We start from the raw sequence: 115343 nt of genomic DNA, 5'->3' as shown, positions 1-115343 counted from the left end.
TCCTGATGGGGCGCAAGGTCGAAGGCGTTAAGCTTGCGAAACGCCACCTGGGCGCTGAGCAGCGTCGGCAGCGCGCCGACCGCCGACAGCAGCGGCGTGCGCAGGAACAGCAGCGTCAGCGAGAAGGTCGCCGCCACCGCGGTGTTCGCCCAGCCCAGGCTGTTGGCCATAAAAAAAACCATGCCTATGGCGCCGAGCGTCATGATATTCGACCAGTTTACCGCGCTGAGATGGTAGGTGTCGGCGCGCACGATATGGTGACGGTAGGCTTTCGCATCTTCCTGATAAACGGTTTCGTAGATCAGCTGAGCGCGCTCGCGGTTCAGATGCAGCTCTTTGCGCCCTTCCGTTACCGTCTGGAAATCGCGGTAGAGGTCATCTTCTACCTCGCGCAGTTTCGCCATATGGCGATAAACGCGCGACACCAGCAGCCAGCCCCCCACCAGCGTCACCGCCATCCACAGGCTGGAGACCATCAGCATTTTAGGCGAGAGCCAGGCGAGATAGATTGCCGATCCCAGCGTGATGATAATGCCCTGAATCAGCTCCGGCAGGCGGACGAAGGCGATGGTGATGGCGCGGATATCGCTGGTCAGCCCGGCCAGCAGTGGCGCGTTGCCGATCTGCTCCAGCCGCTCGACGCGGGTATCCAGAATGCGTTTGATAAATTCGCCGCGCAGCCGCCAGACAAACTGATGCCCCAGCAGCGTCAGCGCCAGCTGGGCGGCGAGCGTGACCGCCATCAGCAGCACCAGCTGTAGTAAGAAGCCAGGCAGCACGGAGAAAGAGGTATTGATCGCCGAGATCATTTCGCTGTTGATATAGGCGATCATAGCGATGCCGAGCACGGCGCTGAGCAGCGTCAGCAGGATCACGCCGATAAAAGGCCAGCGAAACTGGCGAAAAACAACCTTGAGCAACGCCATAAAAAAGTCCAGCAGTCAGGAAAGCAGCCAGCAGTTTAAAGCGATGCGGAATGATAGCAATAGTTATTCGCAATCGCGCCGCGCTCAGAAGGCGCGGCGAAAGGTCAGGTTGTAGCGGAAGGCGCCAGTCAGCGGATGATCGCCAGGCTTAAGCGGCAAAATACCGTGGTAGCGCAGGCGCGACGGTCCGCCCCACACCACCACGTCGCCATGCTCCAGCAGCACGCGTTGCGTGGCGTCGCCGCGCGCGAAGCCGCCAAACTGAAACACCGCCGGCAGCCCCAGCGATACTGAAACGATCGGCTGACGCAGATCGCGCTCATCTTTATCCTGATGCAGCGTCAGCTTTGCGCCAGGCGCGTAGCGGTTGATCAGGCAGGCGTCAGGCGCGAACAGCGGGAACCCCGCCTCGCGCGCGCAGTCGAGCGCCAGCTGGCGAAACAGCAGCGGCATCGGCGGCCATTTGCGGCCGTTCTCCGCATCCTGCTCGGTGTATTGATAGCCGCGCGCGTCGCTCGACCAGCCGAAATCGCCGCAGTTAGTCATCGCCACCGACATGCGGTGACCGCCCGGCGTAATGCGATGGTGGAACGGATTCTGCTGCGCCACCGCCAGCAGCGCCTCGATCAGCGCTGGCGCGTCGTCGCGCGCGCGGCGTCGCAGAATGGTCGCGCCCTCCGCCAGCGGCTCCTGCCACGGCGCCTCTTCACTAAACAGATCAAGCATCACTCCCCCTTGCGCCGCTACTCGCCGTCGATCAGAAAGGCTTTGAACTGCGGCGACATCCAGCTGACGAATTTATCGCCCTCTTTACTGATAAGGTAGACCGCCAGCTGCTGCTGCAGCGCCAGCGCCTTCGCCTTTTCGCTGCCCAGCACCATCAGGCCGGTATCCCAGCCGTCAGCTTCCAGCGCCGTGGTGGCGATCACCGTGGCGGAAACCAGCTTATGCTCAATGGGCCGGCCAGTCGCGGGATCGATGACGTGCGAAATGCGTTTGCCGTCCAGTTCATAATAGTTGCGATAGCTGCCGGATGTGCTGATGCCGTGCCCCTGCAAATCAACCCGTGCCTGCACGGCGTTTTCGCTGTCGGTGGGTTTCTGGATCGCCACGCGCCAGCGCTGGCCCTGCGCGTTCTCTCCGCGGCTCAATACCGCCCCGCCGACCGAAACCAGATAGTTGTTGATCTCTTCGCGCTCCATCAGGCGCGCCAGGTGATCGGTGGCATAGCCTTCGCCCATCGTTGAGAGATCGACATAGAGCCCCGGCAAATCTTTTTGCAGCCACTGCCCTTGCACCGTCTCAATAACGCGCAGGTGCTGTAGCCCGGTTTGCGCCTTCGCGGCGGCGATCTCCGCCTCTGTCGGGATATGAGCAGGCTGTTTCGCCGGGCCGAAGCCCCAGAGATTCACCAGCGGCCCCACGGTAATATCCATCGCGCCGCCGGTTTTTGCGCCGATACGCAGTGACTCGGTAACGATATCCGCCATATCGGCGCTGACCGGCTGCGGTGCGTCGCCCTGATAGCGGTTGAAGCGCGACAGCACGGAATCGGGTTTCCAGGTCGACAACGTCTGGTCATCCGCATCAAGCTGCTGCTGGATCGCCTGCTGCAGTGTCGCTTTGCGCGCAGCGTCAACGCCCGCCAGCGACACGCGCCATACCGTGCCCATGGTTTTACCTTCCAGCACCATCGCCTGCGATGGTGCTTTGCTATCGCAGCCGCTCAGGGCGCAAACTGCCGCTGTCATTAGCAGAATATTCCAGTATCGCATTCTTCCCTCATCTGTAACGCTATATTCCAGCCTGAAACAAAGCATAAGTCGTTAGTAAAGTAGTCAAAAGCGGCTTGTAAACCCGCACTGCCTGACCCACTCTCTGGCAGGGAACCGGCTGATAACAGGAGGCCCCAATGATTTATCTGATTCTCGCGTTTGCAGGCGGACTATTTATTTTCAGCATTGCTAAGCTGCTGCAACAGCGTCGTCAAAAGCGCCTTGACTGGGGCGCGGCGCGTCAGCGTTGAGCAGGCATGCACCAAAATGCTGCGGCAGTGTAGCAAAGCAGGCGGGAAATCCGTGGCTGTGAGAGCGATCGAGCTGGCATGAATCGTGCACTGTTTAGACCGGGTTTAACTCCGGGAGGTGCAGCATGCGTAAATTATCATCAACGTTCGGTCAGTGGCAGCAGTGGCTGAGTTTTTCCGCATTCACCCTGGCAGGGGTTGGATTTGAGGGCAGCGCCCCGCCACAGCCAAAAACGCCGCCTGCGGCCAGCCGCAGACGGACGCTGCAGTCATAGTACAGCCCTGATGCACTTAATCCCGGACGCTCGTCCGGGCGTCGTCCCGGCGGCCAGTAAAAGCGTCGTTCGCTGGCCGCTATCGGACGGACGTGCCCTTCTCCCCACTCCTCCCACGCCGTGCTGATTCATTGACACACACAAGCGAGAATGGACGCCATTGTTCTCAGGCTGCCGTCTGGGCCGAACAGGGCAAAGCCGGGCAGTTTACATTGCTGACGGTTGGCGCCATCGTGCAGCGCAGCGGAGAGAAGAAGCGGAGGGGGGGTAACAGAGGATTTAGCCGCCGCGCGGGCGGCAACGCTGCACACGAGAGCGTAGCCCGCAGGCTACGCTCCTGGCGGTTTAGAACTGATAAACCAGACCCAGCGCCACGGTATCGTCGGTGTTGATGCCGGCCGCGTCGGTGAAGGCATTGTCGTCCATCAGGTTGATCTGGTAATCAACGTAGGTGGACATATTTTTGTTGAAGTAGTAGGTCGCGCCCACATCAACATATTTTTTCAGATTCTGTTTGCCCCAGTTCTGAATGTCGGTGCCGCGTGAAGTCACGAACGCCAGAGACGGACGCAGGCCGAAATCGAACTGATACTGCGCCACCAGCTCCCAGTTATCCGCTTTATCAGCGAAACCATGGATGTCATCATCAGTGGAGCCGAAGCGGGTAGCGTTATAGGAACGGCTGTACATCGCCGCCAGGTAGATATTGTTAGCGTCATACTTCAGACCGCCGGTGTAGACTTCCGCCTTGTCACCGCGACCCAGGATGGCCGGATCGCCGCCGTTCTGATTGTTGGTACGGTCAGACGAGAACATGGCCGCGCCGATTCCCAGGCCAGATCCCAGATCGTAGGTGGTGCTCAGGCCCCAGCCGTCGCCATTCTCACCCAGCACATTGCGGCCAGAGCTTTCACGGCTCGGGTTGTCGTTTTTGCCCTGATACTGAACGGCGAAATTCCAGCCGTCTACCAGACCAAAGAAGTTGGCGTTACGGTAGGTCGCCATGCCGTTGCCGCGCTGGAACATAAAGTTGTCCGCGCCGTAGGTGTCGCCGCCGAACTCCGGCAAGACGTCGGTCCATGCGCCGATATCATATGCTACGCCGTAGTTGCGGCCGTAGTCGAACGAGCCCGCATCGCCGAACTTGATACCGGCAAAGCCGACGCGCGTGTAGCTGTCAGCGGTGCCTTCATCTTCTGAGGTATTCAGCGCCGCCTGATATTCCCACTGGCCGTAACCGGTCAGCTGGTCGGAAATCTGGGTTTCGCCTTTGAAGCCGAAGCGCAGGTAAGACTGGTCGCCGTCATTACCGTCGTTGTCTGAGAAATAGTGCAGACCGTCGACTTTACCGAACAGGTCTAATTTGTTGCCGTCTTTGTTGTAGATTTCCGCTGCGCTGGCAGAACCCGCTGCAACCAACAGCGCAGGGATCACCAGGGAGAGAACGCGACGTTTCATTTTATTGCCCTCTGTTATATGCCTTATTTTGCCACTGCAAGCTGAACGCTCAAAAATTCAGCCGGCACGCCATTGTTATTTTATAAAGGGCAATAAGCCACCATGAAAATGCTACGAAATTTCCAAAACTGTTTCATAATGCGAAACAGTTATTTCCGGATGTAAAATTTGCGGAACTAATAACCAGCACGTATCGATAAAAATTATCGCACAAATTATCAAACCCATTTTTAAACTTTTATTTTCATCATGTTACATGCAGCTCTATATGAGCACTGAATGATAAAACCTGTACGTCATCTGATAATACAATAGATCCCGCTATCATCATTTATTTCATTATTACCTTCATTCACCCCGAATGAGATGTTTACCCTAATTTCGCGCCGGACCTCTGTGTCCGGCATTTTTTTGCCCAACATTCGGCGTTTCCACCCTGTCCGCAAGTAAAGTTAATTAATGATCCTAAAATAACATGGCCCACTTTAGGCACTTGTTGCCAATAATCGCACTTCCGGTTAATTATTTCCCTCCATATTTCCCTTGTTAATTTATCACCGTAATAAAGCGCCTCCCCTTATGTGAGATTGGGCTATTTGCACGCCGAGAGGCGCTCGCCGCAAAATATGACGGTAAGGCGTTCTGAATAGTCGCGTTCTATCGACAGCGCCTGACGAGCTCAGCCGCGCGTCAGAAAGGTTAAAAGCGTAACGCGCAGGATAATGACGTGAAGCAAGGCCATCAGCTGACTGGAGAGATGCCAGGAAAGTTCTGGAAAAGTTTAGAGAGGAGATAAAAGTCGCTAGAATGCCGACTTACACGCCGCTTTATCGCTATTCTGCCTTTCCCGGCAGCGCATGCGGCTACGGCATTGATGCTACACTTCGTCGCTTTACTACTCACGAATATCACTATGACCGCATTGGACGCCGCCCCACCCAGGAAACTTCACAGCCGAGTCAGTCTGGGCACACGCCTTGTTTTTCTTATTGCCGGCCTCGGCATGTCCTCCTGGGCGCCGCTGGTGCCGTTCGCCAGCGAGCGGTTAGCGCTGAACGGCGCGTCGCTGGGCGCGCTGCTGCTCTGTCTGGGTGTGGGTTCGCTGGCGGCGATGCCGGTCACAGGCGCGCTGGTAGGCCGTTTCGGCTGCCGCCGGGTTATGCTCGGTTCGACGCTGGTGATTCTGGCAATGCTGCCGCTGCTGGCGACGCTGGAAGTCATGTGGATGATGGCCGCGACGCTGATGGTATTCGGCGCCGGGCTGGGCATGCTGGACGTGGCGATGAACGTACAGGCGGTTGAGGTGGAGAAAGCGGCCCGCAAGCCAATGATGTCCGGCTTCCACGGCTTCTTTAGCCTCGGCGGCATTCTGGGCGCGGGCGCGATCAGCCTGCTGCTGGGCGCCGGCCTGTCGCCTCTGGCGTCAGTGGCGCTGGTGCTGCTGCTGATAGCGCTGCTGCTGACGGCCAGCCTGCCGACGCTAATGAGCGAGCGCCTGCATCAGCCCGATCAGCCGTGGCTGGTCGTCCCGCGCGGCTTCGTCGCCTTTCTCGGCCTGCTTTGCTTTATTCTGTTTCTTGCCGAAGGCGCCGTGCTCGACTGGGGCGCGCTGCTGCTGCTGCAGCGTCCCGAGATGTCGACGGCGCATGCCGGGCTTGGCTATGCGGTCTTCTCGGTGGCTATGACCATCGGCCGTCTCACCGGCGACCGGATTATCCACCGTTTCGGCCGCTTTCCCGTAATGCTGACAGGCGCGCTGACCGCATCGGCCGGTCTGGCGCTGGCGGTTTTTCTGCCCTGGCCGCAGATAGCGCTGCTCGCTTTTCTGCTGGTGGGCTTTGGTTTGTCCAATACGGTGCCGATGTTATTCAATGCTGTCGGGAATCAGCAGGATATGCCCTCGAATCTCGGGATTTCCGCCATGACAACGCTGGGATATGCGGGTATTCTCTCAGGTCCGGCCTTAATCGGATTTATTTCTCAATGGCTGAGCCTCAGCGGCGCCTTTCTGCTCATCGCGCTGCTGCTGCTGGCTGTGGCCGCCAGTGCCCGACTGGTCGCGCGATGATTTCAGGTGTCTGACACGCTATGTTGCCCTTTAAGTTTCCAGTGACATCCGGCAATGTCACTCGCTTTTTTGTGATTTTCAATCTGGTGCTGCTGCTGGCGCTGGGCTTTATGGTCCATAATTCGGTCAACGCCTGGCTGACCGAGAAACGCTATGCCATGGCCGATCTGGCGCGCGCGACGCAAAAGCGCATCGACGCCTATCGCTTCGCCACCTGGCAGATTTACGAGAACCTCGCCACCAGCGCGGCGGGCAGCGTGCCGAACAGCAGCCTGCAGGAGACGCGGCTGCGTCCGGACGTCTACTATCTGGAAAAAACCCGCCGTAAAACCGAAGCGCTGATCTTCGGCTCGCACGACAGCAGCACGCTTGATATGACCATGCGCATGTCGAGCTACCTCGATACGCTGTGGGGCGCGGAAAACCCCTCCTGGTCGATGTATTTTCTCAACGGTCAGGACAATAGCCTGATTATGATCTCTACGCTGCCGCTGAAGGATATGGCGACGCGCTATAAAGAGAGCGCCATCAGTTCGCTGGTGGACGGCCGCCGTGCCGAGATGCTGCAGCAGGCCAACGCGCTGGACGAGCGAGAAAGCTTTTCGCCGCTGCGTCACTTTTCGTTTCAAAACGACCACTACTTTACCCTGCGCACCACCTTTAACCAGCCGGGCCATCTGGCAACGGTGGTCGCCTTCGACCTGCCGATCAACGATCTGACGCCGCAGAACATGCCGATCGAAAACTTTCAGCTGCGTCAGGACACGGCGCTGCCCGCCGCTGGGGCTCAGGAAGAGAGCGAAAGCACGCAGATCGCCATGGTTAATCCTGACCTGGAAATTGCCGCTACCCTGCCCAGCACGCCGCTGCAGCTGGTTTATCGCGTGCCGCTCACCAGCCTGATGATGGATACGCTGCATAATCTGCTCTGGCCGCTGCTGGTGAACCTGCTGCTGTTCCTGCTCTCTTTTGTCGGCATCACGCTGCTGCGCCAGCAGTCGCTGCGCCCGAGCGAAAATCAGAGCGCGGAACTCGACTCGCTGCGCGTGCTCAATGAAGAGATCGTCGCCAGCCTGCCGGTCGGCCTGCTGGTGTATGACTTCGCCAGCAACCGCACCATCCTCAGCAATAAGATCGCAGAACATCTTTTGCCGCATCTCAATCTGCAAAAAATCATTAATATGTCCGACCAGCATCAGGGCGTGCTGCAGGCGACCATCAACAACGAAGTGTATGAGATCCGCCATGCGCGTAGCGTGCTGTCGCCCCATACCCAGCTGTTTTTGATGCGCGATCAGGATCGCGAGCTGCTGGTGAATAAAAAGCTGCAGAAGGCGCAGCAGGTGCTGGATCGCAACCATCAGATGCGCCAGCAGCTGCTGCAAAATCTCGGCCACGCGCTGAATCGTCCGCTGGAAAAGGTGGTGGCGCAGCTGGTGCAGCTGAGCCAGCGCGACGAAGACGAAACCGTGCTCGATCTGCTCGACGAGAGTCAGGGCCTGGCGCGGCTGGTAGACGACATCGTCCTGCTTAACCGCCTTGAGGCGCACGACTGGTCGCCAGACGCCAGCGTTTTCAACCTGCAGGAGCTGCTCGACGAGGTTGCGCTGGAAAGCCTGCCGCTGATGCGCCGCAAGGGGCTGTCTCTGGTGGTGAATAACCTGCAGCCCAACGACGAGCAGCGTTTCGGGGACCGCCGTGCGCTGCGTAAAGTGCTCGCCACGCTAATGCACTATGCGCTGACCACCACGCGCTGGGGCAAGATCTCGCTGACGGTGAACGCCGACGAAGCGCATCCGGAACGCCTGCTGATTCAGCTGGTGGATACCGGCGCAGGACTGACCGTCGACGAGCTGGCGAACGCCGATTTCCCGTTCCTCGGCGAAACCAGCCAGGATCGCTACGGGCAGGCCTCCGGCATGGCTTTTTTCCTCTGCAAGCAGCTGTGCAAACAGATGGGCGGCAGTCTGGAGATTATCGCCAAACCGGATATCGGCACGCGCTACAGCATTCAGCTTCCGCTGGCGGTAGAGCCACGGCCGGAAGAGGAAGAGGAGAAGCTGCTGGACGGCGTGACCGCGCTTATTGAGATCGAGGTGGAAGATGTCTACAAAATTGTCTGCCGCCATCTGGAAAACTGGGGGGCGCGCTGCCTGTCGCCCGAAGAGCGACTGTCAGGACAGGAACATGACGTGCTGGTGACCGACGACCCTAACAAGCTGAGCGGCTGGGCGCTGCTGCTGGCGGAGGATGAGCTGGGTCACCACGCGCTAAACGATCGGCAATACCGGGTCAACTTCAATCTCAGCAATGCGCTGCAGGATGCACTGCTGGCCCTGATTGAACAACAGCTGGCCCATGATTCCATGGATGAGAGTACAGAAGACGAGGAGTTAACCCCGCTGCTCAGCGGCGGCTACTTCCAGCTGTTTACCGAGACAGTACCGCCTGATGTAAAGAGACTGTATACTGAGTCGGCAGAAAAGGACTATGCCATGCTTGCTCAGACAGCGCATCGCCTGAAAGGCGTGTTTGCCATGCTTAACCTGACGCCAGGCAAACAGCTTTGTGAAGAGTTAGAACTGCACATCAAAGCATGTGACGATTCAAACATTACAAATACCACCAGTGACATTGACGCTTACGTTAATGAACTGCTGCAGCAAGGTAACCAATAAGATGAATAACTTAAATGTAATTATTGCCGATGACCATCCAATTGTTCTTTTCGGTATCCGAAAATCTCTGGAACAAATTGAATGGGTCAACGTTGTAGGTGAGTTTGAAGACTCAACAGCACTGATTAACAGCTTGTCAAAACTTGATGCCAACGTCCTGATCACCGATCTCTCCATGCCTGGCGAGAAATATGGCGATGGCATCACGCTGATCAAATATATCAAACGTCACTATCCTGACCTGGCGATTATTGTTCTGACCATGAACAACAACCCGGCCATTCTGAGCGCCGTGCTGGATCTGGACATCGAAGGCATCGTGCTGAAACAGGGCGCGCCGACCGATCTGCCGAAAGCGCTGGCTGCGCTGCAAAAAGGCAAGAAGTACACGCCGGAAAGCGTCGCGAAACTGCTGGAGAAGATCAGCGCTGGCGGCTATGGCGACAAGCGTCTGTCGCCGAAAGAGAGCGAAGTGTTGCGCCTCTTCGCCGAGGGCTTCCTGGTGACGGAGATTGCCAAGAAACTAAACCGCAGTATCAAAACTATCAGCAGCCAGAAAAAATCGGCGATGATGAAGCTGGGCGTTGATAACGATATCGCCCTGCTGAACTACCTCTCCTCTGTCAGCGCCACCCAGGTCGACAAAGAGTAACCCGTTGTTCAGACGGCGCTCAGGCGCCGTCTTATTTTCCGCGTCAGCAGGCCCGTCCGCCTACCCTTCCCGCGCTTTTCTTACCCGCTCCGCGTAAACCGCCAGCGTTGTCTTCAGCACGTCCAGCGTCACCGGTTTCGACAGGCAGTTATCCATACCGGCCTCCATACAGCGCTGCTTCTCTTCCGCCAGCGCGTTGGCGGTAACGCCGATCACCGGGAAAACGTGACCAAGCTGACGCAGCCGCTGCGTCAGCCGGTAGCCGTCCATATTCGGCATGTTGACGTCGCTCAGCACGATATCGATCTCGCTGCGGCTGATGACGTTAAGCGCATCGACGCCATCCTGAGCGGTTTTCACCTGATAGCCCAGCGTGCCGAGCTGCTCCGACAGCAGCATGCGGTTAATAGGATGGTCGTCGACAATCAGAATCCTGATGTCGTCATTGCTGATCACCTCTTCCGCCGGCGCAGAGAGCGCAAGGTTGGTCGCCGTGTCGCTCTGAATGGCAATGCGGTAAATGCGCGCCAGCAGGCTCGGCAGCTCGTGCGGCGTTGCCGTGCTGTGCAGCCAGCGCCCCGGCGCGATTTCACTCGGCATATCGATATGGGCGCCGCTGAAGATAATGACTGCCCGCAGCGTCTGCTCACCTTCCGGCTCATAGTCGGTGATGAGCACGTCGTCGCTGCCGCCTTTACCGTTATACGGCAGGATAGCGATGCCCTGCAGCTGCAGATCGCGCGCGATAAAACTGGCGAGATAGTCGTTGCGCATATCGATCCACAGGGTTTTGTCGTGCAGCCCGTCGAGCAGCGGCGGCGCAGGATGCTGGCCATTATAGACCGGAATGCGCACGATAAACTGGCTGCCCATGCCAGGCTCGGAGTCCACTTCAATATCGCCGTCCATCATATTGGTCAGCTTTTCACAGATAGCGAGGCCCAGGCCGGTGCCCTGGAAGTTGCGCTGTACGCCGTTGCCCACCTGAAAGAAAGGATCAAACAGCCGCGTAATCTCTTTGCCTGGGATCCCCACGCCGGTATCGCGAATACGAAACGCCAGATAGCCCTCTTTCACATAGGCATGGAGAATAATGCAGCCGGTATGGGTGAACTTGATGGCGTTGTTCAGCAGGTTGGAGATCACCTGCTGCAGGCGCAGCGGATCGCCATCCAGCGCCAGCGGCACGTCATGTTCGATAAAGCAGTAAAGCGTCAGCCGCTTTTTCATCACCAGCGAGAGATAGTTGCCGGCAATATGGCTGAGCACTTCGCGCGGCGAGAAGGGGCGCGGCTCGATCTTCAGCTGTTCCGACTCAATCTTGGAGAAGTCGAGAATATCGCTGATGATCTTCAGCAGCAGGCTCGACGAGTTGTTCATCGCGGTGACCAGTGAATCGACCTCTTTTGGCAGCTGTTTGGTCTGCATCAGATCGAGGTTGCCGATAATGCCGTAAAGCGGCGTGCGCAGCTCATGGCTGACGGTGGCGAGGAACATCGACTTCGACTGGCTCGCCTGTTCCGCCGCCTGCGCCATCTCCTGCAGCGACTGCTCCATGCGCACGCGCGCCGAGACGTCCACCAGCACGCAGATCGCCACGTTTTCGTTGCGGTAGCGCGAATGCACAAAGCTGATTTGCAGGTTGGTGTTGCTGCCGGTCAGCACGTCGACAAAGTTGACCTGCTGGCTGCCGATGATTTCATTGAGCCGCTGGCGATCTTCCTGCGTCAGCAGCGTCAGATAGTTGTGCGCCAGCTCGTTGCTGAGAATATTGGTGCCGTCGCGGGTGCGCAGAATGCAGATGCCCACCGGCGCCGAGGCGACGATTTTGCGGTTGAACTGCTCATGCTCCTCCAGCCGGTGCGCATTCTCTTCGGCCGGCAGGAACATCCGGCGCTCAAACAGCCATGCCAGGGTGAAAAGCACTATCGCGCTGAGCAGATTAAGCAGCAGCGCATTGATGATCATGAGCTTGAGCTGATCCACCAGCACACTGGTCGACACCGACCACACCATATTGAGATCGGAAGGCGGCAGCGGCTTTTTGAGCACCAGCTGACGATAGCCGTCAAGATAACCGAACCAGCTGGTGTCGTCCGGGAGGTCGTCAAGTGAGAAGCCGACGCCACCACGGCGCGAGGTCAGCAGCGGGCGGTAATTTTCATCGACGAGGGTGGCCACCACCGGCAGGCTGCCAGGCTGAATAAACTCGTCCAGGCGGATATTTTGCTCGACGCCCAGCAGCGCCTGTAGCTTATTGGCGACGTAAACCGGCACCATCATATAGAAGGTGCCGACCCCGGGCTGTGCGCTGGCGTTGATCCAGTAGACAGGATTGCGTCGCTCTTCGTCGTTGCCATTGCGATAGCGCAGCACGCGTTCGCGCAGCGCCTTGAGGCTACGTTCGCGATCGACATTGCCGCTGCCGATAGTAAAATCCGCCAGGCACTGGCTTTCACCGCCGATAAAAAAGACGCGGTTCAGCTCATAACTGGAAGCGAAGTTACTTTTCCAGTAGTTGATGTAGTAGCTGAGTGAATCAAGCGAGTTGCGCCAGGTATTGCTCATCGAGGAGCAGTCGCCGTCGGAAAAGAGCGGCGTAAACTGCGGCAGTGTCGCTTTGCCCGGCAGCACGCCATTAATCATGTCCAGGCCGCTGCTGACGCTGGTAAGGCGATTTTCAGTGATGTACTTCAGCTCGCGCATCACGTCGGCGGAGTGGCGCACATACCATTCCGCCTGGCCATAGTTGCTGGCGAACTCTTGCCGCACGCTGCTCTCTTTGTCATGCAGCACGCTGATGATAAAGAAAGTGGTCAGCACCGCGCCCAGCGTCCAGAGCAGCAGCGCCAGCGCACGGAACAGGTAGCGCGAGATGCGCAGCGTGGTTCGGAAAGAGACCAGATATTTCAAAGGAAACTCACTACGGCAAGGTTAATGACGGGCTGGCTTCAGAATGCTCATTACACTAGCTTTATCAGGGGAGAAAAGCCAGTCGGCATCTGCGCTTAACGGCCGCGCCGCAAAAAACAACGGCAGGTCGGGTTGCCCTTTCCTGCCGTAAAATTGCGTGCCGCCTTCCCTGGCGGCGCAAGCGCGAAGCGTTACTCCTCTTCGTCCGCTTCAGGCGTCTCGTCGTCAGCTTCCGCTTCCGGCGCGATATCTTCCTCGCCTTCCGCTACGCTGCCGTCGATGGCGTCGAGCTCTTCCTCTTCCACCGGTTCGGCCACGCGCTGCAGACCCACCACGTTCTCATCTTCCGCGGTACGGATCAGGATCACGCCCTGCGTGTTACGGCCGACGATGCTCACTTCGGAGACGCGGGTGCGCACCAGCGTGCCGGCATCGGTGATCATCATGATCTGATCGCTGTCCACCACCTGCACCGCGCCAATCACCGGACCGTTACGTTCGGTGACTTTAATGGAGATCACGCCCTGGGTAGCGCGCGAACGGGTCGGGTACTCGCTAATGGCGGTACGCTTGCCGTAGCCGTTTTGCGTCACGGTAAGAATGGCGCCCTCATCACGCGGCACGATCAGCGACACCACGCGATCCCCTTCCGCCAGCTTGATGCCGCGCACGCCCGAGGCGGTACGGCCCATGGCGCGAACGGCGTTCTCAGCGAAGCGCACCACTTTGCCGCCGGCAGAGAAGAGCATCGCCTCGTCGTTGCCGTTGGTCAGCGCCACGCCGATCAGCTCGTCATCTTCGCGCAGGTTCACCGCGATGATGCCCGCGCTGCGCGGACGGCTGAACTCCTGCAGCGCCGTTTTCTTCACGGTACCGCTGGCGGTCGCCATAAAGATGTTGAAGCCTTCGGTATATTCGCGCACCGGCAGGATGGCGGTAATGCGTTCGTCAGGCTGCAGCGGCAGCAGGTTGACGATCGGACGACCGCGCGCCCCACGGCTCGCTTCCGGCAGCTGGTAAACCTTCATCCAGTAGAGACGGCCGCGGCTGGAGAAGCAGAGGATAGTGTCGTGGGTGTTGGCCACCAGCAGACGGTCAATAAAATCCTCTTCCTTGATGCGGGCCGCCGACTTGCCTTTGCCGCCGCGACGCTGCGCTTCGTAGTCTGAAAGCGGCTGATACTTCACATAGCCCTGATGCGACAGGGTGACCACCACATCTTCCTGATTGATCAGGTCTTCGATGTTGATGTCGGCGCTGTTGGCGGTGATCTCGGTGCGGCGTTCGTCGCCGAACTGGTCGCGCATGGCGATCAGCTCTTCGCGGATCACTTCCATCAGGCGTTCGGCGTTCATCAGGATGTTGAGCAGCTCGGCGATCTGCTCCAGCAGCGCTTTGTACTCGTCGAGCAGTTTTTCATGCTCAAGCCCGGTGAGCTTCTGCAGACGTAAATCGAGGATCGCCTGCGCCTGCTGTTCGGTCAGATAGTAGCGACCGTCGCGGATGCCGAACTCCTCGTCCAGCCACTCCGGACGGGCGGCGTCGTCGCCCGCGCGTTCCAGCATGGCGGCGACGTTGCCCAGATCCCACGCCTGCGCGATCAGGCCCGCTTTCGCTTCGGCCGGGTTCGGCGCGCGGCGGATCAGCTCGATAATCGGGTCGATGTTAGCCAGCGCGATCGCCAGACCTTCAAGGATATGCGCGCGGTCGCGCGCTTTGCGCAGTTCAAAAATGGTGCGGCGCGTGACCACTTCGCGACGATGGCGCACAAAGGCTTCGAGGATCTCCTTCAGCGTCATGATCTTCGGCTGGCCCTGATGCAGCGCCACCATGTTGATGCCGAATGAGACCTGCAGCTGCGTCAGCGAGTAGAGGTTGTTCAGCACCACTTCGCCGACCGCATCGCGCTTCACTTCGATCACGATGCGCATGCCGTCTTTATCCGACTCGTCGCGCAGCGCGCTGATGCCTTCGACGCGCTTCTCTTTCACCAGCTCGGCGATCTTCTCAATCAGGCGCGCTTTGTTGACCTGGTAAGGGATCTGGTGCACCACGATGGTTTCGCGGCCGGTTTTGGCGTCGGTTTCCACTTCGCCGCGCGCGCGGATGTAGATCTTGCCGCGCCCGGTGCGATACGCCTCTTCAATGCCGCGACGGCCGTTGATGATGGCGGCGGTCGGGAAATCGGGCCCCGGAATATGCTCCATCAATCCTTCGACGCTGATATCTTCGTCGTCGATATAGGCGAGACAGCCGTTGATCACTTCCGTCAGGTTGTGCGGCGGAATATTGGTCGCCATCCCGACCGCGATGCCGGACGAGCCGTTCACCAGCAGGTTAGGGATTTTGGTCGGCAGAACTTCAGGGATCTGCTCGGTGCCGTCATAGTTCGGCACGAAGTCGACGGTCTCTTTTTCCAGGTCTGCCAGCAGATCGTGCGCGATACGCGACATGCGCACTTCGGTATAACGCATCGCCGCGGCGGAGTCGCCGTCGACGGAGCCGAAGTTGCCCTGTCCGTCCACCAGCATGTAACGCAGGGAGAAAGGCTGAGCCATGCGGACGATGGTGTCGTAAACGGCGGAATCCCCGTGCGGGTGATATTTACCGATGACGTCACCGACCACACGGGCGGATTTCTTATAGGGTTTGTTCCAGTCGTTACCCAGTTCGCTCATCGCGTAGAGCACGCGGCGGTGGACAGGCTTCAGGCCGTCACGAACATCGGGTAAGGCTCGGCCAACAATGACCGACATGGCGTAATCGAGGTAGGAGCTCTTTAACTCTTCTTCGATATTGACCGGTGTAATTTCTCTTGCAAGGTCGCTCATGGAGCCGCATTCCCTCTACATATGCCCGGATTTTAAAGGTGCGAAAGTATATCACACACCAGCCCGCTGGTGAACGTTAACCGCCGTTTTCACGCGCTTTTCATCGCGCCGGAAAGGTGCCCCCGAAAGCAATAAGCGTTTATACTCAGTCAACATTTTTTCTGGAGTAATGATTCAATGAATGCACAACCGCAGGAAACGCAGCCCAACGTCGATGCGCAGGAAATCGCTAAGTTTGAGGCGGTCGCCTCGCGCTGGTGGGATCTGGAAGGCGAATTCAAGCCTCTGCACCGCATCAATCCGCTGCGTCTGGGCTTTATCGCGCAGCACAGCAACGGTCTGTTCGGCAAAAAAGTGCTGGACGTCGGCTGCGGCGGCGGCATCCTGGCGGAGAGCATGGCGCGCGAAGGCGCAGAGGTGACCGGCCTCGATATGGGCGCCGAACCGCTGCAGGTGGCGCGCCTGCACGCGCTGGAACAGGGAGTGACGCTCGACTACGTGCAGCAGACGGTGGAAGATCACGCCGAAGCGTTCGCCGGCCAGTATGACGTAGTGACCTGTATGGAGATGCTGGAGCACGTGCCGGATCCGCGTTCGGTCGTGCACGCCTGCGCTCGTCTGGTGAAGCCGGGTGGCGAAGTGTTCTTCTCGACCATCAACCGCAACCCCAAAGCCTGGCTGATGGCGGTGTTCGGCGCGGAATATGTGCTGCGCATGGTGCCGCGCGGCACCCATGACGTGAAGAAGTTTATCCGCCCGTCCGAACTGCTGGGCTGGGTCGACGAAACCGCGCTGCGCGAGCAGCATATCATCGGCCTGCACTACAACCCGCTGAGCGACAAATTTCGCCTCGGTCGCGGCGTCGACGTGAATTACATGGTGCATACTCGCCACGTGAAAAAGTAAGCCGCTGGCGCGCAAGGCAATTGCGCGCCCGTTATCCTGCCCTTATCGCTTTTGCTCGCGCTGTCGCTCTGCCGCTAGACGGTTGTCGGGAAAAAACACAGCGATGTGCGAAAAATCAGCGGTCGATCAAAATCTCGAATTTTTTGCCCTGCCGGTTGACAGGCTGCCGGGCCTTATAAGTCGCGGGGTTAAGAAATTTCGCACAAAATACAAGCCCCACCGCCATCATTTTTCTGTCTTGTTATCTGGCGGCAGGTCACTAGAATAACCTCCATATTGTTACTCAATCTCTTCCAACCCCCAACATATAGTGTTTATCCACAGAATTATTCACATTGAATAACCCTGTGGATAAACAGGGGACTCTTTTTCACTTACGGATGGTATAACGCGACATGAATCAAAGTCTGCTCGTTACTAAACGCGATGGCCGCCAGGAACGCATTGATCTCGATAAGATTCACCGGGTACTCGACTGGGCCGCTGAAGGACTGAATAACGTCTCTGTCTCCCAGGTTGAACTGCGCTCCCATATCCAGTTCTACGATGGCATCAGAACTTCTGATATTCATGAAACCATCATCAAGGCCGCAGCAGACCTGATCTCGCGCGACGCGCCGGACTATCAATACCTTGCTGCCCGTCTGGCGATTTTCCACCTGCGTAAAAAAGCCTACGGCCAGTTCGAGCCGCCGAAGCTGTACGACCAGGTGGTGCGCATGGTGGAGATGGGTAAATATGACCCTCATCTGCTGGAAGACTACACGGTTGAAGAGTTCGAACAGATGGACGGCTTTATCGACCACTGGCGCGATATGAACTTCTCCTACGCGGCGGTTAAGCAGCTGGAAGGCAAATATCTGGCGCAGAACCGCGTCACCGGCGATATCTACGAGAGCGCGCAGTTCCTCTATATCCTGGTCGCCGCCTGCCTCTTCTCCGGCTATCCGCGCGACACGCGTATGGACTACATCAAGCGCTTCTACGACGCGATCTCTACCTTTAAGATTTCGCTGCCGACGCCGATCATGTCCGGCGTCCGCACCCCAACGCGCCAGTTCAGCTCCTGCGTGCTGATTGAGTGCGGCGACAGCCTTGACTCCATCAACGCCACCTCCAGCGCTATCGTGAAGTATGTGTCGCAGCGCGCCGGTATCGGCATCAACGCCGGCCGCATTCGCGCGCTGGGCAGCCCGATCCGCGGCGGCGAAGCCTTCCATACCGGCTGTATTCCATTCTACAAGCACTTCCAGACCGCGGTGAAGTCCTGCTCGCAGGGCGGCGTGCGCGGCGGCGCGGCGACGCTGTTCTACCCGATGTGGCATCTGGAAGTAGAGAGCCTGCTGGTGCTGAAGAACAACCGCGGCGTGGAAGGCAACCGCGTGCGTCATATGGACTATGGCGTGCAGATCAACAAGCTGATGTATCAGCGTCTGCTGAAGGGCGAAGAGATTACCCTGTTCAGCCCGTCCGACGTGCCCGGCCTGTATGACGCCTTTTTTGCCGATCAGGACGAGTTTGAGCGCCTCTACACCAAATATGAGAAAGACGACAGCATCCGCAAACAGCGCGTGAAAGCGGTCGACCTCTTCTCGCTGATGATGCAGGAGCGCGCCTCCACCGGTCGCATCTACATCCAGAACGTCGACCACTGCAACACCCACAGCCCGTTCGACGCCAGCATTGCGCCGGTGCGCCAGTCTAACCTCTGCCTGGAGATCGCGCTGCCGACCAAACCGCTGGAAGATGTCAACGACGAGAACGGTGAAATCGCCCTCTGCACCCTGTCGGCGTTTAACCTCGGCGCGATCGAGAGCCTGGACGATCTGGAAGAGCTGGCGACCCTGGCGGTACGCGCCCTCGACGCCCTGCTCGACTATCAGGACTACCCGATTCCGGCCGCGAAGCGCGGCGCGATGGGCCGCCGCACCCTGGGTATCGGCGTGATCAACTTCGCTTATTACCTGGCGAAGAACGGCGTGCGCTACTCCGACGGCAGCGCCAACAACCTGACGCACAAAACCTTCGAAGCAATTCAGTACTACCTGCTGAAAGCCTCGAACGAGCTGGCGAAAGAGCAAGGCGCCTGCCCGTGGTTCAACGAAACCACCTACTCGCAGGGCATTATGCCGATCGATACCTATAAAAAGGATCTCGACACCATCTGCAACGAGCCGCTGCACCTGGACTGGGACGGCCTGCGCGAGTCAATCAAGACGCACGGCCTGCGCAACTCCACGCTCTCCGCGCTGATGCCGTCCGAGACGTCGTCGCAGATCTCTAACGCCACCAACGGTATCGAGCCGCCGCGCGGCCATATCAGCATCAAAGCCTCTAAAGATGGCATTCTGCGTCAGGTGGTGCCGGAGTATGAGCGTCTGAAAGATCAGTACGAGCTGCTGTGGGAAATGCCGTCCAACGACGGTTATCTGCAGCTGGTCGGGGTGATGCAGAAGTTTATCGATCAGGCGATCTCTTCTAACACCAACTACGATCCGTCGCGCTTTGCCAACGGCAAGGTGCCGATGAAGCAGCTGCTGAAAGATCTGCTGACCGCGTATAAGTTCGGCGTGAAAACGCTCTACTACCAGAACACCCGCGACGGCGCGGAAGACGCGCAGGACGATCTGGCGCCGTCTATCCAGGATGACGGTTGCGAAAGCGGCGCTTGTAAGATTTAAGGTTGGGCGGGAGCGCGTCTCCCGCCTGCGTTATTTCACGGGGCCGCGCTGCGCCCCGTCTACATTTGGACAGTTTGTATGGCTTACACTACGTTCTCACAGAATAAAAACGATCAGCTGAAAGAGCCGATGTTCTTTGGTCAGTCCGTCAACGTGGCGCGCTTCGACCAGCAGAAATATGACATTTTTGAAAAGCTGATTGAAAAGCAGCTCTCCTTTTTCTGGCGTCCGGAAGAGGTCGACGTCTCGCGCGACCGCATCGACTATCAGGCGCTGCCGGAGCATGAGAAACATATTTTTATCAGCAACCTGAAATACCAGACCCTGCTCGATTCGATTCAGGGCCGTAGCCCGAACGTCGCCCTGCTGCCGCTGATTTCTATTCCCGAGCTGGAAACCTGGGTCGAAACCTGGGCTTTCTCCGAGACCATCCACTCGCGCTCTTACACCCATATCATCCGCAACATCGTTAACGACCCGTCGCTGGTATTCGACGATATCGTCACCAACGAGCAGATCCTCGCGCGCGCGCAGGATATCTCTAAGTACTACGACGATCTGATCGAGATGACCAACTACTGGCATCTGCTGGGCGAAGGCACGCATCAGGTTAACGGCAAAAGCGTGACCGTGAATCTGCGCGCGCTGAAAAAGCAGCTCTATATCTGCCTGATGAGCGTGAACGCGCTGGAGGCGATCCGCTTCTACGTCAGCTTCGCCTGCTCTTTCGCTTTCGCCGAGCGCGAACTGATGGAAGGCAACGCCAAGATTATCCGTCTGATTGCCCGTGACGAAGCGCTGCACCTGACCGGCACCCAGCATATGCTGAACCTGATGCGCACCGGCGAAGACGATCCCGAAATGAAAGAGATCGCCGCCGAATGCCGTGACGAATGTTTTGATCTGTTCAAGAAAGCGGCCGAGCAGGAGAAAGAGTGGGCGGAATATCTGTTTAGCGGCGGTTCGATGATCGGCCTGAACAAAGATATTCTCTGCCAGTACATCGAGTACATCACCAATATCCGCATGCAGGCGGTGGGCCTGGATCTGCCGTTCCAGACGCGCTCCAACCCGATTCCGTGGATTAACTCCTGGCTGGTGTCGGACAACGTGCAGGTCGCGCCGCAGGAAGTGGAAGTGAGCTCCTACCTGGTGGGTCAGATCGACTCGGAAGTGGGCGAAGACGACTTTAACGATTTCCAGCTGTAAGTATGAGCCGTGCCGTTATTATCCTGCGCAGCTCTGGCCAGCGGCTGGAGTGCGCAGAGCATCACCCTAACCTGCTGACGACGCTGGAAGCGCATAATCTGTGCGTGGAGTTTCAGTGTCGCGAAGGCTACTGCGGTTCGTGCCGCACGCGCCTGCTGAAGGGCGAAGTTCACTATGCCGAAACGCCGCTGGCGTTTGTGGAGCAGGGCGAGATTTTGCCCTGCTGCTGTCTGGCGAAAGGCGAGATTGAAATCGAGCTGTAGCTCGCTTCTTTGCTCTCACAGACCACGCAATAGTCAAAGCGCGGAAGGCAGGAAGCGAAGAGCAAAGCGTCCCGCGCCAGGGATGGCGCGGGCCGAGCTGGCATGGATGCCGCTTTTTGCGTCTTTGCGATCGCTTCCTGCCTTCCGCGTGGGCTTACGAAGCGACAGACGCCTCCGCTACCCTGTTTTACAGCTTCACCGACTCCAGCACATCAATCCAGCCGTGGCCGGTGCTGACCTCGCTGCCGTGCAGCCAGCGGCGCAGCATATTCATCGCCATCATCGCCACCACCTTCTGCCGCGTCTCCAGATTGTGCCGACCGTGAGTGAACTTCACCCGCTGTCCCCAGCTCGCTTCCGGCGTATGCAGCGCCAGCGACACTTCCCCCTCTTCCAGCGCACCGGTCGACAGCGCCAGCACCGTCCCCTGATGCGCCGCCAGCGCGCGCGTACGCTGCACCTGCTCCTCCAGCCCCTCCTGATGCGCTGGCAGAATTTCCGCCGCGCTCAGCGGCACCTCTGCCGCCGCCAGCTGCCAGTGCAGCAGTCCGGCGGTGTACTGCTCGCTAAGCGCCAGACGGAAGCCGCGATCCTTAAGCTCGCGCGCCAGCAGCGCTGGCAGACCTTCCGTGCCTTCGAAAATGGTGCACTCCGCCAGCAGCAGACGCACCTGCTGCCAGACCTGCTCCATCGCCACGCGCTGGGCGGCCGGTCCGGTCAGTTTAATTTCGATAATCGGCATTGAAGAGCGATAGCCCATCACCACCCCTTCCGGCAGCGCCAGCGGCTCCAGTTCGGCGGCAATATCGCTCTCGCCACGGCCGAAGGTGGTGAGGCGCAGGCAGAGCGGTGGGTCAGGCAGGTCGAACTGCTGCTTGAGGCGTGGCAGAATCTGCTGCTCCACCATCACCTTGAATTCAGAAGGCACGCCGGGGGTAAAGAAAATCCAGCAGCGATTCAGCCGCAGCGCAAAGCCGCAGGCGGTGCCGACCGGATTATCCAGCATTTCAGCATTGGCGGGGATCTCCGCCTGCTTGCGATTGCTCGCCGCCATTACGCGGCCGCGGCTGGCGAACCACGCCTCCATGTTATCCAGCCACGCCTGATGCAGCACCAGCTCGACGCCGCAGGCTTTCGCCGCCGCCAGCGCGCTGAGATCGTCGCTGGTCGGGCCGAGCCCACCGTTGACGATCAGCACATCCGCCACCTCGCTGCGCGCCTGGAGCGTTTCCACCAGCGACGACAGCGAATCGCCCACCGTGCTGCGGCTGCTCATCGGCAACCCGTTCTGAAACAGCACATCCGCCAGCCAGGCGGCGTTGGTATCGACGATTTGGCCGTGCAGCACCTCATCCCCTGTAGACAGCATCTCGACTCTTATCACGTTGTCATCTCCTTTTGTCCATCGATCTACTGTAGGAAGCGCGCTGAGTAAACTCAACACAATAGTGCGTCTTTCGCGTCAGGGGGCGATAAGGGGCAAACAGGCAAGAAAGGCGGGGAAGGAAGAAACAAACGGCGGGTCGCCCCGCCGTTTTGAGCAGCACGCCTTAGCGACGCGCCAGCAGCAGGCCGAGCACCAGACCGGCGGCTGCGCCGATGCCGATACCCTGCCAGGGCTTCTCATGCACGTAGTCGTCGGCGCGGTAGGCGACGTTTTTCGCGCGATAGTAGTAGCTGTCGGAAGCCTGACTTACGCGTGACTTCACATCTTCCAGCGCCTGCTCCGCTTTGGTTTTGAGTTCGATGTATTTCTGATCGGTCGGATCGCCTGACGACTTCAACACCTCTTCCAGTGTCTCGGTCAACAGCGCCAAATCATCATCCAGATTGGTGTCAAAAGCTTCTGTCTCTTTTACCATCATTTCCTCCGTGTCATTTACAAAGCAGTCTTTTAACTATAGCGGCAAAATCGCCGTTTGCAGGATAGTCTCACCAGGATTCCCCCGAGTTTGCCTCAGCCCGATTTCAGACGAAATTCCTCGGCCTTCTTGATTAATCTGATAAATTTAAGGCGGACTGAATTTTTCACCTGACAGGCTGTCGTACCCTGCTGTTATCTGCGCTTTTAGATCACCTGCGCGCAGAGCAGGACAGTCACAACACACTCGAACGCTAAGGAATAATTTCTGGCATGAATCGAAGAATGTTTATGAAAGCGTCAATGGCCTTCTCCGCCGTCAGCGGCATGACCGGCCTGTCCACGCTGTTTGCGCAATCCGCCTGGGCAGAAGATGGCATTGCAGACGGTGCCGCCGTGCGCTTCGATTTCGATGTACTGAAAAAGAAAGCCGCCGCGCTGGCGAAGCAGCCCTGGGGCGGCGCGCCTGGCGCGCTGCCAGAGACGCTGGCGACCCTGACGCCGCAGGCGTACAACGAAATTCAGTACGACGCCGGTCACTCGCTGTGGAACAACATCCCCGATCGTCAGCTTGACGTGCAGTTTTTCCACGTCGGCATGGGCTTTAAGCGCCGCATCCGCATGTTCTCGGTCGACGCCGACAGCCGCGAAGCGCGCGAGATCCACTTCCGCCCTGAACTGTTCAACTACAACAACGCGAAGGTGGATACGCAGCAGCTGGTGGGCAAAAACGATCTCGGCTTCGCCGGCTTCCGCGCCTTTAAAAAGCCAGAGCTGGCGCGGCGCGATATCGTCTCTTTCCTTGGTGCCAGCTACTTCCGCGCCGTGGACGACACCTATCAGTACGGCCTCTCCGCACGCGGCGTGGCGGTCAACACCTTCAGCAACGGCGGCGAGGAGTTTCCAGACTTCACCGCATTCTGGTTTGAAACGCCGAAAGCGGACGATACCACCTTTGTCGTCTACGCCCTGCTGGACGGCGCCAGCCTGACCGGCGCCTATAAGTTCACTATTCACTGCGAGGCGACCCGCGTGGTCATGGAGGTGGAGAATCATCTCTTTGCGCGCAAGGCGATCCGCCAGCTCGGCATCGCGCCGATGACCAGTATGTTCAGCTGCGGCACCAACGAGCGCCGCATGTGCAACACCTACCATCCGCAGATCCACGACTCCGATCGCCTGGCGATGTGGAGCGGCAGCGGCGAATGGATCGCGCGCCCGCTGAATAATCCGCAGAAGCTGCAGTTTAACGCCTATCAGGATGAGAACCCGCGCGGCTTTGGCCTGCTGCAGCTTAATCACGATTTCAAAGATTATCAGGATGTGATCGGCTGGTATGACAAACGCCCCAGCCTGTGGGTGGAGCCGATCGGCAAATGGGGCAAAGGCGCCATCAATCTGATGGAGATCCCCACCACCGGCGAAACGCTGGATAATATCGTCTGCTTCTGGCAGCCAGCCGAGCCGGTGAAGGCGGGCAGCGAATTCAGCTTCTCCTACAAGCTTTACTGGAGCGGCCTGCCGCCGGTGCGCAGCGGTCTGGCGCGCGTCGACGCCACCCGCACCGGCATCGGCGGCTTCCCGGAAGGCTGGGCGCCGGGCGAGCACTTCCCTGAGACGTGGTGCCGTCGCTTCGCCATCGATTTCGTCGGCGGAGATTTAAAAGCGGCCGCGCCGAAGGGCATTGAGCCGGTGATTACCCTGTCATCCGGCACCTTTAAGCAGGTGGAGATCCTCTACGTCGAGCCGATGAACGGCTATCGCATCCTGTTCGACTGGTATCCAGAGAGCGACGCCACCACGCCGGTGGAGATGCGTCTGTTCCTGCGCACCAAAGATGAAACCCTGAGCGAGACCTGGCTTTACCAGTACTTCCCGCCGCCGCCAGATCAGCGCAAATATGTTGATGACCGCCAGATGACGGTAGGCTAAAAGAGAAGAACGGCGAGCTAAAAGCTCGCCGTTCTTATATGGCTGATACTGAGCCGACGCGGGTGACGTGGCCCGATCGCAAAGACGCAAAAAACGGCATCCCTGCCAGCTCGGCCTGCGCCATCCCTGGCGCAGGACGCTTTGCTCTTCGGTCCACGTCACCCGCTTCCCTACCTGAGCAGCCGCCTGTAACAGCAAGCCCACGCCGTATTTATTTGCGCATATCAATATGCGGAATACCGTCTTCCAGATAGATCTCGCCGACCGCCCTAAAACCGAGGCGCCCATAGAAATCCTGCAGGTGCGCCTGCGCCGACAGATAAACCTCGCGCCCTGGCCAGTGTCGTTCACAGCTGCGCAGCGCCTGCTCCATCAGCCGGTTGCCGAGATTGAGACCGCGCGCGCTGGCGGAGACGATTACGCGCCCAATCGCCACCGGCGCCGCCTCGTCCGCAGGCGTCAGAATACGCGCGTAGGCCACCAGTTGGTCACCGCGCATCCCCAGAATATGGCGGTTATCCGCCACCAGATCCTGACCGTCGACGTCCAGATAGGGACAGGTCTGCTCCACGATAAAGACTTCACAGCGCAGCGCCAGCAGCGCATAAAGCTGCTGCGCGCTCAGTTCGCGGTGATGCCTGTCCTGCCAGCTGATATCCATAGGCTCTCCTGAAGACAAAAAAAATCAGGCCCGTGGGCCTGATTTCATAAGGGTAAACGCAGTTTACATCAGCGGCTGCGCCATCTGTACCAGCGTAATCAGCGGCTGCGGATAGACGCCGAGCAGCAGTACCAGAATCGCGGAGATCAGCACCACTACGCCGCCGGCGGTGAACGCCCAGTTGGCCGGGGTATCGCGCGTATGCAGCTCCGGCGGGCTGAGATAAAGGCTCACGGTCACACGCAGATAGTAGTAGAGGCCGATGGCGCTGCCGACCACCACCGCCGCCGTTAGCCACCACAGCTTCGCGTTGACGCCGGAAGCGATCACGTAGAATTTGCCGATAAAGCCGAGCGTCATTGGAATGCCGGCCAGCGACAGCATCATCACCGTCATCACCGCCGACAGCACCGGACGGTGCCAGAACAGACCGCGGTAAGAGTAGAGCGAATCAGCGTCCGGGCCGCGGTACGGGCTGGACATCAGGCTGACGACGCCAAACGCGCCCAGGCTGCTGAACAGGTAGCCCGCCAGATAAACGCCTGCGGTCTCCAGCGACAGCTGATGAGTTTTCACCGCGATCAGCGCCACCAGCAGGTAGCCGAGATGGGCAATCGAGGAGTAACCCAGCAGACGTTTAATGTTGCTCTGCGAAATCGCCATCAGGTTGCCGAACAGAATCGACACGAAGGCGATCAGGCCCAGCACGGTGCGCACGGCCTCGCTGTCGGTCAGCGGCGCGTACATAAACAGACGCATGATCACGCCGAAAATGGCGATTTTACTGGCGGTAGCAAGGAAGGTCGACACCGGCGCAGGCGCGCCCTGATAGACGTCCGGGGTCCAGAGGTGGAACGGCACCAGCGACAGCTTAAAGCCGAGGCCGATAATCATCATGCCGAGACCCACCAGCAGCAGCGGCTGCTGAATCATGGTGTCGTTCAGGCTCTCTCCCAGCTTCACGAAGCTCAGGCTGCCGGAATCGGCATAGATCAGCGCGATGCCGAACAGCAGGAAAGAGGAGGCGGCCGCTGACAGAATGGTATATTTCAGCGCCGCTTCCAGCGAACGTTTCTGCCGAAAGGCGTAGCCGATCATACCAAACAGCGGCAGCGACAGCAGCTCGACGCCGATAAACAGCGACGCCAGGTGATTGGCGCTCGCCAGCACGATGCCGCCCAGCGCCGCAATCAGCACCAGCAGATAGAACTCATCCTTATTGTCCGGGAAACCGGCCAGCCAGGGATAGGCAAAGGTACAGGTGGCCAGACTCGCCAGAATTACCAGCGCGGTGTAGAACACGGCGTAAGGATCGACTCGCAGCAGCGGCGTCACGTCCATTGCGCCCGCCTGCCCCACAAACCAGAGCGAAACCAGCGCCAGGTTGAGACCGATGACCGTCAGCGTGGCGTTAACAAAGTGGTTGCGTCGCCAGGCAATGGACAGCATCACAACCACCACCGTCAATCCGACGATCAACAGCGGCAGCAACGCGATCAATTGTTGAAAAGTTATTGTCATGGCGAATTACGGCCTTGTAGTTGAAATTGAAGCGGTAAACCACTGCTGAATATTGCTCATGGCGGCATGGGACGTATCCAGAATCGGCTGCGGGTAAACGCCCAGCAGCACCAGCAGGACCACCAGCACCATAATCATGGTAAATTCACGCGGCGACATGCCCGGCAGCGGCTCTTTCGACTTCGCTTCGCCGTAGTAGGCGCGCTGCATCATGATCAGCGAGTAGACCGAGGCGAACACCAGACCAAAGGTGGCGATAACGATAATCACCGGCACCACCTGGAAGCTGCCCGTCAGAATCATAAATTCGCCAGCGAAGTTGCCGGTGCCCGGCATCCCCAGGTTCGCGACCGCAAAAAAGAGCGACAGACCCGGAATCCACTTAATGCGCGACCAGAGACCGCCCATCTGACGCATATCGCGCGTATGCAGACGCTCGTAGAGCTGACCGCACAGAATAAAGAGCGCGGCGGCGGAGAGGCCGTGCGCAATCATCTGCACCACCGCGCCCTGGAAGGCGAGCTGGCTGCCGGTGTAGATGGCGATCAGCACGAAGCCCATATGGGAAATCGAGGTGTAGGCGATTAAACGTTTGATATCGGTCTGCGAGAAGGCCATCCAGGCACCGTAGAAGATACCGATAATGCCCAGCCACATGGCGATCGGCGCGAATTCCGCCGAGGCGTTAGGGAACAGCGGCAGGCTAAAGCGCAGCAGACCGTAAGCAGCGGTTTTCAGCAGGATGCCTGCGAGGTCCACTGAACCTGCAGTCGGCGCCTGACTGTGGGCGTCTGGCAGCCAGCCGTGCAGCGGCACCACCGGCATTTTTACCGCGAAGGCGATAAAGAAGCCCAGCATCAGCAGATATTCCACCGTATGCGACATCGGCGTTTTCAGCAGCTGCTCGTAGTTGAACGTCCAGACGCCAGTGGCGTTGTAGTGCACAAACACCAGCGCCAGAATCGCAATCAGCATCACCAGACCAGAAGACTGGGTATAGATGAAAAACTTGGTGGCGGCGGTGATACGCGTTTTACCGTCAGATGCCTTGTGCCCCCAGAGCGCGATGAGGAAGTACATCGGCACCAGCATCATCTCCCAGAAGAAGAAGAACAGGAACATATCGATCGCCAGGAAGACGCCGATGACGCCACCCAGAATCCACATCAGGTTGAGATGGAAAAAGCCCTGATACTTCTCGATTTCGTTCCAGGAGCAGAGCACCGCCATCAGGCCGAGCAGGCCGGTCAGCACCACCATCAGCAGCGACAGGCCATCCAGCGCCAGATGGAAATTAATGCCAAAGCGCGGGATCCAGGAGGCGGAGAACTCCGACTGCCACTGCGGCATGCCCGCGGCCTGCGTCAGTGAATAGCCGCCCTGCAGCCAGAGCTGCAGCGAAATTGCCAGCGTCAGGCCCATGGTGATCAGGGCTATCCAGCGCGGCGTTTTCGCGCCGAGGCGCTCAGCCAGCCAGCAGAGCAAGCCGCCGACGAATGGAATGATTATTAGCCAAGGTAGTAGCACTGAAGTCTTTCCCTTTTTTCTGCCTGTTTTCGGGCTATCCTGCTTGTCATTTTGGCTCCCGGCAGTGCTCGCAATCCCCACGTACTTCAGTACGCTCTGGTTGCTGCGCGCTGGCGGTCCCCAAACTGACTGCGCCGATAATGCCCTCATATAAGGCAATTTTTAACATTCTTGACCTGGGGCGACTCGCCGAGCCGCCCCGCTCATCAACCTTACACCACCAGCATCAGCGCCAGCACCACCACGGCGCCTACGCTCATCGAGGCGACATACCAGCGCAGATAGCCGTTTTCGCTGACTACCAGACCTTTGTTGGCAATACGCGATACCAGCGCAGGCAGGTTCATCACCGCATTCAGCGGGTCGCGCTGCAGCAGCCAGGCGATACCGAGATAGGGTTTGACGAACACTTTGTCATAGAGCCAGTCGAAGCCCCAGGCAGCAAACCACCAGGTGCCGAAGAAGCGGCCCGGCGCGCTGTTGGCGATGCGGCTGACCAGCTGACGTTTGCCCAGCCAGAGCGCGGCGGCGATCAGGATACCGACCACGGCGACCACGCCGGAGGCGATCTCCAGGCCGACCTTGCCCGCTTCGCCAGCTTCGCTGTGCGGCAGCACGCCCGCCAGCGGCGGCGTGATCAGCGCGCCAACGAAGGTCGACAGCACCAGCAGCACGATCAGCGGCAGATGATGAGTAATCCCTTTGCCCGCATGCGCGTGGATCTTCTCTTCGCCGTGGAACACGATGAAGATCATGCGGAAGGTATAGATAGAGGTCAGGAAGGCGCCCACCAGGCCAGCCGCCATCAGATTGATGTGGCCGTTCGCCAGCGCGCCGAACAGGATTTCATCTTTACTGTAGAAGCCTGCCGTAATCAGCGGCAGCGCAGCCAGCGCGGCACCGCCCACCAGGAAGCAGGCGTACACCAGCGGAATGCTTTTACGCAGGCCGCCCATTTTAAAGATGTTCTGCTCGTGATGGCAGGCGAGGATCACCGAACCTGACGAGAGGAACAGCAGCGCTTTAAAGAAGGCGTGCGTCATCAGGTGGAAAATCGCCGCGTCCCACGCCTGCACGCCAAGCGCCAGGAACATATAGCCGATCTGACTCATGGTCGAGTAGGCCAGCACGCGTTTGATGTCGGTCTGCACCAGCGCGGCGAAGCCCGCCAGCACCAGCGTAATGGCACCGACGATACCGACCAGATGCAGCACGTCCGGCGTCAGCAGGAACAGGCCGTGGCTGCGGGCGATCAGGTAGACGCCCGCCGTCACCATGGTCGCGGCGTGGATCAGCGCCGACACCGGCGTCGGACCGGCCATGGCATCCGCCAGCCAGGTTTGCAGCGGCAGCTGGGCCGATTTACCCACCGCGCCGCCCAGCAGCATCAGCGTCGCCCACTGCAGCATATGGTTGTCCGCCGCAAAGTGCTGCGGCGCCAGTTCCATCATCTCGCGGAAGTTGAGCGTGCCCAGTTCGTTGTAGAGGATAAAGAGCGCAAAGGCGAGGAAGACGTCCCCGACGCGGGTGATGATAAAAGCCTTCATCGCCGCTTTGCCGTTTTCCGGATTGCTGTAGTAGAAGCCGATCAGCAGATAGGAGCAGAGCCCCACCCCTTCCCAGCCGAGATACATCAGCATCAGGTTGTCAGCCAGCACCAGCACCACCATGCTCGCGATGAACAGGTTGGTGTAGGCGAAGAAGCGGGAGTAGCCCTCTTCGCCGCGCATATACCAGGAGGCGAACATGTGGATCAGGAAACCGACGCCGGTCACCACCGACAGCATGGTGAGCGACAGACCGTCGAGCGTCAGATTGACCTTGATGTCGAAATTGCCGACCTGCATCCAGGTCCAGAGCGCCTGGTTAAAGGGCTGCTGGCCATTAGCGAAAAAGTCGATACCGACATAGAGCGTCACCAGCGCCGCCAGGCCCACCGAGCCCATACCGATCGCGGCCGACAGGTTCTCCGACCAGCGACCACGCGAAAACGCCAACAGCAGGAAGCCGATTAGCGGAAACAGGATTGTTAAGTAGAGAAGATTCATCCGCGCATCTCGCTCACAGTATCAATGTTCAGCGTCTGACGACGACGATAGAGCTGAAGCAGCAGCGCCAGGCCAATGCTGGCTTCCGCCGCCGCAAGGCTGATCGCCAGGATATACATGACCTGACCATCCGCCTGTCCCCAGTAGCTGCCTGCGACGACCAGCGCCAGCGCGGCCGCGTTGATCATAATCTCGAGGCCGATCAGCATAAAAAGCAGGTTGCGGCGTATCACCAGTGATGTCAGTCCAAGGACAAACAGCACGGCGGCAAGTATTAAGCCGTGTTGTAACGGGATCATGCGTGCTCCTCCTTATTGGCGTCGCGGTTGCTCAGCACTTCGCCCTGGCGCTCTTCGCGTCCAACATGGAACGCCACTACCAGACCCGCCAGCAGCAGCATCGAGGCGAGTTCTACTGCCAGAACGTAAGGGCCAAACAGGCTGATGCCTACCGCTTTGGCATCGATAACCGTACCGTCAATACCCTGATCGTTGGCGGTCAGAATGGCATACACCATCACCACCAGCAGCAGCAGAGAGACAAGGCCCGGGCCAATCCACAGCGAGGGCTGCAGCCAGTCGCGCTCCTGTTTCACCGTGGCGTTGCCCAGGTTGAGCATCATTACCACGAAGACGAACAGCACCATGATGGCGCCGGCATAAACGATAATCTCCAGCGCGCCAGCGAAGTAAGCACCGAGCGAAAAGAAGACGCCCGCAACGGAGAGCAGCGACACGATCAGGTACAGCAGCGCATGTACCGGATTGGTATGGGTGATGACGCGCAGCGTCGTCAGCACCGCCACCAGTCCGCAAAGATAAAACGCAATTTCCATGCCGGGCTCCTTAAGGTAACAAGCCTTTGACGTCGATGGGTTTGGCTTCGTTTTCGGCGTCGCCCTTCTCTTTCCCTTCGATCGCCATACCTGCCATGCGGTAGAAGTTGTACTCGGGATATTTGCCCGGACCGGAGATCAGCAGATCCTCTTTTTCATACACCAGATCCTGACGTTTGAATTCGCCCAGCTCGAAATCGGGCGTCAGCTGAATCGCGGTGGTCGGGCACGCCTCTTCGCACATCCCGCAAAAAATGCAGCGCGAGAAGTTGATGCGGAAGAATTCCGGGTACCAGCGGCCATCTTTGGTCTCTGCTTTCTGCAGCGAAATGCAGCTGACCGGACAGGCCACCGCGCAGAGGTTGCAGGCAACGCAGCGCTCTTCGCCGTCGGGATCGCGCGTCAGCACGATACGGCCGCGGTAGCGCGGCGGCAGATAAACCGGCTCTTCGGGATACATCTGCGTTTCGCGTTTGGCGAAGGCATGCATGCCTATCATCCAGATACTGCGCACTGTCGTGCCGAAGCCAACGACAATATCTTTTAAAGTCATCTCAAAAACCCCTTACTGCGCGTTGTACAGAATCACTGCGGCGGTCGCCAGCAGGTTCAACAGCGTCAACGGCAGACAGACTTTCCAGCCGAACGACAGCACCTGGTCATAGCGTGGACGCGGAAGCGCAGCACGAATCAGGATAAACATCACCATAAAGAACGCCGTTTTCAGGGCGAACCAGATGAACGGCGGCAGGAACGGGCCGTACCAGCCGCCGAAGAACAGCGTCACAATCAGCGCCGAGACGGTGGTGATAGCCACATACTCGCCGACGAAGAACAGGCCGAATTTCATACCGGCATATTCGATGTGATAGCCGTCCGCCAGCTCCTGCTCCGCTTCCGGCTGATCGAACGGATGACGGTGACACACCGCCACGCCTGCGATACAGAAGGTCAGGAAACCGAAGAACTGCGGGATGATGTTCCACAGATGCGCCTGGCTCTCGACGATAGCGGTCATATTGAATGAGCCCGCCTGCGCCACCACGCCCATCAGCGAGAGGCCGAGAAACACTTCGTAGCTCAGCGTCTGCGCAGAAGCGCGCATTGCACCCAGCAGCGAGTATTTGTTGTTGCTCGACCAGCCGGCGAACAGCACCGCGTACACCGCGAGCCCCGCCATCATCAGGAAGAAGAGCAGCCCGATGTTGAGGTCGGTCACCATCCAGCTCGGCGATACCGGCACGATGGCGAACGCAAGCAACAGGGAAACAAACGCGATTACCGGCGCCAGGGTAAAGATAAAGCGGTCGGTAAAGGGCGGAACCCAGTCCTCTTTAAAGAACATTTTGATCATATCTGCGGCGAGCTGCAGCGAACCGCCCCAGCCCACGCGGTTCGGCCCGTAGCGGTTCTGCCACAGACCGAGCAGGCGACGTTCGGCGAAGCTCATAAAGGCGCCGCACGCCACCACGACCAGCAGAATGACGATCGCTTTGACCACGGTCAGAATGATGTCGATAACGTCCGGTGTTAACCAGCTCATTGCGCCGCCTCCTGCAGTTTGTCAATGTGCGCGCCCGCCAGGAACGGCGGCACGCCCGGCATACCCAGCGGCAGGCCAATCTGCCCTGGCTGCAGCGCGCTGGAGAGGCGCACCGGCAGACGCAGGGTTTCGCCGGAACAGGTGAACTCCACGGCCGCGCCAGCGTTCACGCCCAGCTTCGCCGCGTCCTGCGGGTTGATTACCAGCATCGGCTGCGGCATCCGTTTCTGGAAGACCGGCGAACGCTGAGACATCTCTTCGCTGCCGAACAGCTGGTAGCAAGGCGCCACGCGCCACTGTTCGCCGCCAACGAAGGCATTCGGCACCTCAGTGAACCACGGCAGCGACGCGTCGCCCGCCTCAAACAGACGCACGCCGGGATCGCCGTTGCGCAGCTTGCCGCCCACTTCGGCCTGGAATTTGTTCCACGCCTGCGGGGAGTTCCAGCCTGGTGCCCAGGCAAACGGAATTTGCGAACGCGGCGCACTCGGCTGGTTGTTACCTTCCATCGAGAAGGCGAACATGGTGTCCCGATCCTGCGGCTGACGCGGCTCGTGCACGCTGATATTGGCGCGCGCGGCGGTACGTCCGCTGGAGCGAATCGGCGAGCGAGCCAGTTTCTGTCCGCGAATGCGGAAGCTGGCGTCTGGCGCGGCCTCTTTAATGCCCTTCAGCTGCGGCAGCTTCGCCACGACAGCGTCGATAACGTGATCGAGCTGCGTCCAGTCGATATGACGGCTTTCCAGCGTGGTGTGCAGCGAGTGCAGCCAGCGCCAGCTCTCCAGCATCACGATGCTGTGGTCGTAGTAGGCGGGATCGTAAACCTGGAAGAAGCGCTGCGCGCGGCCTTCATGGTTGATCGAGGTGCCATCGCTTTCGGCGAAGCTGGCGGTAGAGAGCACCAGGCCCGCTTTCTCCAGCGTCGCGGTGCGCTGGTGGTCAACCACAATGACGTTGGTAGCGTTAGCCAGCGCGGCATCCACCTGCGCCTTCGGCGCGTGACGATAGAGATCGTTCTCCAGCACCACTACCGTATCCGCTTCGCCGCTGCGCAGCTGCTCCAGCGCGCTGTCGAGCGTGTTGCCGCCCATCAGGCCCAGACCCATGCTGTTCGCTGCGCCAGCCAGCAGCGTAATACCGACCTCCGCGCCGCGCGCCTTCAGCGCTTTGGCGACGTTCGCCGCCGCTTCGATCATCGCCGTGCTGCCCGAATGGGTGCCGGAAATAATCAGCGGTTTTCTCGCGCCAGCCAGCGCCTGCACCACAACGTCCAGTTTGCCGTTCAGGCTGCTGTCGAAGTCGCTTACCGCAGGCGCGCTCTCATCCAGCGCGCTGGCGATGGCGAAGCCGAGACGCGCCTGATCTTCTACCGGCGCGCGATAGCTCCACGCGGCGATGTCGTCGAGGCGGGTTTCGTCGACGTGGGTAACAAACAGCGGATGTTTCGCGTGCTGACCGATATTCATAATCGCGGCGATCTGCCAGTCGGCGACTTTCTGCGCCGCGGCCATGTCGCGCGCTTTGCCTTTCACCGCCTGACGTACCGAGAGCGCCACGCGCGCGCCGACCTGGGTAAGATCTTCGCCCAACACCAGCACCGCGTCGTAGCTTTCCATTTCGCGCAGCGACGGCGTATAGATGCCGCTTTCGCGCAGCACTTTCAGCATCAGCTCCAGGCGTGCCTGTTCGCCCGCTGGCATGCCGGTCGAGAAGTTTTCTGCACCTACCAGCTCGCGCAGCGCGAAGTTGCTCTCAACGCTGGCGCGCGGAGAGCCGATACCGATCGCGCGTTTCGCCTGACGCAAGACGTCAGCCGCCGCGTTGACCGCCTGTTCCGCATTCAGCTGGACCCAGTCGTTGCCGCGCAGCAGCGCGGGGTGACGCGGACGATCCGCGCGGTTGACGTAGCCATAGCCGAAACGGCCGCGGTCGCAAAGGAAGTAGTGGTTAACCGTGCCGTTATAGCGGTTTTCGATACGGCGCAGCTCGCCGTAGCGCTCGCCCGGGCTGGTGTTACAGCCGACGCTGCACTGCTGGCAGATACTCGGCGCGAACTGCATATCCCATTTACGGTTATAGCGTTCGGAATGGGTTTTGTCGGTGAAGACGCCGGTCGGGCAGATCTCCACCAGGTTGCCGGAGAATTCGCTCTCCAGCGTGCCCTCTTCCGGACGGCCGAAGTAGACGTTGTCATGCGCGCCGTAGACGCCCAGATCTTTGCCGTCGGCGTAATCTTTGTAGTAGCGCACGCAGCGGTAGCAGGCGATACAGCGGTTCATCTCATGGGAAATGAACGGGCCGAGATCCTGATTCTGGTGGGTGCGTTTCGTAAAGCGGTAGCGGCGGAAGCTATGGCCGGTCATCACCGTCATATCCTGCAGGTGACAGTTGCCGCCCTCTTCGCACACCGGACAGTCGTGCGGGTGGTTGGTCATCAGCCACTCCACCACGCTTTCGCGAAACTCTTTCGCTTCGCCGTCGTCAATGGAGATAAAGGTGCCGTCGGAGGCCGGCGTCATGCAGGACATGACGAGACGGCCGCGGGTATCCTCGGCGTTCTGGAATTGCTTCACCGCGCACTGGCGGCAAGCCCCAACGCTTCCCAGCGCCGGATGCCAGCAAAAATAAGGAATATCAAGGCCCAGAGAGAGACACGCCTGCAGCAGGTTGTCCGCCCCGTTCACATCATATTCTTTACCGTCTACATGAATTGTAGCCATAGTGAACATGCTTCCGTAAGGCTCGTCAGAGACGAGCGTTAATCATATTCTCGCCCCGGTTATGGGGCTGCGGCGCAGAGCCGGTTCCGTGTGCTGCGGTGAATTACCAGCGTGCTTTCAGCAGGTTAGGCTGAATACCGCCAATCGCGCGCGTATTGCCGAAGACCTGTGGCGCCATGCCAGCTTCAAACTCTTCACGGAAATATTTAATTGCGCTCTGCAGCGGCTCCACCGCGCCAGGCGCGTGGGCGCAAAAGGTTTTACCTGGGCCGAGCTGGCGACAAAGCTGCAGCAGGGTTTCGATATCGCCCGGCTGACCTTTGCCCTGCTCCAGCGCGCGCAGGATCTTCACGCTCCACGGCAGGCCGTCGCGGCACGGCGTACACCAGCCGCAGGATTCACGCGCGAAAAACTCTTCCAGGTTGCGCACCAGCGACACCATATTAATCTCGTGGTCGACCGCCATCGCCAGCGCCGTACCAAGGCGGCTGCCCGCTTTACCAATGCTGGCGAACTCCATCGGGAGATCGAGGTGCTGCTCAGTGAGGAAGTCGGTGCCCGCGCCGCCTGGCTGCCACGCTTTGAAGCGCAGGCCGTCGCGCATGCCGCCGGCGTAATCTTCCAGAATTTCACGCGCGGTAATGCCGAACGGGAGTTCCCAAACGCCCGGGTTTTTTACCCGACCGGAGAAGCCCATCATCTTGGTGCCGGCATCTTCGCTTTTTGAGAGGCCTTTGTACCACTCAACGCCGTTGGCGAGGATCGCCGGCACGTTAGAGAGGGTTTCCACGTTGTTGACGCAGGTCGGCTTGCCCCATGCGCCCGCGCTCGCCGGGAATGGCGGCTTGGAACGCGGGTTAGCGCGACGCCCTTCCAGTGAGTTGATCAGCGCCGTCTCTTCGCCGCAAATATAGCGGCCCGCGCCGGTGTGCACGATCAGCTCGAAGTCGAAACCGGTACCGAGAATGTTCTTGCCAAGAAAGCCCGCTTCGGTTGCTTCCGCGATGGCGCGACGCAGGTTTACCGCCGCCTCGATATATTCGCCGCGCAGGAAGATATAGCCGCGATAGGCTTTCAGAGCGAAGGCGCTGATCAGCATACCTTCCACCAGCTGGTGCGGCATCTGCTCCATCAGCAGGCGGTCTTTATAGGTGCCCGGCTCCATCTCATCGGCGTTGCACAGCAGGTAGCGGATGTTCATGGATTCATCTTTCGGCATCAGGCTCCACTTCAGACCGGTGGAGAAGCCTGCGCCGCCGCGCCCTTTCAGGCCAGAATCTTTCACCGCCGCGACAATCTCGTCCGGCGCCATGCCGTTCAACGCTTTTTCCGCGCCGGCATAGCCGTTTTTGCTGCGGTATTCTTCGAACCAGACCGGCTGCTTGTCATCGCGCATGCGCCAGGTCAGCGGGTGCGTTTCCGCAGTACGAATGATCTGTTTGATGGTCATTGATACTGCTCCAGTAGCGAGGCGATGCCTTCCGGCGTCAGATGAACGTGGGTATCTTCATCCACCATCATGGTAGGGCCTTTGTCGCAGTTGCCCAGGCAGCAGGTGGGCAGCAGCGTAAAGCGGCCATCCGCCGTCGTCTGACCGGGCTTGATGTTCAGATTCTGCTCCAGCGCCGCCTGAATGCCCTGATAGCCAGTGATGTGACACACTACGCTGTCGCAATAGCGGATAACGTGACGGCCGACCGGCTGGCGGAAAATCTGGCTGTAGAACGTGGCAACACCTTCAACGTCGCTGGCCGGAATGCCCAGCACCTCGGCGATAGCGTTGATGGCGCCATCTGGCACCCAGCCGCGCTGCTTCTGCACGATCTTCAGCGCCTCAATCGACGCCGCGCGCGCATCTTCATAGTGGTGTTTCTCGTGCTCGATGGCGTGATGCTCTTCCGCGCTCAGCACGAAGACCTCATTGGGGTCGATCGTTTGAATGGCAATTTTTTGATCGTGCATAATTAGCGGTCCACGTCTGACATAACAAAATCGATACTACCGAGGTAAACGATCAGGTCGGATACCAGGCTGCCGCGGATCACCGACGGGATCTGCTGCAGATGCGGGAAGCTCGGCGTGCGCACGCGGGTGCGGTAGCTCATGGTGCTGCCGTCGCTGGTCAGGTAGTAGCTGTTGATTCCTTTGGTCGCCTCGATCATCTGGAAGGATTCGTTGGCCGGCATTACCGGGCCCCATGAAACCTGCAGGAAGTGCGTGATCAGCGTTTCAATATGCTGCAGCGTACGCTCCTTCGGCGGCGGCGTGGTCAGCGGGTGATCCGCCTTAAACGGCCCTTCCGGCATATTGTTCAGGCACTGCTCAAGGATGCGCAGCGATTGCCACATCTCTTCCATCTTCAGCTGTACGCGCGTGTAGGCGTCGCTGATGCCCGCACCGACCGGGATCTCGAAGTCAAAGTTTTCATAACCTGAATAGGGACGCCACTTACGCACGTCGAAATCCAGGCCGGTGGCGCGCAGCGCGGCGCCGGTGGTGCCCCAGGCCAGCGCCTCGTCCATATTGTAGGCGGCAACGCCTTTGGAACGGCCCACCAGCACGCTGTTGCGCAGCGCCGCCTTGTCATACTCCTTCAGGCGTTTCGGCATCCAGTCAAGGAAGTCGCGCAGCAGGCGCTCCCAGCCTTTCGGCAGGTCATGCGCTACGCCGCCGATGCGGAACCAGGCCGGGTGCATACGGAAGCCGGTAATGGCTTCGACCACGTCATAAATTTTCTGGCGATCGGTAAAGGCAAAGAACACCGGCGTCATGGCGCCGACGTCCTGAATAAAGGTCGAGATATAGAGCAGATGGCTGTTGATGCGGAAGAGCTCAGAGAGCATCACGCGGATGACGTTAACGCGATCTGGCACCACAATGCCGGCCAGCTTTTCTACTGCCAGCACGTAAGGCATTTCGTTGACGCAGCCACCGAGATACTCAATGCGATCGGTATAAGGAATATAGCTGTGCCACGACTGGCGCTCACCCATCTTCTCCGCGCCGCGATGGTGGTAGCCGATATCGGGCACGCAGTCGACAATCTCTTCGCCGTCGAGCTGCAAGATAATACGGAAAGCACCGTGCGCTGACGGGTGGTTTGGCCCCAGGTTGAGGAACATAAAGTCCTCGCTGGTGGTGCTGCGCTTCATGCCCCACTCTTCGGGCTTGAAGGTCAGCGCCTCCATCTCCAGATCCTCTTTCTGCTTTGTCAGCGTAAAGGGATCGAACTCTGTCGCGCGCGCCGGATAATCTTTACGCAGCGGGTGGCCTTCCCAGGTCTGCGGCATCATGATGCGCGTCAGGTGCGGGTGGCCGTCGAAGGTCACACCGAACATCTCCCAGGTTTCACGCTCGTACCAGTTGGCGTTCGGGAAGATTTTCGTCAGCGTCGGCAGGTGCAGATCGTTCTCTGACAGCGCCACCTTGAGCATGATGTCGCGGTTACGCTCGATCGACAGAAAATGATAGAAAACGGAAAAATCCGCGGCGGGCAGACCGGCGCGGTGGGTACGCAAACGCTCATCCATGCCATGCAGGTCATAGAGCATGATGTACGGCTTAGGCAGCTTGCGCAGGAAGGTCACGATCTCCAGCAGCTGCTCGCGCTTGACCCAGACCACGGGAATGCCCGTGCGGGTTGGCTGAACGGTAAAGGCATCCGGCCCAAAACGGTTACGCAGCTCGCCGATCACCGGGTCATCCAGGTGATCCCGGGTTTGCCATGCAGGCTGAGCGAGATCGTGCGTGGTTAAATCTGTCATACGTTACTCACCATTCCGGCCTGTCGCCAGGCACTCAAAAGAAGGCGTCAGGATGGGGCCGCGCATTAAATTGTGATGTTTTGCTGCGGGCGTGGAATCCATCCATGTACGGTGTTCTTACACTTCGTCAGGCGTGCGAAGATTGGTGACGGCGATGCGCTCGCCGCGTTTTCTCTCACGTTCTGACTGCATATTGGCGCGATAAACGCCCTGATCGCCGACGACCCACGACAGCGGGCGACGCTCTTTACCAATTGACTCGCGCAGCAGCAGCAGCGCCTGCATATAGGCTTCAGGACGCGGCGGACAGCCGGGAATATAGACGTCGACCGGCAGGAACTTGTCCACGCCCTGCACCACAGAGTAGATATCGTACATGCCGCCAGAGTTGGCGCAGGCGCCCATTGAGATCACCCATTTCGGCTCCAGCATCTGGTCATAGAGACGCTGAATCACCGGCGCCATTTTGGTGAAGGGCGTACCGGCGATCACCATAAAGTCCGCCTGGCGCGGCGAGGCGCGCATCACTTCCGCGCCGAAGCGCGCGACGTCGTGCACGGCGGTAAAAGAGGTGGTCATCTCTACATAGCAGCAGGACAAACCAAAGTTATAGGGCCACAGAGAGTTCTTACGGCCCCAGTTCACCATGTCATGCAGGGCATGCTCGAGCTTGCCCATGTAGACGCTGCGATGAACGTGCTGCTCAAGGGGATCGGCAACGATCTCCTGTTTTTGCAGAGGATAACGGTCGTTCTCACCACCGTTGGGGTCTATGCGGGTGAGCGTATAGTCCATCAGATTGCCTCGCTTTTACTGCTTATGAGGGTTGGTGTGACCGATCGGGCTGGATTTGACCACCACGCGACGACGTGCAGGCGCCCAGTCCAGCGCGCCGATACGCACCAGATAGACCAGCCCCGCCAGGAGCACCAAAATGAAAATTGCGGCTTCGACAAAGCCGACCCAGCCGCTTTCGCGGATTGAGGTCGCCCATGCGTATAAAAAGAGTGCCTCCACGTCAAAGATGACGAAGAACATGGCGACGAGGTAGAACTTCGCCGAGAGGCGGATATGGGTGTCACCCACAGATTCGATACCGGATTCGAACGGCGTCTCTTTATGACGCGCGCGGGCGCGGCCGCCTAAGAGCCATCCTCCGGTAAGCATAAAGGCGCAAAGGCCGAAAGCGATAATGACAAATATGATAAACGCCCAGTGATGAGCGACGACTTCGGTGGCTGTTGACATACTCTTTGCTTACTCATCAAAAGTGGCGATGGCATCCTGCGCGGGTCACTTGCAGCAAACGCACCACATCGATTCAAGGGAAGGAAAAAAACCTTATAAATTATGCTGTCATTATCAATTAGGCAGCAATTTTATGGGGTCTTTTACTCCTTTCTATAACCTTTTGTCAACTTTGACAAAAGTATCCAAACATTATTTTACACGCGCATCAAAATTTTAACATATGATGCGCGCGTTGCCAGCTAAATCGCTTCAGTCTGTATGGTCATTTAGAATGTAGCGTGAATTCAAATGCATGGATCGTGCATTTATCCAACGTATTCTGGCAGGCTTTCGCGCTTTTTCCTTCCCCTTGCCAGGGGTATTTTTTTGATCCAGCACACAAAACTGGCCTTTTTGTCCTTTTTTTCAGCAAATAGTGCCTAAATACGGAACAGAGTTTTCACATCTTTAGATAAATAATTTCATCTTTGCCCTGATCGAAATGACGTTTTAGTTTGTTAAGGCAGGAAAAGCGCGTTGAAGGAAACAGATCAGGAAACGGCCCTTTATACGGATAAAAAAAGCCCTTCGATGCAGAAGCATAACGAAGGGCTTTTTTATTACAGTTTTAACAACTGGCGGGCGGAACGGCGAGGAACAGGCAGTCGTCTCTGCCGGTTACTCTTCATCATCCAGCAACAGCGTCCCATCTGGATTGGCGCTAAGGTTGTAGGGATCGTTGGTGGACTGCATGGCGTTGAAAATAGCCAGCGCCAGTTCGTTATCACTGTCGGGATTGCGGCACAGCAGGTACTGCGTGTCCGGCAGCACTGGCAGACCTTCCGCCGCGCCCATGACGCGCAGTTCCGGACTCATCATCTCCACCGGACGCGCCGTCACGCCCAGGCCCGCTTTCACCGCGGCGCGTACCGCAGCCAGCGTAGAGGCAACGTAGGAGATACGCCACGGAATGCCCGCTTCGTTGAGGTGATCGATCGCCATATCGCGGTACGGGCTGGGTTCATCCAGCAGCACCAGAGGAATCGCTTCGCCGCGCTGAAAGATATAATCCGCCGCGCAGTACCACAGCGTCGGCGAGGTACGCAGCACCTGATGGGTAAAGCTGCCGGGGCTTGAGGTCGTCACAACCAGATCGACTTCGCCCTGGTTCAGCATCTCCATCATAAAGGGATTGCGCTTTACGCGGACGTCGATCGCCAGCTTTGGATAGACCGAGGTCACGCGGTTAAGCAGGAACGGCAGGATGGTGTCAGAGGTGTCATCTGAGGCGCCGATAGTCAGCACGCCCTGGATGTTGCTGTACATCAGGGATGTGCAGGCCTCATCGTTGAAACGCAAGATTTTTCTGGCGTAGCCTAACAGCTGGATACCGTGCTCAGTTAATAATTTATTACGTCCATGTCTGGCAAACAGCTCTTTACCTACCAATTGCTCCAGACGCTGCATCTGCTGGCTGACGGCCGACTGGGTTCGGCACACAGCGGCAGCGGCCGCCGCAAACGTGTTCAGGTCCGCAACGGCAACAAACGTTCTCAGCAGATCGAGGTCGAGATTGAGTATCGGACGATTTGCATTAGTCATGTTTTCTTCACTTATAAGATTTTTAAAAAACTACTACCCTGGTGTTATTACGCTACTTATCAAAGAGATAAGCGGTAATTATGCTCATTGCCGGTCCTGTGTGAGACCGTCAAAGAAATTCGTGTCAGACGTATACCGACCAACGCGCATCCCGAAACAGCGGGAAAGCAGCGTTGAGTAGACAGAACAACTTCTGGACTGACAGCGCGGGAGCGCAATTGCAGTAAGCTGCGTTGGTGTCTAGGGTTCCGTACCTAAAGCGGACGGAAAAAGCCAGCTACGGGATGATGAATTGCATAGCGGCTAAATATGGCAAATAATAAATTATACTTAATCATTTTTAACTTCAAAATGGAAATGATTTTGTGAAAAGCATCGTAATTTTTGACCAAATCGCATTTCAGGCCCATCCCGACACACCGCTGTGCAATTTTTAACCATCTGATTTCTGAAAGTCGAGATAAAGGGCGAAGATACGCCTTGAATACCTTTTATCAGGTATGGAGTGGCCCTCCCGCACAGGGAACTTTTCTGGCTAGTTAGAGACAACAAGGGGTCCCGCCGGGTGCGTGCACCTCCCGGCTGGCTTATACTGCGGCGGGCGCGGGTTAATCTTTAAACATTCCTGTAAAATAGCTTAACTATTTCCCTGTTCATCTACTTACCTTTCCGCTCATATTTTAGTCGGAAACTTCGCCATTGCTTCTTTGCGCGACGGATAGCATCGTTTACAGCCAAAATAGCGTAAGCCAGAGAAAAATATTGCTAAGGAATCAAAAATCAGTTTTTGTAACCAGCTAATTGCAAAGAAATTACGTTTTGCCCCATGGCTGACGTAAAAAGATGGCAAAGACGCCAAAACCGGCCGCTGCCCTTCTTTTGTCGCATTGAGGAGAGTACATTGTGCTGGTTTGATTTCTGCGGCAGTAAAAGGATTCTGCCCATAAAGGCGACTAAAAATGACTTTTCAAATTGATAAATCCGGCAAGCTGGAAAACGTCTGTTACGACATTCGCGGGCCGGTACTTAAAGAGGCTAAACGTCTCGAAGAAGAAGGCAATAAAGTTCTTAAGCTCAATATCGGTAACCCCGCGCCTTTCGGTTTCGAAGCGCCGGATGAAATCCTGGTCGATGTCATTCGCAACCTGCCGAGCGCGCAGGGCTACTGCGATTCAAAAGGGCTCTACTCGGCGCGCAAAGCGATTATGCAGCACTACCAGGCGCGCGATATCCGCGACGTCACGGTTGAAGATATCTATATCGGCAACGGCGTTTCCGAACTGATCGTACAGGCGATGCAGGCGTTGCTGAACAGCGGCGACGAGATGCTGGTGCCCGCGCCCGACTATCCACTCTGGACGGCGGCGGTCTCGCTCTCCAGCGGTAAAGCGGTGCACTATCTGTGCGACGAATCGTCCGACTGGTTCCCCGATCTTGATGATATTCGCAGCAAAATTACGCCGCGCACCCGCGGCATCGTCATTATTAACCCGAACAATCCCACCGGTGCGGTCTACAGCAAAGCGCTGCTGCTGGAGATCGTCGAGATCGCACGTCAGCATAACCTGATCATTTTCGCTGACGAAATCTACGACAAGATCCTTTACGACGCGTCGCAGCACCATTCGATCGCCGCGCTGGCGCCCGATCTGCTGACCGTGACCTTTAACGGCCTCTCGAAAACCTACCGCGTGGCGGGTTTTCGTCAGGGCTGGATGGTGCTTAACGGGCCGAAGAAACACGCGAAAGGCTATATCGAAGGGCTGGAAATGCTCGCCTCGATGCGCCTGTGCGCTAACGTACCGGCTCAGCATGCGATTCAGACCGCGCTGGGCGGCTATCAAAGCATCAGCGAATTTATCGCGCCGGGCGGCCGACTCTACGAGCAGCGCCAGCGCGCCTGGGAGCTGATCAACGATATTCCCGGCGTCAGCTGCGTGAAGCCGAACGGCGCGCTCTATATGTTCCCGCGCATTGATGCGAAGAAGTTCAATATTCACGACGACCAGAAGATGGTGCTGGACTTTTTGCTGCAGGAAAAGGTGCTGCTGGTGCAGGGCTCCGCCTTTAACTGGCCATGGCCAGACCATGTGCGTATTGTTACCCTGCCGCGCGTCGACGATCTGGAGATGGCGATCGGCAAGTTTGACCGTTTCCTGCAAGGCTATCGCCAGTAAAACCCGCCGCGTATACTGACAGCATTTGGGGAAGCGCGACGCTTCCCCCGTTGCTGACAGGATAACGCATGACCCGAAGCCACTTTTTCGCCCATCTCTCCCGCCTCAAACTGATCAACCGCTGGCCGCTGATGCGCAATGTGCGCACCGAAAATGTGTCGGAGCATAGCCTGCAGGTCGCGATGGTGGCGCATGCGCTCGCCGTGATTAAAAACAAAAAATTCAGCGGCGCGCTCAACGCCGATCGCATCGCGATGCTGGCGCTTTATCATGACGCCAGCGAAGTGCTTACCGGCGATCTACCGACGCCAGTGAAGTATTACAACGCGCAAATCGCCCATGAGTATAAAAAGATCGAGAAGATTGCCCAGCAGAAGCTGATCGAGATGCTGCCCGAAGAGCTGCAGGAGGTTTACCGTCCGCTGCTTGATGAGCACCAGCATAGCGAAGAGGAGCAGTCGGTGGTGAAGCAGGCGGACGCGCTCTGCGCCTATCTGAAGTGCCTTGAGGAGCTCTCAGCGGGCAATAACGAGTTCCTGCTGGCCAAGGCGCGTCTGGAGAAAACGCTACAGCAGCGCCGCACGCCGGAAATGGACTATTTCGTCGAGGTGTTTATTCCCAGCTTCAGCCTCTCGCTGGATGAGATTTCGCAGGACTCCCCACTGTAACGCGGCGGCGTCTCGCGCCGCCGGTTGCGCTTAGCCAGGCAAATGCAGCGCGAAGCCCCCTTCAGCCTGCGGAGTGACCCGCAACGATGCCAGCGAATTGAGCTGCATCAGGGTTTCGCCGAGGCGCGGCGTATCCTCAGGTGCGTTAATCGCGACCACCGCGCAGCCAGCGTCTAGCCCAGAGAGAATGCCGGCGGGCGCGTCCTCGACCACCACGCACCTTTCCGCCGCCAGCCCCAATTTTTCCGCGCCAAGCAAATAGGGATCCGGCGCAGGCTTGCCCTTCTCAACCTGTTCTGCCGTGATAAATACCGACGGCAGAGGCAGACCGGCGGCCTGATGGCGCGCGTGCGCTACCGGCACTGAGCCGGAGGTCACAATAGCCCAGGGAATTTGCAGCGCGTTTAAGCGCGTCAGCAGCGCGTGCGCGCCCGGCAGCGCCCGCACGCCGTCGGTATCCTGCGCTTCGTTTTGCTCCAGCGCGCGAAACTCCGCCTGAATCGCCGCTTCCGGCTGGCCCGCCATAAAATGGCGCAGCGAGGCGATCGCCTGCTTGCCGTGAATAAAACTCAGGATCTCCTCGGCCGCAATGCCGTGTCGCGCCCCCCAGTTGCTCCACGCACGCTCTACCGCTGGCAGCGAATCCACCAGCGTGCCATCCAGATCAAATAAAAAACCGCTATAGGTCACAAGAGGCTCCCGTCAGGCGTTAATAATCTGCGCGATTTCTGTCGCGCTCAGATGATATTGACGCGGACAAGTGTGCCACACCGCCAGCATACGTCGATACCTTTCCCACATCGGCGTCTGCGCATTGAAGCCGTGCGTGCCGGAATCAAAGTGGGTATAGCGCCCCTCGGTATTGACCATAAAGCGCACGTAGCCGAGGTAGCGCGCTTCAGTGGCGGCATCAAAGCCAAGGAAAGCGAGGCGGCGTTCGTCCAGCGAGGCTTTATCGCCAAGGTTCGACCAGGAGACGTGCAGCGCATGATGCATTTCCATAATGTCGATAATGGTCCGGCAGGTCTCTTCCGTCAGTTCACCGAACTCTTTATCCAGCTCGCGCATCTGTAGCCCGTAGCCCCGCTCAATAATGGTCTGATAGCGGCGATAGCGCTCGGCGTTGTCCGGCTCCAGCATGGCCATCATTTTGTACTGGTTAGAGAGAATCAGACGCTGCGCATGGGTCATTTCCATCGTAGGCTCCTGGGCCGACAGGCCGCTCAAGTAGTAGACGGAAAATAGTGGCATAAGGCGGGTGATGCGGGTATGACCGCATCACTTTTCTTTGATTTAGACCCGGTTGAGCGACAAATTCTCTCGGCGGGAAAAAGACGGTCGATCAAAGATCGTCAAGGAAGGTGCGATCCAGCTGCTTGAATGCTCGCTTTAACAGGTCAGCCAGCGCCTGATAGGTCGGCTTGCCCTCGACCGGCGCAATCGCCTGACCCGCTTCTTCCAGGCGGGCGCGCACTTCGTGGAACCAGTGCAGCAGCGTAGGCGGCAGCGGCGTTACGGAGCGTTTGCCCAGCCACCATAGCCCCTGCATCGGCAGACTACAGGCAAAAAGCGCGGTAGCGACTGCCGGGCCCAGCTGTCCGCCGAGTGCGATCTGCCAGGTCAGCGTAAATACCGCCAGCGGCGGCATAAAGCGGATGGCAAAACGGGTCACGCTCGAGACGCGATTTTCAGGAAAGATTGGCGCGAGGCGTTTGTCATTCGGCCAGGTCTTCATATAGTGCTGGCCGTTTTGAAAAATACGGAACCAGCCAGTATTGCCAGAATCATTCGCCATGGCGGACCTCAACTAAAACTGCAAAAAATAAAATTATTTTATAACTACACAACTTTACGTGACATCCTTCAAAATTTTTTGTCTTTAAAGGGCAGTCTCGCTATGCTGATCCGCCTTGATAACCTACCGGAAGCGGGTAAAAACGTAAATCACAAACGTAGCGGCCAGCTTTCGCTAAGTAAACTTCAAAAAATTGCGTAAAATTACCGAATTTTTTTGCGGGAAAGCAACATTTTGACTACCGCAGCGGAGTTATGATTAAGCTCCCCGCATTCATGGGCTACGCTGATAGTCTGATTGCCTTTTTTTTAGCCACTTTTAACAAATAGGTACTTCCATGTCGAGTAAGTTAGTACTGGTTCTGAACTGCGGCAGCTCTTCACTGAAGTTCGCCATCCTTAATGCCGCCAGCGGAGAGGAATACCTCTCCGGCCTGGCCGAATGCTTCCACCTTCCGGAAGCGCGCATTAAGTGGAAACTGGACGGCGAAAAGCACGAAGCGCCTCTCGGCGCGGGTGCCGCACATAGCGAAGCCCTGAATTTCATCGTTAAAACTATTCTGGCACAAAAACCAGCGCTGTCGGCACAAATTGCTGCAATTGGTCATCGCATCGTGCATGGCGGTGAGCAGCTGACAGAATCGGTGCTTATTACCGACGAAGTCGTCCAGGGTATTAAAGACAACGCCTCCTTCGCGCCGCTGCACAATCCGGCGCATCTGATCGGCATTGAAGAGGCGATGAAAAACTTCCCGCACCTCTCCGACAAAAATGTGGCGGTTTTCGACACGGCTTTCCATCAGACTATGCCGGAAGAGTCCTATCTTTATGCCCTGCCCTATCGCCTCTATAAGGAGCACGGCGTTCGTCGCTACGGCGCGCACGGCACCAGCCACTACTACGTTACGCACGAAGCGGCAAAGATCCTGAACAAACCGGTCGACGAACTCAATATCATTACCTGCCACCTCGGCAACGGCGCCTCTGTAGCGGCGGTGCGTAACGGCAAGTGCGTCGATACCTCAATGGGCCTGACCCCACTGGAAGGTCTGGTGATGGGCACCCGCAGCGGCGATATCGATCCGGCCATTATTTTCTATCTGCACGACACCCTGGGCATGAGCGTCGACGCCATCAACAAGCTGCTGACCAAAGAGTCCGGCCTGCTGGGCCTGACTGACGTGACCAGCGACTGCCGCTATGTCGAAGACAACTATGAAACCAAAGAGGACGCGAAGCGCGCCATGGATGTTTTCTGTCATCGTCTGGCAAAATACATCGGCAGCTACAGCGCTATGATGGAAGGTCGCCTGGATGCGGTGATCTTTACCGGCGGCATCGGCGAAAATGCGGCGATGGTCCGCGAGCTGTCGCTGAAAAAGCTGGGCCTGCTCGGCTTTGAGGTCGATCATGAGCGCAACCTGGCGGCGCGCTTCGGCAAATCCGGCTTTATTAATAAAGAGGGCACCCGCCCGGCGATTGTTATCCCCACGAATGAAGAGCTGGTAATCGCCCAGGATGCGGCGCGACTTACCGCCTGATGTTTCCTTCACCGTCAGCTTCGGCTGACGGCGTTGTTTTTGACACTACCTAAAGCGAGGTTCAAACGTGTCGCGTACAATCATGCTTATTCCTACCGGCACCAGCGTCGGCCTGACCAGCGTCAGCCTCGGCGTTATTCGTGCCATGGAGCGTAAAGGCGTTCGTCTCAGCGTCTTCAAACCTATCGCGCAGCCGCGCGCTGGCGGCGATAAGCCGGACCAGACCACGATGATCATTCGGAAGAACTCGTCGATTCCCGCCGCCGATCCGCTCAAGATGTCGCGTGTGGAGTCGCTGCTGGGCGCTAACCAGCAGGACGTGCTGATGGAAGAGATCATCGCGCGCTACCACGAAAATACCAAAGAGGCGGAAGTGGTGCTGGTTGAAGGCCTGGTGCCGACGCGTAAGCATCAGTTCGCCAACGCGCTCAACTATGAGATCGCCAGGACGCTTAACGCCGAGATCGTGTTTGTTATGGCGCTGGGCAACGATTCACCCGCTCAGCTGAAAGAGCGCATCGAACTGACGCAAAGCAGCTTCGGCGGCAGTAAGAACAAAAACATTACCGGCGTCATCATTAACAAGCTGAACGCGCCGGTGGATGAGCAGGGCCGCACGCGCCCGGATCTGTCGGAAATTTTCGACGACTCCACCAAGGCGAGCGTCGCCAATATCGACCCGAAACAGCTGTTCGCCGACAGCCCGCTGCCGATACTGGGCTGCGTGCCCTGGAGCTTCGATCTGATCGCCACGCGCGCCATCGATATGTGCCGCCACCTCCATGCTGAAGTGATTAACGAAGGCGAGATTGCCACGCGCCGCGTTAAGTCGGTGACCTTCTGCGCGCGCAGCCTGCCGCATATGCTGGAGCATTTCCGTCCCGGCTCGCTGCTGGTGACCTCGGCAGACCGCCCCGACGTGCTGGTAGCCGCCTGCCTCGCCGCGATGAACGGCATAGAGATTGGCGCCATCCTGCTGACCGGCGGCTACGAGATCGACAGCCGCATCGCGAAGCTGTGCGAGCGCGCCTTCCAGACTGGCCTGCCGGTCTTTATGGTGAAAACCAACACCTGGCAAACCTCGCTCAGCCTGCAGAGCTTCAACCTGGAAGTGCCGAGCGACGATACCCAGCGCGTAGAGAAAGTGCAGGAGTATGTCGCCAGCTATATCAACGCCGACTGGATCGAATCGCTGACCGCGACCTCTGAACGCAGCCGTCGCCTGTCACCGCCGGCCTTCCGCTATCAGCTCACCGAGCTGGCGCGCAAAGCGGGCAAACGCATCGTGCTGCCGGAAGGCGATGAGCCGCGCACCGTCAAAGCCGCCGCCATCTGCGCCGAGCGCGGCATCGCGACCTGCGTGCTGCTGGGCAACCCCGATGAGATCCAGCGCGTCGCCGCCGCACAGGGCGTCGAACTGGGCAAAGGCATCGAAATTGTTGATCCCGAAGTGGTTCGCAACAACTACGTGCCGCGCCTGGTCGAGCTGCGTAAGAATAAAGGCATGACCGAAGTGGTGGCGCAGGAGCAGCTGGAAGACAACGTGGTGCTGGGCACCATGATGCTGGAGAGCGGCGAAGTGGATGGTCTGGTGTCAGGCGCCGTGCACACCACCGCCAATACCATTCGTCCGCCGCTGCAGCTGATCAAAACCGCGCCAAACAGCTCGCTGGTCTCCTCGGTGTTCTTTATGCTGCTGCCGGAGCAGGTGCTGGTCTATGGCGACTGCGCCATCAACCCAGACCCGACCGCGGAACAGCTGGCGGAAATCGCCATTCAGTCTGCCGACTCCGCCCATGCGTTCGGCATCGAACCGCGTGTGGCGATGATCTCCTACTCAACCGGCACCTCCGGCGCCGGCAGCGACGTGGAAAAAGTGCGTGAAGCGACGCGTATCGCGCAGGAGAAACGTCCGGATCTGGTGATCGACGGCCCGCTGCAGTATGACGCGGCGATTATGGAAGATGTGGCCAAATCCAAAGCGCCGAACTCGGCAGTCGCCGGTCGCGCGACGGTGTTTATCTTCCCGGATCTCAACACCGGCAACACCACCTACAAAGCGGTGCAGCGCTCGGCGGATCTGATCTCTATCGGTCCAATGCTGCAGGGTATGCGCAAGCCGGTTAACGACCTGTCGCGCGGCGCACTGGTCGACGATATTGTCTATACCATCGCCCTGACCGCGATCCAGTCGCAGCAGGCGGAAGGCTAAGCCTGCGCGCGGGTAACGGTCGGGAAAGTAGAGCGTCCGCCGCAGGGAAGCGGCGGCCGAGGCCACACGGATGCGATCGCGCCGACTTTACGTAACCCGGCGGTTGCCCCCGTCTGAACAGCACAAGCATCACCGGCCGCAAAAACAAAAAAACGCCCGGCCGGGCGTTTTTTCAACCAGATATTTTTACGCGTCGCCGTTACGCGTCAGCCACAGCGACAGCGCCTTTAGCGAATCATCGGTGAACTCGTCGCAGCGCGCGGTAATCTCATCGGGGGTCATCCAGAACACCTCATCCACCTCCTCTTCCTGCATGGCGAACGGGCCGTGATAAACGCAGCTGAACAATCCGCCCCAGACGCGGACATGCTCATCTTCGAAGTAGAACTTGCCGTGCTCGGCGAAAGGCACATCGGCAATGCCCAGCTCCTCCTCGGCTTCGCGGCGCGCCGACTCCAGCAGATCTTCGCCGCTCTGCACCACGCCGCCCGCGGTGGCGTCCAGCATGCCGGGCATGAAGTCTTTGGTCTCGGTGCGGCGCTGCACCAGAATCTTGCCTGCGCCGTCATGCACCACAATATAGGTGGCGCGATGGCGCATACGCTGCGCGCGCATCTGTGCACGCGTTGCCTGCGCAATCACTTCATTCTCTTCATTAACGATATCGACCCACTCGATAGCGTCGCCCGCGGTTTGATCCACCATCCGGTAACCCTTTTCTGTTCTGGCGTGCCGTGCGACACGCGCCTGATTGCCACGTCGTTGTTATAGTGTGCTGTAAGGTAATCACTTCCGCTCGCCTGAGCAAGCGGCGCAAACTATCGTTGTTTGCCGCTTTCCGCCAGCCAGAGCTGCACCGAGGCGCGCTGCCACTGAAATTCAGCATATTCCCTGAGCTTATCCGGCAGCGCGTCGCCATGCAGCGCCAGACGGTTCAGCATCACCGCTAAATCCGTATCGGCAATGGACCACTCGCCGAACAGATTCTGCTGCTTGTCCGGCAGCAAGCGCAGACTCGCCGCAACCAGTTTCTCCGCTGCCTGCGCCGCCGCCGCGCTCAACGGCGGGAAACGCTCGCCGGCGAATAACACTTCCGTTGGCCGCTCCTGACGAAGGGGCAAAAAATCGCTGCGCAGCCACGCCTGCACTTCGCGCGCCCGCGCGCGCTTCTCGCGATCGCGCGGATAGAGGCGCTCAAACTCAGGCGCCGGAAAGCGCTCTTCCAGATATTCAGCGATAGCAGAGGATTCGCTCAGCACGAAATCGGCAATCTGCAGCGTGGGCACGCGGCAGGTGAGCGACAGCGCGCGATAGTCGCTATGGAACTGCTGACTTTGCGCAAGATCGACGCGTTTCAGCGAAAAGGGAATGCCCTTTTCCGTTAGCGCGACGTAAACCGACAGGGCGTAAGGACTAAAAAACAGTGAATCAGACCACAGGGTGATGGACGGGTAATTCATCTGTTACCTCAACTGGCTTATCCGGGTAGCCTGATATTTACCGACTTTCTTTCCGCAAAGCAATGTCCGGCTGGTCCGATCTTCTCAAAGCGCGACGCACTGCGGCAGCGCGCGGCCGCGCTTCTTCTATGCTGAAACAGTGCGTATCAGAAAAATGATAAGGAGACGCGAGATGCACATACTGATGACCGGCGGAACCGGGCTGATCGGCCGCCATCTTATTCCTCGCCTGCTGACGCTGGGGCACCAGGTCAGCGTGGTCACGCGCGATGTCGCCGCCGCGCGTGAGAAGCTCGACGCGCGCGTCGCGCTCTGGTCAGGCCTGGCGCAGCAGCAAAACCTCGACGGAGTGGACGCGGTGATTAATCTTGCTGGCGAGCCTATCGCCGACAAGCGCTGGACCGAACAGCAGAAGCAGCGGCTGTGCGAAAGCCGCTGGCAAATCACCGAGCGTATTGCCTCGCTGATCAATGCCAGCCAGACACCGCCGCGCGTGCTGATCTCTGGGTCGGCGACCGGCTACTATGGCGATACCGGCGAGCTGGTGCTGACGGAGGAGGACCAGGGTCAGGAGGAGTTCACCCACAGCCTCTGCGCACGCTGGGAGCAGCTGGCGCTGAACGCCCAGAGCGATCGCACCCGCGTCTGCCTGCTGCGCACCGGCGTGGTGCTGGCCAGCGAAGGCGGCGCGTTGGGCAAAATGAAGCTGCCCTTCAAGCTCGGCGTCGGCGGCCCTGTCGGCAGCGGCAAACAGTATCTGCCGTGGATCCATATCGATGATATGGTCAACGCCATTCTCTGGCTGCTGGATCGCGACGACCTGAGCGGCCCGTTTAATATGGTGGCGCCCTACGCGGTGCGCAACGAACAGTTCGCCGCCACGCTCGGCCATGTGATGCATCGCCCGGCCTTTATGCGCACGCCCGCCAGCGCCATCAAAATGATAATGGGCGAATCGGCGGTGCTGGTGCTGGGCGGTCAGCATGTACTGCCGAAGCGGCTCGAGGCCTCCGGCTTCGGCTTTCGCTGGTACGATCTGCAGGAGGCGCTGCAGGATGTAGTCGGGAAATCTGCAGGCAAAGGCGCGGCGTAGCGTCGGACTGCTTACCGCCTTCTCCATGCGACGGAGAAGGCGGCCTTTATTTCAGCGATCCCTTCAAAAACTGCTGCAGCCGCGGGCTTTTCGGATTGCCGAACAGCACCTCCGGCGGCCCCTCCTCTTCAATCTTGCCCTGATGCAGGAAGATCACGTGGCTGGAGACGTGGCGCGCGAACTCCATCTCGTGGGTCACCACCACCATGGTTTTGCCCTCTTCCGCCAGCTTCTGCATGATGCGCAGCACTTCGCCCACCAGCTCGGGATCGAGCGCCGAGGTCGGTTCGTCAAACAGCAGCACCTCCGGCTCCATCGCCAGCGCGCGCGCAATTGAGACGCGCTGCTGCTGACCGCCCGACAGGTGCACCGGATATTTGGCCTGCGCGCGCTCGTCGATGCCGACCTTATTGAGATAGTTGACGGCGCGGGCGCGGGCGTCCGCTTTACTCAGTCCCAGCACCTGAATCGGCGCCTCCATCACGTTCTCCAGCACCGTCATGTGGCTCCACAGATTAAAGTGCTGAAACACCATGGTGAGGCGGGTGCGCAGCGAACGCAGCTGCTCCTTGTTAGCCACCTTGAGCTGACCGTCGGTGTCGCGTACCAGGCTGATCGGCTCGTTGGTCACGGAAATGGTGCCTTCGCTCGGCTTCTCCAGAAAGTTAATGCAGCGCAGGAAGGTACTTTTGCCGGATCCTGACGATCCTATGATGCTGATCACATCGCCCGCATCGGCCTGTAAAGAGACCCCTTTTAATACTTCATGGTCACCGTAACGCTTATGCAGTTCGGTCACGCTTAATTTGTTATCAGCCATAGTTCTACTCAATGCGATGACGAAGGTTTGATATGTGCGAGGAAGCGACGCTCCGCCAGACGGAACAGGCTAATCAGCACATAAGAGATAATCAGGTAGAGCACCGCCGCGATACCAAAGGCGGTAAAGGGCTGATAGGTCGCCGAGTTAATATCGCGCGCGATCTTCAGCAGGTCCGGCACCGTCGCGGTAAAGGCGAGCGCCGTCGAGTGCAGCATCAGGATCACCTCGTTGCTGTAGGCGGGCAGCGCGGTACGCAGCGCGGACGGCAGGATAATGCAGCGGTAGAGCTTAAAAGTAGAGAAGCCGTAGGCGCGCGCCGCCTCGATTTCGCCGTGCGGCACGGCGCGGATCGCCCCGGCGAAAATCTCCGTGGTATAGGCGCAGGTATTAAGGGTAAAGGCCAGCAGCGTACAGTTCAGCCCGCTGCGGAAAAAGGCGTTAAGCAGCTCCGAGCCTTTGACCACCTCCAGCGTATACATGCCGGAGTAGAACACCAGCAGCTGCACATAAAGCGGCGTGCCGCGAAACACGTAGGTAAAGAGCCAGACCGGCGTGCTGATAAAACGGTTCGGCGAGACGCGCGCAATGGCCAGCAGCACCGCCAGGCAGCCGCCGATCACCACCGACAGGATCAGCAGCCACAGCGTAATGGCGACGCCGGTAAAGCGATAGCCGTCGGTCCAGAGCAGGGATTTCCAGTACTCCTGAATAATATCGATCATAACTCCGCCCTTTTTACGCCGACCGAGTAGCGGCGATTCAGCCACCACAGCACGCCGTTCGACAGCGTGGTAAAGATTAGATAGATCGCGCCGGCGACGATAGCGAAGTAGAACGGCTGCCAGGTGCTTTTACCCGCCAGCTGCGTCGCTTTCACCACATCTTCCAGCCCCAGCAGCGACACTAGCGCCGTGGCTTTCAGGATCACCTGCCAGTTATTGCCGATGCCGGGCAGCGCGTAGCGCATCATGCCGGGGAAGAGAATGCGGCGAAAAACCTGCGAGCCGGTAAAGCCGAAGGCGGTAGCCGCTTCGATCTGCCCTTTCGGCACGGCGAGAAACGCGCCGCGAAAGGTTTCGGTGAAGTAGGCGCCGTAGATAAAGCCGAGCGTAATGATACCGGCCACCATCGGGTCGATATCGAACTGGGCGAGGCCCATGGCGTCGGTCAGCGCGTTAAGGGCGATCTGCAGGCCGTAAAAAATCAGCAGCATCAGCACCAGGTCGGGTACGCCGCGGATCAGCGTGGTGTAGCCTTCAAACAGCATCGCCAGCGGGCGACTGCGGGAGAGTTTTGCGCCCGCGCCGATCAGGCCGAGCACAACAGCCAGCACCACCGAGCTGAGCGCCAGCTCCAGCGTCACCAGGGTGCCTTTGAGAATAACCTCGGAATAGCCGTACAACATGTAATCGATCCTGTCGTGGAGAAAACATTAATGTCCTGCCCGCGGGCGCACCAGCGGGCAGTCCTGACCAGATTGCGCGTTGTGCCATGCGGCTCAACGCAGAAGGATCAGGTAAAGGTCGACAGGGTTAGTCACCGTACACATTAAAATCAAAATACTTTTTCGCGATCTTGTCGTAAGTGCCGTCTTTGCGCATCGCCTCGAACGCTTTGTCGATGGCCGCCTTCAGCTCGCTATCGTCTTTACGCAGTCCCATGCCGGTGCCGACGCCAAAAATCTTGTCGTCTTTCACCGCCGGACCGGCGAAGGCGTAGTTCTTGCCTACCGGCTGCTTGAGGAAGCCTTCGCTCGCCTGCACTTCATCCTGAAACGCCGCGTCGATACGGCCCGCGTTCAGATCCTGATAAACCAGATCCTGGTTTGCGTAAGGCGTCACGTTGACACCTTTGGGGCGCCAGTTCTGGTTAGCGTAGGTTTCCTGCGTAGTGCCCTGCAGCAGGCCGATGTTCTTACCCTTCAGCGACTCAATGGTCGGCTGGATCTTTGATCCTTTCGGCGCCACCAGGCGAGCGTTGGCCGCGTAGAGTTTGTCGGAGAAGGCGATCTCTTCCTGACGCTTGGCAGTAATGGAGAGCGAGGAGATGATGGCGTCGATCTTCTTCGCTTTCAGCGACGGGATCAGCGCGTCGAAATCGCTTTCGACATAGGTGCACTTCGTATTAATGCGTTTACAGATTTCGTTGGCGAGATCGATATCGAAGCCAACGAGCTCTCCTTGCGCGTTTTTCGATTCAAACGGCGGGTAAGTCGGGTCAGTCCCAATGCGAATCGACGACGGCACCGCGGCGAAAACGCTGGCGGCGCTGGTCAGGCCCAGCATGAGAGAAAGAGCCAGAACTCGCTTTTTCATAGATTACCCTCAGTGAAGTGCTTTTTGTTATGGGTGCGTGATGTGTTTGCGCTTGTTAAGCCACATATTTCTTGCATATTTCATGCCAGCAATGCAAGCCATTCGCGCACCCGGCGGCGCGCCAGCAAGGCGTCGTCGCCGGGTTTGTGAGGGGAATATATCAGTGATGTCAGAGAGAAAAAGCGACCTTGTTAACTTTTGGTGCACCAAATGCACGAAGAGTGATCGCCCGCGCGCATTTGCACTTTAAAAGTGCAAAATATGACGCTTATGCACCGTTCCAGCGCGTAAAAAGATCCTGCGGCAGCGAAATGTCGAACTGATCGACGACGCGATTAACCGTCTGATCCACCAGTTCCATAATCGACTGCGGGCGATGATAAAACGCTGGCACCGGCGGCATAATCACCGCGCCCAGCTCAGCGGCGGTGGTCATCATGCGCAGATGACCAATATGCAGCGGGGTTTCGCGCACGCCCAGCACCAGCTTGCGCTGCTCTTTTAGCACCACGTCGGCGGCGCGCGTCAGCAGGCTGTCGCTGTAGCTGTGCACGATGCCGGAGAGGGTTTTCATCGAGCAGGGCAGGATTGCCATGCCCAGGGTCTTAAACGATCCCGACGAGATGCTGGCGGCGATATCGCGCACGTCGTGCACCACATCGGCCAGCGCCTGCACTTCGCGCAGCGTGTAGTCGGTTTCCAGGCTCAGCGTCTGCCGCGCCGCCGGACTCATCACCAGATGGGTTTCCACCTCGCTGACCTGTTGCAGCACCTGCAGCAGCCGCACGCCGTAGATCGCGCCGCTTGCGCCAGAGATGCCAATGATGAGTCGTTTCATGCGTATTCCTTGCGGGTTCAGAGAGGCGCTATGATAGCGCGGGCCAGAACAGGAAAACAGACGGGGCGGATTTCTCCGCCCCGTGCTTTTCCTGTTATCGCTGAGAACGCGCTTAACCTTCGTTATGCAGCTCGAGGTTCTCGACTTCGTTCTGGCGCTGCAGCGCTTTGGCGTCGTCGTTGCGCAGCGACTGGAGATACTCCAGGTACTGCTGATCGACATCTTTGGTGACGTAGACGCCGTTGAACACCGAGCATTCAAACTGGGCGATATCGGGGTTCTCTTCGCGCACCGCTTCGATCAGGTCATCCAGATCCTGGAAGATCAGCGCGTCAGCTTTGATCAGCTGACAGATCTCATCGACTTCACGGCCGTGCGCGATCAGCTCGGTGGCGCTCGGCATATCGATGCCGTAAACGTTCGGGAAGCGAATTTCCGGCGCGGCGGACGCCAGGTAAACGCGTTTCGCGCCCGCTTCGCGCGCCATCTCGATAATCTGCTCGGAGGTGGTGCCGCGCACGATAGAGTCATCCACCAGCAGCACGTTCTTGTCGCGGAACTCAGCGCGGTTGGCGTTGAGCTTGCGGCGAACGGCGCTGCGGCGCAGCTGCTGGCCCGGCATGATAAAGGTGCGGCCGACGTAGCGGTTTTTCACAAACCCCTGACGGTAGGGCTTGTCGAGAATGCGCGCGATCTCCAGCGCGATATCGGTAGAGGTTTCCGGAATCGGGATCACCACGTCGATATCGAGATCTTCCCACTCGCGAGCGATTTTCTCGCCCAGCTTGGTGCCCATGCGCACGCGCGCGCTGTAGACGGAGATTTTGTCGAGGAACGAATCGGGACGCGCAAAGTAGACGTACTCGAACAGGCACGGGTTACTTTTGGGGTTTTCGGCGCACTGGCGCGTAAAGAGCTGGCCCTGCTCGGTAATATAGACGCCTTCGCCCGGCGCGACGTCGCGCAGGAACTCAAAGCCCAGCGTATCAAGCGCCACGCTCTCGGAGGCCACCATATACTCGACGCGGCTGTCAGGCAGCACGCGCTTGCCCAGCACCAGCGGACGAATGCCGTTGGGATCGCGGAAGGCGACCATGCCGTGGCCGATGATCATGGCGACAACGGCGTAAGCGCCGCGCACCTGCTGATGCACCGCCGCCACCGCAGCGAAAATGTTGTCCGACTCCAGCGGGTCGTTCTGAAAACGGTCCAGCTCCTGCGCGAAGATATTCAGCAGGATTTCAGAGTCTGACGTGGTGTTGACGTGACGGCGGCCCTTTTCAAACAGGTGCTTGCGCAGGTCGTGCGCGTTAGTCAGGTTGCCGTTATGGGCCAGCGTAATACCGTACGGAGAGTTAACGTAGAACGGCTGCGCTTCAGAGGCGCTGGAGCTGCCTGCGGTTGGGTAGCGAACGTGGCCGATCCCCATATTGCCCTGCAGACGCTGCATGTGGCGAGCTTCAAAGACATCGCTGACGAGGCCGTTCGCCTTACGCAGACGGAAGCACTTCAGCGCATCGATAGTACAAATGCCTGCGGCGTCCTGCCCGCGGTGCTGCAGCACCGTTAACGCATCATAGATCGACTGGTTGACCGGCATAAACCCGGTGATACCAACAATACCGCACATGTTGTCATTTCCTCATTAGCCGCACTCCCGGTGGCGTCACCGGGGCAAAAAACTCGACGTGCTTTTCAGGTAGTCAAAAAACCATCTGATTATATAACTGAACTGGGGAATGAGCTGGGACTGCTGCCAGTCCGGACTTTTGGAAAAGCCGGTGAATGTGTCGAGGAAGAAAAGGATCGCGCTAACGATCAGCACGCCGCGTAACGCCCCGAAACAGACCCCCAACACCCTGTCGGTTCCCGACAGGCCGGTCTTTTCAACCAGCGAGCCGATCACATAGTTGACTATCGCGCCGACAATCAGCGTCGCGACGAACAGCACCGCGATGGCGATGCCGTTACGCACCAGTTCGTCGTCAAAACCTGTAAACCAGACTGCAAGGTAGGCGTAGTAATGACTGGCGACAAAAAACGCGCATCCCCAGGTAACGAGAGATAAGGCTTCGCGGACAAACCCTCGAATCAGGCTGACCAGAGCCGAAAAACCAACTACCGCAATAATGACGTAATCAATCCAGATCATGAACTCTTCCAGCGCCAGTGCGTTTGCACCCCTGCATCCAGTTCGGGGCGCATTCTAACAGAAAAAGAAAACGTTTGCGTAGCGCTTTTCCTTTTCACCTTCCATAAAAAGGGCGATGAAAAAAACTTTCCTCGCCCTCTGAAGATTCAACCCTTCAAGCCGTTGAATCAAAACTAATTATCATGCGCAGCGCGGCTTTAACCCTGCGTGCGGCGCCGCCTGTTTATGCCATAGGCGGCGCCAATTGATGCCTCAGCGCGCGCTGTAGGGCTTCACCACGCCGCCGAGGCCGGAGACGCTTTGCAGCTCGGCAAGGGAGCCTTGCAGTTTGGCTTTCGAGGCGTCCGGACCGACATAGATACGGGTGATTTGGCCCTGCACCGGCGTCGACGGCACGGTAAAGGCGCGGTAGCCCGACAGACGCAGCTTCGCCACAATTTCGCTGACCTTCGCCGCATTTTTCAGCGCGCCGAGCTGCACCACGTAAGCCTGACCGGCAGGCGCGCTCTGCTCGGCGGCCTTCGGCGTTTCCACCGGCTTCGCGGGTTCGCTCTGCTTCGTTTCCACCGGCTTCGACTCAGCCGTTTTCGGCTGCTCGACCGGTTTCGCCTGCGCTTTTGGCTGCTCGGCCGGTTTTGCTTTCGGCTGTTCCGCCGGTCGGGTTTTCGGCTGCTCAACCTGACGCGGTTTCGCTGGCGCGCTTTGATGCACCGGCGGCGGCGTCACTACGCTGGGCTCGCTTTCGCGCTGCGGCGTGGCGTTGCCCTGCTCGGCAACCGGGTTGTTGACGGCGCTGCCGCCGCTGCTTACCGCGCTGCCCGCGCCCTGCGGCGGCTGCGCCGGTAGCGGCTGGGTTACCGGTGGCACCATCTCGCTATCCTGCTGATCGTCCGGCTTCGGCACCAGCGGGATCGCTGCGAACTCCTCTTTGTAGTGCTTCTTTTTGCCGTCCAGCAGGCCCGGCAGGACAATCACGCCGACCGCCACCAGAATAATGGTGCCGACCAGGCGGTTCTGAAACTTACTTGCCACGACCTTTCTCCGTCTCTGTCGATTCCATGACCTGCGCCACGGTATGGAAAGATCCACATACCAGCACGATCTCCTGCGCCTCGGCCTGGCCGCGCGCCGCCTGCCAGGCGCTCTCCACGTCGGCAAAGGCGGTGGCCGCGTCGCGAGGCAGATGCGCCATCAGCTCATCGGCAGTGGCACCGCGCGGACCGTCAAGCGGCGCGCAGTACCAGCGATCGATCTGCGGCGCCAGCGCCGCCAGCGTGCCGGCAATATCTTTGTCATGCAGCATCCCTACCACCGCATGCACCCGGCCGCGTTTCGGCAGCTGCGCCAGGCGCGACGCCAGATAGCTCGCCGCATGCGGATTATGCGCTACGTCGAGGATCACGCGCGGCGATTCGCTTACCGTCTGAAAACGGCCAGGCAGGATCGCCAGCGGCAGGGTATGGCGGATAATCGCTTCGCTGACCTTCAGGCCGGAGGCTCGCAGCGCCGCCAGCGCCGTAGCCGCATTGGGCAGCGGCACCTGCGGCAGCGGCAGATCGTTCAGCTCGCCCTGCGCGTCGCGGTAGGCCCAGCTTTCCGGCTGCTGGCTGTAGCGCCAGTCGTGGTCGCGCCGCAACAGCAATGCGCCCTTCTCCGCCGCGACGGCGGCGATGCTGGCGGGCATATCTGGCTCACCGACCACCGCAGGCTTGCCGCCGCGAAACACGCCCGCTTTCTCGCGGCCGATGCTCTCACGGTCGGGGCCGAGCCAGTCGGTATGATCCAGCGCGATGCTGGTCACCACCGCCACGTCAGCGTCGACAATATTGGTAGCGTCCAGGCGGCCACCCAGCCCGACTTCAAGGATCGCCACATCGAGCTGCGCCTGTTGAAACAGGTTCAGCGCGGAGAGCGTGCCGAATTCAAAATAGGTCAGGGAAACGTCGCCGCGTCCCGCTTCGATTTTGGCAAAGCTGGCGGTATGCAGCGCTTCGTCAAGCTCTTCGCCCTGCACGCGCACGCGTTCGGTATAGCGCACCAGATGCGGCGAGCTGTAGACGCCGACGCGGTAGCCCGCCGCCATCAGCAGCGTTTCCAGCGTACGGCAGGTGGTGCCTTTGCCGTTGGTGCCGGCGACGGTGAAGACGAAGGGTGCGGGTTTTAACAGGTCGAGGCGCTGCGCGACGCAGCGAATGCGATCCAGGCCCAGCTCGATGGTCTGCGTGTGCAGATGCTCAAGATAGTAAAGCCACGTGGCCAAAGGCGACGTGGCTTGAGGAAGGTGAAGAGTGTCCATATGTCCCGTTTAACAGATTTTGACCCGGTTCAGCCGGTTCGACGGTGCATTGGTGAAAGGCGCGGCGCGCGCCTCTCTCTCCTGTCAGGCCTCGTTGCTTTCCGGCGCTTCCGCAGGCGCGGTCGGTTCGCCATCGTGCAGCGGCGCGGGAAGATTCATCATCTTCGCCAGCAGGCTCGCCAGTTTATAACGCATTTCCGGGCGGCGAATGATCATATCGATCGCGCCCTTCTCAATCAGGAACTCGCTGCGCTGGAAGCCCGGCGGCAGTTTTTCACGTACGGTCTGCTCGATAACGCGCGGACCGGCGAAGCCGATAAGCGCCTTCGGCTCAGCGACGTTAAGGTCGCCCAGCATCGCGAAGCTGGCGGAAACGCCGCCCATGGTCGGGTCGGTCAGCACCGAAATATAGGGCAGACCGCGCTCCTGCATTTTGGCCAGCGCGGCGCTGGTTTTCGCCATCTGCATCAGCGACATCAGCGCTTCCTGCATACGTGCGCCGCCGCTGGCGGAGAAGCAGATCAGCGGACAGTTGTCTTCCAGCGCCTGCTCGACCGCACGCACGAAGCGCGCACCGACCACCGAACCCATTGAGCCGCCCATAAAGGCGAACTCGAATGCGGCGGCCACAACCGGCATGCCGTGCAGCTGACCTTTCATGACGACCAGCGCGTCTTTCTCTTCTGTCTCTTTCTGCGCAGCGGCAAGGCGATCCTTATACTTCTTGGAGTCGCGGAATTTCAGGATATCCTTCGGCTCCAGCTCGCTGCCCAGCTCGGTCTGCGTGCCCTGGTCGAGCAGGCTGTTGAGGCGCTCGCGGGCGTGCATGCGCATGTGATGGTCGCACTTCGGGCAGACCTCAAGATTACGCTCCAGCTCGGCGCGGTACAGAACCTGACCGCAGCTGTCGCACTTGGTCCAGACCCCTTCCGGGATGCTGGCACGGCGTGCAGGCGTAACGTTGCTTTTATTAAGAATGCGTTCAATCCAGCTCATTGAAGACCTTTTTGTTTAAAACTGACCTGGTCCAGTCATCTTATTTGCCGCTGAAAACCGCTTCAGCAGACATGAAATGTCGCTCATTAAACCACAACCCATTCCGACTGTGGATAAAAATCTGGTCTAACCGCGGCGCGACCGAACCTGTTATGGCTGTTTGCTCTGTTTTGCCTGGCGGCGGTGACGCCACACTTCGATCACGCCGGGCAGCACCGACACCACAATGATCCCCACGATCAGCAGCTTAAGGTTCTCCTGCACCACCGGCAGGTCGCCAAACAGATAGCCTGCGTAGGAGAACAGCAGCACCCACGCCAGCGCCCCAGCGACGTTAAACAGGGCGAAATGGCGATAGGACATATGCCCCATGCCGGCGACGAAAGGCGCAAAGGTGCGCACAATCGGCACGAAACGCGCCAGGATAATGGTTTTGCCGCCGTGGCGATCGTAAAACGCATGGGTTTTATCGAGATAGCTGCGGCGGAAGATGCGCGAGTTCGGGTTGCTGAACAGGCGCTCGCCGAACAGACGCCCGATGGTGTAGTTCACCGCGTCGCCCAGCACGGCGGCCACCACCAGCAGCGCCGCCATCAGGTGGACATTGAGATCGTTGCCCGGCAGCGCCGCCAGCGCGCCCGCCACAAACAGCAGCGAGTCGCCCGGCAGGAAAGGCGTGACCACCAGCCCGGTTTCGCAAAACAGGATCAGGAACAGAATGGCGTAAATCCAGATGCCGTACTGCGCAACCAGCTCGGCCAGATGCACATCAATATGCAGAATAAAATCAACCAAAAAATGGACGAACTCCATAACGCCTCTCTGAAATGACCTGCTTAATTAATCCACCAGGAACAACGGCCCCATTGGCGGTTCGGGTAACGCAAAATGCGACGGATAATCCACCGCCACTAAATAGAGTCCTTCCGCTCTCGCCGTCGCCGCCGCCAGGGTGCGATCTTTCGCCGCCAGCAGCGTCGCCATCCACTCCTCCGGCTGGTTGCCGCAGCCGATCTCCATCAGGCTACCGACGATATTGCGCACCATGTGATGCACAAAGGCGTTGGCCTTGATATCGACGATAACGAACGCCCCCTGGCGCGTGACCTTCAGGTGCATCAGGTTGCGCCACGGCGTGCGCGACTGGCACTGCACGGCGCGGAACGAGGTAAAGTCGTTTTCGCCCAGCAGGCACTGCCCGGCGCGGTGCATCTTCTCAGCATCCAGCGGATGATAAAAATGGGTGACGCCGCGTCCCAGGATCGCCGGACGCAGCCGCTGGTTGTAGATCAGGTAGCGGTAGCGCCGCGCCGTCGCGCTGAAGCGCGCGTGGAAGTCGTCCGGCACCGCTTTTACCCAGCGCACGGCGATATCTTCCGGCAGGTTGGCGTTAACGCCCAGCGTCCAGGCGCCGTCGGCGCGCGATGACGTGGTTTCAAAGTGCACCACCTGACCGGTGCCGTGCACGCCAGCGTCGGTACGGCCCGCGCAGAACACGCTTACCTCATGGTTCGCCACCTTCGACAGCGCCTTTTCCAGCTTCTCCTGCACGCTGCGCACTTCCTGCTGGCGCTGCCAGCCGTAGTAGCGGCTGCCGTCATACTCGACGCCCAGCGCCAGCTTATAGGTCTGACCTTCCGACATTACCAGAGGTACTCCTGCACCAGCTTCTCAGCCGTTTTCACCGCCATCAGCGCGCCGCCGAAGCGAATGTTGTCCGCCACCGACCAGAACTGCAGCAGCTCGGGAATGCCGTAGTCGTTACGCACGCAGCCGATGCTGAGCTGTTCGTTGCCAGAAGCGTCGCCCACCTGCGTCGGATAGCTCTCCTCGTCGCTCAGGTTGATATCGGCCACCTGCGTCAGCTCGGCGCGCGCCTCGTCCGCCGACAGCGGACGCAGGCTCTCCAGGTGCACGATCTGCGCGTTGCCGTAAAACACCGGCGCCTGCACGCTGGTGACCGCTATCGGCAGCCCGTCGTCCTGCAGCACCTTACGCACCTGCTCAACCAGGCGACGTTCGCTGGCGACGCTGCCCTCCGCGTCGGCCTGCTGCGGCAGCAGGTTAAACGCCAGCTGACGGCCAAAAAAGTGCTCTTCCGCCGGCACGCCGTTAAGCAGTCGCGCGCTCTCGCCCGCCAGGCCGTCGACCGCGCTTTTGCCGTGGCTGGAGACGGAGAGCAGGTTAGTGACCTGCAAACGGCCCAGGCCCGCCGCGTCAACCAGCGGCTTGATGGCGCTGAGCAGCTGACTGGTCAGGCTGTCGGCGACGCTCACCAGGTTGCGGTTGCGGTAGTCCGCCAGCACCTGCGGATTAACGTCCGGCACCACCAGCGGCACGTCCGGCGACAGCGCAAAGCAGTCGCTGCTGTCGATCACCAGGCAACCGGCGCTGGCGGCCTCGTCGGCATAGCGCGCCGAGGCGTCGCGTCCGGCGACGAAAAAGGCGAGCTGCGCCTGCGACCAGTCAAAACCGGCTGCGTTTTCGACGCGCAGCGAGCGCCCGTCGAAACGCAGCGTTTCGCCGGCGCTGTTTTCACTCGCCAGCAGATACAATTCACCAACCGGGAACTGGCGTTCCGCCAGCAGTTCCAGTACAGCGTTCCCTACTGCGCCTGTCGCGCCAAGTAGCGCAATATTCCAGCCGTCAGACATGTTGGTTTACTCCAGACAATGACATAAAAACAGAAGGCGGTGATATTCACCGCCCAGGTTTCGGAATTATCCCCCGCCGCGTCCGGCGCGGCGAGAAGATTAATTTAGCTGTTGTTGAGACGCGCGCAAAAACCGAGGGCGTTCAACAGGCTGGCGGTTTCTGCGTCGTTGCAGATCACCTCCAGCGATGACCACTCGCGGCGCTCCTGATAGGTTTTGCGCAGGCGGTCGAATTCGCCGGGTTTCGCCGCCACTTTACGCAGCGGTGCGTCGTCGCGGCGCACATCATACACCAGATGCGCCAGACGTTTCAGCGTTGGCTGATCGAGCGGGCCGTTAAGCGTGATGCTGCTGAATTCCGGCGCTGGCAGCAGCTCGCTGAGCGGCACCTGCTGCGGCTGGCCGAGGAAGTCGCACCAGGCTTCGAATACCTGGGTGGTGCCGCGCGCTTTCCCCTCCAGCGTATAGCCAGCGATATGGGCAGTGCCGATATCTACGCGATCCAGCAGGTCGAGCGACAGCGCCGGTTCCGGCTCCCAGACGTCGAGCACCACGCTGAGGTCGGCGCGCATCTTCAGCACCTCCAGCAGCGCGGCGTTATCCACCACCGGCCCGCGGCAGGCGTTGATCAGAATGGCGTTGGGCTTCAGCGCCATCAGCAGCGCCGCATCGGCGAGATGCCAGCTTTTATAGGGCCCCTCTTTGAACAGCGGCGTATGGAAGGTCAGGATATCCGCCTCCGCCACCAGCGCGTCGAGCGAACGGAAGTCGCCTGCGTCGCCGCGATCGGCGCGCGGCGGATCGCACAGCAGGGTTTTTACGCCCCAGGCTTCCAGCCGTTTTTGCAGCCGACCGCCGACGTTGCCGACGCCGACGATGCCGACGGTGCGGTCGCGCAGCGCAAAGCCGTCGCGCTCCGCCAGCAGCAGCAGCGCGGAGAAGACATACTCCACCACCGCGATAGCGTTGCAGCCCGGCGCGGCGGAGAAGGCGATGCCCGCCTGTTCCAGCCAGGCGTCGTCAATATGGTCGGTGCCCGCCGTGGCGGTGCCGACGAACTTCACCGGCTTGCCCGCCAGCAGCGCTTCATTGACCTGCGTCACCGAGCGCACCATCAGGCCGTCGGCATCATCCAGCTCCTGCTGCGGCAGCGGACGACCCGGCACCGCCAGCACCCTGCCGGTACGGCTGAATAGCTCGCGCGCATAGGGCATATTTTCATCGACAAGAATCTTCACCACGGCTTTCCTGCTGGTTGCGTTATTGAGATGCGTTATTATGGCACAAACGCGCCGGTTAACCCAGGCGTGCGCGGTAGCGATCCGGCGTGGTGCCCGCCTGCTGCTGGAACATGACGATCAGCGCCGACGCCGAGCTATAGCCGAGATCGTGCGCAATCGCCTGCACGCTTTTGCCCTGCCCCAGTTGCGCGACGGCGTGCAGAAAACGCAGCCGCTGGCGCCACTCGCCGAAGGACATATGCAGCTCCTGACGGCAGCGGCGCGCCAGGGTGCGCTCCGTGGTAAAGACCCGCGCCGCCCACTCCGCCAGCGTGGTGTTGTCACCGGGATGCGCCTCCAGCGCGTGCAGCACGGGCGCGAGAAACTTATCCTGCGAACCCGGCAAATAGCTCTCCTGCACCGGCGCCAGCCGCAGCCGATCGCGCAGCACCTCGCACAGCCGCCACTGCTCCGCGCTCTCAGGCTGTTCAAGGCCGAGGCGCGCAAATTCGTCCATAATCGCATGCACGATGGCGTCGACGTTCAGCAGGCACGCCTGCTGCGGCAGGCCGTCGCACAGCGCGGCGGCGAGATTAAAGGTGCGGAACTGCGCCTGCTGATGGTTGTAGCTGGCGTGCTGCTGTCGCGGCGGGATCCAGATGGGGATACTGGCGGGCGTCAGCAGCCGTTCGCCCTCGACGTTCATCTCCAGCACGTGACGCGTCACAAAGATCACCTGCCCCCATTCATGGGCGTGCGGCAGATATTCGGTTTTCGCATTGGTTTGTTCATAGCGCATAAAGTAGCGAAGCCGCAGCGCATCTTCGGGCGGCTGGTATTTAACCTGTAAACTCATTCTGTCCGGTCAGCAACGTTTTTTGTCTGTTTTTAACTATCTCCCTAAAAGCGGTCAAAAGTAAACTGGTCGCCTACCTCTCCAGGAGAAGAGCATGAATTTACTTTTTCCACTGCTGGCGGTGCTGATCTGGTCGGTGAACACCATCGTCAGCAAGCTTTCCGCCGGCAGCATCGATCCCGCCGCCATCTCGTTTTACCGCTGGCTGCTGGCGCTGGTGGTGCTCACGCCCTTTGCGCTGCCGGGCGTGTGGCGACATCGCCGTGCCATCCGCGCCAGCCTGGGACGCCTGCTGATACTCGGCCTGCTCGGCATGGTGCTCTACCAGAGCCTGGCCTACTACGCGGCGCACAGCGTTTCGGCGGTGATGATGGGCATTCTTGGCGCCACTATCCCGCTGCTCACCATTCTGCTGAGCCTGCTGCTGCTGCGGCTGGCGCCGACGCGCGGCATTCTCATCGGCGGCGTGCTGTCGTTCGCGGGGCTGGTGTGGCTGGTGAGCGCAGGCCACCCCGCCCAGCTGCTGCACCAGCGACTCGGCAGCGGCGAGCTGATGATGCTGGCCGCCTCAACCTCCTACGCGCTCTACGGCGTGCTGACTAAACGCTGGGCAATCGCCCTGCCAACCTGGCAAAGCCTCTACGTGCAAATCTTTTTTGGCGTGCTGCTGCTGCTGCCGGGATTTCTGCACGCGCCCAGCGTCGCGCTCAACGCGCAGAATATCCCGCTGGTACTGTTTGCCGGGCTGTTCGCCTCGATTATCGCGCCCTTCTTGTGGATCCTCGGCGTGCAGCGTCTGGGCGCCAGCACCACCAGCATTTTTATGAATTTGGTTCCCGCCTTTACCGCCATCATCGCGGTGCTGTTTCTGCATGAACAGCTGCGCGCTTATCACTGGATCGGCGGCGCCATGACGCTGGTGGGCGTCATCCTCGCTCAGCGTCTGAAGACGCCGCTCAGGCGTCCTGAGGCGGAGCCGACGCCCGGCTGAATAAACAGAGACCCCCGTGGGATTTCTCGGGGGCTTTTGCTATCATGGCGCATCTTTTTTCCGGCGCACCCCACGCTGTCTTGTTTTCAAGGATTCCGCCATGCAACCTCTTAGCGGCCCCGGTGCGCCGATGGGCGATCGTTCTGCTGTTCCGCCGTTAAACGGCGCGTCCCGTCCCGGCGCGGCGCCTGGCGACCAGCCACTCTCACCGGCCCAGCGCACCACGCTGGAACGCCTGATCGTGCGCATTATCTCTCTCAGCACCTTAAAAGCGCCTGAACTCTGGGCAGGCGTGCAGCGCGAAGTAGGGGTAAAAAGCGAGGCGGAGCTGCAGTCGCGCCATTTTCCGGCGGCGGAACAGTACCTTAATAGCCGTCTGACGCAGGCGGAGACCGGACGCGCCACGCGTCAGCTGCTGACTCAGCTCACCGATCTGCTGCCGCAGGGCAATAATCGTCAGGCGGTCAGCGATTTTATTCGTCAGCAGTTCGGCCAGACGGTGCTGAGTTCCCTTTCGCAGGATCAGCTGCGTCAGGTGCTGACCATGCTGCAGAACGGCCAGATGGCAATTCCGCAGCCCCAGCAGTCGCGCACCACCGACCGCACGCTGCTGCCTGCCGAGCACCAGACGCTGAACCAGCAGATCGCGCGGCTGGCCGCTGCCACCGGCGAATCCACCGGCAAGATCTGGGCTTCGGCGCTGAAGCTGGCCAACCTCACCAGCGGCGACCCCATTCCGTCGCGCCACTTCCCGCTTTTGACGCAATATTTGCAGGTGCGTCAGACGCTGAGCCAGCACAGCGCCCCTACCCTGCAGGTGCTCGAGGCCTCGCTGAAGCAGCCGCTTGATAGCAATGAACGCCAGCAGCTGGAGGATTACAGCCTGCAGCGCTTCCAGGCGACGCCGCAGACGATTCTGACCCCGGCGCAGACCCAGGATCTGCTCAACCATCTTTTTGCGCGCCGCGCCGAAAGGCATCAGGAACAGCCGCTGGCCGACAGCGCGCTGCGCCCGCAGCCCATCTGGGCACCTTTTATCGCCGTGCTGCCCCAGCCGCTGGCGCAGCGCCCAATGCTGGGCATCGCCGCGGCGCTGATCGTCGTCCTCTTACTGCTCTGGCTGGTGATCTGAGTGAGCCGCCGCGCACTTCAGGCGCGGCGCGAAAAACGCCAGGTAATGAAGATGCCCAGCAGTGCGCAGCAGGCGCCAGCCACATAGACCGAGCCGTAGCCAAGCGCGGTCGCCAGCAGTCCGGCAATCGGCCCGCTGGCGCCGTAGGCGACATCCTGAAAGGCGGAGAAACCGCCTAACGCCGTGCCGCGCACCTGCGGCGAAACGCGTTTCACCACCTCCACGCCCAGCGCCGGGAAAATCAGCGAACAGCCGCAGCCGGTCAGCGCCGCCCCGATAAGCGCTGTCCCGCCTTCAGCGGCGCACGCCAGCAGCAGCAGACCTGCCGCCTCCACCAGCAGCGAAACCAGCGCGACGCGAATACCGCCGTGCCGATCCGGCATGCCGCCGAACAGCAGACGCACCAGCACAAAGGCGACGCCGAATGCCGTCAGGGTAAAGCCCGCGTTGCCCCACTGCTGCGCGGCGAAGTAGAGCGAGGTGAAGGTGCCGATCACCGCAAAGCCGACGCCCTGCAGCGCCAGCGCGAGGCCCGGCTGAAAAATGGTGCGGATCACGCTGAACAGCGAAGGCCGCTCGCCGCCCACCACCGGCACCGGCCGGATAGCGCTGTTGAGCGCCAGCGCCACCAGCGGCAGCGCCGTAGCTACCGCGCTCAGCAGCGCAAAGCCGCCGTGCTGATGCAGCATCAGGCCGAGCGGCGCGCCAGCCGCCAGCGCGCCGTAGATCGCCATGCCGTTCCACGACATCACCAGGCCGGATCGCCTGGCGCCCACCAGCCCCAGCCCCCACGTCAGGTTGCCGGTAAGCAGCAGGCTTTCGCCGAAGCCGAGCAGCAGACGCCCCAGCGCCAGCAGCGCGAATTTAACCAGCGCCGGGGCTGGCAGCAGCGCGGCGGCGAGGTAGGCGACACCCACCAGCATAATCGCCAGCATCCCCTGCTGGGTAGTGCGCTTCGCCCCGTGCCGATCGGCGCGGCGACCAGCAAAGCCGCGCGTCAGCAGGGTGGCGAAAAACTGTATGCCCACCGCGACGCCGACCATCACGTTATTCATGCCCAGTTCCTGATGCACATAGAGCGGAATAACCGGCAGCGCCAGCCCGGCGGTGAGATAGGTCATAAAGACGGCCAGCGAGGAGCAGGCCAGCGGCAAGGTAGATGCGGCCTGCGGTTCAGTTGCGGTGGTAGTCATAACGGACGAAGCTCCCTGTTGTCAAACGCGCCTGCACCCGATCCACAAAAACAAAAAGGGCCGGTCAGACCGGCCCTTTATAAAACATTTTTAGCAATTATGCCTGAAACTTACGCATCGTCAGGGTGGCGTTGGTGCCGCCGAAGCCGAAGCTGTTGGACATCACGGTGGTCAGCGCTTTTTCCGTCGGTTTAGTGACGATGTTCATGCCTTCCGCCGCCGGGTCCGGCGTTTCGATGTTGATGCTCGGCGCGATAAAGCCGTGCTCCAGCATCAGCAGGGTGTAGATCGCTTCCTGTACGCCCGCCGCGCCCAGTGAGTGGCCGGTCATCGCTTTGGTAGCGGAAATAGCCGGCGTGTTGTCGCCGAAAACTTCACGGATAGCGCCCAGCTCTTTCACGTCGCCCACCGGCGTGGAGGTGCCGTGGCTGTTAAGATAATCGATCGGCGTATCCACGCCGTGCATCGCCATCTTCATGCAGCGCACCGCGCCTTCGCCCGATGGCGCGACCATATCCGCGCCGTCAGAGGTGGCGCCGTAGCCGACGATTTCAGCGTAGATGTGCGCACCGCGCGCCAGCGCGTGCTCCAGCTCTTCCACTACTACCATGCCGCCGCCGCCAGCGATGACAAAGCCGTCGCGCTCGCTGTCATAGGTGCGAGACGCTTTTTCCGGCGCGTCGTTATATTTCGTGGAGAGCGCGCCCATGGCGTCGAACTCGCAGGCCATTTCCCAGCAGAGCTCTTCGCCGCCGCCGGCAAAGACGATGTCCTGTTTGCCGAGCTGGATCTGCTCAACCGCATTGCCGATACAGTGCGCGGAGGTCGCACAGGCGGAGCTGATAGAGTAGTTTACGCCGTGGATTTTAAACGGCGTAGCGAGGCAGGCAGAAACGCCAGACGCCATCGCTTTGGTCACCACGTAGGGGCCGACCGCTTTCAGACCGCGCGGGCTGCGCATTGCGTCAGCGCCGAACACCTGGAAGCGCGGTGAACCGCCGCCGGAGCCGGCGATCAGACCCACGCGCGGGTTGCTCTGATACTGTTCGTCGGTCAGACCGGAATCTTTGATCGCTTCTTCCATGGAGAGGTAGGCATAGATGGACGCATCACTCATAAAACGCACAATCTTGCGATCGATAAGGCCGGTGGTATCCAGTTTGACGTTACCCCAGACGTGACTACGCATGCCGGAATCCTTCATCTCCTGGGAGAAGGTAATGCCGGAACGGCCTTCACGCAGAGAAGCGAGCACTTCCTGCTGGTTATTACCAATGCTGGAAACAATCCCCAGGCCAGTAATCACTGCACGTTTCATTCAGTTGTCCTCATTCCACTTCTTTTTGGATTGACGTGCACTCTAGCTTACACTTGTACGCCGAACAAGTCCGATCAGCCATTTCCTTTTGTAAATTTGCGTCATGTGACCCTGGTCGCTAAAATCGCGCCACTGCCTGAAAAATGAGCCTTCGCTGTGAAATTATCCCCGGTCGAACATGCCCAGCTAAGCTGGAATGAACAGGGTACACCTGTTTCCCGAGCCTTTGACGACGTCTATTTTTCCAATGACAACGGTCTGGAAGAGACGCGCTACGTGTTTCTCGGCGGCAACGATCTGCCCGATCGCTTCGCGCGTCATCCGCGCGATCTCTTTATCGTCGCGGAGAGCGGCTTCGGCACCGGCCTTAATTTTCTTATGCTGTGGCAGGCGTTTGACGCCTTCCAGCAGGCGCACCCCGACGCCGCCCTGCGGCGGCTGCATTTTATCAGCGTGGAAAAATTCCCCCTGACGCAGGCCGACTTAACGGCGGCGCATCAGCGCTGGCCAGCGCTTCAGCCCTGGGCCGAGCAGCTGCAACGGCAGTGGCCGGTCGCCCTGCCCGGCTGCCAGCGTCTGCTGTTCGACGGCGGACGCGTGACGCTCGATCTCTGGCTTGGCGATATTAATACCCTTATAGAGACATTTGATGACAGCCTGCATCGCCAGGTAGACGCCTGGTTCCTCGACGGGTTCGCTCCGGCGAAAAATCCCGATATGTGGACGCCGCGCCTCTTCAACGCTATGGCGAAGCTGGCCCGACCCGGCGGTACCTTCGCCACCTTTACCGCCGCCGGTTTCGTGCGCCGCGGACTACAGGAGGCGGGTTTCGAGGTCAGCCGCCGCAAAGGATTTGGCGCGAAGCGTGAGATGCTGTGCGGCACCCTGACGCACGCGCCGGATCTGCCGGTCACGCAGCCCTGGTTTGCGCGCCCCGCCGCACGGGAAAGAGAAACAGCGATTATCGGCGGCGGGGTGGCGAGCGCGGTGCTGGCGCTCGCCCTGCTGCGCCGCGGCTGGCGCGTGACGCTCTACTGCGCCGACGAAGCGGCCGCGCTGGGCGCGTCGGGCAATCGTCAGGGCGCGCTCTATCCGCTGCTGAACCAGCACGATCCGGCGCTGGCGCGCTTCTTCCCCGCCGCCTTTAGCTTTGCGCGCCGTCTCTATGACGCGGCGCCGGTAAATTATGAGCACTGCTGGAGCGGCGTGCTGCAGCTCGGCTGGGATGAGAAAAGCGCCGACAAAATCGCGCAGATGCTGGCGATGGCGCTGCCGGAGGCGATCGCGCGCGGCGTCACGCCTGAAGAGGCCGAGGCGCTGGCGCAGGTCGAGCTGGGGGTCGGCGGCATTTACTATCTGCTCGGCGGCTGGCTTTCGCCCGCTGAACTCACCGCCAGCCTGCTGGCGCACGCTGAAACGCTGGGGCTGCGCATTCACTGGCTCCATCGCCTGACGCAGCTCGCCCCGACGGAACAGGGCTGGACGCTGCGCTTCGCCGATGGCAACGCGGCGACGCATCACAACGTGACGCTGGCGACCGGCCATGCGCTCAGCGCCCTGCCGCAAAGCGCGCCGCTGCCGACCTATGCGGTTGCCGGCCAGGTGAGCCACGTGCCCAGTACGCCCGGCCTTGACGCGCTGCAAACCGTGCTCTGCTACGACGGCTACCTGACGCCGGTCAGCCCGCAGTTCGCCACGCACTGCATCGGCGCCAGCTATCATCGCGGCGAGACCGCCACCGCTTACCGCGAAGAGGATCAGCAGCAGAACCGCACGCGGCTGCTCCACTCGCTGCCGGGCCGCCGCTGGGCGGAAAAGGTGGATGTCAGCGCAGGCGAGGCGCGCATCGGCGTGCGCTGCGCCACGCGCGACCATCTGCCGATGGCGGGCGCGCTGCCCAACTATGAGGCGACGCTGGCGCGCTATCAGGATCTTGCCGACCAGCGTGCGCGCGGCGAAGCGATCGCCGAGGCGCCGCATTACGCGGGTCTGTTTGTGCTGGGGGCGCTCGGCTCGCGCGGGCTGTGCAGCGCGCCGCTCGCCGCCGAAGCGCTGGCGGCGCAGATGAGCGGCGAACCGCAGCCGCTGGATAGCGCGACGCTGGCCGCGCTCAGCCCGAACCGCTACTGGGTGAGAAAGCTGCTGAAAGGGAAAAAAGCGGGAAGATAGCATCGGGGCGGCACGGCGCCGCCCCGTGAAATCAGGCGGTCTGACGCGCCTGCTGAAACAGATTGTCCCACATGCCCACCACCAGCACCTGGTCGCGCGGCGAGAGTTCGCCAGCGGCAATGGCGTTTTGCAGGCTGTTGGCAACCTGGGTTTGCAACGCTTCCGGCGTATGGTCGCCCGACTGTTCGATTTCCGCGACCGCGAGGGTCAGGTGACCGCGCAGATAGCCGCTGGCGAACAGCTCGTCATCGCTGGCGTGATCGACCATATCGTCAATCAGGGCCAGAATACGCGCTTCAAATTCTGCGATCATCTCAATTCCTCTTTAATATTGTCTGCACTCATCACAGATCGTCTGGCCAGGGAAACTGTGCTGACGTCAGTGCAGGCGTGCCATAAAAGTCCGCTAACGCGGCGATAAAACGCGCGGGCCGTGCAGGGATGCCCTTCTCCAGATAAGAGATGACCTGCGCATGGACCTTACGCTGAAACGCGACGCGATCCGGCTCACAATCTCCATCGAGATTGTCACAGCTGACGTTGAACGGGAAGCCTGCTGCAACGCAGAACATCCACTCCAGTGCCTGAGGCTTAATCTCCACAGACTCGAACTGACTCTGCGTCTGGGCGTCGCGGCCGTCCGGACAGTACCAGTAGCCAAAATCCACCAGCTTGCGCCGCGCCTCGCCGGCGATGCACCAGTGAGAAATCTCGTGCAGCGCGCTGGCGTAAAAACCGTGGGCGAACACCACGCGGTGCCACGGCGAACGCTCGTCTGCCGGAAGATAGATGGGCTCATCGTCGCCTTTAATTAGACGGGTCTGAAACTCGTCGCGAAAGCAGCTATCGAAAATCGTAATCAGTTGTTCGTAATGGTGCGTCGTGTTCATGGTGTCATCGTAAAAACGGCGTCATTATCGCGGCGCCGGGAATGAATGTATTACAGCGCGGCGATCCACGCCAGCAGCGCGCTGCCGTGAGCGTCCCACAGCAGCTTCGCGCTCATAACCGCAGAAACAATGACCACCATCGGGCGGATCAGTTTCTGTCCACGGCTCAGCACCAGCCGCGCCCCCAGCCGTGCACCGCAGAAGGCGCCGATCAGCATAATTAAACCGATACCCCAGATCACTTTGCCACCGAACATAAAGAACAGCAGGCTGGCGAAATTCGAGGTGAAATTCAGAATTTTGGCATGCGCGGTGGCTTTGGCAAGGTTGAAGCCGCAGAGGGTGACAAAGGCGAGCGCATAGAAGGAACCGGCGCCCGGGCCGAAGAAGCCGTCGTAGAAGCCGATGCAGCCGCCGCCCACCAGCGCATATGGCAGCCCGTAAAGGCGACGCGCGCGATCCTCTTCGCCGAGGCGCGGCATCAGCAGAAACCACAGGCCAATGGCGATCAGCAGCAGCGGCAGCACCTGACGCAGCGCGTCGGCGTTCAGGTGCTGGATCAGCAGGGTGCCCAGCACCGCGCCGATAAAGGTCATGGCGATATTGAGCCGCTGTTCGCGCAGGTTGACCGCGCCGCGGCGGATGAAATAGAGGCTGGCGGAGAACGAGCCGCCGACGGACTGCAGTTTATTGGTAGCCAGCGCCTGCGCAGGCGATAAACCGGCCGCCAGCAGCGCAGGCACGGTAAGCAGCCCGCCGCCGCCGGCGATAGAGTCGATAAACGCCGCCAGCACGGCGACCAGAAACAGCACCCCGACCACTATCGGGCTGACGACGAACCACTCCATGGCGATCCCTTATAAAAGATGTTTATCCAGCAGCGCCTGACACGCCTGCGGCAGCGGTGGCGGCTCACGCTTCACCGGCGCGCCGCTGCCCGGTTTCTTCGGCAGGAACCAGCTCTCCAGCTCGGCGCCGCAGCCGTCGCCCGGCGGCGGTGCAGGCTGATCTTCACAGCCGATGCTGTTGGCCGGGCAGCGCAGACGCACGTGCATATGCGCGCGATGCGCGAACCACGGGCGCACCTTACGCAGCCAGTCGCGGTCTGCGCCTGCGTCGGCGCATAGCTGCTTTTTAATCGCCGGATTGACGAAGATACGCGTCACATCGTTGTCTTTCGCCGCCAGCTTGATCAGGCTGTCGATCTCCGGCCGCCAGTGACGCGCCACCACGCTTTTGTCATCCGCCGTCACCAGATCGAGCGGCTGCGGCTTCAGCAGCTGCTGCGCGCTCCAGCGGGTTTTCGGCAGCTGCAGCCAGATATCAACGTCGAGCCCGGTCTGATGGCTGGCGTGTCCGCTGCTGAAGCGCCCGCCCGCCGCCATGCCCATATCACCAATCAGCACGTTGCCCAGCTGCAGGTTATGCACCTGGGCGCTGAGGCGCTGAATAAACAGGATGAGATCGGGATGGCCGAAATAGCGCCGCTGATCCTGGCGCATCACCTGATAGCCGGGCGCGTTGAGCGGCAGCGCCTGCGCGCCGACGATGCAGCCGTTGGCGAAAGAGCCGATAGACTGCGCGCTGCCCGGGATCGGCTGCTGAATACGCTGCCACGGCGTCGCGGCCAGGGCTGAGGCGCTGAAGAGCAGCGTCGATACGAGAATAAGCAGTGATTTCATGGCGTCACCAGCGCGGCACGGTGCTGTTGACGTCACCGTTCTGCGCGCGCTGGCGCAGCAGGTGATCCATCAGCACGATCGCCATCATCGCTTCGGCGATCGGCACGGCGCGAATGCCCACGCAGGGATCGTGCCGCCCTTTGGTGATCATCTCCACCTCTTCGCCGCGGCGGGTGATGGTCTGGCCCGGCACGGTAATACTGGAGGTCGGCTTCATCGCCAGATTGGCGCTGATGGTCTGGCCGCTGCTGATGCCGCCGAGAATGCCGCCGGCATGGTTGCTCTGGAAGCCGCTGGCGCGGATCTCGTCGCGATGCTGGCTGCCGCGCTGGTTTACCACCGCAAAGCCGTCGCCGATCTCCACGCCTTTCACCGCGTTGATGCTCATCAGCGCATGTGCGAGGTCAGCATCAAGCCGATCGAAAACCGGCTCGCCGAGGCCCGGCGGCACGTTCTCCGCCATGACCGTCACTTTAGCCCCGATGGAGTCACCCTCTTTTTTCAGGGCGCGCATCAGCTCGTCCAGCGCCTCCAGCTTGCTGGCATCTGGACAGAAGAACGGGTTCTCTTCAACGATGCTCCAGTCCTTCAGCTCGCACGCCACGTCGCCGATCTGCGCCAGATAGCCGCGCACCACGACGCCGTGCTTCATCTGCAGATATTTTTTGGCAATCGCGCCCGCGGCAACGCGCATCGCGGTTTCACGCGCCGACGAGCGGCCGCCGCCGCGGTAGTCGCGCAGGCCATACTTCTGCTCGTAGGTGTAATCGGCGTGGCCGGGACGGAAGAGATCTTTGATCGCGCCGTAATCCTGCGAACGCTGGTCGGTATTTTCAATCAGCAGGCCGATCGAGGTGCCGGTGGTGACCCCCTCGAAGACGCCGGACAAAATTTTCACCTGATCCGGCTCGCGACGCTGGGTGGTATAGCGCGAGGTGCCGGGACGGCGGCGGTCGAGATCGTGCTGAATATCCGCTTCGGTCAGCGGAATGCCCGGCGGCACGCCGTCAACGATGCAGCCCAGCGCGATGCCGTGCGACTCGCCAAAAGTGGTTACGCGAAAGAATTGTCCGATGCTGTTTCCGGCCATGGGGATTCCTTGTTACGAAGCGTTCGCTCAGTCTTTATAAATAGAGAAGTGATGTTGTGCGTCGACGATCTGCTGGCGCGTCAGCATAAAGACGCCATCGCCGCCGTTGTCGAACTCCAGCCAGGTAAAGGGCACGTCGGGATAGTGATCGATCATATGCACCATGCTGTTGCCGACTTCGCAGATCAGCACGCCGTTGTCGCTCAGATAATTTGGCGCACAGGCAAGAATGCGGCGCACCAGCTTCAGGCCGTCGCTGCCCGCCGCCAGACCGAGTTCCGGCTCATGGCGATATTCGTTCGGCAGATCTTCCATATCTTCCGCGTCCACGTAGGGCGGATTGGAGACGATCAGATCGTATTTTACCGGCGGCAGCTCGCGGAAGAGATCGGCGCGGATCGGCGTCACCTGATGGATCAAACCGTGATCCTCGATATTCTGCTCGGCAACCGCCAGCGCGTCATAAGAGATATCCACCGCATCCACTTCCGCTTCCGGAAAGGCGTAAGCGCAGGCGATCGCGATGCAGCCGCTGCCGGTGCACATATCGAGGATATGGCGTGGCGTCTCGGCAACCAGGCCGGCGAAGCGGTTTTCAATCAGTTCGCCAATCGGCGAGCGCGGCACCAGCACGCGTTCGTCGACGTAGAACTCGTGGCCGCAGAACCAGGCTTTGTTGGTGAGGTAGGCGACCGGAATGCGCTCGTTGACGCGGCGGATCACGCGCTCAACGATGCGGTGACGCTCGCTGGCGGTAAGGCGCGCGCTGCGCATATCTTCCGGAATGTCCAGCGGCAGCCAGAGCGTGGGCAGGACCAGTTGCACCGCTTCGTCCCAGGGATTGTCGGTGCCGTGACCGTACCAGATCCCGGCGGCGGAAAAACGACTGACCGCCCAGCGCAACATATCCTGAATGGTGTGCAGTTCGTTGACTGCCTCATCGACGAAAATTTTGTCCACGTAGCCCTCCGCAGGCCCAATTGCTAAATCGGCCGATAGTGTGCCATGAAGCCGGGGAGAATTCAGCGCAGCAAGGTGAAAAAGCTGACAATTAGCGGATCGGGCGGTAAGGTAACGCCATTCGCTGTTTTCCAGCCTTATCAGACAAGATTCGCCTGCAATGAGTAAAAAAACTTCTCTTAACGACGACGACAAAGCGCTGTTTCGCCAGCTGATGAGCGGCACGCGCAAAATCAAGCAGGATACCGTGGTGCATAAGCCTGCGGTGAAAAGCCGCGAGCTGCCGCTGAAGCGGCTGATTTCCGAACAGGTGGACAACAGCCACTACTTTTCCGACGAGTTTCAGCCGCTGCTGGCGACCGAGGGCGCGACGCGCTACGTGCGCGCCGACGTCAGCCACTACGAGCTGAAAAAGCTGCGGCGCGGCGACTATACGCCGGAGATTTTCCTCGACCTGCACGGCCTGACGCAGCAGCAGGCTAAACAGGAGCTGGGCGCGCTGATCGCCGCCTGTCGCCGCGAGCATCTGTTCTGCGCCAGCGTGATGACCGGCCACGGCAAGCATATTCTTAAGCAGCAGACGCCGCTCTGGCTGGCGCAGCATCCCTATGTGATGGCGTTCCATCAGGCGCCGAAAATGTTCGGCGGGGATGCGGCGCTGCTGGTGTTGATTGAGGTGGAGGAGTGGCAACCGCCCGAGCTGCCTTGAGAAGGGATGGGCCGTCTGCGCGGCCCGCGGGCGTTATATGGCCTTCGCCAGTTTAGAGGGGCTGACCTGCCACAACAGCTTGCCTTCGCAGCTGGCGGGATCGAAATCGACGCAGGCGATGGCGGAGGTGGCGAACATCGGCGGCGCTTCCTGCGGGCAGAGCTCAGAAACCAGATAGCCGACCAGCGGCAGATGCGAAATCACCATCGCCGACTTCACGCCCTGATTTCCCAGCGCCTGCAGATAGCAGGCCACCAGCCCAGGATCGCCTCCGGGCGTCAGCTCCGGCAAAATCTCCTGCCCTTCCGGCAGGGTTAACGCTTCGCGTACCGTCGCCAGCGTCTGCTGGGCCCGAAGATAGGGACTGACCAGCACACGTTCTACCTCCACCGTCTGGCTGTTGAGCCAGCTCGCCATCTGGCGTGATTCGTCACAGCCACAGTGGGTGAGAGGTCGGACCGAATCACTGGCGGCTTCAAGAGCCGCATCGCCGTGACGCATGATAAAAACTTGCATAAAGCACCGCTGTTGTTTGTCGATATCGCCCGGCGCGGAGGCGCCTGACTCTTCATTCTGCGAATGAACGCTGTGTTGTACCCCAATGCCTTGAGTATAGTCAACCGGTTGTTTATTAAATAAGCGCTTCTCAGAATCGTGCCGCGCCGCCTGCCCTGACGGCGCATTTCTAACCCGCTGAATCGGTGCAGATATTCCATTCGGTCAGGAAATGTAAAATTTCTTCTCCTGCTGCTCCGCCGCCAGCAGCGCCTCGCACGGGGCAAAACGCTCGCCATACTGGCGCATTAAGGCGCGTAATGTTTGCGCAATATCCGCCGCGCCGCGCTGGTCCATATAGCGGAACGGGCCGCCGAGAAACGGCGGAAAACCGATGCCAAACACCGCGCCGATATCGCCGTCGCGCGCGCTGCGAATCACCCCTTCGTCAAGACAGCGCGCCGCCTCGTTCAGCATCATCATCATGCAGCGCTCGGCGATATGCGCTTCGCTCAGCTTTGCCGCAGGCTGCACGCCGAGCAGCGGGTAGATCGCCGGATCGGGCTTTTTGCCACCGCGTCGCCCGCCGCCATAAAGGTAGAAGCCTTTGCCATTTTTACGCCCTTTGCGATCGTCCTTCAGTACCGCCTCAAACGCGGCGGGCGCGGCGAAGCGATCGCCGTATGCCTGCTGCAGCACCGGGGTGATCTTGCTGCCGACGTCGATGCCCACCTCGTCCAGCAGCTGCAGTGGGCCGACGGGAAAGCCCGCCCGAACCAGCGCGCGATCGATATGCTCCACCGGTTCGCCCTCCAGCAGGCAGCGCATCGCCTCATTTATATAGGGCGCGAGAATGCGATTCACATAGAAGCCGGCGCGGTCCGCCACAACAATGGGCGTTTTGCCCTGCTTTTTCGCCAGCGCCACGGTGGTGGCCAGCGTCTGCTGTGAGGTGCCCGCGTGCGGGATCACCTCTACCAGCGGCATCTTTTCCACCGGACTGAAGTAGTGCAGGCCGATAACGTTGTCCGGCCGCTGCGCCTGCGCGGCGATATCCGCGATCGGTAACGATGAGGTATTGGAGGCGAAGATGGTGTGCGGCGCACAGTGGCTTTCCACTTCGCGCACCATCTGCTGTTTGAGCGGCAGATCTTCGAACACGGCTTCAATCACCAGGTCGCGTTGGGCAAAGCCCTGATAATCGGTGCCGCCGGTGATGCGCGCCATCTGCTGCTGGCGCTGCGCCGCGCTGAGATGGCGTCGTTTGACCTTTTTGCTCAGACCTTCCCAGCTCGCCTTCAGCGCATGGTTAACGCCCTGCAGGTGGATATCCTTGATGCGCACCGGCAGCCCGGCGTTGATCGCCGTGACGCTGGCGATGCCGCCGCCCATCAGCCCGCCGCCCAGGATGCCGATCTGCCGCAGCGTGCGCGGCTCAGCGTCGGCGCCGGTCTCTTTTTTCATCGCCGTGCTGGCGAAGAACAGGCTGCGCAGCGCGGCGGATTGCGGCGTCATCGCCAGTTCGCCAAAGGCGCGCGCCTCTGCCCGATGCCCCGCCTCGCTGCCCTGCTCAATGCCGATACGCACCACATCGATAATGCGCTGCGCGGCCGGATAGTTGCCGTGCGTTTTGCGCGCGGTTTCGCGCTGCGCCAGCGCAAAGAGCGCGTGGCGCGCCAGCGGCGCCTGCACGACGCGATCGCGCAGCGGCAGCGCGCGCGCGGCATGTCTGCCCTTCAGCACGCGCGCTACCGCGGTGTCCAGCAGGATCGCCTGCGGCACCGCGTCATCCACCAGCCCCATCCTGCGCGCCTGCTTCGCCCGCAGGGTTTTGCCGGTCAGGATCAGCGGCAGCGCCTGTCGCAGCCCGATAAGTCGCGGCAGGCGCTGAGTGCCGCCCGATCCCGGCAGCAGCCCCAGCTGGACCTCCGGCAGACCGAGCCGGGTTTTATCGTCCAGGGTACAGATGCGCGCATCGCAGGCGAGCGCCAGCTCCAGCCCGCCGCCCAGGCAGGCGCCGTGGATCGCCGCCACAACCGGAAACGGCAGCGCCGCAATCGCCGCCATCGCTTCCTGACCCTGTCGCGCCAGCGACTCCGCCTGCTCGGCGCTGCGGCAGTCGGCGATCATGCTGATATCAGCACCGGCGATAAAATTGTCAGGCTTGCCGGAGATCAGCACCAGGCCAGCCAGCTGCGTATCGCGCCGCGCCTCGTCGATCACCGCCGTCAGCTGCTGCGCAAAGGCGGCCCGCAGCGTATTCATCTTTTCACCCGGCACGTCAATGACGATGACGCCGACGTGATCCGGCCGCATCTGTAAAGAGAAAGCGTTCTGCTCCATTATTCCGCCTCCAGAACCATGGCCGCGCCTAAGCCGCCTGCCGCGCAGGCGGTGACCAGCGCCAGCCCGCCGCCGCGACGCCGCAGCTCATGCAGCGTTTGAGTAATCATGCGCGCGCCGGTGGCGGCGAAAGGATGGCCGTAGGCGATGGAGCCGCCGAGCACGTTGAAGCGCGCCTCGTCGACCTCGCCCAGCGCCTGCGGGCGATTCAGTTTTTCCCGCGCGAAATGTTCGTCGTCGAAGCGCTGCAGGTTGCAGAGCGTCTGGGCGGCGAAGGCTTCGTGCATATCGATCAGCGTCAGGTCGCTCAGCGCGACGCCTGCGCGATCCAGCGCCAGCGGCGAGGCGTAGGCGGGACCGAGCAGCATGTCCTGCTGCACATCGATGGCGGTAAAGGCGTAGCTGCGCAGATAGCCCAGCGGCGCAATGCCCAGCTCTCGCGCGCGCCCTTCGCTCATCAACACCACCGCCGCCGCGCCGTCGGTAAGCGGCGTGCTGTTGGCCGCCGTGACGCTGCCGTGCTGGCGGTCAAACGCCGGCCGCAGCCGCGCATAGTCTTCGATTTTTGCCGCCATGCGCACGTTGTTGTCCTGCTCAATGGGCGCTTTCCACGGCGGCGCGAAGGCGGGCATCACCTCCTGCTGCAGCACGCCGGATTGCCAGGCGCGAGCGGCGTGCTGGTGCGACCGCAGCGCCAGCGCATCCTGCGCCGCGCGGCTTATGCCGTGCGTTTTTGCCATCTGTTCCGCCGTATCGCCCATGCGCAGGCCGGTAGAGTACTCGGCGACGGCGGGCGGCACCGGCAGCAGATCGCGCGGCCGCAGGCGACGCAGAATCTGCGCTTTCTGCCCCAGGCTGCGCGCTTTGCTGAGATCGAGCAAGGCGCGCGCCAGGGTTTTGCTGACGCCGATTGGCAATACCGATGAGGAGTCCGCGCCGCCCGCAATACCCGCGCGGATGGTGCCCGCCATCAGGCTTTCCGCCACGTTGGCGACCGCCTGAAAGCTGGTGGCGCAGGCGCGGCTGACGCTGTAGGCGTCGGTATGCACGCTCAGCCCGCTGCTGAGCACGATTTCCCGCGCGATATTGGGCGCTTCCGGCATCTGGATCACCTGGCCGAACACCAGCTGCTCTACCGTCTCGACCGGGAGTTCGCTGCGCGCCATCAGTTCGCTTATCACCATCCGGCCCAGTTCCACGGCAGGAATGCCATGAAAACCTGTCGCCTGACGCAGGAACGGCGTACGGAGTCCGTGAGTAATGGCGATGCGATCGCCCGCACGCGTCAGCAACGGCTGCGCTTTGCTCATCTGTTTCACCTGTGAATGTTGACCGGGCGCCATCGCCCTGAGAGGTCTGACCTGATCCACAGTGTTAACGACAAGCGGGCGCGCCGCCAATCAGGAAAGAAAAAAAGTGCGAGGGAAAACACGAAAATAGAAAACGCCGTTTAGCAACGGCGTTCAGAGGGTTAGCGCAGGCCCAGCTGAAAAATCAGGGTTTCGGCCTGGCAGGCGAAGGTGAAATCGATATCCAGCTGCACGCCGTTGTCGCGCTCGTCAAAGCGGGCGTCGATCTGACAAGGATCCGACTCAATCTGCCGCGCCTTTTCCGTCAGGCTCGCCAGTTTGGCCTCCGCCTCACTGCGCTGCGCAAACCATTCTGACCAGCTGGCGGTGCAGTCGCTGTTATCCATCACGGTGCCGACATCCACGCAGCAGCAGGCAGCGGTTTCATTGGCGCTGCATTTATTCATGGTATTGGTCATTGCGTTCTCCTGGACATAAATCTGTGGGCGAGCTGGATTGACGCCCGAAATTTTACGCCCCCGGTTTGAAATGCGCTATGTCAGAGGCGCTAAGTGACGAATATCACAATAAAATTTGATCCAAAACAAATTAGAGTCGGTATGCTACGCTCTGCCCCGCCGGTTTTGTTAAGCGGATCGAAATTTTGCGGATCAATTCAGAAATATTTTAAAAACAATATTGCAACATCTACACAGGTCAGACCTATACTTGCCGCACTGGTCTGATTTGTCAGCTTCTGGTCAGTCCCTACAATCCGCCGTCCCTTGTTACGCGATGTAACAATTACAGTTTAATAATAATTCAGATGAGGTTGTGGTCATGAGCCATAAAAACCTGTTTGCAAAGTCAGCCGTGGCGGCTGCAGTGGCGCTTGTTTCTTCACACGTATACGCAGCGGGATTTCAGCTTAACGAATTCTCCTCTGCCGGTCTGGGCCGCGCCTATTCCGGCGAGGGCGCGATGGGCGATACTGCTGCCTCCGCCAGCCGCAACCCGGCGACCATGGCGCTGATGGATCGTCCGATGTTTTCTGTCGGCGCGGTCTTTATCGATCCCGATGTCGATATTACCGGCAATAGCCCGACCGGCCGCAGCCTCGATGCCAGCAATATCGCGCCGACGCAGTGGGTGCCAAATATTCACTATGTGCAGCCGATTAACGATCAATGGTGGATTGGCGCATCCGCCACCTCAAACTACGGTCTGGCGACGGAATTCAACGACGGCTATACCGCTGGCGGCTACGGCGGCAAGACCGATCTGATGACCGCCAACCTCAACCTCAGCACCGCCTATCGTCTTAACGAGCACTTCAGCTTCGGCGTCGGCTTCGATGCGGTTTATGCGCGCGCCAAGATTGAGCGCTACGCGGGCGAGTCGGGGGCGGCGCTGCGTATCCCGGCGGATACCCAGGTGGCCCATCTGAAAGGCGACGAGTGGGGCTACGGCTGGAACGCGGGCATACTTTATGAGGTGGATAAAAATAACCGCTTTGGTCTGAGCTATCGCTCGGAAGTGAAAGTCGATTTCGACGGCGACTATAAGAGCAGCCTGCCGACAGCGATTAACCGCATCAACCAGGCGGCCAATTTAGGGCTTCCTTACGCCACCGGCGGCTCCACCATTCCGGGCGCGCTGACGCTAAACCTGCCGGAGATGTGGGAAGTCTCCGGCTGGCATAAAGTGGCGCCGCAGTGGGCGGTGCACTATAGCCTGGCCTACACCAGCTGGAGCCAGTTCCAGGAGCTTAAGGCGACCGGCTCGAGCGGCCAGACGCTGTTCTATAAAGATGAGAGCTTCAAGGATGCCTACCGTATCGCGCTGGGCACCACCTACTATTACGATCAGAACTGGACTTTCCGTACCGGCATCGCCTTTGATGACAGTCCGGTTCCGGCGGACAAGCGCTCTATCTCAATCCCCGATCAGGATCGTCTCTGGCTGAGCGCTGGCACCTCGTACGCCTTTAACGACGACGCCTCTGTCGATGTTGGCGTCTCTTATATGCACGGCCAGCACGTGACGGTAAAAGAAGGTCCCTATACCTTTAACTCGGTGGGTAAAGCCTGGCTGTACGGCGCGAACTTTAACTACAAGTTCTGATGATATTGGCTGCAAAAATGGCGACCTTTGGGTCGCCATTTTTATTGAGGAAAGGAGCCGACGCAAGTGGCCTGGGCCGATCGCAAAGACGCAAAAACGGCATCCCTGCCAGCTCGGCCCGCGCCGTCCATGGCGCGGGACGCTTTGCTCCTCTGCCCAGGCCACTCGCGTTTCACGTTCAGTGCACGCATTAAAAAAAATGGCGCCCCCTGGGTCGCCATTGCTTTTTTTTCCGCCGTTACTCCGCGTCGATATCTTTAAGATCGTCCTGAATCGCGCTGGCGTTCGGGTTCTCTTCCGGCTTCAGACGGCCGCCGTTCGCCAGGAAATCGTGACGCTGGAAATAGGCGTTGCGAATAAAGGCGTAGGGATCCGACTGCTGCTTCAGCAGCGCATCAGAATCAAGCAGCTGCGCGCGCGTCTCTACCCCTTCCAGCGTCCACTTCGCGATGGACATCGGCCAGGTCAGCCAGCCCAGCACCGGGTAGAGCGTATCGACATAGTCGCCGCCATCTTCGCGGATGGTGAAACTGCCGTAGGCCGGCAGCTCAACGTAGGGACCGTAGCCGACGCCGTAGTGGCCGAGCGTGCTGCCGAAACGGTGCGGCACTTCGCGCGCCAGCTCCGGGTTCGCCTTGCCCGCCACGTCGATAAAGCCGCCCAGACCCAGAATCGAGTTCAGGAAGAAACGGGTGAAGTGAATCCCTGCCTGGCGCGGCTCGCCGACCAGAATCGAGTTCACCATGCTGGCCGGCTCTTCCAGGTTGCCGAGGAAATTGCTTAAGCCCGTACGCGCCGGCACCGGCACGTAGTCGCGCCACGCCACCGCGACAGGACGCAGCACGTATGGATCCAGCACGTTGTAGTTAAAGTTGAACATCGTGCGGTTAAAGCCTTCAAGCGGATCGCTGCGCTGCGCAGGCGCCTCGCTGTCCGGCTTTGAGCTGGCGCATCCAGCCAGAATGACGCTGGCCAAAACCAGGCTGGTCAGGCGGTAAGCCATTGTTATCTCCCTGTGCGGTTTAATGAAGTATCGCTTCAGGGCTGCTGTTGATTAATCTCCACAGCCATGTGCTGATGACCATCCCAGGGCGTCACCGCGCTCAGACCAAACCAGTCGCCGGATTGCGGACTGGCGCTGCCGTCGCGGGAAATACGCACCCGAACCTGCACCTGATGCTGCGCCGAAAGCAGGCGCTCCGGCATCATGGCGTTGCTGTCATCCAGCGTAAGCGATAACGGAAAGTGGCTCAGCGGCAAGCGCTTAACGGCCACGGGCACCGGTGAAACACCGTCAGAAACAGAAATATACATGACTCCGCCCGGCGGTAACATTTTTTCTGCCTCCGGCGTCAGCGTCACCGTCAGCGCCAGCTGCGTATTCTGCTGACCGGCGTCGGTTTTTGCTTGTTCAATGCTGCGCTCGATCATCGCGCGGCGGCGATCGTCTGCCGGGATCTGTTTCAGCATAGCCTGCCAGCTGCTAATCGCCTGGTCATACTGCTGCTGTTCATAGGCGTTAAACGCCAGCAGGCCGAGCGTGCGCAGGTTGCCGCCCTCCTCTTTCAGCATATCTCGCAGCATCAGGCCCGCCTGGCGGTTATCCTGCGGATCGCTGGAGCGGGTCAGGACTTCAGCATAGTCCTGCTTCAGGGAGAGGTTGTTGGGCGCAAGCTGCAGCGCATGCTCGAACGCCTGGCTGGCGCTGGCGGCGTTGTTGAGCACCATGCCGAGACGGCCCAGCATGGTCCAGTCGTTCAGGTTATCAGGCTCTGACTGCAGCGCGGTGCGCACCCCAAGCTGCAGGCGCGCCAGCTCCTCCATGGTCAGCGGCTTCGCCTGCGGGTCCATCACCCGCGCGCGCAGCGCCGGATAATCCTGCTGCACCTGCATCCAGCCAGCGACCTGCGCCAGTCCGCCGCTTTTGAGATAGAAGCCGAGCGACACCGCGACCAGCGCTACGACGCCGGGCAGCAGTACCAGACGGCCGCTGGCGCGCGACGGCGCGGCGTGCTGCGGCGGAATATCGGTCAGCAGCGTCTGCTGCAGTTCGCTCACCATAGTGGCGCGCTCGCCGATAACGCCCTGCGCCTCATCCTCTTCCAGCTCGCGCAGGCGCCGATGATAAAAGTCGGTATTCAGGCGATCGCGATCGGCCTCGCTCGCCTGGCGCTGACGCCAGCCCGCGCCGAGAAACAGGGCGCTGGCGGCCGCCAGCAGAATAACAATGCTTATCCACAAAGCGCTCATTTCAGCTTCCCGTCGCGTTTCAGTATCGCCGCAAGGCGCTGTTGATCGGTATCGTCCAGATCGCTGCGCGTTTTACGCTGGCGACTGCGCAGAACAATCACCAGACCGCCGAGCAGGGCGAACAGCGCCGGGCCGACCCAGAGGATCAGCGTCGACGGCGTTACCGGCGGCTCATAGGTGACGAAATTGCCGTAGCGCGCCACCATATAGTCGATGATTTGCTGGCGGCTCTGGCCCTGCTTCATCAGCTCATAGACCTTGAGGCGCATATCCGCCGCGATCATCGCATTCGAGTCGGCGATGCTGTTGTTCTGGCATTTCGGGCAGCGCAGCGAGGCGGTGAGATCGCGGTACTGCTCCTCTTGCGCCACCGAGTCGAACTGGTAAGTGTCGATTGCTGCCCACAGGCTGGCGCTGAACAGCACTCCGCAGAGCATAATAATCAGGCGCTTCATACGCCCTCCTTGCTGTACTTCTGCCACAGCGGCAGCACTTCCTGCTGCCAGACGCGCGCGTTGAGATCGCCCGCGTGGCGATAGCGGATAATGCCGTTGCCGTCGATCAGGAAGGTTTCCGGCGCGCCGTAGACGCCGAGATCCAGCCCCAGCATGCCGTCGCCGTCATAAAGGCTAAGCGCATAAGGGTTGCCCAGCGTATTAAGCCAGGTCACCGCTTTGGTGCGATCGTCTTTATAGTTGAGACCCACGACGCGAATACCCTGCTCCGCCAGCTGGTTGAGATACTGATGCTCTGCGCGGCAGGTCGGGCACCAGGTTGCCCAGACGTTCAGCAGGATTGGTTTGCCGTCGTTGAGCACCTTCTGGTCGTAGATTTTACCAGGCCGATCGAGCGCTTCCAGCTTAAACAGCGGCACCGGCTTGCCGATTAGCGCCGACTCCAGCCGGGTCGGATCGTCGCCGCCGGCGTTGCGCGACAGCTGCCACAGCAGCGCCGCCGCCAGCAGCAAAAACAGGATCAGCGGAATAAAGAGAATTTTTTTGTTCATGCCCGTTCCTCACGCGCGGCTTTTTTCCGCGAGCGGTAGCGCGGATCGAGCAGGCAAAGCAGGCCGCCGACCGCCATAAAGACGCCGCCGAACCAGATCCAGCGCACAAAGGGTTTGTAGTAGATGCGCACCGCCCAGGAGCCGTTATCCAGCTCCTCGCCCAGCGCGGCGTACAGGTCGCGCGTGAAGCCGCCGTCAATCGCCGCCTCGGTCATCATGGTGCGCGCCGCAGTGTAGAACCGTTTTTCCGCGTGCAGCACCGCTTCCGGCTTGCCGTTGCGGCTGACGTCGATAATGCCGACCCCGCCGCTGTAGTTCGGCCCCTGCAGGTTATGCACGTCGCGGAACACGAAGTGATAACTGTGAATATCAATGCTGTCGCCCGCTTTCATGCGCACGTCGCGCTCGACGCTGTACTGGGTGCTGAAGGCGATGCCGATCACCGTGACGCCGACGCCGATATGGCCCAGTACCATGCCCCAGTGGCTGCGCGACAGATGGCGCAGGCCGCGGAAGAAAGCGTGACGGTGCGTGGCGCGCTCGTGCAGCTCCATCAGCGTCAGCACCAGGATCCAGACCGACATCAGCAGTCCTACCACCGTCATCGCCTCGATGCGATCCTGCATCAGCCAGGGCAGCAGGATGGCGCTGGCGAGCGTCACCACCAGCGCCAGCGCCAGGCGCTTCCACAGCTTCTGCGGCTCGTCGCGACGCCAGCGCACCAGCGGCCCGATGCCGAGCATCAGCGCGAACGGCGCCATCAGCCAGCTGAACATGGTGTTAAAGAAAGGCTCACCCACGGAGATGCTGCCCAGGCCGAGCTGCTTGTGCACCAGCGGCAGCAGCGTGCCGAGCAGCACCACCAGCATCGCGGCGATCAGCAGCACGCTGTTGCCGAGCAGGAAAGATTCGCGCGACCAGGTTTCGTTCTGCACGCGGCTGCGCACCTGGCCGCCCTTAATGGCGTAGAGCAGCAGCGAGCTGCCGATCACGATCACCAGGAAGGCGAGGATAAACATACCGCGCGCCGGATCCGAGGCGAAGGAGTGCACCGACACCAGCACGCCGGAGCGCACCAGAAAGGTGCCGAGCAGGCTGAGGGAGAAGGCGGTGATCGCCAGCAGCACCGTCCAGGCTTTAAAGGTGCCGCGCTTCTCCGTCACCGCCAGCGAGTGCATCAGCGCGGTGCCCGCCAGCCACGGCATAAAGGAGGCGTTCTCGACCGGATCCCAGAACCACCAGCCGCCCCAGCCGAGTTCATAATAGGCCCACGCCGAGCCGAGCACGATGCCGATGGTCAGGAACACCCAGGCTGCCGTGGTCCAGGGCCGCGACCAGCGCGCCCAGGCGGTATCCAGCCGACCCGCCATCAGGGAGGCGATGGCGAAGGCGAAGGCCACCGAGAAGCCAACGTAGCCCATGTAGAGCAGCGGTGGATGGAAGATCAGGCCGATATCCTGCAGCATCGGATTGAGATCGCGCCCGTCGATGGGGAAGTCCGGCAGCGTACGGGTAAAAGGATTCGAGGTGAGAATAATAAACAGCAGAAAGCCGAGGTTGATCATTCCCATCACCGCCAGCACGCGCGCCAGCGCATCCTGCGGCATGCCGCGGCTGAATATCGCCACCAGCAGCGTCCAGCTGCTGAGCAGCAGTACCCAGAGCAGCAGCGAACCTTCGTGCGCGCCCCAGGTTGCAGCGATGCGGTAATAGACCGGCAGCAGCGTATTGGAGTTGGCGGCCACGTAGCCGACGGTAAAGTCGTTGACCACGAAGGCGTGCACCAGCACGAGGAACGCCCCGGCGATGCAGAGGAAAAGCCCACTCGCCAGCGGGCGCGCCAGTCCCATCAGGCGCGCGTCCTGACGCACTGCGCCCCACAGCGGATAGACGCTCAACAGCAGCGCGATGCCCAGTGCCAGGCAGAGCAGAAAACTTCCAACTTCCGGCATCATGACTGGGTTCTCGCCTGTTCCGCCAGCGCCTGCGGGCTCTTGTGATTCTTCTTCATCGCATCCTCGATTTCCGGCGGCGTGTACTTCTCGTCATGCTTCGCCAGCACCTCTTTGGCGTTGACCAGGTTGCCCTCTTCCAGCACGCCCTGCGCCACGACTCCCTGCCCTTCGCGGAACAGGTCCGGCAGAATGCCTTCGAAGCTGACGCTGACCACGCCGTTGGCGTCGTACAGCTTAAAGGAGACGGCCAGCGTATTCGGGTCGCGCTTGACGCTGCCCGGCATTACCATGCCACCGACGCGCAGGCGCTGCCCCGCTTCCGGCTTCTGATGATCCGCGCCTTTGCCGTAGAGGATTTCGCTCGGCGTGTAGAAGAGGTCGATATTGGAACGCAGCGCATACATAACCAGCGACGTGGCGAGGCCCAGCCCCACCAGGATCGCCACAACAACGTACAGGCGCTGACGACGACGGGTATTCACATTGGATCTCCTGCCGCTTCACCGGCGGCTTGTTTCATTTTCGCCGAACGGATGCGGCGCTCCCTGGACTGGCGCTGGCGGATCTCCGCCAGCAGACGGCGGCGCTGCAGCAGCGTATGCAGCAGCAGCCCGCCAAGCGGAACCAGGGTGCAGATCACCGCCAGCCAGACGTAAAAGGCGTAGCCGCCCATGGCAAAAAAGGCGGAGAGGGAAGAGAACGCGGGCGTCATGCTTTACGGCCTCCGTTAGCAAGGTTTGCCACCCAGGGGCGGTGACGCTCGGTGTAGAGGATCAGGTTGCGCAGGCGCATCAGCGTCAGCGTGACGAACAGCAGCAGGTAGCCGAGGATCGCCCAGCGCAGCGGCGTGCGCATGCTCGGCGCAATCGCCTGCTGCAGAATGCCCGACGAGCCCTGATGCAGCGTGTTCCACCACTGCACCGAGAAGTGGATGATCGGCAGATTGACCACGCCGACCAGGATAAGAATGCCGGCCGCGCGTCCCGCCGTGCGGCGGTCGTCAAACGACTGATAGAGCGCGATTACGCCCATATAGAGGAAGAGCAGCACCAGCTCCGAGGTCAGGCGCGCGTCCCAAATCCACCAGGTGCCCCACATCGGCTTGCCCCAGGCGGAGCCGGTGACCAGGGCGATAAAGGTAAAGACCGCGCCGACCGGCGCCATCGCGGTAGAGACCAGATCCGCCATCTTCATCTGCCACACCAGGCCGGTAAACGCGGCAACCGCCATCGCGGCGTAGACGCCCATCGACCACATCGCCGCCGGAACGTGGATATACATAATGCGGAAACTATCGCCCTGCTGATAGTCGGCCGGCGCGAAACCAAAGCCCCAAACCCAGCCGAGCAGCAGCGTCGCCGCGCCCGCTACGGCAAACCAGGGTATTAACCGCCCACAGAGCTGATAGAGCCGCTCCGGCCTTCCCAGCTGATGTAACCATTTCCACATGTTGCATTGCTCACAGGTTAAAAAATCATTCCCGACATGTCTGACGCATGTGCGGATCAGTGCAGCGCGATACGCAGCGCGGCGGCGGTGGCGAACGGCGCCAGCGTCGCGCTGGCTACCAGCATCGCGCCAAGGATCGCCAGATAACCGCCGATGGGTAGTCCCTGGCCCGCCGCGTCAATCGCCGCGCTGGCGAAGATCAGCACCGGCACCGCCAGCGGCAGCACCAGCAGGCTCAGCAGCACGCCGCCGCGCCGCAGCCCAACCGTCAGCGCGACGCCGATGGCGCCGAGAAAGCTGAAGGTCGGCGTGCCGAGCAGCAGCGTCAGCGCCATCGCCAGCCAGCTGTTGAAATCGAGCGACAGCAGCAGCGCCGCCAGCGGCGACAGCAGGATCAGCGGCAGGCCGGTCACCAGCCAGTGGGCGATTACCTTGCCGAGCACGGTAACCGGCAGCGGTGCCGGCAGCAGCAACAGCTGCTCCAGCGATCCGTCGATAAAATCGTCGCGGAACAGGCGCTCCAGCGCCAGCAGCGATGAGAGCAAGGCGGCGACCCAGGCGACGCCCGGCGCGATGCGCGCCAGCTGCTGCGGTTCCGGCCCGATGCCGAGCGGGAACAGCGTAATCACGATCAGAAAGAACCAGAGCGGGTTAATCACCTCCGCGCCGCTGCGAAAGGCGATGCGCAGCTCGCGCTGAATCACGCGCAGCGACATCAGAGCCGCTCCGCGCCAGTAAGCCGTATTTTACGCACGCGCGCGGCGCTTTTTGGCAGATCCTGATGGGTGGTGAGAACAACCGAGCCGCCCTGTTCGGCGTGTTGCGTAAAGCGCTTCATTAATTTCTCCACACCCTCTTTATCTATCGCCGTCAGCGGCTCATCCAGGATCCACAGCGCGGTGTCGCTGAGCCAGAGCCGCGCCAGCGCCACGCGCCGCTGCTGTCCCGCCGAGAGCTGCGCCACCGGTACCTCTTCATAGCCCAGCAGATCAACGCACTCCAGCGCGTCAAATATCTGCGCCGCATCGCGGTTCGGATGATAAAAGCGCAGATTTTCCAGCGGCGATAGTACCCCTTTTACGCCAGGCTGATGGCCAAGAAAAAGCAGGCTTTGATGCCACTGTTCGCGCTGTTGGCGTATCGGCTCGCGTTGCCAGCGCACCTCGCCCTCTTCCGGACGGCTCAGTCCCGCCAGCAGGCGCAGCAGCGAGGTTTTACCGGCGCCGTTTGGCCCTTCGATCTGTACGATATCGCCCGCCGCCACGGCAAACGACAGGCCGTGGAACAGCGTGCGTTCATCGCGAACGCAAGAGAGATTAATGACTTCGAGCATGCCGGAAGAGTCGCGCCAGAAAAAAAGTGGCCAGGATGATAGCACAAGGTTGCGGTGGGCCGAAGCCCATGGCGTGCGGCGCGGCCCGCCTCGCATGATGGTTATGCCTCTTCTGAGGTGAATATGGATAAAAAACGCTCAGCGTTAAAATTTTGTTACGCTTCATCTGAAGGATAGTTACATTTCGCCCTTGCTAAAACAGGCTACGCTTATTACGCGCAGCAATAATAACAAGGAGCAAACATGAAACCTTCCCCATCTGTTCACCAGGATGAAAACGATGTCGACAGCGAAGAGAAAGAAGAAGGCACTGAGATTGAGGTAGATGAGGACGCCCTGCCCTCGCGTGCGGCGGCGATACATGAAGAGATTCGTCAGGATGGCGAAAAGGAGCTGGAGCGCGACGGGATGGCGCTGCTCTGGTCAGCCATTGCGGCTGGTCTGTCGATGGGCGCCTCGCTGATGGCGAAGGGAATTTTTCAGGTGCATCTTGACGGCCTGCCCGGCGCCTTTTTGCTGGAAAACCTGGGCTACACCTTCGGCTTTGTTATTGTCATTATGGCGCGCCAGCAGCTCTTTACCGAGAATACGGTGACGGCGGTGCTGCCGGTGATGCACAAACCGACGCTGGGCAATGTCGGCCTGCTGCTCCGGCTGTGGGGGCTGGTGCTGCTCGGCAACCTGATCGGCACCGCCCTCGCCTCCCTCGCCTTTGCGGAGATGCCCATTTTCGATGACGCGACGCGCCAGGCCTTTAGCGCCATCAGCCAGAAAGTAATGGAAAACACGCCCGGCGAGATGTTCGCCAATGCGGTGATTTCCGGCTGGATTATCGCCACGATGGTCTGGATGATGCCGCAGGCGGGGGCCACCAAGCTGATTGTGATCGTGATGATGACCTGGCTGGTGGGATTGGGCGATCTGGCGCATATCGTGGTGGGTTCGGTGGAGATCCTCTATCTGGTCTTCACCGGACAGCTTAGCTGGTATGCGTTTATCTGGCCGTTCGCGCTGCCGACGCTGCTGGGAAATATCACCGGCGGCACGCTGATTTTTGCGTTGATCAGCCATGCACAGATCCGTAACGATATGAGCGAGGCGGCGAAAGCCGAAGCGAAAGCGAAACAGCGCGAAGAGAAGCAGCAGGAAAAACAGCGCTAAGCTGTTGAGGAAATGAGCAAACGCGCCGCCTTTGGGTTATTCTTGCGGCGCGTTTGCGCTATACTGCGCGCCGCGGTCCCCTTAGTTAAATGGATATAACGAGCCCCTCCTAAGGGCTAGTTGCAGGTTCGATTCCTGCAGGGGACACCATGGCGACCCGAACCCGCCTCAACCCACCCGAACAAATCCCCCTAAAAACATAACGTTAACCGTTTTCAGCCCGAACCCAAATGAGCCGAACTGCATTGACTACACCGTTTTTTTGCGGGCATATTGTGGGCACAATCAAAAATAACCCGGAATTATGCCCACATGCTGACGGTCAGGCAGATCGACGCTGCTAAACCCAGAGAGAAGTCCTATCGTCTGTCCGACGCAGGCGGTCTGTTTCTGTTCATCCCGCCCAGCGGAAAGAAGGTATGGCGGCTCCGCTACCGGTTTGACGGCAAAGAGAAAACGCTGGTTATTGGTCCGTGGCCGCACATATCCCTGACGGAAGCCCGTGCACGACAGGCGGAAGCGAAAATGACACTGCTGGCCGGCGTTGATCCGGCCCGGCAAAAACAGGCGCTAAAGCAAAAGGTATCCATGCCGGACACCCTGACTTTTGCGGGCATCTTCAGGGAGTGGTATGCCCACAAATCCCAGGTGTGGTCAGCGGGTTATGCTGACGAGCTGTACCGCATGTTCACAACCGACATCCTGCCGCTCATCGGTCACCTCCGGATGGATGAGATTGAGCCTACGCTGCTTCTGAAAGTGATACGACGCTACGAAGACAGAGGCGCTCTGGAGCGGGCCAGCAAAGCCAGAAGACGGTGCGGTGAAGTGTTCCGCTATGCGATCGTAACCGGCCGTGCCCGTTATAACCCAGCCCCTGACCTTATCGGGGCGCAGCAGAGTTACCACAAAAAGAATTTCCCCTTTCTCACCATGGATCGCATACAGGCGTTTCACCGTTCCCTGGACAGCTATGCGGGCAGCGTCATTGTAAAAAATGCGGCCCTTTTGCTGCATTACACGGCCCTGAGAACGAAAGAGATCCGCTTCCTGAAGTGGGAGAACGTTGATTTTGACAACCGCCTCATCACCGTTGACGCGGAGATAATGAAAAACCGGCGTGTTCATGTCGTACCGATGTCCGATCAGGTGTATGTGCTGATGTCACTGACGAAGAAGCTCACTGAACGCCATACCCTGTGCTTCCCGGGCAGAAGTGATCCGAAAAAGCCCATCAGTGAAAACGCTATTCTGGGTCTCATCCGCCGGCTCGGCTACGAAGGCCAGACAACCGGACATGGATTCCGGCACCAGTTCAGCACAGTCATGAATGAAATGCACTGGAACAGCGATGCGATAGAAGCCCAGCTGGCCCATTCCAGCCTGAAGGGAACGCGCGGTATTTATAATCATGCGCAGTATCTTGATACCCGGCGCGAAATGATGCAGTGGTGGGCGGACTGGCTGGATGGCCGGCTGACGTCTGCTGAATGATAGAAAACCTGCAGGTTCAGCCGGAGAAATGGATCCGCCTGACGGGTACTCGCTGCCTGCGCACGGTTTACGTGCCTGCCTGCTCAGCCCGAACTGTCATATCTCCCCGCTGGTAACAAATGAGCGGCCAGCACGGTAGGCAGTAAACTTCAGTACTTCGTCGGGCGGGACATAACACCAGACACGTCCAGACCGCCCGTTGTTACCCACCAGCACGATCAGCTCGTGCACTTGCGAACGGCCGATCGCCGGCAGGGGAATGCCCTTTATTTTAAAATTCATGCCAGGCGATTTACCCTCATTACCGGTGTCAGCATAAGAAAGCATGCAATCCTGATGGATGCCTGTTTTGTAAGCGTGCCGGATAAGGAGTGTAAACTGCTGGCGTTTTTTATGGCACTCAGCCAGCAGCGTCAGATTGGTATCAAAAATACGGGCAAATGACTCGCCAGCAATCCGGAACAAAACATGTTCTCCCTTTTTGTCGGACCAGCTGAAAGCGCCCCCGGGCAGGGTCACCCCGTCTGACTGAACATTATAGATGTCACCTGTTATCTGTTTTGCATCCAGTACCCCTCTGATGGTGCAGTTATCTTTAATCGTGACGTTCTCAAGCTCACCCGATGTAGCACGAAGTTTGCCGCTGATATCAGCATTCCTTGCCGTCAGTTTGCCATCAGGCGTGAGTTCAAAAACTGGCGGATTGCCGTTGCTGGTAATGCTGACTGCACGCAGGTATCTGATGAGCGCCTCACGGAAATAGATCTGGTCGTGTTCAATAACCAGTGCGGGCACAGTGTTTCCGTTTTCCGGGTTCACAAACGCCACGCGATCGGCGGCCATCAGGATCTGACTCTGCATCCCCTCCGGTTTTTCCTCAATCCCCATGCCAAAGCCAGCCATGCAGTACTGACCGTTTTTCATCTGCTCAAGCCTGACCGACCACTGCGAATTCAGCCGTCCTTCCGTGTCTTTCCAGCTCTTTTCAATTTTCCCGATTTTTGCTGCGCCCTCTGACAGCTGCTTCATTTTTGTCAGTAAGCTCTGACCAAGATGTGTGTCGCTGATTTTCCCTTTATAAAACGCCAGATAGTCTTCCGCTTTTTCGCTCGCGCTGGCGGCCTGTTCGGTGAAAACCGATTTGCCCAGCGCGTTTACGCTGCGGATATAGAAGTAGTGAACATTGCCCGGCATGAGGCCGTCTTTTATCCAGCAGCTTCCTTCTCCCAGATACTGCGCCTGAGATTCGGCCTGTTGCGCGTCAGCGAGCCGGGAGCTGGAATACCAGAATTCGTAACGTACAGTGGCGTCATACACTGCCTGATGCGGCACCAGCGTGACCTGAAAATAGCCAGGTGTGACGTCGACAGATACGGGGGACTCAGGCGCAGCAACCGTAATACCTGCACAGGCCGGTTCGCTTCTCAGGCCGGCCTCGCTGACTGAGCAGACGCTCAGCGTATAGCACCCCGTTTCTGGCAGAATGAACGCACATTCAGGCCGATCCGTTGTGTTGCTGAAGACCAGGAGTTCTGAGGAGTCATGTCCGCGTGTGACCCGTACGTCAAAGTGTGCGCTGCCTGATGTCCTCAGAACTTCCCACCGTGCGATGGCATGAATGTGGCCGGATGAAGCGCTGACGCTGACATGAAGATGCCGGACAGCGGGCGGTAACATGGCGTGCCCGCTGGCCGGTAGTTCTGAAAAGCGCCTGCCTTCGTCTACCCGCGCCTGCTTCTGCGGGCAGTGCTGCAGCGCGGTTACGGCATAGCCGCCGTTTTCACTTTCACGAATGGCCACACAGCGAAACAGTCTCTGTCGCAGACCGGGTAGTTTCAGTCCCCAGACGCTGAGCGACACCATGCCTTCAGGCAGGTTATCTACTTCGACACAGTCAGGTTCGGGATGGCCGGTCACGTTGACGGTGAAAGGTTGCCCGGCCTCACTCATCAGATTCAGGGTGGCACGGCCCTCATCAGGAAGGGTGACGGGCCGGTCAAGCCTGAGCAGTTTTTTCTCAGGCTCTGCGGCAAGGATGCGGCCACCAGTCACTGTCCCGGCATAATTGTTGTCGCAGATTTCGAAAATATCACCGGGGATATGGCGCAGTCCTTCTGCCCCCACGCAAAAATCGACGGTCTGGGTTTCCAGCAGTTCGGTCTGGATGATCCATAAGCCGGTCCGGTGTGCCTGACCGCGGCTGGTACAGCTAAACGCATCGACCTTCAGCAGGTTACGCGCGTATCGCTTTATGGCCTCGCGGTCTTCCACCAGCTCTACAGAAGGCTGCCAGTTATTGTGTGGATCGATGAAACGCACCTCGACCGCGTTATGGCGGTCCTTCAGCGCGCTGAAGCTGTAATGGAACTGGCCCCCGGCCACGCTGGCATTAGTGTAGGTCCAGACAACATCTGAAGGCGCATCCTGAATAAACGTCAGACGCTGGCCGTTCCATACGGGCATGCAGCGCATCATGCTGCAGAAATCACCAATGACATCGAACGCTTTCCGCTGCAGCGTCAGCCACGCGTTGCAGCGGATGCGGGGCTCCAGCCCACCATAGCCATCACTGACCTTTTCATCACAGTAACGGGCAATGTTATAGAGTGCCCACTTGTCTGCATCTGCAATACCCATTCTCTGACCCAGACCATAGCGTGGGTGCATGAGCAGGTCATACAGGCACCAGGCCGGGTTGTCCGTCCAGGCCTCTTTAAACTCCCCATTCCAGCGATCTCCGGCATAACTGCGCGTCACGGGGTCATAGTTTGCCGGCACCTTTACCAGGCGCCCCCGCATCAGGTAATTGCGATCCGCGCGCTGATTACCTGACTTATCTGAATCAATTTTCAGGCCCGTCACGGCAGTATGGGGATAGCATTGCCGGACATCGGTGATTTCTGTATATGATGACCAGAAGGTCTTATTGAACAGCCGGTTACTCGTGCTGTCAGGCGTACTGCGCGTTACGCGAACGTCAAAGGGCGCAGCCGGCAGGTCTTCAAGGATCACCGAAAACGCAAACGGCTCGTGCGTACGTCCCTTCACGGTAATGTCTTTTTCCATTTTCCAGCCTGCAGGATGCCGGATATGAATTTGCAGGGTGACTGACGCATCCTGCGTTTCGCCTTTTTTGTTGACCGAGAACAGCTGGCGAACGCCCATCGTCATGCGAAGCCGGTCTGTTTCCTTTCCATCCACCGTGCGCGTGACGGCATATTGCGCGGTCACGTCAGCATTGATCAGCTTTTCCCGGGCTGATGCCTCAAATTCCTTTAGCGGTGGCTGATCCGCCGTTCCTGCGTGAAAGCGCATACTGACGCCCTGCACGTTCACCTGACCGTCTGGCCCCAGCACAGGCGTGCCATTAATCAGCACGCTTTTTAAACCGTCAACGAGCCCGGCAACGGGGCCTTCGCTGATAACATCTATTACGCTCAGTACCTGAGAGGAGCGAAGGTTGTCTGGTTTGTCGTGCGGCGTTTTATCATGGTGATGGAAGAAGCCCATTATGCCCCCCAAATAAAAAACCCGCCGAAGCGGGTTGGTTTTCTGACTATGAACCGGGCTATTCAAGCCGCGACAGTTTTCATGCTGAGAATTTTAGACAGCTTTGCCAGGCCTTTTGCGGTAACAAGAACCTGCTCAACGACTTTTTCACTGCCGTCTGAACGTTCTATGACGATAACTTTGTGCTCCAGCACGCCAGCCTGGATGCGATCCTGATACGCCAGCCATGCTTTTCCACCTGTGCAGCGGTATATCCAGTGGTTTTCAGACAACATTTTGAAAAGCGATTTGGGTGGAATTTGAAGGTGCTTAGCAGCGTCAGTAATGCACATGCTGCCGTGGGCTTTTGCGATGTGGTCAAGCGCCTCAACATTAGGCTTCATCTCTTCAACCCTGTGCTCAAGCGCGATAACTTTTTCACTGTACGACAGCAAAGTGCCACGAAGAAACGCTGCATCATTCAGCGCAGCCATGGGATCAAACTTCGGCTGACTCATTGCCTCCAGTTTGTCGACCAGTGAGCGACGAACCGCTTTTGATTCACGGGCAGCCACGCGAAGCGCCTGCTTGATGGTCATCTCTATAACGTTAAAAGGCCGCCCACTGTTAGTGCCAGAAGGTTTTGCACTTTTTGTGTAAAACTCCCCTTCAAGCTCATCTTCGACTTTTTCAATAAACTTGTTATTGCGAACTTCTGGCTCACCGCACTGCTTGCGCGCTTCATTAACCATTGCCAACAGGGACTGACTGATGATCTTCGACATTCGCGTTGCGCCCTTCTCTGTCCATAGCGTCAGCGCCCTTACTTTGCTTGAAATTTGTGAGCCACCGGTAGTGGCTCGCAAAGATTTCACATCAATGCCACTTAGCATGAAGTAATGCTTTCCTTCCCCGAAGCGATCCAGGTTACGAGAGAGGTTCATGCGGATGCTTTTTTCTTCGCAACCATAGCCGACAGCAAGCGACTCAGTGGTAACAACTCGCACGCCAGCCCACTCAATGACAGGAAAACTGAGGGGATCGACAGCCGGATTTTTTTTGCTAGATTAAAGCCAGTTGATAACGATTGTTGCATGTAAGACTCCAATCGATAGTTGATGTAGACCGCCAGCGCCAACTGGCGTTTTTTTCGTTTTGCACTTAGTGATAATCCACCGGTGCCCTCAGCCACGTTAATGGCAATTTCAGATTCTGTGCGTAAACCCCTTCTCCATTCTGCTTCTCAATGTGTTGAGTGTGCTTGTTCAAAATATTGCGAGCATCATTGAAAAGATGATTGAACTCATGTCCGAAATCATGCGCCTGCCCTGCATACTGGGATTTTATCTGGCGCAGAGGCTCACGTAGTTCACGAGAAAAGACGCGCATACGCTCGCCCACATGCCAGAGCCAAACCAGTTTGCAAAGCTCTTCGTCAGTGAACTGAGCATTTACCATCGGCAGAGTTTCTTTGCCGATGTATTCGCCTTCCAACGGAACTCGCGCAGCGAGAGAGAGAGCCTCAGTAAACTGCTCCTCCGAGATTTCTTTGTAGCTGCAACCAAAGTGAGATTTCAATGATGACCACATGGTAATCACCGCTTTCGCCTGTTTTTCTTTCGGTAGCGCCCTGCCACGGTTCAGTACCAGCTGCTTGATTGCTTCTTGCTGCTCAACAGTGATTTTGCCCGTCAGCGCTTTTTTGGCTTTGCGCGGGTTAGCTACCTGCCCCTTCGTCCAGTATTCGTAGAGAACATCATCGCACTCTTCCTGGTACTTGATTACCTTGTCGCGGATTTCAGGTTTGACCTTGTTCGGGCTGATAGTCTGAAGCCAGCCATTCAGTTTGCGTAACGCAAGGCAAGTCATTGCTTGTGAACCGCCCGTGGAAGGTATAACCATTTCGGTGATACCTTTCTTAAAGCGCTCGCTCAGCTTGCGATGCTGCGTTTGCCATGCCATACCCATACCTTCGACTATTGGCTTCATCGGGGTATACGGCTCACCGTTGAGGCTTACCAGATAAAGGTTGTCGCCATGAAAAGGCACGTTGATAGTGGAGATCTGCGCTGATATACTCATCTTTGTTAGTTCCTTGGAAGTTGCTGACAAAATTGAAACCTCATCCGTTGGCGCGGTTGGGGTTTCGTCGTTTTTACTGGATTTTAAGCTCACCTTTCCTCTCCATTTCGATCACCCTATCCATCAGATAGTCCAGCATCCCCTGCACAGAGCGGTAAGTTTTTGCTGCATTACCTTCTAAAAAGTCACGGACTTCTTTGCGAGGGCGGTAAGAGATCTGCTTGCCCTTTTGTATTACTTGTTCCACTATTCACCTCATGTAATTTTAATTGTCACAACAACACATTGCGGGTTGATTATTGCCTCAGATCTTTTTTTGTGTCAATAGGGTATTTTAAATGTCATATGTGAATTTCGATGAGTCATTTCACAAGCGCGTCGCAATCGCACGTAACGCCTCGGGACTTACTCAGGAGCAACTTGCTAATTATGCTGGGATAGGCCGACGCCAGGTTGCAGCTTATGAGGCAGGAACATCAAAGCCCAGAAAAGATGTATTGGTTAATCTGGCAGCAGCGCTTGGCACTACAATAGACTGGCTGACATCTGGTAAGGGTGACGGCCCTGATACAAGCCATGTCAAGAAGACAATAACCGTCAGGCAAGTTCCATTGCTTTCTCATGTGCAGGTAATGGGTATAGGATTTGATTTTGATGATTTCATCAGAAGTGCGTCAGTATGCGACTTTATCCCTGCCCCGCCGGAAGCCGGGGAATATGCTTTCGCCATTCAAGTTAACGGAAACTCCATGGAATCTCCGAGCGGTATATCATTCCCTGATGGAACGATTATCATTGTCGATCCAGAGGAAATGCCAGAGAACGGTGATTTTGGTCTGTTCATACTGGATGACAATGACTCGTTTACATTTAAACAATACATACGTGATCAAGGGCAAGGGTACTTAAAACCACTGAACCCTACATATCCCATGATTCCAACATCTTCAGGGATGACACCTATTGGCAAGGTAATCGCTGCGCAACAATCATTCAGCAAAAGCTGGAAAGCAAGTATACATTCACGTCCGGTTGACAGCATTAAGCCAACAGATTACGAAGCCCTGCAAACTAGGCTTTCTGCTCTCGAAAGCAAGCTTGATAACATTATTGAATTACTCTCAGCCAACAAAAAGCCCACCTGAGTGGGCTTTTTGCTTTCTTGTTCTGGCGCGACCGCGCCCTTCAATGACCAATAACAATGACTTTTCCTTCCCCGCTCATGTCCCGGGTAGAAATCTCCTGAGAAATTACGCGAGACCCCACCCGCATTTCTCCATACAGGACCGGTACCGGCGCGCCCTGAGCCATCATGTTTTCTGTGCCTGAAAACCAGGTGCTTTTGTTATCCCTGGCATCTGCGCCCGCAGGTCGGGGAGCCAGCAGCTGAGCGGCCCCGCCCAGCATCAGGCTGGCCCCCAGCGAAAAAGCCGCCCCGCTCAGCGAAAGCGTTGTCGCGCCCACCGTCCAGACAAAAGCATTCAGACCCGGAATAAATGACGCCGCGATAAGCGCGGCACCGGCAAACAGCTGAAGCAGGCCCCTCCGGGAAGCGCCCTGCAGCCGGGGAACCAGATGGACAACTGCGCCGGACGGTAGCTTTTCATGCAGGCGGGCATGCAGGTTGCCAGTATCAAGATCGCTGCCGGCAATACGCACCTGATAAAGCCCTTTGTTGAACTGGCGCCTGAACTCACCCGACTGCATCACCAGCGCATGCAGCGCTTCTGCCGCAGTCGTCACATGCAGATCAATACGCCTGCCAGACCTGGCGAGGTTGCCGTACAGACACACCCGAACCGGTCGGGCCCTTTCAGATGAATATTCAGGTGAACTCATTCTCATCTCCAAAGCAATAAATGCTGTCACCACAGACCAGCCACCAGCTGCAGGCGCTGTGCCTCATTGCGGCTTTGTCCACAGAACTCAGTTCAGGTGGCCCATCAGGATGGCTGTGAACCAGCGCGATAACCGTGCCGGCGGCGGATGCGCTCAGATAATTTTCAGGGGTGATCAGAAAATGCCGTCGTGGCTCAGGTGAGGCGTTAATGCAGGGTCGATACTGGCAGTCGTCCGGGGTCAGGATGACCAGTCCGCAGCACTCCTGCGGGTAACAGGCCCGGGCGTGGGCGAAGATATCTTCGGAGAGACGCCCGACTGTCGATGCGTTACAGGAGTCCGTCATCTTTCAGAATATGCATTCAGCGAGAGAAACCCGCCAAAGCGCCCGATGTTATGCCGAAGACGGCAACCTGCTGCACAGTTGCCACAGTGATCCTGAGCGGCATCCGTCACGGGTCGCCCGTTGCTGTCCGCAATAACCGGCCCGGTGTACCCACAGTCTGCAGAGCGGTATTCCCATGGGCAAAGGTCGGACAGCATGATGCGGCCCGGGCACAGCAGCCCTTCGGTTTCTGTCGGCACGGCCAGAATAAATCTCGCCGTCAGTGACGTCAGTTCCGCCAGCTGTTCAATAACATAACGGCTGACCACTTCCTGCTGCGGATCGGCGTCCGGATTACCTCGCCTGAAATTCTCTGCATCCAGAAACCGTGCGCAGACCGTTCGCCGTATCACAGCGGCACCCACCAGGCTCTGGTGCGCCTCGGCCAGGCCGGTCACGATGCCATACAGGTTTGAGACAACAACTGACGGACGCGCAGCCGGGCCTCGCCCGCTCATGCCACACTCTTCCATCCTGACGGGATAAGGCCGGTAGCGACGTTTCTGCCAGATAACCGCTTTTCCGAGTTCGTTCTGTTCATTGCAGAAGAAGTAACGTTTACCGCCTGTTGCGGTCAGATCCGCTTCCCACAGGTCAATACGGGCAGACGGCTCTGTCCGGGTCAGCTCACTCAGCATTTGAGAAGGAATGGTGTTCATCGCTGTTACCTCAGGCGGGGACCTGTTCAAATTCGCCGGTTATTTCCGTACGCCTCGCCAGACGCACCGCCGACCAGCGTCGGCAGACAAAGGCGGCAGGATCGGGCTGGCCCGGCGGTTGCCACAGAAAGGCTCTGATACCGCTGTGCCGGGTAAGGAAGTCTTCCACCGCCTGCATAGAGACGTGAGATCCGGACAGCATAATGGCGTAGCGGCTCTGAAGAACATTCAGGCCATCTGCGCGCCGCTGCTCATACCCGTCGCCAAACCGGATTGTCTGCACACGTGGCTCTCGCTCCGCGCGCATACCCGGCCGGATCTTCCAGTTAAATGATTCCATCAGACCCGGCCTCCGCTCATCATGCCGCCGTCACGCTGCTGCTGAAGGAAGAAATCTTTCGCGCCCTGACGCCCCAGCTCATACATCATTCTGGCGGCCTCCGGCCCGAGCTGCCCGTTACGGCCGTCATTGTGAATGGTGACATTAAAGACGGGTGCGTATTTCAGGCCGGCTCCTGTCATCCGGGCCACCACACCCAGCTTACCGTCGGCACCGCGACGTAGTGGAAAGATACCTTCCGGCCCGGCTTCTCCCATGACGCCGGCACCATGGGCAAACGCAAACAGCGTGGGCGTCCTGATCACGCTTCCGCTGAAGGCATGGAGGTCCCGAGAATGAAAAACACCGCCCTGTGCATGAAATGACAACGCATGTTGCTTAAGCAGTCCGGCGAAAAAATCCACGCCCCTGACCAGCGTCATTTTCACCAGGATCTGGGTGAGCATGCTCAGAACGTTTCGGGTAAAGTCGCGAAAACCTGCCTTACCGTTCGTCAGCAGAGCACTCAGCTGTGTGCTTAACCCGTCAAGCGCCCTGGATGACGCCTGTTTTATCTGGCTGTTGGCATCAAGCGCCGCATCCCGGTACTCGGCCCATGCGCTTTTTGCTCCCGCCAGCCAGTCGGCCCGCAGCTTTTCTTCCGCCTGCCAGGTTTTTTGCTGTGCTTTTAACACTGCAGCAAGTACATCTGGCGCCTCTGCATAAGTGGCGCTGAGTCGGGTAACGCTGGCATGCTGCTGCGCCTCCCGTGCCGACAGGCCGTGTTCAAGCGCCGCCATTTCCGCCTGCCGCGTGCGCTGCTGCTCCGTAAATTTTCCAGCCTGCACCTGAAGCTGATTCATGCGTTCCTGAAGCGCAACTTCATCCCCCAGCATGGCCAGTTTTTCCTGCTGAAGCAGGACGCTGGCTTTACCGGCAAGCAGGGATTTTTCCTCATGGGTCAGCTGGCGTTTTTGTGCGGCTTCCTCAAGGACATGAAATTTCGCCTGGGAGGCCCAGAGCTCTTTACGCTGCTGGCTGACAATACCTGCTTCCTGATGCGTCTTCAGAGCGTGAAGCCGGGCCTGCAGCGCCAGCATGTCAGCCTGCGCCTTTTCGCCTGCAAGGGCAGCCGCCGACGGCTGATGTGCGTCCCGCCGTTTTCGGCGGCCTGCGACAAGCGTGTCATAGCGCTGTTTTTCACGGCGCATCGCCTCCTCTTTAACCTCACGGGATGCCCATGAATGGCGGATAACTGACAGCGCGCGCTGATGCTTTTCCTCTTCCGTTTCGTACTGTTTTTTCAGGGCCTGGTCAGCATCGAAACGGCGCTTTTTACGGATTTCCGCATCCTGGTCTGCTTTATCGCGGGCGGCCTTCAGGTCATGCTGAAACTTCTGCTCTTCCAGCCGGGAAAGCCTGTCCCTGTCCTGCTGCGTGACAGGTATCCAGGCTTTGCCCATGGCCTTTCCACCCGCGTTTAACTTCTCCCTCAGGGCAGCAATCTGCTCTTCCAGCGACCGTTCCCGTCCGATGCCCAGCATGGCATCCCATGCCCCCGCCGCCGTCTCCCCCAGCCATTTCCAGGTTTTTTCCAGCGTTCCCAGATGCTGTGCCACCTCATCGCTGCGAAGACGCAGGGTTTCCGCGTAACGATCCATAGCCAGAGCTGCCGCATCGGCTTCACGCCCCTGTTCAGCCAGGCGGGTGATGTTTTCCAGTTCAGTCGCCGTCAGAAAGTGCAGGGATTTATCCAGCGCCCGGACGGCAGCGACGGGCGTATCCTGAAGCCGCGCAAACTGCCGGATAGTCTCTTCGGTGGCCTGACCGGTTACCGTTTTGAGACGGGCCGCGACGTCAGCGACCTGCCGGAGGTGCTGACCGTTAAATAAACCCGAGCCGGTGACCTCCGCCAGCACAGAAGCCGCTTCATGCTGCGTAATACCGTTGCCCGCCAGAGAGCGGCTCATCGCCTGGAGCGCTGAGGTTGTCCGGGCAGCATAATGGCCGGTGAGGATAAGCTTCCGGTTAAAGGTCTCTGCTTCCTGACTGCCCTGATACCAGGCCCTCCCCAGTCCCCAGACAGCAGCGGCAATACCGCCCACCATCCCGGCGATGCTCAGACCGCGCAGGGTCATCAGCTTTTCTATCCATCCGGCATTATTCGCAAGCGTAATGCCGGAGCCACGAAGTGCGCCAAAATTGCCCCGCGCCATTTCGCCAAACAACACGCCAAGCTCGCGCCGCGCCGCCGCGCTCTCCAGTCCCAGAGAGTGTGCTTTCTGACGGGCCGACTCCAGCTTACGGATATAGATTTCCGCCGCATCACCCAGCCCCAGCTGTGCCGCGCGCGTTCTCAGCATCTCTTCACGCGAAAGCCGTTGTGTGGCCAGCTGTGCCTTGAGCTGGCTGAGAAAGCGGGCTTTTGCCTGCGTGGCCTGCACGTCAGCGCGCGAAGCGGAGGAAACCTGCTGCGCAGTGCGCCCGGCCTGCTGCCCCGCGTTTTTAAGCTGACGTTCGACCCGGCCCATTTGCTCGTGAAACCGGGCAGTCTCAGCCCCAAGGTTTACGACAAGATCAGCGATCTGCCGGGACATGGCGTTCTCCTCCCATGGACTCTGCTACGGCCATCAACATCTCATCCGTCATGAGGTCACCGGTTCCTGAGCGACTGAGCAGGCTGAAATCTTCTGCAGTCAGTCCGCATTCGCCAGTGGCGAGCGCCACCATTGTGCTGCTGAGCGCCGCAAATTCAGCATCCAGCAGGCGATGGCTGAACGGCACAGTGGCGAAATAACGCTGCCAGTCTGCGAGTTCAGAAGACGTCATCTCGCTCAGCATCCGGCGCCAGTCAGGGCGGCGAAACTCATGGGCCAGAAACATGATAAATTTCAGCTCCCGTCCGTCGGCTTTACCTTCACGTCATCCTCCCTCGGGCCGAAGGGCTCGGTCGACTTTCCATCCCCGTTGAGATCGCTGAGAACCATCACCTTTTCCGCAGCCAGACACAGCGCCTTTTCGGGCCAGTCGGCCAGAACCCCCTGATAAATATCGTTAACGTCCGCCTCACGATGACAGTTCCAGAGCGCGCGAGAGACAAGCCAGGCACTGTACTCAGTATTGAGCCTGACCAGTACTGCATTCCGGGCCGCGTCAGTGGGGGCCTTATCTTTAACCACTTCTGAACTGGCAACAAAATCAAAAAACTCGGCGCGCTGCAGTGCTGTCAGTTCAGATAACTCCATTTGCTCGGGCCCGTAATGAAACACGGTTTTTTCCAGAAACATCAGAGCCCTCCTTTCTCATGGTTATTGTCAGAATGTGGTACAGGTGCAGGTGCAGGCGACTGCGAAATTTCCTCAGCCAGAACCGGACGGCCGCTGTTCGTAACTTTGATGGTTCGCGTGATGACCTCTTTTGCCGGAATGGTCTTCCCCAGGCTGCTGACCCAGCCCCGGAAAAGATCGACCGTGCCGTTCGGATAGCGGATTTTGTAATAGCGAACCTCCCCGCTGTGAAACCAGCTCAGTAAATCTTTCTGTCCCTGCTCGCCGGGTTTCCAGGCAAGCGTAATACTGGCTTCTCCCGCCGATTTCTCGCCCTGCGCCGTGGCTTTCCAGTCGGCATCCGGGTCGTCCAGCCAAGTGTCGTCGTAACTTTCCGCACTGATTTCCCCGGGCTGCAGCTCCCGGATCTGGGCGAGCCGTGTCCAGCCGTTATCGTCCAGTGGCTTAGCGGTGGCATCGCCGCTGCCGGTGAAAATCAGTAAGGTGGTACCTGCACCTTTGACGGATGCAAGAGGATTGGGTGTCGCCATAGTGGCTCCTTACATCTGATAGGTAATGAGATAAGTCAGATCGGCTGACCCCCAGCTCGCCATTTCACTGTCCCGCTGCCAGTCATAACTCTGCGGCGTGAGCGTATCGATCACGCATGAAAGTGCCGGCACATTAACGAGCGCCGGAAGAATATGGCGTTCAACCCACTCATCCAGTGCCATATCCGGCTGGGTTGCCCGGAGGAATACCTCGATATGCAGCGTGGCCTGCCAGGCTTCCGCATCCAGATAGTTACCGCTGTAGCGGGCATCTGACAGATAAACGGCTACGGCGGGCAGTTCTTTTTCATCAATAAAAACGGGGCGGCCATCATGAAAGGCTGCCCCGCTGATATGGGACTTAAGCGCATCCGTGAGGGTGCGCCTGATTTCAGCATGTTTTTTCATACTCTCCTCCTCACGTACAGTCTCAGTTGCTGCCTGAGCGCGGCAGCCAGTTCGGCCTGCATATCCGTTTGCAGCAGCTGCTGGCTTTGTTTCTGATAACTCTCCGTCAGCGGTCCGGACAGCGGGATTTTTACAACCTGAACCGGATAGCGACTGCGGCCGGTCCGCTGCAGGACATGCCAGCGGCCGTTAGCCAGTTGCTGTATAAATGCATTACGGAACGTAAACCGCCCGATTTTCAGCACACTGCCGTGCCGGCCGCAGACTGTTTTTCGCCGGGACAGTTGCAGACGGGCCGTGCCCAGACTGATAGCCGGCAAATCCCCGCGGTTAACGACCAGTCGCGCGATCGGATCAGCATGGCCCGGCGTGGCCGGGCGTAGCCGGACACGCTGCCTGACCAGCTTCTGGGGAACGCTGGTTTCCTTTGCAACCTCGCGTGTGCAGTGCGTAATGACGCGACGGGCTACACGGTTCACCGCCTGCGCCAGCGCGCGGGGCACCAGCTGACGATCGAGCTCATGCAGGTTATTCAGTGCCTGTTTCAGTCCCTGCATGTTTATCCTCCTCAAGCCAGATTTGCGGCTTGCCGTTATAAAACTGCCAGCGGGTCACCCGCCAGTGTTTCTCCTGCCATTCAACCCGATCATGTCGTTCAGGCTGATAAGCCCGGTCGAAGACAATTAACGACACGCCCTCTCCGGACAGGGGCCCCATGTCAGCCGTAAAGGCATGTTCAGCTGCGCATATCGTTCGTCCATTAATGACCACGGCCTGACCGAACCGCTGTGCGGTGACATCGTCCATCCTGTCTGTCAGGCGCAAAAACGGGCTAGCCAAAAAGCTTAACGGCCACTACGGCCGCCTTACTGTCGGCATTTTCCCAGGCGATACCTAGGGGCACGGCCCCCTCGGTCTTGCTGGCTACCACCTGATGGCCCTGCTCATAAACAGGCTTGCCGATCTGCACAGAGACATCGTTTTTTTTCGGCAAGGTGAAGACGCCTTCCGCCAGGCCAGTTCCGGCGCAACCTTTCGGGGTATCGGTTACGGCAATCACGATACGATCCCCCACATGCACCATATCGCCGCTTTTATAGTCCTCGTCCGCAATGAACGTCAGCGTCTTACCATCCTGCACATAATTTTTTGCCATGTTTCTTCTCCTTCACGGTTCCTGATGACCGGATTTCAGGCATAAAAAAAGCCCTTTCGGGCATTCAGGTTTTTTACGACATATCAGGCAACGCACTGCACCAGACCACGATAGTCAATCGGCGCAACGCCGGCATCAATGCGCACTTTGGTAGTGATACCATCAGCAGTAAAGCCTTCCGTCTGGTCAATAAATGGCGTATCCACACCGTTGAGGTAAGCCACCTCAATCGTGTCCGAACCTTTTGCGGCAGCCAGATAGAACGTGCTCTGGCTGGCGTCATCCAGACGGGGTTCGGCAATGACCGTCGCAAAGTTTTGCACGGGGTTGATGATGCCTGCGTTGATGTCAGCGCCTTTGACAGACGTTGAGCGGATGACCTGGCTGGCAGTGGACTCCATGGCCGTCGGTACAAGCACAAAAGCCGGACGGATGTTGAGATGGCGTTCGCCTTCTTTCTGACGGCGCATCATCTGGCGGGCTTTGTCCAGAGACGCCACGTCCATTGCCGCTGCTTTCAGCACGTTGGCATGACGCGCGCTGTCAAACAACGGCACGTTATCGGTGGAAAGGTTCGGGTTGGTGGTCAGAATGGCATAAACCAGATCCGCCACGGTGGCTTTTGCCGCGCGGCCGAGCTTCATGGGAACATCGGTCAGCACGCTCAGGTCATCGTTGATAATGGCCTGACGGGTGATGCTGAACAGTTCACCGTAGGTGGCCAGAGCAATCGTGGCCTGCTTGTCTGACGTCGTGACGTATTTGTATTCCGCCCCCTCGCGGACCTGACGCAGGGAAGGAAAACCGCCCAGCCCCACACGGTGCGCGATTTTGAAATCGGACAGCTGCCCCTTTTTGGTCCATTCCCCGAACGTTTCAGGCGCCTCTTCCCAGCCCTGAAGAAGAGACTTGCCAGTCACATCCAGCATGATATTGCCATAATCGGACGTGCTGTGCGTAAACGCCAGGCCGACAATTTGTACCGGATTATAACTGGCCACACCGAAGCCCCGTTCGGTCAGCGACAGGCGCGCATGTTCACGAAGCGTCATGCCGTTATAAGGGTTATCCGGCTGGAGTGGTTCATAACCGACCCGCGCCATGATGGCCTGCCGGATACCGTCACCGGTAAAATTCCCGTTTCCGGCATAGATGTGAGGTGCGGCTGTTTTGTTAGATGGCGTGCTGTCTTTGCCCATCTGCGTCAGCAACTTCTCGCGTGCCAGTTCAAGCGTGCACGTCGGATCCGCGATGCAGGCTGCCTGCAGGGCACTGTATTTATCACCGAACATCCCAAACAGGTCAGTGAGCGCCCGTGCGCGGACACGCTGTTCTTCAATGAACTGTTCACGCAAACCCGCTTCGTTCAAATCGACCTGAGGTGTAGCAGGATCATGCGTCAGTCTGTTCTGCGGCGGCGTCAGCATATTGCGAAGGTTTTCTGGCATTTTTTCGTACTCCTCGATACGTTTTGAATCAATGCGAGCCATTGCCTGAACGGCTGGCACAAGCTGGTCAGCGAAGCCCAGTGAGACGCACTGGGTTCCGTCCATCCAGGTCTCTTCTTTCAGCATCCCGGCGATAACCTCATGGGCCAGTCCTGTTTTGGCGGCATAAGCCGGGATGAGCACAGCTTCGATCTTATCCAGCAGCTCAGCGAGATCACGCATGGCCGCGGCGCCCCCCCTCGCAACTGCATGAGGCTTATGGATCATCATGAAACTGTTGGCCGGCATGATGACCAGATTACCGGCCATGGCGATGACGGAAGCCATCGAGGCCGCCACGCCGTCGACATGAACCGTAATGGCAGCAGGGTGAGAGTTGAGTGCGTTGAATATGGCGATCCCGTCAAAAATGCATCCGCCCGGCGAGTTAATATGAAGAGTGATGTGTTTGATCTCGCCGAGTGCTTTGAGATCACTGATAAACTGTTTTGCCGTCACGCCCTGAAAACCGATTTCGTCATAGATATAAATTTCTGCCTCAGCTTCGCCCCGTGCGGCCATCCGGAACCAGGATTCAGTCTTCTTCGCCTGTATCGCCTGACGCTGGCTTATCTGCTTTATTTTCTCGGTCACTGCTGACTCCTTTGTCGTTTGCCGGGTCAGTGTCGAACACCAGCCCCTCTTTCTGGTTTTCATCGACTTCCGCTTTGCGGCGACGTTTAACCTCATCAGGGTTGCGCCCGCACGCCCGCGCCCAGTCGGATTCGGTTGCCGCCCCACCCCGTATCTGAATTTTCCAGGCTGTCGCCTCCTTCACAGGGTCGATCCAGGGCATACCGGGTCCTGAGTAAATGGCGTCATACAGTGTGGAAAGCTCGATGTCGGCGGGTGGCTTAATCACGCCCGCTGCAAGCGCCTGCTTCAGCCATGCGCGATAAACCGGCCGGGTGACAGCAGCAATAAAACAGTCCTGCAGAATGAGATATCCGTCCGTAGACTCCACCAGCTCCTGCCGCTGCGCGCTGTATGTGCCGTTGTAATTGCGGGCGGTGCTCGAAAAGCTCAGACGTGTACCGGCAGCCACGGCACGTAGCTGCCCGTTCCTGAATGATTCAAGGTTGGTGTTGGGTCGGTCTGACTTGATCATGCCAATCTCTTCACCCTGCCGGAGATCGTCATACAACATGCCCGGCTGAATAGTCAGTTCACGCTCACTGCTGCCACTCAGGCTTTCTGAATAGTCCTGCCCGTCACCTTTTTTGATGTACATCCCCAGCGCAGCGGCGATGCGCGCGGCCACCATTTCGCTTTCTTCATAATCTTTCAGCGCGCTCAGGCGGATCATCACACCGGACAGAATGGAGTTACCTCTGACCTGATGCAGACGCCGCGCAAATTTAAGATGCAGCATGGCGTCAGAGGACACCTCCTTGGTATCCGACAGCAACCCGCTGACAGGAAGATTTTTATAAACCTGATATTTAAGCGGCTTGCCCCACTCGTTCAGCCAGACGCCCTGAATAAGCCCGGCGGCAGGATCGGAGTTCATGGTCACAAAATCGGGTTCAAGCGCCTCTAGCCAGAAAGGTACGCCGCCATCTGCCCTGAGCCCGGCACCATGGCCGCTCACCAGCTGAGCAAAAACTTCTCCGTCTCTGAGCCAGGTGCGCAGCATCAGACGCTCCAGTACTGGCCGGGAAAACTCGCCGGTGACATCAGGCCGCAGTGACCATTCACCCCATTTCTTGCGTATGGTTTTCACCAGCTCGGTGGCCACACGGCCGTCTTTCAGAAGCGGATGCGGGTCAACGATGATGCCTTTTGCGCCGATAACGCGCTCTTCCAGCTTGTCCAGTATGCCAATCACCAGGTCATGATTCGCATCCAGCGCCCTGGCCTGCTGACGAAGGGAAACGGCCCCGGCCTGACTGAGCTGGTTGGCTGAGCGTGTTTCGCGTCTGGCCTTATGTGTGCGCGTGGGAAGCGCGGCTTCGTAGGCGCGGATCTGCATGCGGGCACGCAGCCTGGCAGCCTTCCACGATGGCGAAAAAAGACCGATGGCATTATCCAGGAACGACATCAGAACCTCGCCAGGCAATAATCGGCCTGACCGCAGCGCTTTTTCAGCAATCCCGCCAGGCGGTGTTCCCACTCCTGCCGTCCTTCACGAATGGCCGTCAGGTTCTCCATCGTCATGGACTGCCCGTTCAGCATGATGGTTTTGCCACTCAGGACGGCCATCTCTGCCTCGGTGTAATAGCGGATCATGGCTTCCACCTCGCTCTGGTTCATATCCAGCCTCCGTTTGTGATCCAGGGATTGTTAGTCATATCGGTCGTCGTGCCTGATGTAGATGTGTGGACGCGGTTATTCTGGGGGGAGACCTTACGTTCCGGAGCGCTATCGGTCTCACTCTCTTCAATCCAGGTTTCCCGCCTTGCCCAGGCAGGGGCATCCGGCCATTTGATTTTTTCATAGCCATGCAGCATCACCAGCGCATCGGCATAGACGAGCAGGTCAAACCCTTCATTGGCTCCCCGCCCCGGTTTGCGCCACCGGCCTTCCGGAGAACGCTCTTCATAGGTGAGCTCGTCATAAAACCAGCTCCCGATCCAGGCAGGAAAGTGAATGTAATTAGGCCCGGGAGTTTCACGCCACAGCGCATTGTTTATCCGGTCCTTGAGCGCATCCGTCTGGAGCAGATAAAGGGGAACATCTCCTGCTGCATTTGCCCGGCGCGTGGAGCGTCCGGTATTGTCAGGCCAGGTCCGGGTGATCAGCTTGTCACGCTTATGGCTGTCGCCCTTGAAAAGATAAACGCGCTTTCCTTCTCCCTCACGACGGCATTTTCGCCAGAAGCGATAGGCGTTGTCGGTCACACCGTCCTCGCCTCCGGAATCCACAGCCATCGCCATAAGTGACATTCGTTTTGACGGATCGCTGGCCAGCGCCCAGGTTTTGTACAGCACGTCTGAGAGAAGCAGATCCCAGTCCTCTGGATAGCTGGCAGGATCAAGAAGGCAGCTTTCGCCCTGGTCGTCGCAGCGCAGCGAATGGCGGAGGCTATACCGGTCAACGATCCATCTTTCACCCATGCTGCCGTATCCGGTAATTTGCACCACGAAACGACGATGACGGCCGCCCTGAACGTCGACCGTGGCCACCAGAAAATTTACCCCCTCTGCAACTGTTCGCGCGGGGATGTCCTCAGCCCGCTCTTCCAGGCGTTCTCCTCTGCGCTGTTCAAGGGCGGTCCGGGGAAGATAAGGCCGGCCAAAGTCTGTGTTGATGACAGCCCTGAGCGTTTCTTCGCTACCCGTTCTCTGATAATCCTGTTCAGCCGTAAGGTATTTAAAAACCAGCTGTGCCCATGTCTGATAGGCTGCAGCTGGCCCTTCCATCCAGAAGGAGGCACTGTTGCAAATAGTCGGTGGTGATAAACTTATCATCCCCTTTTGCTGATGGAGCTGCACATGAACCCAT

The 115343-nt window shown here is 59.2% G+C and carries 104 protein-coding genes, 1 tRNA gene and 2 pseudogenes (1 of these 107 running past the window's edge); 22 read left to right on the top strand and 85 right to left on the bottom strand.

All coding sequences use genetic code 11. From position 1 onward, the window contains the following. From ACR6A7_RS00535 to ompC, 4 genes are all read right to left on the bottom strand, one after another. Positions 1-926: the 5' portion of a multidrug ABC transporter permease/ATP-binding protein gene (locus ACR6A7_RS00535; RefSeq protein WP_434122795.1), read on the bottom strand. Its footprint begins 745 nt before the window's first position; the window shows 926 of its 1671 coding nt (coding positions 1-926); the start codon lies at positions 924-926; its stop codon lies off the left edge, out of view. A gap of 84 nt (positions 927-1010) precedes the next feature. Then, positions 1011-1652 (bottom strand): DNA oxidative demethylase AlkB, encoded by a 642-nt coding sequence (gene alkB, locus ACR6A7_RS00530; RefSeq protein ID WP_434122794.1) that lies wholly within the window; start codon positions 1650-1652, stop codon positions 1011-1013. A gap of 17 nt (positions 1653-1669) precedes the next feature. Beyond that, positions 1670-2701: an FAD:protein FMN transferase ApbE gene (apbE, locus tag ACR6A7_RS00525; RefSeq protein WP_434122793.1), complete on the bottom strand. Its 1032-nt coding sequence runs from the start codon at positions 2699-2701 to the stop codon at positions 1670-1672. A gap of 871 nt (positions 2702-3572) precedes the next feature. After that, positions 3573-4685, bottom strand: a complete 1113-nt coding sequence (gene ompC, locus ACR6A7_RS00520) for a porin OmpC (protein ID WP_434122792.1) — start codon at positions 4683-4685, stop codon at positions 3573-3575. A gap of 913 nt (positions 4686-5598) precedes the next feature. On the opposite strand from ompC, the gene ACR6A7_RS00515 reads away from it, so the two are divergent. Genes ACR6A7_RS00515 through rcsB form a run of 3 tightly spaced genes read left to right on the top strand, consistent with a single transcriptional unit; the run spans position 5599 to position 10083 of the window. Beyond that, positions 5599-6753 (top strand): MFS transporter, encoded by a 1155-nt coding sequence (locus ACR6A7_RS00515; RefSeq protein WP_434122791.1) that lies wholly within the window; start codon positions 5599-5601, stop codon positions 6751-6753. A gap of 23 nt (positions 6754-6776) precedes the next feature. After that, complete coding sequence (gene rcsD / locus ACR6A7_RS00510) at positions 6777-9431, top strand: phosphotransferase RcsD (protein WP_434123314.1); 2655 nt, start codon at positions 6777-6779, stop codon at positions 9429-9431. Between the two features lies 1 nt (position 9432). Beyond that, positions 9433-10083 carry a response regulator transcription factor RcsB gene (gene rcsB, locus ACR6A7_RS00505; RefSeq protein WP_434122790.1) on the top strand — a complete coding sequence of 217 codons (651 nt, stop codon included), beginning with the start codon at positions 9433-9435 and terminating at the stop codon, positions 10081-10083. A gap of 60 nt (positions 10084-10143) precedes the next feature. Here the strand turns inward: rcsB and rcsC are convergent, their stop codons facing one another. Beyond that, positions 10144-12996, bottom strand: coding sequence for a two-component system sensor histidine kinase RcsC (rcsC, locus tag ACR6A7_RS00500; RefSeq protein ID WP_434122789.1), 2853 nt, complete (start codon positions 12994-12996; stop codon positions 10144-10146). A 191-nt stretch (positions 12997-13187) separates the two neighbouring features. Then, positions 13188-15827 carry a DNA topoisomerase (ATP-hydrolyzing) subunit A gene (gene gyrA, locus ACR6A7_RS00495; RefSeq protein ID WP_434122788.1) on the bottom strand — a complete coding sequence of 880 codons (2640 nt, stop codon included), beginning with the start codon at positions 15825-15827 and terminating at the stop codon, positions 13188-13190. A 177-nt stretch (positions 15828-16004) separates the two neighbouring features. Between gyrA and ubiG the strand changes: the two genes are divergently transcribed. From ubiG to yfaE, 4 genes are all read left to right on the top strand, one after another. Beyond that, positions 16005-16733 (top strand): bifunctional 2-polyprenyl-6-hydroxyphenol methylase/3-demethylubiquinol 3-O-methyltransferase UbiG, encoded by a 729-nt coding sequence (ubiG, locus tag ACR6A7_RS00490; protein WP_033750429.1) that lies wholly within the window; start codon positions 16005-16007, stop codon positions 16731-16733. Between the two features lie 395 nt (positions 16734-17128). Beyond that, positions 17129-19414 (top strand): class 1a ribonucleoside-diphosphate reductase subunit alpha, encoded by a 2286-nt coding sequence (gene nrdA, locus ACR6A7_RS00485; protein ID WP_434122787.1) that lies wholly within the window; start codon positions 17129-17131, stop codon positions 19412-19414. 78 nt (positions 19415-19492) lie between these two features. Then, on the top strand, positions 19493-20623 hold the full coding sequence (gene nrdB / locus ACR6A7_RS00480) for a class Ia ribonucleoside-diphosphate reductase subunit beta (protein WP_434122786.1): 1131 nt from the start codon (positions 19493-19495) through the stop codon (positions 20621-20623). Positions 20624-20625: 2 nt separating this feature from the next. Then, positions 20626-20886 carry a class I ribonucleotide reductase maintenance protein YfaE gene (gene yfaE / locus ACR6A7_RS00475; protein WP_033791632.1) on the top strand — a complete coding sequence of 87 codons (261 nt, stop codon included), beginning with the start codon at positions 20626-20628 and terminating at the stop codon, positions 20884-20886. A gap of 187 nt (positions 20887-21073) precedes the next feature. Here the strand turns inward: yfaE and ACR6A7_RS00470 are convergent, their stop codons facing one another. Beyond that, positions 21074-22270 carry a nicotinamide mononucleotide deamidase-related protein YfaY gene (locus tag ACR6A7_RS00470; protein ID WP_434122785.1) on the bottom strand — a complete coding sequence of 399 codons (1197 nt, stop codon included), beginning with the start codon at positions 22268-22270 and terminating at the stop codon, positions 21074-21076. A gap of 166 nt (positions 22271-22436) precedes the next feature. Continuing rightward, entirely contained in the window at positions 22437-22748 is a 312-nt protein-coding gene (gene elaB, locus ACR6A7_RS00465) for a stress response protein ElaB (protein WP_033750444.1), read from the bottom strand. Between the two features lie 272 nt (positions 22749-23020). Here elaB and ACR6A7_RS00460 point away from each other — a divergent pair, with 272 nt between their 5' ends. Then, positions 23021-24679, top strand: coding sequence for a glucan biosynthesis protein D (locus ACR6A7_RS00460; RefSeq protein ID WP_434122784.1), 1659 nt, complete (start codon positions 23021-23023; stop codon positions 24677-24679). Positions 24680-24890: 211 nt separating this feature from the next. Here ACR6A7_RS00460 and ACR6A7_RS00455 read toward each other — a convergent pair whose 3' ends face one another. From ACR6A7_RS00455 to lrhA, 15 genes and pseudogenes are all read right to left on the bottom strand, one after another. Continuing rightward, positions 24891-25340 carry a GNAT family N-acetyltransferase gene (locus ACR6A7_RS00455; protein WP_434122782.1) on the bottom strand — a complete coding sequence of 150 codons (450 nt, stop codon included), beginning with the start codon at positions 25338-25340 and terminating at the stop codon, positions 24891-24893. A gap of 63 nt (positions 25341-25403) precedes the next feature. Beyond that, positions 25404-26861 carry an NADH-quinone oxidoreductase subunit NuoN gene (nuoN, locus tag ACR6A7_RS00450; protein WP_434122781.1) on the bottom strand — a complete coding sequence of 486 codons (1458 nt, stop codon included), beginning with the start codon at positions 26859-26861 and terminating at the stop codon, positions 25404-25406. Between the two features lie 6 nt (positions 26862-26867). Then, positions 26868-28388: an NADH-quinone oxidoreductase subunit M gene (gene nuoM / locus ACR6A7_RS00445; protein ID WP_434122780.1), complete on the bottom strand. Its 1521-nt coding sequence runs from the start codon at positions 28386-28388 to the stop codon at positions 26868-26870. A 212-nt stretch (positions 28389-28600) separates the two neighbouring features. Next, the gene (gene nuoL, locus ACR6A7_RS00440; RefSeq protein ID WP_434122779.1) at positions 28601-30436 is read right to left on the bottom strand and encodes an NADH-quinone oxidoreductase subunit L; all 1836 of its coding nucleotides are present in this window, start codon (positions 30434-30436) and stop codon (positions 28601-28603) included. Then, positions 30433-30735, bottom strand: a complete 303-nt coding sequence (gene nuoK / locus ACR6A7_RS00435; RefSeq protein ID WP_003854236.1) for an NADH-quinone oxidoreductase subunit NuoK — start codon at positions 30733-30735, stop codon at positions 30433-30435. Before nuoK ends, nuoL begins: the two co-directional genes overlap by 4 nt. Next, a complete protein-coding gene (gene nuoJ / locus ACR6A7_RS00430; RefSeq protein ID WP_434122778.1) occupies positions 30732-31271 on the bottom strand; it encodes an NADH-quinone oxidoreductase subunit J in 540 nt (179 codons plus the stop codon). The genes nuoK and nuoJ overlap by 4 nt, the downstream gene beginning before the upstream one ends. 10 nt (positions 31272-31281) lie before the next feature. Beyond that, positions 31282-31824 carry an NADH-quinone oxidoreductase subunit NuoI gene (nuoI, locus tag ACR6A7_RS00425; protein ID WP_033750468.1) on the bottom strand — a complete coding sequence of 181 codons (543 nt, stop codon included), beginning with the start codon at positions 31822-31824 and terminating at the stop codon, positions 31282-31284. Between the two features lie 12 nt (positions 31825-31836). Beyond that, positions 31837-32814 (bottom strand): NADH-quinone oxidoreductase subunit NuoH, encoded by a 978-nt coding sequence (nuoH, locus tag ACR6A7_RS00420; protein ID WP_434122777.1) that lies wholly within the window; start codon positions 32812-32814, stop codon positions 31837-31839. Continuing rightward, a complete protein-coding gene (nuoG, locus tag ACR6A7_RS00415; protein WP_434122776.1) occupies positions 32811-35534 on the bottom strand; it encodes an NADH-quinone oxidoreductase subunit NuoG in 2724 nt (907 codons plus the stop codon). The genes nuoH and nuoG overlap by 4 nt, the downstream gene beginning before the upstream one ends. Positions 35535-35637: 103 nt before the next feature. After that, on the bottom strand, positions 35638-36978 hold the full coding sequence (nuoF, locus tag ACR6A7_RS00410; RefSeq protein WP_187143684.1) for an NADH-quinone oxidoreductase subunit NuoF: 1341 nt from the start codon (positions 36976-36978) through the stop codon (positions 35638-35640). Between the two features lie 2 nt (positions 36979-36980). Further along, positions 36981-37524 (bottom strand): annotated as a pseudogene (nuoE, locus tag ACR6A7_RS00405) (NADH-quinone oxidoreductase subunit NuoE). After that, positions 37499-39298 carry an NADH-quinone oxidoreductase subunit C/D gene (gene nuoC, locus ACR6A7_RS00400; protein ID WP_434122775.1) on the bottom strand — a complete coding sequence of 600 codons (1800 nt, stop codon included), beginning with the start codon at positions 39296-39298 and terminating at the stop codon, positions 37499-37501. The pseudogene nuoE and the gene nuoC overlap by 26 nt, the downstream one beginning before the upstream one ends. A gap of 117 nt (positions 39299-39415) precedes the next feature. Next, positions 39416-40093, bottom strand: a complete 678-nt coding sequence (locus tag ACR6A7_RS00395; RefSeq protein WP_033750488.1) for a NuoB/complex I 20 kDa subunit family protein — start codon at positions 40091-40093, stop codon at positions 39416-39418. Positions 40094-40108: 15 nt separating this feature from the next. Then, positions 40109-40546 (bottom strand): NADH-quinone oxidoreductase subunit A, encoded by a 438-nt coding sequence (locus ACR6A7_RS00390; protein WP_033750490.1) that lies wholly within the window; start codon positions 40544-40546, stop codon positions 40109-40111. 660 nt (positions 40547-41206) lie between these two features. After that, entirely contained in the window at positions 41207-42130 is a 924-nt protein-coding gene (lrhA, locus tag ACR6A7_RS00385; protein WP_033791641.1) for a transcriptional regulator LrhA, read from the bottom strand. Between the two features lie 959 nt (positions 42131-43089). Between lrhA and ACR6A7_RS00380 the strand changes: the two genes are divergently transcribed. Then, a complete protein-coding gene (locus ACR6A7_RS00380; RefSeq protein ID WP_033791642.1) occupies positions 43090-44307 on the top strand; it encodes a pyridoxal phosphate-dependent aminotransferase in 1218 nt (405 codons plus the stop codon). Positions 44308-44375: 68 nt separating this feature from the next. Beyond that, positions 44376-44975, top strand: a complete 600-nt coding sequence (gene yfbR, locus ACR6A7_RS00375; protein WP_434122774.1) for a 5'-deoxynucleotidase — start codon at positions 44376-44378, stop codon at positions 44973-44975. 30 nt (positions 44976-45005) lie between these two features. On the opposite strand, the gene ACR6A7_RS00370 is transcribed toward yfbR, so the two are convergent. The 3 genes from ACR6A7_RS00370 to yfbV form a co-directional block, all read right to left on the bottom strand. Continuing rightward, positions 45006-45665: a sugar phosphatase gene (locus ACR6A7_RS00370; RefSeq protein WP_434122773.1), complete on the bottom strand. Its 660-nt coding sequence runs from the start codon at positions 45663-45665 to the stop codon at positions 45006-45008. Between the two features lie 12 nt (positions 45666-45677). Continuing rightward, a complete protein-coding gene (locus tag ACR6A7_RS00365; protein ID WP_434122772.1) occupies positions 45678-46172 on the bottom strand; it encodes a YfbU family protein in 495 nt (164 codons plus the stop codon). Positions 46173-46317: 145 nt separating this feature from the next. Beyond that, positions 46318-46770 (bottom strand): terminus macrodomain insulation protein YfbV, encoded by a 453-nt coding sequence (yfbV, locus tag ACR6A7_RS00360; protein WP_434122771.1) that lies wholly within the window; start codon positions 46768-46770, stop codon positions 46318-46320. 337 nt (positions 46771-47107) lie between these two features. Between yfbV and ackA the strand changes: the two genes are divergently transcribed. After that, complete coding sequence (ackA, locus tag ACR6A7_RS00355) at positions 47108-48310, top strand: acetate kinase (RefSeq protein WP_434122769.1); 1203 nt, start codon at positions 47108-47110, stop codon at positions 48308-48310. 67 nt (positions 48311-48377) lie between these two features. Further along, entirely contained in the window at positions 48378-50522 is a 2145-nt protein-coding gene (gene pta, locus ACR6A7_RS00350; protein WP_434122768.1) for a phosphate acetyltransferase, read from the top strand. A gap of 186 nt (positions 50523-50708) precedes the next feature. On the opposite strand, the gene yfcD is transcribed toward pta, so the two are convergent. Continuing rightward, positions 50709-51227, bottom strand: a complete 519-nt coding sequence (yfcD, locus tag ACR6A7_RS00345) for an NUDIX hydrolase YfcD (protein ID WP_033750514.1) — start codon at positions 51225-51227, stop codon at positions 50709-50711. A gap of 113 nt (positions 51228-51340) precedes the next feature. Beyond that, positions 51341-51982: a glutathione transferase gene (gene yfcF / locus ACR6A7_RS00340; protein ID WP_434122767.1), complete on the bottom strand. Its 642-nt coding sequence runs from the start codon at positions 51980-51982 to the stop codon at positions 51341-51343. A gap of 172 nt (positions 51983-52154) precedes the next feature. Here yfcF and ACR6A7_RS00335 point away from each other — a divergent pair, with 172 nt between their 5' ends. Next, entirely contained in the window at positions 52155-53075 is a 921-nt protein-coding gene (locus ACR6A7_RS00335; protein WP_434122766.1) for a TIGR01777 family oxidoreductase, read from the top strand. A gap of 46 nt (positions 53076-53121) precedes the next feature. On the opposite strand, the gene hisP is transcribed toward ACR6A7_RS00335, so the two are convergent. The 15 genes from hisP to ACR6A7_RS00260 form a co-directional block, all read right to left on the bottom strand. Further along, positions 53122-53895, bottom strand: a complete 774-nt coding sequence (gene hisP / locus ACR6A7_RS00330; protein ID WP_434122765.1) for a histidine ABC transporter ATP-binding protein HisP — start codon at positions 53893-53895, stop codon at positions 53122-53124. An 8-nt stretch (positions 53896-53903) separates the two neighbouring features. Continuing rightward, entirely contained in the window at positions 53904-54620 is a 717-nt protein-coding gene (locus tag ACR6A7_RS00325; protein ID WP_434122764.1) for an ABC transporter permease, read from the bottom strand. After that, a complete protein-coding gene (locus tag ACR6A7_RS00320) occupies positions 54617-55303 on the bottom strand; it encodes a histidine ABC transporter permease HisQ (RefSeq protein ID WP_033750538.1) in 687 nt (228 codons plus the stop codon). The genes ACR6A7_RS00325 and ACR6A7_RS00320 overlap by 4 nt, the downstream gene beginning before the upstream one ends. Positions 55304-55430: 127 nt before the next feature. After that, positions 55431-56213 carry a lysine/arginine/ornithine ABC transporter substrate-binding protein ArgT gene (gene argT / locus ACR6A7_RS00315; protein WP_434122763.1) on the bottom strand — a complete coding sequence of 261 codons (783 nt, stop codon included), beginning with the start codon at positions 56211-56213 and terminating at the stop codon, positions 55431-55433. 268 nt (positions 56214-56481) lie between these two features. Then, positions 56482-57051, bottom strand: coding sequence for a UbiX family flavin prenyltransferase (locus tag ACR6A7_RS00310; protein WP_434122762.1), 570 nt, complete (start codon positions 57049-57051; stop codon positions 56482-56484). A gap of 112 nt (positions 57052-57163) precedes the next feature. Then, on the bottom strand, positions 57164-58681 hold the full coding sequence (purF, locus tag ACR6A7_RS00305; RefSeq protein WP_434122761.1) for an amidophosphoribosyltransferase: 1518 nt from the start codon (positions 58679-58681) through the stop codon (positions 57164-57166). Positions 58682-58717: 36 nt separating this feature from the next. Beyond that, a complete protein-coding gene (gene cvpA, locus ACR6A7_RS00300; protein WP_021509181.1) occupies positions 58718-59203 on the bottom strand; it encodes a colicin V production protein in 486 nt (161 codons plus the stop codon). Positions 59204-59455: 252 nt separating this feature from the next. Continuing rightward, positions 59456-60235, bottom strand: coding sequence for a cell division protein DedD (gene dedD, locus ACR6A7_RS00295; RefSeq protein ID WP_434122760.1), 780 nt, complete (start codon positions 60233-60235; stop codon positions 59456-59458). Continuing rightward, the gene (gene folC, locus ACR6A7_RS00290) at positions 60225-61499 is read right to left on the bottom strand and encodes a bifunctional tetrahydrofolate synthase/dihydrofolate synthase (protein WP_434122759.1); all 1275 of its coding nucleotides are present in this window, start codon (positions 61497-61499) and stop codon (positions 60225-60227) included. Before folC ends, dedD begins: the two co-directional genes overlap by 11 nt. Positions 61500-61583: 84 nt before the next feature. Further along, entirely contained in the window at positions 61584-62495 is a 912-nt protein-coding gene (gene accD, locus ACR6A7_RS00285; protein ID WP_434122758.1) for an acetyl-CoA carboxylase, carboxyltransferase subunit beta, read from the bottom strand. A 150-nt stretch (positions 62496-62645) separates the two neighbouring features. After that, positions 62646-63308, bottom strand: a complete 663-nt coding sequence (locus tag ACR6A7_RS00280; RefSeq protein WP_084882521.1) for a DedA family protein — start codon at positions 63306-63308, stop codon at positions 62646-62648. Positions 63309-63335: 27 nt separating this feature from the next. Next, on the bottom strand, positions 63336-64139 hold the full coding sequence (gene truA, locus ACR6A7_RS00275; RefSeq protein ID WP_434122757.1) for a tRNA pseudouridine(38-40) synthase TruA: 804 nt from the start codon (positions 64137-64139) through the stop codon (positions 63336-63338). Beyond that, positions 64139-65149 carry an aspartate-semialdehyde dehydrogenase gene (locus ACR6A7_RS00270; RefSeq protein WP_434122756.1) on the bottom strand — a complete coding sequence of 337 codons (1011 nt, stop codon included), beginning with the start codon at positions 65147-65149 and terminating at the stop codon, positions 64139-64141. Before ACR6A7_RS00270 ends, truA begins: the two co-directional genes overlap by 1 nt. Positions 65150-65253: 104 nt before the next feature. Beyond that, on the bottom strand, positions 65254-66387 hold the full coding sequence (gene pdxB / locus ACR6A7_RS00265) for a 4-phosphoerythronate dehydrogenase PdxB (RefSeq protein ID WP_434122755.1): 1134 nt from the start codon (positions 66385-66387) through the stop codon (positions 65254-65256). 58 nt (positions 66388-66445) lie between these two features. After that, a complete protein-coding gene (locus tag ACR6A7_RS00260; protein WP_434122754.1) occupies positions 66446-67225 on the bottom strand; it encodes an AraC family transcriptional regulator in 780 nt (259 codons plus the stop codon). 94 nt (positions 67226-67319) lie between these two features. Between ACR6A7_RS00260 and ACR6A7_RS00255 the strand changes: the two genes are divergently transcribed. Both ACR6A7_RS00255 and flk read left to right on the top strand, forming a co-directional pair. Further along, the gene (locus tag ACR6A7_RS00255) at positions 67320-68216 is read left to right on the top strand and encodes a DMT family transporter (protein WP_434122753.1); all 897 of its coding nucleotides are present in this window, start codon (positions 67320-67322) and stop codon (positions 68214-68216) included. A gap of 100 nt (positions 68217-68316) precedes the next feature. Further along, positions 68317-69348, top strand: coding sequence for a flagella biosynthesis regulator Flk (flk, locus tag ACR6A7_RS00250; protein WP_434122752.1), 1032 nt, complete (start codon positions 68317-68319; stop codon positions 69346-69348). Between the two features lie 17 nt (positions 69349-69365). Here the strand turns inward: flk and ACR6A7_RS00245 are convergent, their stop codons facing one another. Further along, the gene (locus ACR6A7_RS00245) at positions 69366-70541 is read right to left on the bottom strand and encodes an arabinose transporter (RefSeq protein ID WP_434122751.1); all 1176 of its coding nucleotides are present in this window, start codon (positions 70539-70541) and stop codon (positions 69366-69368) included. A gap of 97 nt (positions 70542-70638) precedes the next feature. Beyond that, positions 70639-71859, bottom strand: a complete 1221-nt coding sequence (gene fabB / locus ACR6A7_RS00240; protein ID WP_033750590.1) for a beta-ketoacyl-ACP synthase I — start codon at positions 71857-71859, stop codon at positions 70639-70641. Positions 71860-72015: 156 nt separating this feature from the next. On the opposite strand from fabB, the gene mnmC reads away from it, so the two are divergent. Beyond that, on the top strand, positions 72016-74028 hold the full coding sequence (mnmC, locus tag ACR6A7_RS00235) for a bifunctional tRNA (5-methylaminomethyl-2-thiouridine)(34)-methyltransferase MnmC2/FAD-dependent 5-carboxymethylaminomethyl-2-thiouridine(34) oxidoreductase MnmC1 (protein ID WP_434122750.1): 2013 nt from the start codon (positions 72016-72018) through the stop codon (positions 74026-74028). A 31-nt stretch (positions 74029-74059) separates the two neighbouring features. On the opposite strand, the gene ACR6A7_RS00230 is transcribed toward mnmC, so the two are convergent. From ACR6A7_RS00230 to prmB, 6 genes are read right to left on the bottom strand one after another with little or no spacing between them, the layout of a single operon-like run. Then, the gene (locus tag ACR6A7_RS00230) at positions 74060-74341 is read right to left on the bottom strand and encodes a YfcL family protein (protein ID WP_434122749.1); all 282 of its coding nucleotides are present in this window, start codon (positions 74339-74341) and stop codon (positions 74060-74062) included. Between the two features lie 31 nt (positions 74342-74372). Continuing rightward, positions 74373-74918 carry an elongation factor P hydroxylase gene (locus ACR6A7_RS00225; protein ID WP_434122748.1) on the bottom strand — a complete coding sequence of 182 codons (546 nt, stop codon included), beginning with the start codon at positions 74916-74918 and terminating at the stop codon, positions 74373-74375. A gap of 50 nt (positions 74919-74968) precedes the next feature. Next, positions 74969-75766, bottom strand: coding sequence for a sulfite exporter TauE/SafE family protein (locus ACR6A7_RS00220; RefSeq protein ID WP_434122747.1), 798 nt, complete (start codon positions 75764-75766; stop codon positions 74969-74971). A gap of 9 nt (positions 75767-75775) precedes the next feature. Next, positions 75776-76600, bottom strand: a complete 825-nt coding sequence (gene mepA, locus ACR6A7_RS00215; protein WP_434122746.1) for a penicillin-insensitive murein endopeptidase — start codon at positions 76598-76600, stop codon at positions 75776-75778. A gap of 4 nt (positions 76601-76604) precedes the next feature. After that, a complete protein-coding gene (gene aroC, locus ACR6A7_RS00210; protein WP_434122745.1) occupies positions 76605-77690 on the bottom strand; it encodes a chorismate synthase in 1086 nt (361 codons plus the stop codon). 27 nt (positions 77691-77717) lie between these two features. Next, the gene (gene prmB / locus ACR6A7_RS00205) at positions 77718-78650 is read right to left on the bottom strand and encodes a 50S ribosomal protein L3 N(5)-glutamine methyltransferase (RefSeq protein ID WP_434122744.1); all 933 of its coding nucleotides are present in this window, start codon (positions 78648-78650) and stop codon (positions 77718-77720) included. Between the two features lie 160 nt (positions 78651-78810). Here prmB and smrB point away from each other — a divergent pair, with 160 nt between their 5' ends. Continuing rightward, positions 78811-79359 carry an endonuclease SmrB gene (smrB, locus tag ACR6A7_RS00200; RefSeq protein WP_033791677.1) on the top strand — a complete coding sequence of 183 codons (549 nt, stop codon included), beginning with the start codon at positions 78811-78813 and terminating at the stop codon, positions 79357-79359. 33 nt (positions 79360-79392) lie between these two features. Here smrB and sixA read toward each other — a convergent pair whose 3' ends face one another. The 4 genes from sixA to ACR6A7_RS00180 form a co-directional block, all read right to left on the bottom strand. Continuing rightward, positions 79393-79875 carry a phosphohistidine phosphatase SixA gene (gene sixA / locus ACR6A7_RS00195; protein ID WP_434122743.1) on the bottom strand — a complete coding sequence of 161 codons (483 nt, stop codon included), beginning with the start codon at positions 79873-79875 and terminating at the stop codon, positions 79393-79395. A gap of 204 nt (positions 79876-80079) precedes the next feature. Beyond that, entirely contained in the window at positions 80080-82197 is a 2118-nt protein-coding gene (gene fadJ / locus ACR6A7_RS00190; protein WP_434122742.1) for a fatty acid oxidation complex subunit alpha FadJ, read from the bottom strand. Continuing rightward, a complete protein-coding gene (gene fadI / locus ACR6A7_RS00185; RefSeq protein ID WP_434122741.1) occupies positions 82197-83507 on the bottom strand; it encodes an acetyl-CoA C-acyltransferase FadI in 1311 nt (436 codons plus the stop codon). Before fadI ends, fadJ begins: the two co-directional genes overlap by 1 nt. A 161-nt stretch (positions 83508-83668) precedes the next feature. Continuing rightward, complete coding sequence (locus tag ACR6A7_RS00180) at positions 83669-83965, bottom strand: YfcZ/YiiS family protein (protein ID WP_075203216.1); 297 nt, start codon at positions 83963-83965, stop codon at positions 83669-83671. 361 nt (positions 83966-84326) lie between these two features. Between ACR6A7_RS00180 and fadL the strand changes: the two genes are divergently transcribed. Further along, entirely contained in the window at positions 84327-85610 is a 1284-nt protein-coding gene (gene fadL, locus ACR6A7_RS00175; protein WP_434122739.1) for a long-chain fatty acid transporter FadL, read from the top strand. 238 nt (positions 85611-85848) lie between these two features. Here fadL and mlaA read toward each other — a convergent pair whose 3' ends face one another. Genes mlaA through ccmA form a run of 10 tightly spaced genes read right to left on the bottom strand, consistent with a single transcriptional unit; the run spans position 85849 to position 93603 of the window. Further along, positions 85849-86613 (bottom strand): phospholipid-binding lipoprotein MlaA, encoded by a 765-nt coding sequence (mlaA, locus tag ACR6A7_RS00170; RefSeq protein ID WP_033791682.1) that lies wholly within the window; start codon positions 86611-86613, stop codon positions 85849-85851. A gap of 35 nt (positions 86614-86648) precedes the next feature. After that, entirely contained in the window at positions 86649-87860 is a 1212-nt protein-coding gene (gene ccmI, locus ACR6A7_RS00165) for a c-type cytochrome biogenesis protein CcmI (RefSeq protein WP_434122738.1), read from the bottom strand. Then, a complete protein-coding gene (locus ACR6A7_RS00160; RefSeq protein WP_434122736.1) occupies positions 87857-88315 on the bottom strand; it encodes a cytochrome c-type biogenesis protein in 459 nt (152 codons plus the stop codon). Before ACR6A7_RS00160 ends, ccmI begins: the two co-directional genes overlap by 4 nt. Beyond that, complete coding sequence (locus tag ACR6A7_RS00155) at positions 88312-88866, bottom strand: DsbE family thiol:disulfide interchange protein (RefSeq protein ID WP_434122735.1); 555 nt, start codon at positions 88864-88866, stop codon at positions 88312-88314. The genes ACR6A7_RS00160 and ACR6A7_RS00155 overlap by 4 nt, the downstream gene beginning before the upstream one ends. Next, positions 88863-90821 carry a heme lyase CcmF/NrfE family subunit gene (locus ACR6A7_RS00150; protein ID WP_434122734.1) on the bottom strand — a complete coding sequence of 653 codons (1959 nt, stop codon included), beginning with the start codon at positions 90819-90821 and terminating at the stop codon, positions 88863-88865. The genes ACR6A7_RS00155 and ACR6A7_RS00150 overlap by 4 nt, the downstream gene beginning before the upstream one ends. Then, positions 90818-91303, bottom strand: coding sequence for a cytochrome c maturation protein CcmE (ccmE, locus tag ACR6A7_RS00145; RefSeq protein WP_434122733.1), 486 nt, complete (start codon positions 91301-91303; stop codon positions 90818-90820). The genes ACR6A7_RS00150 and ccmE overlap by 4 nt, the downstream gene beginning before the upstream one ends. Beyond that, on the bottom strand, positions 91300-91533 hold the full coding sequence (gene ccmD, locus ACR6A7_RS00140) for a heme exporter protein CcmD (RefSeq protein ID WP_033750637.1): 234 nt from the start codon (positions 91531-91533) through the stop codon (positions 91300-91302). Before ccmD ends, ccmE begins: the two co-directional genes overlap by 4 nt. Continuing rightward, positions 91530-92270: a heme ABC transporter permease gene (locus ACR6A7_RS00135; protein WP_434122731.1), complete on the bottom strand. Its 741-nt coding sequence runs from the start codon at positions 92268-92270 to the stop codon at positions 91530-91532. The genes ccmD and ACR6A7_RS00135 overlap by 4 nt, the downstream gene beginning before the upstream one ends. Before the next feature lie 56 nt (positions 92271-92326). After that, complete coding sequence (gene ccmB, locus ACR6A7_RS00130; protein ID WP_434122730.1) at positions 92327-92986, bottom strand: heme exporter protein CcmB; 660 nt, start codon at positions 92984-92986, stop codon at positions 92327-92329. Next, on the bottom strand, positions 92986-93603 hold the full coding sequence (gene ccmA / locus ACR6A7_RS00125; protein ID WP_434122729.1) for a cytochrome c biogenesis heme-transporting ATPase CcmA: 618 nt from the start codon (positions 93601-93603) through the stop codon (positions 92986-92988). The genes ccmB and ccmA overlap by 1 nt, the downstream gene beginning before the upstream one ends. A 243-nt stretch (positions 93604-93846) precedes the next feature. Here ccmA and ACR6A7_RS00120 point away from each other — a divergent pair, with 243 nt between their 5' ends. The 3 genes from ACR6A7_RS00120 to ACR6A7_RS00110 all read left to right on the top strand — a co-directional run bounded on the left by ACR6A7_RS00120 (position 93847) and on the right by ACR6A7_RS00110 (position 96258). Then, positions 93847-94764: a formate/nitrite transporter family protein gene (locus ACR6A7_RS00120; RefSeq protein ID WP_434122728.1), complete on the top strand. Its 918-nt coding sequence runs from the start codon at positions 93847-93849 to the stop codon at positions 94762-94764. Between the two features lie 75 nt (positions 94765-94839). After that, positions 94840-94914, top strand: a tRNA-Arg gene (locus tag ACR6A7_RS00115). Positions 94915-95076: 162 nt separating this feature from the next. Then, a complete protein-coding gene (locus tag ACR6A7_RS00110; RefSeq protein ID WP_434122727.1) occupies positions 95077-96258 on the top strand; it encodes a tyrosine-type recombinase/integrase in 1182 nt (393 codons plus the stop codon). A 96-nt stretch (positions 96259-96354) separates the two neighbouring features. Here the strand turns inward: ACR6A7_RS00110 and ACR6A7_RS00105 are convergent, their stop codons facing one another. The 4 genes from ACR6A7_RS00105 to ACR6A7_RS00090 all read right to left on the bottom strand — a co-directional run bounded on the left by ACR6A7_RS00105 (position 96355) and on the right by ACR6A7_RS00090 (position 102076). Further along, a complete protein-coding gene (locus ACR6A7_RS00105) occupies positions 96355-99768 on the bottom strand; it encodes a TipJ family phage tail tip protein (protein ID WP_434122726.1) in 3414 nt (1137 codons plus the stop codon). Positions 99769-99830: 62 nt separating this feature from the next. After that, positions 99831-100754, bottom strand: coding sequence for a phage antirepressor KilAC domain-containing protein (locus tag ACR6A7_RS00100; protein WP_434122725.1), 924 nt, complete (start codon positions 100752-100754; stop codon positions 99831-99833). Between the two features lie 154 nt (positions 100755-100908). Next, a complete protein-coding gene (locus ACR6A7_RS00095) occupies positions 100909-101829 on the bottom strand; it encodes a phage antirepressor N-terminal domain-containing protein (protein WP_434123312.1) in 921 nt (306 codons plus the stop codon). Between the two features lie 73 nt (positions 101830-101902). Continuing rightward, the gene (locus tag ACR6A7_RS00090) at positions 101903-102076 is read right to left on the bottom strand and encodes a hypothetical protein (protein WP_434122724.1); all 174 of its coding nucleotides are present in this window, start codon (positions 102074-102076) and stop codon (positions 101903-101905) included. Positions 102077-102167: 91 nt separating this feature from the next. On the opposite strand from ACR6A7_RS00090, the gene ACR6A7_RS00085 reads away from it, so the two are divergent. Then, entirely contained in the window at positions 102168-102974 is an 807-nt protein-coding gene (locus ACR6A7_RS00085; protein WP_434122723.1) for a LexA family protein, read from the top strand. Between the two features lie 40 nt (positions 102975-103014). On the opposite strand, the gene ACR6A7_RS00080 is transcribed toward ACR6A7_RS00085, so the two are convergent. The 16 genes and pseudogenes from ACR6A7_RS00080 to ACR6A7_RS00005 form a co-directional block, all read right to left on the bottom strand. Further along, entirely contained in the window at positions 103015-103668 is a 654-nt protein-coding gene (locus ACR6A7_RS00080; protein WP_434122722.1) for a tail assembly protein, read from the bottom strand. Further along, positions 103655-104014: a C40 family peptidase gene (locus ACR6A7_RS00075; protein ID WP_434122721.1), complete on the bottom strand. Its 360-nt coding sequence runs from the start codon at positions 104012-104014 to the stop codon at positions 103655-103657. The genes ACR6A7_RS00080 and ACR6A7_RS00075 overlap by 14 nt, the downstream gene beginning before the upstream one ends. Beyond that, positions 104011-104712, bottom strand: a complete 702-nt coding sequence (locus tag ACR6A7_RS00070) for a phage minor tail protein L (RefSeq protein ID WP_434122720.1) — start codon at positions 104710-104712, stop codon at positions 104011-104013. Before ACR6A7_RS00070 ends, ACR6A7_RS00075 begins: the two co-directional genes overlap by 4 nt. A 10-nt stretch (positions 104713-104722) precedes the next feature. Next, positions 104723-105052 carry a phage tail protein gene (locus tag ACR6A7_RS00065; protein ID WP_434122719.1) on the bottom strand — a complete coding sequence of 110 codons (330 nt, stop codon included), beginning with the start codon at positions 105050-105052 and terminating at the stop codon, positions 104723-104725. After that, the gene (locus ACR6A7_RS00060) at positions 105052-107628 is read right to left on the bottom strand and encodes a phage tail tape measure protein (RefSeq protein ID WP_434122718.1); all 2577 of its coding nucleotides are present in this window, start codon (positions 107626-107628) and stop codon (positions 105052-105054) included. The genes ACR6A7_RS00065 and ACR6A7_RS00060 overlap by 1 nt, the downstream gene beginning before the upstream one ends. Further along, a complete protein-coding gene (locus ACR6A7_RS00055; protein WP_434122717.1) occupies positions 107609-107914 on the bottom strand; it encodes a phage tail assembly protein T in 306 nt (101 codons plus the stop codon). The genes ACR6A7_RS00060 and ACR6A7_RS00055 overlap by 20 nt, the downstream gene beginning before the upstream one ends. 8 nt (positions 107915-107922) lie before the next feature. After that, a complete protein-coding gene (locus tag ACR6A7_RS00050; RefSeq protein ID WP_434122716.1) occupies positions 107923-108318 on the bottom strand; it encodes a phage minor tail protein domain-containing protein in 396 nt (131 codons plus the stop codon). A 53-nt stretch (positions 108319-108371) separates the two neighbouring features. Continuing rightward, positions 108372-108848, bottom strand: a pseudogene (locus ACR6A7_RS00045) (phage tail tube protein); the annotation flags it as partial. Positions 108849-108857: 9 nt separating this feature from the next. After that, a complete protein-coding gene (gene gpU, locus ACR6A7_RS00040) occupies positions 108858-109256 on the bottom strand; it encodes a phage tail terminator protein (protein WP_434122715.1) in 399 nt (132 codons plus the stop codon). Further along, the gene (locus tag ACR6A7_RS00035; RefSeq protein ID WP_434122714.1) at positions 109253-109813 is read right to left on the bottom strand and encodes a phage tail protein; all 561 of its coding nucleotides are present in this window, start codon (positions 109811-109813) and stop codon (positions 109253-109255) included. Before ACR6A7_RS00035 ends, gpU begins: the two co-directional genes overlap by 4 nt. Beyond that, complete coding sequence (locus ACR6A7_RS00030; RefSeq protein WP_491565903.1) at positions 109785-110063, bottom strand: hypothetical protein; 279 nt, start codon at positions 110061-110063, stop codon at positions 109785-109787. The genes ACR6A7_RS00035 and ACR6A7_RS00030 overlap by 29 nt, the downstream gene beginning before the upstream one ends. A 25-nt stretch (positions 110064-110088) precedes the next feature. Continuing rightward, entirely contained in the window at positions 110089-110412 is a 324-nt protein-coding gene (locus ACR6A7_RS00025) for a DUF2190 family protein (RefSeq protein ID WP_434122713.1), read from the bottom strand. 83 nt (positions 110413-110495) lie between these two features. Beyond that, entirely contained in the window at positions 110496-112421 is a 1926-nt protein-coding gene (locus tag ACR6A7_RS00020; protein WP_434123309.1) for a ClpP-like prohead protease/major capsid protein fusion protein, read from the bottom strand. A gap of 13 nt (positions 112422-112434) precedes the next feature. Then, positions 112435-113940 (bottom strand): phage portal protein, encoded by a 1506-nt coding sequence (locus ACR6A7_RS00015; protein ID WP_434122712.1) that lies wholly within the window; start codon positions 113938-113940, stop codon positions 112435-112437. Next, positions 113940-114152, bottom strand: a complete 213-nt coding sequence (locus ACR6A7_RS00010) for a DUF6148 family protein (protein WP_434122711.1) — start codon at positions 114150-114152, stop codon at positions 113940-113942. Before ACR6A7_RS00010 ends, ACR6A7_RS00015 begins: the two co-directional genes overlap by 1 nt. Further along, a partial coding sequence (locus ACR6A7_RS00005) for a terminase gpA endonuclease subunit (RefSeq protein ID WP_434122710.1) occupies positions 114149-115343 on the bottom strand: 1195 nt, incomplete at its 5' end. The genes ACR6A7_RS00010 and ACR6A7_RS00005, both read right to left, overlap by 4 nt.

This window comes from Pantoea phyllosphaerae, assembly GCF_051025595.1.
Taxonomy (GTDB): Bacteria; Pseudomonadota; Gammaproteobacteria; order Enterobacterales; family Enterobacteriaceae; genus Pantoea.
Note: the sequence above shows the minus strand (reverse complement) of the source record. Positions and strands in the feature narration are given on the sequence as shown.

Excerpts from the sequence above, each read along its gene's own strand:
- alkB (WP_434122794.1), bottom strand. The coding sequence starts at position 1,652 with ATGCTTGATCTGTTTAGTGAAGAGGCGCCGTGGCAGGAGCCGCTGGCG.
- apbE (WP_434122793.1), bottom strand. The coding sequence starts at position 2,701 with ATGCGATACTGGAATATTCTGCTAATGACAGCGGCAGTTTGCGCCCTG.
- ompC (WP_434122792.1), bottom strand. The coding sequence starts at position 4,685 with ATGAAACGTCGCGTTCTCTCCCTGGTGATCCCTGCGCTGTTGGTTGCA.
- ACR6A7_RS00515 (WP_434122791.1), top strand. The coding sequence starts at position 5,599 with ATGACCGCATTGGACGCCGCCCCACCCAGGAAACTTCACAGCCGAGTC.
- rcsB (WP_434122790.1), top strand. The coding sequence starts at position 9,433 with ATGAATAACTTAAATGTAATTATTGCCGATGACCATCCAATTGTTCTT.
- gyrA (WP_434122788.1), bottom strand. The coding sequence starts at position 15,827 with ATGAGCGACCTTGCAAGAGAAATTACACCGGTCAATATCGAAGAAGAG.
- ubiG (WP_033750429.1), top strand. The coding sequence starts at position 16,005 with ATGAATGCACAACCGCAGGAAACGCAGCCCAACGTCGATGCGCAGGAA.
- nrdA (WP_434122787.1), top strand. The coding sequence starts at position 17,129 with ATGAATCAAAGTCTGCTCGTTACTAAACGCGATGGCCGCCAGGAACGC.
- nrdB (WP_434122786.1), top strand. The coding sequence starts at position 19,493 with ATGGCTTACACTACGTTCTCACAGAATAAAAACGATCAGCTGAAAGAG.
- yfaE (WP_033791632.1), top strand. The coding sequence starts at position 20,626 with ATGAGCCGTGCCGTTATTATCCTGCGCAGCTCTGGCCAGCGGCTGGAG.
- elaB (WP_033750444.1), bottom strand. The coding sequence starts at position 22,748 with ATGGTAAAAGAGACAGAAGCTTTTGACACCAATCTGGATGATGATTTG.
- ACR6A7_RS00460 (WP_434122784.1), top strand. The coding sequence starts at position 23,021 with ATGAATCGAAGAATGTTTATGAAAGCGTCAATGGCCTTCTCCGCCGTC.
- ACR6A7_RS00455 (WP_434122782.1), bottom strand. The coding sequence starts at position 25,340 with ATGGATATCAGCTGGCAGGACAGGCATCACCGCGAACTGAGCGCGCAG.
- nuoN (WP_434122781.1), bottom strand. The coding sequence starts at position 26,861 with ATGACAATAACTTTTCAACAATTGATCGCGTTGCTGCCGCTGTTGATC.
- nuoL (WP_434122779.1), bottom strand. The coding sequence starts at position 30,436 with ATGAATCTTCTCTACTTAACAATCCTGTTTCCGCTAATCGGCTTCCTG.
- nuoK (WP_003854236.1), bottom strand. The coding sequence starts at position 30,735 with ATGATCCCGTTACAACACGGCTTAATACTTGCCGCCGTGCTGTTTGTC.
- nuoJ (WP_434122778.1), bottom strand. The coding sequence starts at position 31,271 with ATGGAAATTGCGTTTTATCTTTGCGGACTGGTGGCGGTGCTGACGACG.
- nuoI (WP_033750468.1), bottom strand. The coding sequence starts at position 31,824 with ATGACTTTAAAAGATATTGTCGTTGGCTTCGGCACGACAGTGCGCAGT.
- nuoH (WP_434122777.1), bottom strand. The coding sequence starts at position 32,814 with ATGAGCTGGTTAACACCGGACGTTATCGACATCATTCTGACCGTGGTC.
- nuoG (WP_434122776.1), bottom strand. The coding sequence starts at position 35,534 with ATGGCTACAATTCATGTAGACGGTAAAGAATATGATGTGAACGGGGCG.
- nuoC (WP_434122775.1), bottom strand. The coding sequence starts at position 39,298 with ATGACAGATTTAACCACGCACGATCTCGCTCAGCCTGCATGGCAAACC.
- ACR6A7_RS00395 (WP_033750488.1), bottom strand. The coding sequence starts at position 40,093 with ATGGACTATACGCTCACCCGCATAGACCCCAACGGTGGTGAGAACGAC.
- ACR6A7_RS00390 (WP_033750490.1), bottom strand. The coding sequence starts at position 40,546 with ATGTCAACAGCCACCGAAGTCGTCGCTCATCACTGGGCGTTTATCATA.
- lrhA (WP_033791641.1), bottom strand. The coding sequence starts at position 42,130 with ATGACTAATGCAAATCGTCCGATACTCAATCTCGACCTCGATCTGCTG.
- ACR6A7_RS00380 (WP_033791642.1), top strand. The coding sequence starts at position 43,090 with ATGACTTTTCAAATTGATAAATCCGGCAAGCTGGAAAACGTCTGTTAC.
- yfbR (WP_434122774.1), top strand. The coding sequence starts at position 44,376 with ATGACCCGAAGCCACTTTTTCGCCCATCTCTCCCGCCTCAAACTGATC.
- ACR6A7_RS00365 (WP_434122772.1), bottom strand. The coding sequence starts at position 46,172 with ATGGAAATGACCCATGCGCAGCGTCTGATTCTCTCTAACCAGTACAAA.
- yfbV (WP_434122771.1), bottom strand. The coding sequence starts at position 46,770 with ATGGCGAATGATTCTGGCAATACTGGCTGGTTCCGTATTTTTCAAAAC.
- ackA (WP_434122769.1), top strand. The coding sequence starts at position 47,108 with ATGTCGAGTAAGTTAGTACTGGTTCTGAACTGCGGCAGCTCTTCACTG.
- yfcD (WP_033750514.1), bottom strand. The coding sequence starts at position 51,227 with ATGGTGGATCAAACCGCGGGCGACGCTATCGAGTGGGTCGATATCGTT.
- yfcF (WP_434122767.1), bottom strand. The coding sequence starts at position 51,982 with ATGAATTACCCGTCCATCACCCTGTGGTCTGATTCACTGTTTTTTAGT.
- ACR6A7_RS00335 (WP_434122766.1), top strand. The coding sequence starts at position 52,155 with ATGCACATACTGATGACCGGCGGAACCGGGCTGATCGGCCGCCATCTT.
- hisP (WP_434122765.1), bottom strand. The coding sequence starts at position 53,895 with ATGGCTGATAACAAATTAAGCGTGACCGAACTGCATAAGCGTTACGGT.
- ACR6A7_RS00325 (WP_434122764.1), bottom strand. The coding sequence starts at position 54,620 with ATGATCGATATTATTCAGGAGTACTGGAAATCCCTGCTCTGGACCGAC.
- ACR6A7_RS00320 (WP_033750538.1), bottom strand. The coding sequence starts at position 55,303 with ATGTTGTACGGCTATTCCGAGGTTATTCTCAAAGGCACCCTGGTGACG.
- argT (WP_434122763.1), bottom strand. The coding sequence starts at position 56,213 with ATGAAAAAGCGAGTTCTGGCTCTTTCTCTCATGCTGGGCCTGACCAGC.
- ACR6A7_RS00310 (WP_434122762.1), bottom strand. The coding sequence starts at position 57,051 with ATGAAACGACTCATCATTGGCATCTCTGGCGCAAGCGGCGCGATCTAC.
- purF (WP_434122761.1), bottom strand. The coding sequence starts at position 58,681 with ATGTGCGGTATTGTTGGTATCACCGGGTTTATGCCGGTCAACCAGTCG.
- cvpA (WP_021509181.1), bottom strand. The coding sequence starts at position 59,203 with ATGATCTGGATTGATTACGTCATTATTGCGGTAGTTGGTTTTTCGGCT.
- folC (WP_434122759.1), bottom strand. The coding sequence starts at position 61,499 with ATGGACACTCTTCACCTTCCTCAAGCCACGTCGCCTTTGGCCACGTGG.
- accD (WP_434122758.1), bottom strand. The coding sequence starts at position 62,495 with ATGAGCTGGATTGAACGCATTCTTAATAAAAGCAACGTTACGCCTGCA.
- ACR6A7_RS00280 (WP_084882521.1), bottom strand. The coding sequence starts at position 63,308 with ATGGAGTTCGTCCATTTTTTGGTTGATTTTATTCTGCATATTGATGTG.
- truA (WP_434122757.1), bottom strand. The coding sequence starts at position 64,139 with ATGTCGGAAGGTCAGACCTATAAGCTGGCGCTGGGCGTCGAGTATGAC.
- ACR6A7_RS00270 (WP_434122756.1), bottom strand. The coding sequence starts at position 65,149 with ATGTCTGACGGCTGGAATATTGCGCTACTTGGCGCGACAGGCGCAGTA.
- ACR6A7_RS00260 (WP_434122754.1), bottom strand. The coding sequence starts at position 67,225 with ATGAGTTTACAGGTTAAATACCAGCCGCCCGAAGATGCGCTGCGGCTT.
- ACR6A7_RS00255 (WP_434122753.1), top strand. The coding sequence starts at position 67,320 with ATGAATTTACTTTTTCCACTGCTGGCGGTGCTGATCTGGTCGGTGAAC.
- flk (WP_434122752.1), top strand. The coding sequence starts at position 68,317 with ATGCAACCTCTTAGCGGCCCCGGTGCGCCGATGGGCGATCGTTCTGCT.
- ACR6A7_RS00245 (WP_434122751.1), bottom strand. The coding sequence starts at position 70,541 with ATGACTACCACCGCAACTGAACCGCAGGCCGCATCTACCTTGCCGCTG.
- fabB (WP_033750590.1), bottom strand. The coding sequence starts at position 71,859 with ATGAAACGTGCAGTGATTACTGGCCTGGGGATTGTTTCCAGCATTGGT.
- ACR6A7_RS00230 (WP_434122749.1), bottom strand. The coding sequence starts at position 74,341 with ATGATCGCAGAATTTGAAGCGCGTATTCTGGCCCTGATTGACGATATG.
- ACR6A7_RS00225 (WP_434122748.1), bottom strand. The coding sequence starts at position 74,918 with ATGAACACGACGCACCATTACGAACAACTGATTACGATTTTCGATAGC.
- ACR6A7_RS00220 (WP_434122747.1), bottom strand. The coding sequence starts at position 75,766 with ATGGAGTGGTTCGTCGTCAGCCCGATAGTGGTCGGGGTGCTGTTTCTG.
- mepA (WP_434122746.1), bottom strand. The coding sequence starts at position 76,600 with ATGAAATCACTGCTTATTCTCGTATCGACGCTGCTCTTCAGCGCCTCA.
- aroC (WP_434122745.1), bottom strand. The coding sequence starts at position 77,690 with ATGGCCGGAAACAGCATCGGACAATTCTTTCGCGTAACCACTTTTGGC.
- smrB (WP_033791677.1), top strand. The coding sequence starts at position 78,811 with ATGAGTAAAAAAACTTCTCTTAACGACGACGACAAAGCGCTGTTTCGC.
- sixA (WP_434122743.1), bottom strand. The coding sequence starts at position 79,875 with ATGCAAGTTTTTATCATGCGTCACGGCGATGCGGCTCTTGAAGCCGCC.
- fadJ (WP_434122742.1), bottom strand. The coding sequence starts at position 82,197 with ATGGAGCAGAACGCTTTCTCTTTACAGATGCGGCCGGATCACGTCGGC.
- fadI (WP_434122741.1), bottom strand. The coding sequence starts at position 83,507 with ATGAGCAAAGCGCAGCCGTTGCTGACGCGTGCGGGCGATCGCATCGCC.
- ACR6A7_RS00180 (WP_075203216.1), bottom strand. The coding sequence starts at position 83,965 with ATGACCAATACCATGAATAAATGCAGCGCCAATGAAACCGCTGCCTGC.
- fadL (WP_434122739.1), top strand. The coding sequence starts at position 84,327 with ATGAGCCATAAAAACCTGTTTGCAAAGTCAGCCGTGGCGGCTGCAGTG.
- mlaA (WP_033791682.1), bottom strand. The coding sequence starts at position 86,613 with ATGGCTTACCGCCTGACCAGCCTGGTTTTGGCCAGCGTCATTCTGGCT.
- ccmI (WP_434122738.1), bottom strand. The coding sequence starts at position 87,860 with ATGAGCGCTTTGTGGATAAGCATTGTTATTCTGCTGGCGGCCGCCAGC.
- ACR6A7_RS00160 (WP_434122736.1), bottom strand. The coding sequence starts at position 88,315 with ATGAAGCGCCTGATTATTATGCTCTGCGGAGTGCTGTTCAGCGCCAGC.
- ACR6A7_RS00155 (WP_434122735.1), bottom strand. The coding sequence starts at position 88,866 with ATGAACAAAAAAATTCTCTTTATTCCGCTGATCCTGTTTTTGCTGCTG.
- ACR6A7_RS00150 (WP_434122734.1), bottom strand. The coding sequence starts at position 90,821 with ATGATGCCGGAAGTTGGAAGTTTTCTGCTCTGCCTGGCACTGGGCATC.
- ccmD (WP_033750637.1), bottom strand. The coding sequence starts at position 91,533 with ATGACGCCCGCGTTCTCTTCCCTCTCCGCCTTTTTTGCCATGGGCGGC.
- ACR6A7_RS00135 (WP_434122731.1), bottom strand. The coding sequence starts at position 92,270 with ATGTGGAAATGGTTACATCAGCTGGGAAGGCCGGAGCGGCTCTATCAG.
- ccmB (WP_434122730.1), bottom strand. The coding sequence starts at position 92,986 with ATGTCGCTGCGCGTGATTCAGCGCGAGCTGCGCATCGCCTTTCGCAGC.
- ccmA (WP_434122729.1), bottom strand. The coding sequence starts at position 93,603 with ATGCTCGAAGTCATTAATCTCTCTTGCGTTCGCGATGAACGCACGCTG.
- ACR6A7_RS00120 (WP_434122728.1), top strand. The coding sequence starts at position 93,847 with ATGAAACCTTCCCCATCTGTTCACCAGGATGAAAACGATGTCGACAGC.
- ACR6A7_RS00110 (WP_434122727.1), top strand. The coding sequence starts at position 95,077 with ATGCTGACGGTCAGGCAGATCGACGCTGCTAAACCCAGAGAGAAGTCC.
- ACR6A7_RS00105 (WP_434122726.1), bottom strand. The coding sequence starts at position 99,768 with ATGGGCTTCTTCCATCACCATGATAAAACGCCGCACGACAAACCAGAC.
- ACR6A7_RS00095 (WP_434123312.1), bottom strand. The coding sequence starts at position 101,829 with ATGAGTATATCAGCGCAGATCTCCACTATCAACGTGCCTTTTCATGGC.
- ACR6A7_RS00085 (WP_434122723.1), top strand. The coding sequence starts at position 102,168 with ATGTCATATGTGAATTTCGATGAGTCATTTCACAAGCGCGTCGCAATC.
- ACR6A7_RS00080 (WP_434122722.1), bottom strand. The coding sequence starts at position 103,668 with ATGAGTTCACCTGAATATTCATCTGAAAGGGCCCGACCGGTTCGGGTG.
- ACR6A7_RS00075 (WP_434122721.1), bottom strand. The coding sequence starts at position 104,014 with ATGACGGACTCCTGTAACGCATCGACAGTCGGGCGTCTCTCCGAAGAT.
- ACR6A7_RS00070 (WP_434122720.1), bottom strand. The coding sequence starts at position 104,712 with ATGAACACCATTCCTTCTCAAATGCTGAGTGAGCTGACCCGGACAGAG.
- ACR6A7_RS00065 (WP_434122719.1), bottom strand. The coding sequence starts at position 105,052 with ATGGAATCATTTAACTGGAAGATCCGGCCGGGTATGCGCGCGGAGCGA.
- ACR6A7_RS00060 (WP_434122718.1), bottom strand. The coding sequence starts at position 107,628 with ATGTCCCGGCAGATCGCTGATCTTGTCGTAAACCTTGGGGCTGAGACT.
- ACR6A7_RS00055 (WP_434122717.1), bottom strand. The coding sequence starts at position 107,914 with ATGTTTCTGGCCCATGAGTTTCGCCGCCCTGACTGGCGCCGGATGCTG.
- ACR6A7_RS00050 (WP_434122716.1), bottom strand. The coding sequence starts at position 108,318 with ATGTTTCTGGAAAAAACCGTGTTTCATTACGGGCCCGAGCAAATGGAG.
- gpU (WP_434122715.1), bottom strand. The coding sequence starts at position 109,256 with ATGAAAAAACATGCTGAAATCAGGCGCACCCTCACGGATGCGCTTAAG.
- ACR6A7_RS00035 (WP_434122714.1), bottom strand. The coding sequence starts at position 109,813 with ATGCAGGGACTGAAACAGGCACTGAATAACCTGCATGAGCTCGATCGT.
- ACR6A7_RS00030 (WP_491565903.1), bottom strand. The coding sequence starts at position 110,063 with ATGGACGATGTCACCGCACAGCGGTTCGGTCAGGCCGTGGTCATTAAT.
- ACR6A7_RS00025 (WP_434122713.1), bottom strand. The coding sequence starts at position 110,412 with ATGGCAAAAAATTATGTGCAGGATGGTAAGACGCTGACGTTCATTGCG.
- ACR6A7_RS00020 (WP_434123309.1), bottom strand. The coding sequence starts at position 112,421 with ATGGCCGCACGGGGCGAAGCTGAGGCAGAAATTTATATCTATGACGAA.
- ACR6A7_RS00015 (WP_434122712.1), bottom strand. The coding sequence starts at position 113,940 with ATGTCGTTCCTGGATAATGCCATCGGTCTTTTTTCGCCATCGTGGAAG.
- ACR6A7_RS00010 (WP_434122711.1), bottom strand. The coding sequence starts at position 114,152 with ATGAACCAGAGCGAGGTGGAAGCCATGATCCGCTATTACACCGAGGCA.